At 65.9% G+C, this 82,377-nt stretch carries 81 protein-coding genes and 1 tRNA gene; 52 read left to right on the forward strand and 30 right to left on the reverse strand.

Going from position 1 to position 82,377, the window contains the following annotated elements:
- From LIG30_RS02935 to upp, 4 genes are all read right to left on the reverse strand, one after another.
- Positions 1-625 (reverse strand): coproporphyrinogen III oxidase (locus LIG30_RS02935; protein ID WP_038709513.1); only part of this gene is annotated, 625 nt, incomplete at its 3' end.
- A gap of 115 nt (positions 626-740) precedes the next feature.
- Positions 741-2,018: a phosphoribosylamine--glycine ligase gene (gene purD, locus LIG30_RS02940; protein WP_038709514.1), complete on the reverse strand. Its 1,278-nt coding sequence runs from the start codon at positions 2,016-2,018 to the stop codon at positions 741-743.
- 104 nt (positions 2,019-2,122) lie between these two features.
- Positions 2,123-2,851, reverse strand: a complete 729-nt coding sequence (locus tag LIG30_RS02945) for a YebC/PmpR family DNA-binding transcriptional regulator (protein ID WP_038709515.1) — start codon at positions 2,849-2,851, stop codon at positions 2,123-2,125.
- A gap of 198 nt (positions 2,852-3,049) precedes the next feature.
- Entirely contained in the window at positions 3,050-3,700 is a 651-nt protein-coding gene (gene upp / locus LIG30_RS02950; protein WP_038709517.1) for a uracil phosphoribosyltransferase, read from the reverse strand.
- A gap of 90 nt (positions 3,701-3,790) precedes the next feature.
- Between upp and LIG30_RS02955 the strand changes: the two genes are divergently transcribed.
- Positions 3,791-4,663, forward strand: a complete 873-nt coding sequence (locus LIG30_RS02955; RefSeq protein ID WP_442856838.1) for an SDR family oxidoreductase — start codon at positions 3,791-3,793, stop codon at positions 4,661-4,663.
- 52 nt (positions 4,664-4,715) lie between these two features.
- Positions 4,716-5,108 (forward strand): methylglyoxal synthase, encoded by a 393-nt coding sequence (locus LIG30_RS02960; protein WP_038709519.1) that lies wholly within the window; start codon positions 4,716-4,718, stop codon positions 5,106-5,108.
- A gap of 266 nt (positions 5,109-5,374) precedes the next feature.
- Here LIG30_RS02960 and LIG30_RS25930 read toward each other — a convergent pair whose 3' ends face one another.
- The 3 genes from LIG30_RS25930 to LIG30_RS02965 form a co-directional block, all read right to left on the reverse strand.
- Positions 5,375-6,064: a hypothetical protein gene (locus LIG30_RS25930; RefSeq protein WP_152985990.1), complete on the reverse strand. Its 690-nt coding sequence runs from the start codon at positions 6,062-6,064 to the stop codon at positions 5,375-5,377.
- A 686-nt stretch (positions 6,065-6,750) separates the two neighbouring features.
- Complete coding sequence (locus LIG30_RS25935; protein WP_152985991.1) at positions 6,751-7,230, reverse strand: hypothetical protein; 480 nt, start codon at positions 7,228-7,230, stop codon at positions 6,751-6,753.
- A 452-nt stretch (positions 7,231-7,682) separates the two neighbouring features.
- The gene (locus LIG30_RS02965) at positions 7,683-9,521 is read right to left on the reverse strand and encodes a M23 family metallopeptidase (RefSeq protein WP_051994843.1); all 1,839 of its coding nucleotides are present in this window, start codon (positions 9,519-9,521) and stop codon (positions 7,683-7,685) included.
- 470 nt (positions 9,522-9,991) lie between these two features.
- Here LIG30_RS02965 and LIG30_RS02970 point away from each other — a divergent pair, with 470 nt between their 5' ends.
- From LIG30_RS02970 to LIG30_RS03035, 13 genes are all read left to right on the forward strand, one after another.
- On the forward strand, positions 9,992-10,966 hold the full coding sequence (locus LIG30_RS02970; protein ID WP_038709520.1) for a quinone oxidoreductase family protein: 975 nt from the start codon (positions 9,992-9,994) through the stop codon (positions 10,964-10,966).
- A 275-nt stretch (positions 10,967-11,241) separates the two neighbouring features.
- A complete protein-coding gene (kdpF, locus tag LIG30_RS02980; RefSeq protein ID WP_038709522.1) occupies positions 11,242-11,334 on the forward strand; it encodes a K(+)-transporting ATPase subunit F in 93 nt (30 codons plus the stop codon).
- Positions 11,331-13,136: a potassium-transporting ATPase subunit KdpA gene (kdpA, locus tag LIG30_RS02985; RefSeq protein WP_038709524.1), complete on the forward strand. Its 1,806-nt coding sequence runs from the start codon at positions 11,331-11,333 to the stop codon at positions 13,134-13,136. The genes kdpF and kdpA overlap by 4 nt, the downstream gene beginning before the upstream one ends.
- Positions 13,137-13,173: 37 nt before the next feature.
- Positions 13,174-15,285 carry a potassium-transporting ATPase subunit KdpB gene (gene kdpB, locus LIG30_RS02990; RefSeq protein WP_038709526.1) on the forward strand — a complete coding sequence of 704 codons (2,112 nt, stop codon included), beginning with the start codon at positions 13,174-13,176 and terminating at the stop codon, positions 15,283-15,285.
- 27 nt (positions 15,286-15,312) lie between these two features.
- Entirely contained in the window at positions 15,313-15,894 is a 582-nt protein-coding gene (kdpC, locus tag LIG30_RS02995; protein WP_038709527.1) for a potassium-transporting ATPase subunit KdpC, read from the forward strand.
- 141 nt (positions 15,895-16,035) lie between these two features.
- A complete protein-coding gene (locus LIG30_RS03000) occupies positions 16,036-18,900 on the forward strand; it encodes a sensor histidine kinase (protein WP_038709529.1) in 2,865 nt (954 codons plus the stop codon).
- Positions 18,893-19,594, forward strand: a complete 702-nt coding sequence (kdpE, locus tag LIG30_RS03005; protein WP_038709531.1) for a two-component system response regulator KdpE — start codon at positions 18,893-18,895, stop codon at positions 19,592-19,594. The genes LIG30_RS03000 and kdpE overlap by 8 nt, the downstream gene beginning before the upstream one ends.
- A gap of 85 nt (positions 19,595-19,679) precedes the next feature.
- Entirely contained in the window at positions 19,680-19,961 is a 282-nt protein-coding gene (locus tag LIG30_RS03010; RefSeq protein ID WP_038709533.1) for a putative hemolysin, read from the forward strand.
- Between the two features lie 174 nt (positions 19,962-20,135).
- Positions 20,136-20,456: a quaternary ammonium compound efflux SMR transporter SugE gene (sugE, locus tag LIG30_RS03015; protein ID WP_038709534.1), complete on the forward strand. Its 321-nt coding sequence runs from the start codon at positions 20,136-20,138 to the stop codon at positions 20,454-20,456.
- Between the two features lie 179 nt (positions 20,457-20,635).
- Complete coding sequence (locus LIG30_RS03020; RefSeq protein WP_038709536.1) at positions 20,636-21,250, forward strand: DUF4126 domain-containing protein; 615 nt, start codon at positions 20,636-20,638, stop codon at positions 21,248-21,250.
- Positions 21,251-21,327: 77 nt separating this feature from the next.
- A complete protein-coding gene (locus tag LIG30_RS03025) occupies positions 21,328-23,847 on the forward strand; it encodes an ABC transporter permease (RefSeq protein ID WP_083493875.1) in 2,520 nt (839 codons plus the stop codon).
- 46 nt (positions 23,848-23,893) lie between these two features.
- Positions 23,894-24,304, forward strand: a complete 411-nt coding sequence (locus LIG30_RS03030; RefSeq protein ID WP_038709539.1) for a group II truncated hemoglobin — start codon at positions 23,894-23,896, stop codon at positions 24,302-24,304.
- A 181-nt stretch (positions 24,305-24,485) separates the two neighbouring features.
- Complete coding sequence (locus LIG30_RS03035) at positions 24,486-25,106, forward strand: DUF924 family protein (RefSeq protein WP_038709541.1); 621 nt, start codon at positions 24,486-24,488, stop codon at positions 25,104-25,106.
- Between the two features lie 73 nt (positions 25,107-25,179).
- Here the strand turns inward: LIG30_RS03035 and LIG30_RS03040 are convergent, their stop codons facing one another.
- The 10 genes from LIG30_RS03040 to LIG30_RS03085 form a co-directional block, all read right to left on the reverse strand.
- Positions 25,180-25,941, reverse strand: a complete 762-nt coding sequence (locus LIG30_RS03040) for an SDR family oxidoreductase (protein ID WP_038709542.1) — start codon at positions 25,939-25,941, stop codon at positions 25,180-25,182.
- A 16-nt stretch (positions 25,942-25,957) separates the two neighbouring features.
- Positions 25,958-26,539, reverse strand: a complete 582-nt coding sequence (locus tag LIG30_RS03045; RefSeq protein WP_038709543.1) for a TIGR00730 family Rossman fold protein — start codon at positions 26,537-26,539, stop codon at positions 25,958-25,960.
- On the reverse strand, positions 26,536-27,249 hold the full coding sequence (locus LIG30_RS03050; protein WP_038709545.1) for a TetR/AcrR family transcriptional regulator: 714 nt from the start codon (positions 27,247-27,249) through the stop codon (positions 26,536-26,538). The genes LIG30_RS03045 and LIG30_RS03050 overlap by 4 nt, the downstream gene beginning before the upstream one ends.
- Before the next feature lie 174 nt (positions 27,250-27,423).
- Complete coding sequence (locus LIG30_RS03055; RefSeq protein WP_038709547.1) at positions 27,424-27,957, reverse strand: diacylglycerol kinase; 534 nt, start codon at positions 27,955-27,957, stop codon at positions 27,424-27,426.
- Positions 27,958-28,124: 167 nt separating this feature from the next.
- Positions 28,125-29,159, reverse strand: a complete 1,035-nt coding sequence (locus tag LIG30_RS03060) for a glycosyltransferase family 4 protein (protein WP_038709548.1) — start codon at positions 29,157-29,159, stop codon at positions 28,125-28,127.
- A gap of 35 nt (positions 29,160-29,194) precedes the next feature.
- Positions 29,195-30,133, reverse strand: coding sequence for a UDP-2,3-diacylglucosamine diphosphatase (locus tag LIG30_RS03065; protein ID WP_038709549.1), 939 nt, complete (start codon positions 30,131-30,133; stop codon positions 29,195-29,197).
- A gap of 93 nt (positions 30,134-30,226) precedes the next feature.
- Positions 30,227-30,733, reverse strand: coding sequence for an RDD family protein (locus LIG30_RS03070; RefSeq protein ID WP_038709550.1), 507 nt, complete (start codon positions 30,731-30,733; stop codon positions 30,227-30,229).
- A gap of 6 nt (positions 30,734-30,739) precedes the next feature.
- Positions 30,740-31,468 carry a DUF3106 domain-containing protein gene (locus LIG30_RS03075; protein WP_038709552.1) on the reverse strand — a complete coding sequence of 243 codons (729 nt, stop codon included), beginning with the start codon at positions 31,466-31,468 and terminating at the stop codon, positions 30,740-30,742.
- A gap of 21 nt (positions 31,469-31,489) precedes the next feature.
- Entirely contained in the window at positions 31,490-31,918 is a 429-nt protein-coding gene (locus LIG30_RS03080; RefSeq protein ID WP_038709553.1) for a DUF3619 family protein, read from the reverse strand.
- Entirely contained in the window at positions 31,915-32,478 is a 564-nt protein-coding gene (locus tag LIG30_RS03085; RefSeq protein WP_038709554.1) for an RNA polymerase sigma factor, read from the reverse strand. The genes LIG30_RS03080 and LIG30_RS03085 overlap by 4 nt, the downstream gene beginning before the upstream one ends.
- Positions 32,479-32,833: 355 nt before the next feature.
- Between LIG30_RS03085 and LIG30_RS03090 the strand changes: the two genes are divergently transcribed.
- The 6 genes from LIG30_RS03090 (at position 32,834) to LIG30_RS03115 (ending at position 39,803) form a co-directional block, all read left to right on the forward strand.
- On the forward strand, positions 32,834-34,597 hold the full coding sequence (locus LIG30_RS03090) for an acetolactate synthase 3 catalytic subunit (RefSeq protein WP_038709555.1): 1,764 nt from the start codon (positions 32,834-32,836) through the stop codon (positions 34,595-34,597).
- Positions 34,598-34,707: 110 nt separating this feature from the next.
- Positions 34,708-35,199, forward strand: coding sequence for an acetolactate synthase small subunit (gene ilvN / locus LIG30_RS03095; protein WP_006398781.1), 492 nt, complete (start codon positions 34,708-34,710; stop codon positions 35,197-35,199).
- An 86-nt stretch (positions 35,200-35,285) separates the two neighbouring features.
- The gene (gene ilvC, locus LIG30_RS03100; RefSeq protein WP_038709558.1) at positions 35,286-36,302 is read left to right on the forward strand and encodes a ketol-acid reductoisomerase; all 1,017 of its coding nucleotides are present in this window, start codon (positions 35,286-35,288) and stop codon (positions 36,300-36,302) included.
- 119 nt (positions 36,303-36,421) lie between these two features.
- Positions 36,422-37,066 (forward strand): phosphatidylserine decarboxylase, encoded by a 645-nt coding sequence (locus LIG30_RS03105; protein ID WP_038709560.1) that lies wholly within the window; start codon positions 36,422-36,424, stop codon positions 37,064-37,066.
- Between the two features lie 15 nt (positions 37,067-37,081).
- Positions 37,082-37,954 (forward strand): CDP-diacylglycerol--serine O-phosphatidyltransferase, encoded by an 873-nt coding sequence (pssA, locus tag LIG30_RS03110; protein ID WP_038709562.1) that lies wholly within the window; start codon positions 37,082-37,084, stop codon positions 37,952-37,954.
- Positions 37,955-38,258: 304 nt separating this feature from the next.
- Complete coding sequence (locus tag LIG30_RS03115) at positions 38,259-39,803, forward strand: 2-isopropylmalate synthase (protein ID WP_038709564.1); 1,545 nt, start codon at positions 38,259-38,261, stop codon at positions 39,801-39,803.
- A 116-nt stretch (positions 39,804-39,919) separates the two neighbouring features.
- On the opposite strand, the gene LIG30_RS03120 is transcribed toward LIG30_RS03115, so the two are convergent.
- The 3 genes from LIG30_RS03120 to LIG30_RS03130 all read right to left on the reverse strand — a co-directional run bounded on the left by LIG30_RS03120 (position 39,920) and on the right by LIG30_RS03130 (position 43,071).
- Positions 39,920-41,482 (reverse strand): SulP family inorganic anion transporter, encoded by a 1,563-nt coding sequence (locus LIG30_RS03120; RefSeq protein ID WP_038709565.1) that lies wholly within the window; start codon positions 41,480-41,482, stop codon positions 39,920-39,922.
- A 40-nt stretch (positions 41,483-41,522) separates the two neighbouring features.
- Positions 41,523-42,173, reverse strand: coding sequence for a carbonic anhydrase (locus LIG30_RS03125; RefSeq protein ID WP_038709566.1), 651 nt, complete (start codon positions 42,171-42,173; stop codon positions 41,523-41,525).
- Between the two features lie 385 nt (positions 42,174-42,558).
- Positions 42,559-43,071: a hypothetical protein gene (locus LIG30_RS03130; RefSeq protein WP_038709567.1), complete on the reverse strand. Its 513-nt coding sequence runs from the start codon at positions 43,069-43,071 to the stop codon at positions 42,559-42,561.
- A gap of 166 nt (positions 43,072-43,237) precedes the next feature.
- On the opposite strand from LIG30_RS03130, the gene LIG30_RS03135 reads away from it, so the two are divergent.
- From LIG30_RS03135 to LIG30_RS03270, 28 genes are all read left to right on the forward strand, one after another.
- A complete protein-coding gene (locus LIG30_RS03135; protein ID WP_038709568.1) occupies positions 43,238-44,500 on the forward strand; it encodes a branched-chain amino acid ABC transporter substrate-binding protein in 1,263 nt (420 codons plus the stop codon).
- A 105-nt stretch (positions 44,501-44,605) separates the two neighbouring features.
- A complete protein-coding gene (rpsO, locus tag LIG30_RS03140; RefSeq protein WP_038709569.1) occupies positions 44,606-44,875 on the forward strand; it encodes a 30S ribosomal protein S15 in 270 nt (89 codons plus the stop codon).
- Positions 44,876-45,165: 290 nt separating this feature from the next.
- On the forward strand, positions 45,166-47,313 hold the full coding sequence (pnp, locus tag LIG30_RS03145) for a polyribonucleotide nucleotidyltransferase (RefSeq protein ID WP_038709570.1): 2,148 nt from the start codon (positions 45,166-45,168) through the stop codon (positions 47,311-47,313).
- A 121-nt stretch (positions 47,314-47,434) separates the two neighbouring features.
- Complete coding sequence (locus tag LIG30_RS03150; RefSeq protein WP_038709573.1) at positions 47,435-48,454, forward strand: NAD(P)H-quinone oxidoreductase; 1,020 nt, start codon at positions 47,435-47,437, stop codon at positions 48,452-48,454.
- A gap of 106 nt (positions 48,455-48,560) precedes the next feature.
- Positions 48,561-49,316: a triose-phosphate isomerase gene (gene tpiA, locus LIG30_RS03155; RefSeq protein WP_038709575.1), complete on the forward strand. Its 756-nt coding sequence runs from the start codon at positions 48,561-48,563 to the stop codon at positions 49,314-49,316.
- 75 nt (positions 49,317-49,391) lie between these two features.
- Positions 49,392-49,769 carry a preprotein translocase subunit SecG gene (gene secG, locus LIG30_RS03160; RefSeq protein WP_038709578.1) on the forward strand — a complete coding sequence of 126 codons (378 nt, stop codon included), beginning with the start codon at positions 49,392-49,394 and terminating at the stop codon, positions 49,767-49,769.
- A 112-nt stretch (positions 49,770-49,881) separates the two neighbouring features.
- Positions 49,882-49,966: transfer RNA gene (locus tag LIG30_RS03165), tRNA-Leu, on the forward strand.
- Positions 49,967-50,121: 155 nt separating this feature from the next.
- Complete coding sequence (locus LIG30_RS03170) at positions 50,122-50,481, forward strand: NADH-quinone oxidoreductase subunit A (RefSeq protein ID WP_038709580.1); 360 nt, start codon at positions 50,122-50,124, stop codon at positions 50,479-50,481.
- Positions 50,482-50,543: 62 nt separating this feature from the next.
- Entirely contained in the window at positions 50,544-51,023 is a 480-nt protein-coding gene (locus LIG30_RS03175) for a NuoB/complex I 20 kDa subunit family protein (RefSeq protein WP_006398799.1), read from the forward strand.
- Between the two features lie 21 nt (positions 51,024-51,044).
- Positions 51,045-51,647: an NADH-quinone oxidoreductase subunit C gene (locus LIG30_RS03180; protein ID WP_038709581.1), complete on the forward strand. Its 603-nt coding sequence runs from the start codon at positions 51,045-51,047 to the stop codon at positions 51,645-51,647.
- 9 nt (positions 51,648-51,656) lie between these two features.
- Positions 51,657-52,910, forward strand: coding sequence for an NADH-quinone oxidoreductase subunit D (locus tag LIG30_RS03185; RefSeq protein ID WP_038709583.1), 1,254 nt, complete (start codon positions 51,657-51,659; stop codon positions 52,908-52,910).
- A gap of 165 nt (positions 52,911-53,075) precedes the next feature.
- Positions 53,076-53,561 carry an NADH-quinone oxidoreductase subunit NuoE gene (gene nuoE / locus LIG30_RS03190; RefSeq protein WP_038709585.1) on the forward strand — a complete coding sequence of 162 codons (486 nt, stop codon included), beginning with the start codon at positions 53,076-53,078 and terminating at the stop codon, positions 53,559-53,561.
- Positions 53,558-54,868: an NADH-quinone oxidoreductase subunit NuoF gene (gene nuoF / locus LIG30_RS03195; protein WP_038709587.1), complete on the forward strand. Its 1,311-nt coding sequence runs from the start codon at positions 53,558-53,560 to the stop codon at positions 54,866-54,868. The genes nuoE and nuoF overlap by 4 nt, the downstream gene beginning before the upstream one ends.
- A gap of 82 nt (positions 54,869-54,950) precedes the next feature.
- A complete protein-coding gene (gene nuoG, locus LIG30_RS03200) occupies positions 54,951-57,278 on the forward strand; it encodes an NADH-quinone oxidoreductase subunit NuoG (protein ID WP_038709588.1) in 2,328 nt (775 codons plus the stop codon).
- On the forward strand, positions 57,279-58,343 hold the full coding sequence (gene nuoH, locus LIG30_RS03205; RefSeq protein ID WP_038709590.1) for an NADH-quinone oxidoreductase subunit NuoH: 1,065 nt from the start codon (positions 57,279-57,281) through the stop codon (positions 58,341-58,343).
- A gap of 15 nt (positions 58,344-58,358) precedes the next feature.
- A complete protein-coding gene (gene nuoI, locus LIG30_RS03210; RefSeq protein ID WP_038709592.1) occupies positions 58,359-58,847 on the forward strand; it encodes an NADH-quinone oxidoreductase subunit NuoI in 489 nt (162 codons plus the stop codon).
- Between the two features lie 113 nt (positions 58,848-58,960).
- Positions 58,961-59,614 carry an NADH-quinone oxidoreductase subunit J gene (locus tag LIG30_RS03215; RefSeq protein WP_038709594.1) on the forward strand — a complete coding sequence of 218 codons (654 nt, stop codon included), beginning with the start codon at positions 58,961-58,963 and terminating at the stop codon, positions 59,612-59,614.
- Between the two features lie 17 nt (positions 59,615-59,631).
- Positions 59,632-59,937, forward strand: a complete 306-nt coding sequence (nuoK, locus tag LIG30_RS03220) for an NADH-quinone oxidoreductase subunit NuoK (RefSeq protein ID WP_038709597.1) — start codon at positions 59,632-59,634, stop codon at positions 59,935-59,937.
- Between the two features lie 17 nt (positions 59,938-59,954).
- The gene (gene nuoL / locus LIG30_RS03225; protein WP_038709598.1) at positions 59,955-62,009 is read left to right on the forward strand and encodes an NADH-quinone oxidoreductase subunit L; all 2,055 of its coding nucleotides are present in this window, start codon (positions 59,955-59,957) and stop codon (positions 62,007-62,009) included.
- A 15-nt stretch (positions 62,010-62,024) separates the two neighbouring features.
- Complete coding sequence (locus tag LIG30_RS03230; protein ID WP_038709600.1) at positions 62,025-63,518, forward strand: NADH-quinone oxidoreductase subunit M; 1,494 nt, start codon at positions 62,025-62,027, stop codon at positions 63,516-63,518.
- Between the two features lie 39 nt (positions 63,519-63,557).
- Complete coding sequence (gene nuoN, locus LIG30_RS03235; RefSeq protein WP_038709603.1) at positions 63,558-65,015, forward strand: NADH-quinone oxidoreductase subunit NuoN; 1,458 nt, start codon at positions 63,558-63,560, stop codon at positions 65,013-65,015.
- Positions 65,015-65,311 carry a DUF2818 family protein gene (locus tag LIG30_RS03240; RefSeq protein ID WP_038709606.1) on the forward strand — a complete coding sequence of 99 codons (297 nt, stop codon included), beginning with the start codon at positions 65,015-65,017 and terminating at the stop codon, positions 65,309-65,311. Before nuoN ends, LIG30_RS03240 begins: the two co-directional genes overlap by 1 nt.
- A 64-nt stretch (positions 65,312-65,375) precedes the next feature.
- Positions 65,376-65,972 (forward strand): NUDIX domain-containing protein, encoded by a 597-nt coding sequence (locus tag LIG30_RS03245; RefSeq protein WP_038709638.1) that lies wholly within the window; start codon positions 65,376-65,378, stop codon positions 65,970-65,972.
- Between the two features lie 124 nt (positions 65,973-66,096).
- On the forward strand, positions 66,097-66,519 hold the full coding sequence (locus LIG30_RS03250) for a DUF1178 family protein (protein ID WP_038709608.1): 423 nt from the start codon (positions 66,097-66,099) through the stop codon (positions 66,517-66,519).
- 107 nt (positions 66,520-66,626) lie between these two features.
- Positions 66,627-67,823 carry an acyl-CoA dehydrogenase family protein gene (locus LIG30_RS03255; protein WP_038709610.1) on the forward strand — a complete coding sequence of 399 codons (1,197 nt, stop codon included), beginning with the start codon at positions 66,627-66,629 and terminating at the stop codon, positions 67,821-67,823.
- 88 nt (positions 67,824-67,911) lie between these two features.
- Positions 67,912-69,045 carry an acyl-CoA dehydrogenase family protein gene (locus tag LIG30_RS03260; RefSeq protein ID WP_038709639.1) on the forward strand — a complete coding sequence of 378 codons (1,134 nt, stop codon included), beginning with the start codon at positions 67,912-67,914 and terminating at the stop codon, positions 69,043-69,045.
- A gap of 41 nt (positions 69,046-69,086) precedes the next feature.
- Positions 69,087-69,551 carry a MaoC family dehydratase gene (locus LIG30_RS03265; protein WP_038709611.1) on the forward strand — a complete coding sequence of 155 codons (465 nt, stop codon included), beginning with the start codon at positions 69,087-69,089 and terminating at the stop codon, positions 69,549-69,551.
- Positions 69,548-70,027 carry a MaoC family dehydratase gene (locus LIG30_RS03270; RefSeq protein ID WP_038709613.1) on the forward strand — a complete coding sequence of 160 codons (480 nt, stop codon included), beginning with the start codon at positions 69,548-69,550 and terminating at the stop codon, positions 70,025-70,027. The genes LIG30_RS03265 and LIG30_RS03270 overlap by 4 nt, the downstream gene beginning before the upstream one ends.
- Positions 70,028-70,100: 73 nt before the next feature.
- Here LIG30_RS03270 and LIG30_RS03275 read toward each other — a convergent pair whose 3' ends face one another.
- The 4 genes from LIG30_RS03275 to LIG30_RS03290 form a co-directional block, all read right to left on the reverse strand.
- Positions 70,101-70,793 carry a glutathione binding-like protein gene (locus tag LIG30_RS03275; RefSeq protein WP_038709616.1) on the reverse strand — a complete coding sequence of 231 codons (693 nt, stop codon included), beginning with the start codon at positions 70,791-70,793 and terminating at the stop codon, positions 70,101-70,103.
- 105 nt (positions 70,794-70,898) lie between these two features.
- A complete protein-coding gene (locus LIG30_RS03280; RefSeq protein WP_038709619.1) occupies positions 70,899-72,116 on the reverse strand; it encodes an acyl-CoA dehydrogenase family protein in 1,218 nt (405 codons plus the stop codon).
- A 32-nt stretch (positions 72,117-72,148) separates the two neighbouring features.
- Positions 72,149-72,865, reverse strand: coding sequence for a histidine phosphatase family protein (locus LIG30_RS03285; RefSeq protein ID WP_038709621.1), 717 nt, complete (start codon positions 72,863-72,865; stop codon positions 72,149-72,151).
- Between the two features lie 7 nt (positions 72,866-72,872).
- Entirely contained in the window at positions 72,873-73,664 is a 792-nt protein-coding gene (locus tag LIG30_RS03290; protein ID WP_038709622.1) for an oxepin-CoA hydrolase, alternative type, read from the reverse strand.
- A 202-nt stretch (positions 73,665-73,866) separates the two neighbouring features.
- Between LIG30_RS03290 and LIG30_RS03295 the strand changes: the two genes are divergently transcribed.
- Entirely contained in the window at positions 73,867-74,520 is a 654-nt protein-coding gene (locus LIG30_RS03295; RefSeq protein ID WP_038709623.1) for a glutathione S-transferase, read from the forward strand.
- Between the two features lie 87 nt (positions 74,521-74,607).
- Here LIG30_RS03295 and LIG30_RS03300 read toward each other — a convergent pair whose 3' ends face one another.
- Positions 74,608-75,780 carry a pyridoxal phosphate-dependent aminotransferase gene (locus LIG30_RS03300; protein ID WP_038709625.1) on the reverse strand — a complete coding sequence of 391 codons (1,173 nt, stop codon included), beginning with the start codon at positions 75,778-75,780 and terminating at the stop codon, positions 74,608-74,610.
- Between the two features lie 34 nt (positions 75,781-75,814).
- Positions 75,815-76,315, reverse strand: coding sequence for a putative toxin-antitoxin system toxin component, PIN family (locus LIG30_RS03305; RefSeq protein ID WP_038709626.1), 501 nt, complete (start codon positions 76,313-76,315; stop codon positions 75,815-75,817).
- 57 nt (positions 76,316-76,372) lie between these two features.
- On the opposite strand from LIG30_RS03305, the gene yaaA reads away from it, so the two are divergent.
- A complete protein-coding gene (yaaA, locus tag LIG30_RS03310) occupies positions 76,373-77,155 on the forward strand; it encodes a peroxide stress protein YaaA (RefSeq protein WP_038709627.1) in 783 nt (260 codons plus the stop codon).
- Between the two features lie 21 nt (positions 77,156-77,176).
- A complete protein-coding gene (locus LIG30_RS03315) occupies positions 77,177-78,331 on the forward strand; it encodes a M14 family metallopeptidase (RefSeq protein ID WP_038709630.1) in 1,155 nt (384 codons plus the stop codon).
- Between the two features lie 87 nt (positions 78,332-78,418).
- On the opposite strand, the gene LIG30_RS03320 is transcribed toward LIG30_RS03315, so the two are convergent.
- The 4 genes from LIG30_RS03320 to LIG30_RS03335 all read right to left on the reverse strand — a co-directional run bounded on the left by LIG30_RS03320 (position 78,419) and on the right by LIG30_RS03335 (position 82,204).
- Entirely contained in the window at positions 78,419-79,075 is a 657-nt protein-coding gene (locus tag LIG30_RS03320; RefSeq protein ID WP_083493874.1) for a BspC domain-containing protein, read from the reverse strand.
- A gap of 127 nt (positions 79,076-79,202) precedes the next feature.
- Complete coding sequence (locus tag LIG30_RS03325) at positions 79,203-79,877, reverse strand: energy-coupling factor ABC transporter permease (protein ID WP_038709633.1); 675 nt, start codon at positions 79,875-79,877, stop codon at positions 79,203-79,205.
- 77 nt (positions 79,878-79,954) lie between these two features.
- Positions 79,955-80,794 carry a response regulator transcription factor gene (locus LIG30_RS03330; protein WP_038709635.1) on the reverse strand — a complete coding sequence of 280 codons (840 nt, stop codon included), beginning with the start codon at positions 80,792-80,794 and terminating at the stop codon, positions 79,955-79,957.
- Between the two features lie 192 nt (positions 80,795-80,986).
- Positions 80,987-82,204 (reverse strand): DUF2863 family protein, encoded by a 1,218-nt coding sequence (locus LIG30_RS03335; RefSeq protein WP_038709636.1) that lies wholly within the window; start codon positions 82,202-82,204, stop codon positions 80,987-80,989.
- Positions 82,205-82,377 lie beyond the last annotated feature (173 nt).

Genomic DNA, 82,377 nt, shown 5'->3' on the forward strand with positions numbered 1-82,377 from the left:
TCATCTCGAACGCGCGTTCGAAGCCGGGCTCCGCGTAGTCGTCGAAGAAGATCCCGCCGATGCCGCGCGCCTCGTTGCGGTGCTTGAGGAAGAAATACTCGTCGCACCACTTCTTGAAGTGCGGATACAGGCCGGCGCCGAACGGATCGAGCGCATCCTTGCAGGTCTGGTGGAAATGGCGCGCGTCGTCCTCGAAGCCGTAGATCGGCGTCAGGTCCATGCCGCCGCCGAACCAGAAGATCGGCGCTTCGCCGGCCTTCGTCGCGATCAGCATCCGCACGTTCATGTGAACGGTCGGGCAGTACGGATTGCGCGGGTGCAGCACGAGCGACACGCCGATCGCCTCGAAGCCGCGGCCCGCGAGCTGCGGGCGCGCCGCGCTCGCGGACGGCGGCAGTGCGTCGCCCGACACGTCGGAAAAGCCGATGCCGGCGCGCTCGAAGAACTGGCCGTCCTCGAGGATGCGGGTGCAGCCGCCGCCGCGCAGGCGCTCGCCCGGCTCGCGCTGCCACGCGTCGGTGGCGAGCGGCGTGCCGTCGAATGCGCCGAGCGCGTCGGCGATGCGCGTTTGCAGGCCTTGCAGGTAGGCGCGCACGCGCTCCACGTCGTAGGTCGTATCGGTCATGTCTGGACTCGGTGCCCCCTCGGAGCACGGTGCGTCAAAAATGCCTCTGCCGGGCATTCTATCGAACCCCGGCAGAGGAGAGGCGCGCTGCGAGGCAGGGCGCCGGATGCCAACGTCACACGTTCTTGCGATTGAGCGCGCGGTGGCCGATGTCGCGGCGGTACTGCATGCCTTCGAAGTTGATCTGGTTGATCGTTTCGTAAGCGTGCTGCTGCGCTTCGCGCACCGAATCGGCGAGGCCGACGACGCACAGCACGCGGCCGCCCGACGTCGTCAGCTTGTCGCCGTCGAGCGTGGTGCCCGCGTGGAACGTCACCGCTTGCGCGGTCTCGGCCGGGATGCCGTTGATGCGGTCGCCCTTGCGCGGCGCGTCCGGGTAGCCGTGCGCGGCCAGCACCACGCCGAGCGCGGTGCGGCGGTCCCAGTCGAGCTCGACGGTGTCGAGCGTGCCCGCGATCGCCTGTTCGACGACCTTCGAGAAATCGCTCTTCAGGCGCGCCATGATCGGCTGCGTCTCGGGATCGCCCATCCGGCAGTTGAATTCGAGCGTGCGCGGATTGCCGTCCTTGTCGATCATCAGGCCCGCGTACAGGAAGCCGGTGAAGCGGATGCCGTCCTTCTCCATGCCGCGCACCGTCGGCATGATGATCTCGCGCATCACGCGCGCGTGCATCTGCGGCGTGACGATCGGCGCGGGCGAATACGCGCCCATGCCGCCCGTGTTCGGGCCGCGGTCTTCGTCGAGCAGGCGCTTGTGGTCCTGGCTCGACGCGAGCGCGAGCGCGTGCTTGCCGTCGACCATCACGATGAAGCTCGCTTCCTCGCCGTCGAGGAACTGCTCGATCACGACGCGCGCGCCGGCATCGCCGAGCTTGTTGCCCGACAGCATCATGTCGACGGCCGCGTGCGCCTCTTCCAGCGTCATCGCGACGACGACGCCCTTGCCGGCGGCGAGGCCGTCGGCCTTGACGACGATCGGCGCGCCCTTCGCGTCGAGGTACGCGTGCGCGGCGGCCGCGTCGGTGAAGGTTTCATAGTCGGCCGTCGGGATGCCGTGGCGCTTCATGAACGCCTTCGCGAAATCCTTCGAGCTTTCGAGCTGCGCCGCTTCGCGGGTCGGGCCGAAGACCTTCAGCCCGCGCGCGCGGAACAGGTTGACGATGCCGGCCGCGAGCGGCGCTTCCGGGCCGACGAGCGTGAACGCGACGCCTTCGGCCTCGGCGAAATCGGCGAGCGCGTCGAGCGACGTGATGTCGACATTCTTCAGGCGCTCGTCCTGCGCCGTGCCGCCATTGCCGGGCGCGACGTAGACCATCTGGACGCGCGGCGATTGCGCGAGCTTCCACGCCAGCGCATGTTCGCGGCCGCCGGAACCGACGACGAGTAGTTTCATGGGATTCCCCGCAGACTAGAAAACGTGGCGGCCAGCACGCATGGGCGAGCCGGCCGCGGAATCGGTGAGGCCGCCGCCGCGCCCGCGGCGCGGCGGCAGGCCGCTCATTCCTCGACGATGACGGCGTTGGTGTATACCTCCTGCACGTCGTCGAGGTTCTCGAGCGCGTCCAGGAGCTTTTGCATCTTCGCGGCGTCGTCGCCGGCGAATTCGATCTCGTTTTGCGGCTTCATCGTCACTTCGGCGAGCTCCGCCTTGAAGCCGGCGGCTTCGAGCGCGTCCTTCACCTTCGAGAATTCCTGCCAGTCGCACAGCACTTCGATCGAGCCGTCGTCGTTGGTGTTGACGTCGTCCGCGCCCGCTTCGAGCGCAGCATCCATCAGCGTATCCTCGGACGTGCCGGGCGCGAACAGGAACTGGCCGACGTGATCGAACATGAACGCGACCGAGCCGTCGGTGCCCATGTTGCCGCCGAACTTCGAGAACGCGTGGCGTACTTCCGCGACCGTGCGGGTGCGGTTGTCGGTCAGCGTGTCGACGATGATCGCCGCGCCGCTGATGCCGTAGCCTTCGTAGCGGATCTCTTCGTAGTTCGCGCCGTCCGCGCCGCCGACGCCGCGATCGATCGCGCGCTTGACGTTGTCCTTCGGCATGTTCGCGTCGGCGGCCTTGTCGACCGCGAGACGCAGGCGCGGGTTCGAGCCCGGATCGCCGCCGCCGAGGCGCGCGGCCACCTGAATTTCCTTGATGAGGCGGGTCCAGACCTTGCCGCGCTTCGCGTCGGCGGCTGCCTTCTTATGCTTGATGTTGGCCCATTTCGAGTGACCAGCCATACCTTTCTCCGTCGCCCGCGCATGCCGCGAGGGCGTTTAAGCAAATGTGTCGTTGAGTCCGGCGGCCGCTTGGGCTGGCAAGAAGCCGCCTGGGCCGCACGTGTCGAGTGGATCGGGATTTTATCACGCGGCGGCGTCCCGTTCGGGGCCGCCGCGCGCCGCAAACGGCCCGCGCGGGACGTCCGGGTGCGCCGGCGCTCAGTTTTTCGTGCCGAACAGGCGGTCGCCCGCGTCGCCGAGGCCGGGCACGATGTACGCGTGCTCGTCGAGATGCGAGTCGAGCGACGCGACATAGAGCTTCACGTCCGGGTGCGCGTCCTGGAACACCTTGACGCCCTCGGGCGCCGCGACCAGCGCGACGAAGATGATGCTGGCGGCCGGCACGCCGCGGCGCTTGAGCACGTCGACCGCGTGCGCGGCCGAGTAGCCGGTCGCGACCATCGGGTCGCACAGGATGAAGATGCGGTCTTCCAGGTCCGGCAGGCGCACCAGGTACTCGACCGGGCGGTGGTCCGCGTCGCGGTACACGCCGATGTGGCCGACGCGCGCGGACGGGATCAGTTCGAGCAGGCCGTCCGACATCCCGACGCCCGCGCGCAGCACCGGCACGATCGCGAGCTTCTTGCCGGCGATCACCGGCGCGTCGATCTCGACCAGCGGGGTTTCGACCCGCCGGGTCGTGATCGGCAGGTTGCGGGTGATTTCATAGCCCATCAGCAGCGTGATCTCGCGCAGCAGCTTGCGGAACGTGCGCGTGGACGTGTCCTTGTCGCGCATGTGGGTGAGCTTGTGCTGGATCAGCGGGTGATCGAGGATGAAAAGATTCGGGAAACGGCTGTCCTGTTTCATGGCGGGGGCGCCTGGGCGGCAAAAAGGGAGCGGGGCGGCAGGCGGGCGACAGGCCCGGCTGCGCGCGGCATAGCCGCAAGTTTACCGAAGATGGGGGCGCGCGATCCGGATATTATCGTCGTCTCGACGACAATCGGCGCAGGCGGGCGGCAGGCCCGGCGCGCGTGGCAAGGAAGGCATTCGATGGATCTGGGCATTGCAGGCAGGACCGCGCTGGTGTGCGCGGCAAGCAAGGGACTCGGGCGCGGCTGCGCGCAGGCGCTCGCCGCCGAGGGCGTGAATCTGGTGATCGCCGCGCGCACGCGCGACACGCTGGAGGCGACGGCGGCGGAGATCCGTGCGGCCACCGGCGTGGCCGTGACGGCCGTCGCGTGCGACATCACGACCCCCGAAGGCCGCGCGCTCGCGCTCGCCGCGTGCCCGCAGCCGGACATTCTGGTGACGAATGCGGGCGGCCCGCCGCCGGGCGACTTTCGCGACTTCTCGCACGACGACTGGATCCGCGCGCTCGAGGCGAACATGCTGACGCCGATCGAGCTGATCCGCGCGACCGTCGACGGGATGATCGCGCGCCGTTTCGGGCGGATCGTCAACATCACCAGCTCGGCCGTGAAGGCGCCGATCGACGTGCTCGCGCTGTCGAACGGCGCGCGCTCGGGGCTGACGGGCTTCGTCGCCGGGCTCGCCCGCAGGGTCGCCGCGCACAACGTGACGGTCAACAACCTGCTGCCGGGGCTGTTCGACACCGATCGCATCGCGACGACGATTGCCGCGTCCGCGAAGGAGCAGGGCGCCACGGTCGACGAGGTGCGCGCGCGGCGCGTGGCGGCGATCCCGGCCGGGCGGCTCGGCACCCGCGAGGAATTCGGCGCCGCGTGCGCGTTCCTGTGCAGCGCGCACGCGGGCTTCATCACCGGGCAGAACTGGCTGCTCGACGGCGGCGCGTATCCGGGCACGTTCTGACGCGGGCCGCCGCTTTCCGTTCGACGACAACCGACGCAACAAGGATGAGCAAATGAGTACACCTCGCATCGCATTGATCGCACACGACGCCAAGAAGGATGAGATCGTCGCGCTCGCCGGCGAATACCGCGCGACGCTCGCGCAATGCCGGCTGGTCGGCACCGGCACGACGGGCGGCCGCATCGCGGCCGCGCACGGTCTCGACGTCGAGCGCAAGCTGTCCGGGCCGCTCGGCGGAGACCTGCAGATCGGCGCCGAGCTGGCCGACGGCCGGGTCGACGTGGTCGTGTTCCTGCGCGACCCGATGACCGCGCAGCCGCATGACCCGGACATCACGGCGCTGGTGCGCGCGTGCGACGTGCACAACGTGCCGTGCGCGACCAACGTCGCGACCGCGCGGATGCTGCTCGACGATCTGGAGCGGAAGATGGGGGCGGCCGACTAGGCGAGGGCGTTTGATTCAGATTTGTTGACGCAGACGGATCGCGCCCGGTCGGTGGCATGTCCGGAGGGCGTGAGCCGTCTGAGTCGTCCGTGAAACAAATTCAATGGAGTACGGCTCTGCTACTGGGATAGCATTACTTCATTCGGTTGAATATCGAGGGTGGGCTTCTCCAGTGCAACGCCTCACTTGATTTAAGGTGTTGAACTTGGAACTAGAGTCTAAGCCTTGAGCATCGCGTTCGTTTTCATTTTTCTCTCAGTCTGAGTTCACTGGTCTGAGAGGCGGAGGGTATTCAACATATCCATGAATATGTCGTAGCTGAAACCGTTCTCCAGGCTATATTCGCGCTTGCGGAGAAGGCATGCGCCACCAATCTGAGCAGTTATTTTTTCATTCCCAACCATCACGTGAATGCAGCGGTAGCGGGATGTGTACTCTTTGTCTGGCTTGCAGCGGCTTCGCGATTTTTGAAAGGCCTCTTCTGCGATCCATCCGTGCCAGTTGCTTCCATTGATAGGGGTTATCGTTGTTTTGATAACGGGATCTCCGCAGTTTGATCTGTGATACTTGATTCCATTCCATAGTGTGGGTATTCCGTCATTAAATGGCGGGTGAAAATTACTCTCGCCGCCGGAGGAGATGAATTTATTAATTCCAATTCCATAAATCACGAATCCGATTCGCTCGCCTCCATTCTTTTTATTTGGATTGTATTGAAAATCCATGTCTAAAATGGCTGTATTTCCGTCTCTATACGTCCCCGTGCAACCAAATCCAATGGATTGATCGTGCGCGTTCTGTAAATTCGGGACGAGCATTGACATCCCACATTGCTTTGCGGTTTTGGCGTCGATCGGGGTGGTGCTCACGCTTCTAGCATGGATGGTGGTCGTCGAATGTGCGTGCGCGATATGGCAAAATAAAGCAATGAAAAATAATACAATCTCGCGAATCATGTGTTGTCCTCTGTCTGAATTTTTAGATTCGCATCGTCTGGCACCTGCGTAGAATCGTTGAGGAGATAGTAGGCGTGGCGGAAAAACTGCTGGCGTTCTCTCAATCCGCCGGCCCCGCCGACTAGACGGAAACAGCCTTGGACGTCAAGGTTTCTTGAGCCTCTGTCTGCGCACCGGTGAATGCCGGTTTTGATCCAAAAATATCCCGCTGAGTCAGAAGCTATTTCTGCGTCGGATTGCAATAATTCTTGATTGGGGTTGGTCGTGAAATCTCGTGCCCGGTAGGTGCCATATTTTATGAAAATGTGATTGAGCGCTCGACCAATATGGACGGGGCGCGACCTGTCGGTCCGGTGCTGCCTTCCTTAAGCCTGAGTTTGCTTTCACTCCAATATATTGTTCCGCCAGCTGTGGTCGTTGATATATGCGGAAGAAGTTGAGCTTGTTCCTGCAACGTAAGCCATGAAAATCCTCTAAAATTCCTGATAAACGCAAGAGGATGAAAAAACCAAACTCTCCTTCCCTCAGGCAAGCCAGGGTGCGAGCCGTCTGCGCCATCCATGTAATAAATTCAAGGGATTGCGGCGATGCTGTGCGGGATATTCGGTTGGATATCCTGTGCAGAATTTTTTATCGCAAGGAATTATTTGATTTGCGGTGTTGCGCTTGGAATTGGGGCGAAGCACTCACTTTCCATGACACTTCTGTGTCAAAAATGGAGGTGAATACGTTGGTTCAAAAGATTTTGACTTCATCCTTGAGATATCCAATACGTCGGCGCCAAACTGGTTTTCAACCAGGACGAACCGCTGGTCGCTGCTAAATCGTGCATCATATACCCCGCCACCATACACCTCCCTCATTAGGAGGGTTGGCTGGGGTCGTAGTCGATATAAGGAGAGATGGGTTACCTGTGGGTAATTTCTGTTTATCTTGATTGGAGTGCCAAAAATAACTAATAATGAATCATCTGAGCTAAAAGATCCGCCATCTATATTGTGATCAACGGGGATTTTTCTTATTTCTTTCTCATTTCTTTTCAGTTGCATCACGCCTGGTATGGCAATAATTGCTGTAAATTCCGTGTCGCACGATTTTATTGTTGTTGCTGACATCGAAAGAATCGGCCAAATGGACATCAAAAAAAATAAGGTGCGATGTTTCACGAAAAATCCCCCAATATATTATTGGCGTTTTGAGTTTATTTCCAGCGCAAAGGCGGACTTTTCTTGTCAAATGGATTCACGATCTTGGTAATCATAATGGATGTTCGCTCATTTGCGCCTCTGTCTGCGGATTTTGCAATCGAATGGCGCGCGCAGAAGAAGCCTGCAGTGTCGACGCATGAGTACTCGTCGTTGCCAATATATTGAGGATCATCGATTTTTGGTCCATTTATATATCTGCCGTCCACCTTATTCTTGAACCACGCGTGGTCATATGACCTCGTGTCTAGCCATCCTCTATACACCAAATATTCGGAATAGTTGTATCTTCCTGTAAGTTGTTTGAAGCCTCGTCCGCGAAATTTAACCCCATCTCCAACATCCGTATTCGCTAGATTGAGGTTTCCGTCGTATCTCATGAAGTATGCGATGTCAGTCTGGGGCGATGGTGGTTATTTTAAATAGCCATTAAGTTCTGGCATTATTGATGTATGGTTATTTTTTATGGCCATTCCAATCGCCGTTGAGCATTCTCTCACAACCATCATATAATATGACTCGATCGCGCATTGCCCAAAAAAATGAGAAATTCGAAAAGGTGTGTTGAGGGCGTACTTTCTCAGCACGTTGTTGATGCTGGTTCGATATCGCTCTTTGTATTCTTCGCCCGTCTTCCCGACTGAGGTGTACGTTGACTCAGCATAGATCTGGGACAGCTCACCCTTGCTTAGCCATCCGCACCTCCTGAAGTGCCGAATGAAAGCAAGCGGATGAAAAAACCAAACCTTCCCTCCCGCAGGCAAGCCGGTCTTGTCCCAGAAATGAAGCTTCCTGGCGAAATCCAGGAATTGGTGATAGGCGTCCTGCCTGCATTCGAAGTGCTCGCCTTCGTTCAGCAAATGCCGGTAGCACGCATCGAGATTGGCGCTGTCCCACTCGCTCGGCGCCTCGCAGATGAAGCCGCGCAGCAGTTTCCGGACGGGCTCGTGATCCGGGTCGATCACGTAATAGCGCATGGCGTCGTTTTTCTGCTGCGAAGTTTGCGGCTCGCCCGCCAGATCGGCTCCGGGTAGTTCGACGTCGCCAACGGCTGCCCGGACCACACCCTTGAGCTTGTCCAGATCCCACAGCCCGTTCTGATCGACCGGCGCAGTTGGCGCCTGAATCTTCCGCCACCCGGCGAAGAACGGAAAATCCGCGTCGGACAGCCGGGTGATGGCCGGCTTGCTGATGTCGATATACCCGTGCTGCCCGTTGGCGAACGGGATGCAATACCAGGTCTTGCGCAGATTGCGGGCCGTCGAGGTTTCTTGATCGGGAGCCGGGGGCAGCGTTTCAGGTTTGCTCAGAATCCTCCCGAACCGGAGCATCTCGTACCCGTCGCTCGGACAGCTCGGATACAGCGCGCTCGCGCGCTTGTACATGTCGTATTCGAACTGCGACTCAACCGCGGGCTCATCGGTCAGCAATGTCCGGCTACCATCGGCCGCCACGCTCCACACGTTGGTGTATTTGTCCCCCTTCTGGAAATACACCTCGACGTAGAGGGGGTGTTCGTTCTGGCCGGACTGCTTCGCGGGAAATTTGATCCCGCGCAGCTTGTCCGCTTCCACGCCCCGCGGCTGCGCGTGAAAATTCTGATTCGCGGGAATCACGTAATAGCTATGCCCCCAGCAATCGCCTCCTCGCGGCGTCGCAACCGCCTGATTCCCGAGTTGCGTTTCCCCGAAATAGGCGTCGAAATCCTCTGGCGCCATGAAGATCTCGAAGTGCAGTTGCCACCGGTCCTGGCATTGCCCCGTGTAACCGAGAATATCCTTCCGCCGCACCTTCTTGCCCTCGCCTGATACGGGACCACCCGAGTCCCAGCGCAACCATTCGGGCATGCTATGGGGCTCGTCAATCGGCGGCGGCTGCATGCCGTCATGGGTCATGGTGTTCAGGTCGAGCAGGTGCATGTACAGCGAATAGAACGTCAACGTGCGGTTTTCGCCCGTTTCGGTCGTGTGCTTCAGCAGCACGAAACCGGCGTTGGTGTTCTTGTTGCCGGCCGTGTCCGCGATCGGGTGCTGGCACACGCGGTAAGCGACGACCTCCCCATCGGCGATCGCCCGCACCGGCAGCGAGCGGTCATTCCATGGAACGAGATGCAGGCCGGTATGCCAGCGGCGATCGAACGCGACCGGATAGAGACCGCTGCTGTCGGTCATCTTGTCGAGTGCCTCCATCAGCGGATCTTCTTTCGTCGAATCGGCATTGATGGGAGGCAAGAAAGGCGGGCTGATGACCATGGCATTCAGTGGGAAAGCGAACAATCGCGGAGCGCACTCAGGTTGAGAGGAACTGGCAACAGCGGATTCAGATTGAAGGGCAGTCGGAACGCGGACGATCCGGCCATGATCCTGAAGGCGCTAGGCCGATGACCAGATCAGTACAGCAAATCATTGGAACAATGTCCATGAGACAAATCCGAATGTGACAAGGCTTGTAAAAAATGTCGAAGCGAAGACGCCGCGTTGTAGCGACGGGGAGTGGGGAGATGGATGTATCGGGTGTGCGTCCCGTGCGACATGCCGCCGATCAAAATACCCATATCGTCTGAAGGGAAATGCATGGTCATGCTGCATGACTTCAAGCGACGCGCGAGAATCATCGGTTGTATTGCACACGTCACTGCGGTTGTTTCCGCCGTGTTGAGCGGCTTCGCGCACTGGCAAAATCCGACATTTCCCTTACCGACTACGAGACGAGGAACGATACGATGCCGAAAGCAATCCGATACGACCAGCCCGGCGGCCCGGACGTGATGAAGTGGGTCGACGTCGAGGTCGCCGAGCCGCAGGCCGGCCAGGTCCGCGTCAGGCAGCACGCGGTGGGCCTCAACTACATCGACGTGTATTTCCGCACCGGCCTCTATCCGCAGCCGCTGCCCGGCGGGCTCGGGATGGAAGCGGCGGGCGAGGTGACGGCGGTCGGCGACGACGTGACCGCATTCAAGCCGGGCGACCGCGTCGCCTACGTGTCGTCGCAGCCCGGCGCGTACGCGCAGGAGCGCGTGCTGCCCGCCGATCGCCTCGTCAGGCTGCCCGACGCGATCGGCTACGACGAAGCGGCGTCGGTGATGCTGCAGGGCCTGACCGCGCATTACCTGCTGCGCCGCACGTATCCGGTGAAGGCCGGCGAGACGATCCTGATCCACGCGGCGGCGGGCGGGGTCGGCCTGCTCGTGTGCCAGTGGGCGAAGGCGCTCGGCGCGACGGTGATCGGCACGGTCGGCTCCGACGAGAAGGCCGCGCTCGCGAAGGCGCACGGATGCGATCACACGATCGTCTACACCCGCGAGAACTTCACGCAGCGCGTGCGGGAGATCACGAACGACGCGCTGGTGCCGGTCGTCTACGATTCGATCGGCAAGGACACGTACATCGGCTCGCTCGACTGTCTCGCGCCGCTCGGCTATTTCGTCAGCTTCGGCAGTGCGTCCGGGCCGCTGCCGCCGATCGACTCGAAGGAATTCTCGTCGCGCGGCTCGCTGTTCTTCACGCGGCCGACGCTGTTCTCGTACATCGCGAAGCGCGCGGACCTCGAAGCGGCCTCCGCCGAGCTGTTCGAGATGATCGTGTCGGGCAAGGTGAAGACGAGCATCAACCAGCGCTATCCGCTCGCTGAAGTCGCGCGCGCGCACGCCGATCTCGAGGCGCGCAGGACGACCGGCTCGACGATCCTCGTGCCCTGACCGCGCGACGCCGGCACACGGCCGGCGCATGCGGTACCGAAAGGCGGCGCCACGGCGCCGCCTTGTTTCGTTTACGCGTTTTTTACGTCCCCCCGGATACCTTTGACCCGTCCTTTACGCGCAATCCAATAACGTTCGAAACGTCCGATTTCGTAGACGGAGAACACAAAAATGGATGGGGTATTCATCGGCGGTCTGGTGCTGTTCGCGGCACTGATCTTCGGATTGATCGCCGGATGCGAGAAGCTTGCGCAATACGGCCGAGGGGGGCGTTCATGACCTGGATGTTGTGGTTGGCAGGGGGCGCGACCGCCCTGCTGTTCGCGTATCTCGTCTATGCGCTGCTGCGCGCGGAGGACATCGAATGAACGCGAACAATCTTCTGCAATCGGCGCTGTTCATCGTCGTTCTGCTGGCGGCGGCCGTGCCGGTCGCCCGCTACCTGGCGGCGGTGATGGACGGCAGCGCGCGCGTCGTGCGCGTGTTCGGGCCGCTCGAGCGCGCGCTCTACCGCGTCGCGGGCGTCGATCCGCACAGCGAGATGGGCTGGAAGCAGTACGCGATCGCGACGGTCGCGTTCAACGCGCTGGGCGCGCTGTTCCTGTACGCGCTGCTGCGCGTGCAGGGCCTGCTGCCTGGCAATCCGCAGCAGTTCGGCGCGATGACGGTCGACGGCGCGTTCAACACGGCCGTCAGCTTCGTGACGAACACCAACTGGCAGGACTACGCGCCCGAGCAGACGGTCAGCTACCTGGCGCAGATGCTCGGCCTGACCGTGCAGAACTTCCTGTCCGCGGCGACCGGCATCGTCGTCGTGGTCGCGCTGATCCGCGGCTTCGCGCGTCATACCGCGCAGACGATCGGCAATTTCTGGGTCGACCTGACGCGCGTGACGCTGTACGTGCTGGTGCCGATGGCATCGATCATCGCCGCGCTGCTGATCAGCCAGGGCGCGATCCAGAACATGAACGCATATCAGGACGTGCCGGTGCTGCAGGCGAGTACCTATGCCGCGCCGAAGCTCGACGCGCAGGGCAACCCGGTCAAGGATGCGAAGGGCAATCCGGTGACCGTGCAGACCCCGCTCAAGACGCAGACGCTCGCGATGGGGCCGGTCGCGTCGCAGGAGGCGATCAAGATGCTCGGCACCAACGGCGGCGGCTTCTTCAACGCGAACTCCGCGCATCCGTACGAGAATCCGACCCCGTTCGCGAACTTCCTGCAGGTCTTCTCGATCCTGATCATTCCGGCCGCGCTCTGCCTCGTGTTCGGCCAGATGATCGGCGATCGTCGGCAGGGCATCGCCGTGCTCGCGGCGATGACCGTCGCGCTCGCGACTGCGATCGGCGTCGAGGTGAGCGCCGAGCAGGGCGGCAACCCGACGCTGGCCGCGCTGCGCGTCGACCAGGCCGCCGGCGCGCTGCAGCCGGGCGGCAACATGGAAGGCAAGGAAACGCGCTTCGGCATTGCGCAGACCGGCATCTTCACGGTCGCGACGACCGCCGCGTCGTGCGGCGCGGTCGACGCGATGCACGATTCGCTGACGCCGATCGGCGGCCTCGTACCGATGCTGCTGATCCAGCTCGGCGAAGTGGTGTTCGGCGGGGTCGGCTCGGGCCTCTACGGGATGCTCGTGTTCGCGCTGCTCGCGGTGTTCGTCGCCGGCCTGATGATCGGCCGCACGCCGGAATACGTCGGCAAGAAGATCGAGTCGTACGAGATGAAGATGGTGTCGATCGTCGTGCTGCTCACGCCGCTCCTCGTGCTCGTCGGCACGTCGATCGCCGTGCTCGCCGATGCGGGCAAGGCCGGCATCGCGAACCCGGGGCCGCACGGCTTCTCGGAAATCCTGTACGCGTTCAGCTCGGCCGCGAACAACAACGGCAGTGCGTTCGCCGGGCTGACGGTCGGCACGCCGTTCTACAACTGGATGACGGCGATCGCGATGTGGTTCGGCCGTTTCGGCACGATCGTGCCGGTGCTCGCGATCGCGGGCTCGCTCGCCGCGAAAAAGCGCATCGCCGTGACGAGCGGCACGCTGCCGACGCACGGGCCGCTGTTCGTCGTGCTGCTGCTCGGCACCGTGCTGCTCGTCGGCGCGCTGACCTATGTGCCCGCGCTCGCGCTCGGCCCCGGGGTCGAACATCTGATGATGTGGCTCGGCGCCTGACCGGCTTCCCACAAGGACAAGCATTCAAGAGATTGCGATGACTCAACATTCCGCAACACGGTCCATGTTCGATCCGGCGCTGTTGCGCCCGGCGATCGTGGATTCGTTCAAGAAACTCACGCCGCGCACGCAGTTCCGCAACCCGGTGATGTTCTGCGTGTACGTCGGCAGCATCCTGACGACGATCCTGTGGATCGCCGCGCTGGCCGGCCAGGCCGAGGCGCCCGCGGGCTTCATCCTCGCGGTCGCGCTGTGGCTGTGGTTCACCGTGCTGTTCGCGAACTTCGCGGAGGCGCTCGCCGAGGGCCGCTCGAAGGCGCAGGCGGCATCGCTGCGCAGCGCGAAGAAGGACGTGATGGCCAAGAAGCTCAACGAGCCGCACCCGAAGTCGCCGGTGCGCATCACGACCGCGACCGAGCTGCGCCGTGGGGACGTCGTGCTGGTCGAGGCGGGCGACACGATCCCCGCCGACGGCGACGTGATCGAGGGCGTCGCGTCGGTCGACGAATCGGCGATCACCGGCGAATCCGCGCCGGTGATCCGCGAGTCGGGCGGCGACTTCTCGTCGGTGACCGGCGGCACGCGCGTGCTGTCGGACTGGATCGTCGTCCAGGTGACGGCGAACCCGGGCGAGGCGTTCCTCGACCGGATGATCGCGATGGTCGAAGGCGCGAAGCGCAAGAAGACGCCGAACGAGATCGCGCTGACGATCCTGCTGGTCGCGCTGACGATCGTGATGCTGCTCGCGACCGCGACGCTGCTGCCGTTCTCGATGTTCTCGGTCGAGGCCATGAAGGCGGGCCACGTGGTGACGATCACCGCGCTCGTCGCGCTGCTCGTGTGCCTGATCCCGACGACGATCGGCGGGCTGCTGTCGGCGATCGGCGTGGCGGGCATGAGCCGGATGATGCAGGCGAACGTGATCGCGACGTCGGGCCGCGCGGTAGAAGCGGCCGGCGACGTGGATGTTCTCCTGCTCGACAAGACTGGCACGATCACGCTCGGCAACCGCCAGGCGTCGACCTTCCTGCCGGCGCCGGGCGTGACCGAGGAAGCGCTCGCGGACGCCGCGCAGCTGTCGTCGCTCGCCGACGAGACGCCGGAAGGCCGCAGCATCGTCGTGCTCGCGAAGGAGCGCTTCAACATCCGCCAGCGCGACATGGGCGTGCTGCATCCGACCTTCCTGAGCTTCTCCGCGCAGACGCGGATGAGCGGCGTCGACCTGTCCCCCGCGGGGACTGCCTCCGGCGCGCCGAGTCGCGAGATCCGCAAGGGTGCGGCCGACGCGATCAAGCGCTACGTCGAGTCGCACGGCGGCCGCTTCCCGGACGAGCTGCGCCGCACCGTCGACGACGTCGCGCGGCGCGGCAGCACGCCGCTCGCGGTCGCGGAGCTGCATGACGGCGTTGCGCGCGTGCTCGGCGTGATCGAGTTGAAGGACATCGTGAAGGGCGGCATCAAGGAGCGCTTCGCGGAACTGCGCAAGATGGGCATCAAGACCGTGATGGTGACCGGCGACAACCGGCTGACCGCGGCGGCGATCGCGGCGGAAGCGGGCGTCGACGATTTCCTCGCGGAAGCGACGCCGGAAACCAAGCTCGCGACGATCCGCGAGCACCAGGCGGCGGGCCGGCTGGTCGCGATGACGGGCGACGGCACCAACGACGCGCCGGCGCTCGCGCAGGCGGACGTGGCGGTCGCGATGAACACCGGCACGCAGGCGGCGAAGGAAGCGGGCAACATGGTCGACCTCGACTCGAACCCGACCAAGCTGATCGAGATCGTCGAGATCGGCAAGCAGATGCTGATGACGCGCGGCTCGCTGACGACCTTCTCGATCGCGAACGACATCGCGAAGTATTTCGCGATCATCCCGGCCGCGTTCGTGACGACCTATCCGCAGCTGAAGGTGCTCGACATCATGCACCTGACGTCGCCGTCGTCGGCGATCCTGTCGGCCGTGATCTTCAACGCGCTGATCATCATCGCGCTGATCCCGCTCGCGCTGAAGGGCGTCAAGTACCGTCCGCTCGGCGCGGCATCGCTGCTGCGCCGCAACCTGCTGGTCTACGGCCTCGGCGGCGTGCTGCTGCCGTTCCCGTTCATCAAGCTGATCGACATGACGCTCGCCGCGCTCGGCTGGGCCTGACGCGGCGCGACCTGAAGGAGATTTGCCATGAAAACGTTGATTCGTCCGCTTGTCGTGATTTTCACCGTGCTCACCGCGGTGACGGGGCTTGCGTATCCGGCCGTGATGACCCTCGTCGGCCAGACGGTGTTTCCATCGCAGGCGAACGGCAGCCTGATCGAGAAGGACGGCAAGGTGGTCGGCTCGGCACTGATCGGCCAGTCGTTCGACACGCCGAAGTATTTCTGGGGCCGCCTGTCGGCGACGTCGCCGATGCCGTACAACGCGGCCAATTCGGGCGGCTCGAACCTCGGCCCGATCAATCCGGCGCTCGCCGATCAGGTGAAGGCGCGCATCGCCGCGCTGCGCGACGCCGGCACCGACATCTCGAAGCCGGTGCCGGTCGATCTCGTGACCGCGTCCGCGAGCGGGCTCGATCCGGAGATCAGCCCGGCGGCCGCGGCCTATCAGGTCGAGCGCGTCGCGAAGGCGCGCAACCTGCCGGCGGACACGGTCGCGCAACTGGTTGCCGCGAACACGGCCGGGCGCCAGTTCGGCGTGCTCGGCGAGCCGCGCGTGAACGTGTTGAAGCTCAATCTCGCGCTCGACGCGGCACAGGCTGCGCACTGAGCGGTGCGTTGCCCCGGGCGGCGCACCGCCGGCCCGGGGCTTTTTTCCGCGAACGGCGGCGCGGGTGCGCCGTCTTTGCCTTTTGCGGCAGTTTGGATCAACAATGCTTGAAAGCCCGTGTACCGGAGACCTCCGCCTCGCATGAACCGTCCCGATCCCGATCAACTCCTCGACAAGCTGCAGCGTGACGAAGAGAAGCAGCGGCGCGGCCAGCTCAAGATCTTCTTCGGCGCTTCGGCGGGTGTCGGCAAGACCTACGCGATGCTGCAGGCGGCACGCCAGCGCAAGCAGGACGGCGTCGACGTCGTGGTGGGCATCGTCGAGACGCACGGCCGCGGCGAAACCGCGGCGCTGCTCGACGGCCTCGAGGTGCTGCCGCTCGCACGGCTCGAGTACCGCGGCCGCACGCTTGGCGAATTCGACCTCGACGCGGCGCTCGCGCGCAAGCCCGCGCTGATCCTCGTCGACGAGCTGGCCCACTCGAACGTGCAGGGCGCGCGCCACCTGAAGCGCTGGCAGGACGTCTACGAGCTGCTCGACGCCGGCATCGACGTCTACACGACCGTCAACGTCCAGCATCTGGAAAGCCTGAACGACGTGGTCGGCTCGATCACCGGCATTCGCGTGTGGGAGACCGTGCCGGACCGCGTGTTCGACGTGGCCGACGAGGTGACGCTCGTCGATCTGCCGGCGGAGGAGCTGCTCGAGCGGATGCGCGACGGCAAGGTCTATCTCGCGCAGCAGGCCGAGCGCGCGGTGCGCAACTTCTTCCGCAAGGGCAACCTGATCGCGCTGCGCGAGCTGGCGCTTCGGCGTACCGCCGACCGCGTCGACGCGCAGATGCGCGAATACCGCGCCGACCGCTCGATCCAGCGGATCTGGCAGGCGCGCGAGCGGCTGCTCGTGTGCGTCGGGCCGGGGCCGGAGGCACCGACCCTGGTGCGCGCCGCCGCGCGGCTCGCCGCGAGCCTGAAGGCCGACTGGATCGCGGTGTACGTCGAGACGCCGCGGCTGCAGCGCCTGCCGGCCGTGCGGCGCGAGCACACGCTGAACGCGCTCAAGCTGGCCGCCGAGCTCGGCGCGGAGACCGCGACGCTCGCCGGCAACGACGCGATGGCCGCGCTGATCGGCTATGCGAAGGTGCGCAACGTGTCGAAGGTCGTCGCGGGGGGCTCGCGGAAGACCGGTTTCATGCGCTGGTTCGCGCGGCCGTTCGGCGAACGGCTCGCGGAGCGCGCGAGCGACGTGGATCTGATGCTGATCCGCGCGTCGGCGAGCGACGAGGTGCGGGCCGCGCCGCTCGACGCGCGCGCGCGCGACTGGCGCGACGCGTTCGCGCGCCTCGGCGGCCACCGGTCGCCGCCGCGCAATTACGCGTATGCGGCGGCGATCTGCGCGGCGATCACGGTGATCGCGAGCCTCGTGCACGACCGGCTCGACCTGACCAACCTGGTGATGCTCTACCTGCTGGGCGTCGTGTTCTCCGCGATGCGGCTCGGGCGTGGCCCGGGCGTCGCGCAGTCGTTCCTGTCGGTGGCCGCGTTCGATTTCTTCTTCGTGCCGCCGCGCATGTCGTTCTCGGTGAGCGACACGCAATACCTGCTGACGTTCTTCGGGATGCTGCTCACGTCGCTCGTGATCAGCCACCTGACGTCGAGCCTGACGCGCGAGGCGACCGTCGCGCAGCGGCGCGAACGCCGCACGGGCGCGATGTACGCGATGGCGCGCGAGCTGGCGGCGGCGCTCACGACCGAGCAGATCGTCGAGATCGGCAGCCGGCACGTGAGCGAGGTGTTCCGCGCGCGCGTCGCGATCCTGTTGCCCGACAGCGCCGACAAGGTGCAGCAGAAGATCGAGGAGCCGGACGCGGCGATCACGCTGACGGGCGCCGATCTCGACAGCGACGTCGGCCAGTGGGTATACGACCAGCAGAAGCTGGCCGGGCACGGCACCGACACGCTGCCGGCGACGCGCGCGCGCTACTTGCCGCTGAAGGCGCCGATGCGCACGCGCGGCGTGCTCGCGGTCGTCACGCACGACGCGAACGAGCTGGACGTGCCCGAGCAGCAGCGCATGCTCGACGCGTTCGCCGCGCAGATCGCGCTTGCGCTCGAGCGCGTCCACTACGTCGAGATCGCGCGCGACGCGCTGGTCAACATGGAGTCCGAACGGCTGCGCAATTCGCTGCTGTCGGCGATCTCGCACGACCTGCGCACGCCGCTCACCGCGATCGTCGGCTTCTCGTCGATGCTCGCCAGCGCACGCGCGGCCGCGCAGGGCGGCGATGCCGCCGCGCAGCAGCGGCTTGCGGCGCGCGAGGACGAGCTTGTCGAATCGATTCACGACGAGTCGCTGCGCATGACCGGCATCGTCACCAACCTGCTCGACATGGCGCGGCTGCAGGCGGGCAGCCTGCAGCTCAAGCGCCAGTGGTCGTTGCTCGAGGAAACCGTCGGCGCGGCGCTCGCCGCCTGCCGGCGCGTGCTCGCGCGCCACCCGGCGCGGGTCGCGCTGCCGCCGGACCTGCCGCTGCTGCAGATGGACGCGGTGCTGATGGAGCACCTGTTCGCCAACCTGTTCGAGAACGCCGCGAAATACACGCCGCCGGACACGTCGATCGAGATCGGCGCGGAGCGCGTCACCGAGGACGGACTGCCGTTCGTGCGCGTGCACGTCGACGACCACGGCCCCGGCTTGCCGGCCGGCATGGAAACGCGCATCTTCGACAAGTTCACGCGCGGCGAGAAGGAATCCGCGACGCCCGGCATTGGGCTGGGCCTCGCGATCTGCCGCGCGATCGTCGAAGCGCACGGCGGTAGAATCGGCGCGTCGAACCGCACCGGCCCCGACGGCCGCGTGACGGGCGCGCGCTTCTGGTTCACGCTGCCGGTCGAGACGCCGCCGCCCGCGCCGGGCGTGGCCGACAACGAAGCCGAGGCGCTGGCTGCGCTGCCGCCGGGCGCGCCCGTGCCGTCACCCTCCGACCCATCGCAAGCCCATGAGTGATCCGAGCCTGACCGTCGTCCTGATCGAAGACGAAAAACAGATCCGCCGTTTCGTGCGCGCCGCGCTCGAGGAGGAAGAGGGCCTCGACGTGTACGAGGCCGAGACCGGCAAGCAGGGGCTCGTCGAGGCCGCGACGCGCAAGCCCGATCTCGTGATCGTCGATCTCGGCCTGCCCGACACCGACGGCCTCGACGTGATCCGCGAGCTGCGCGGCTGGTCCGAGGTGCCCGTGATCGTGCTGTCCGCGCGCACTCAGGAGGACGAGAAGGTGGCGGCGCTCGACGCGGGCGCCGACGATTACCTGACCAAGCCGTTCGGCGTGTCGGAGTTGCGCGCGCGGATTCGCGCGCAGTTGCGGCGGCGCAACCAGGGCGGCGCGAACGAAACGCCGAAGGTGACGTTCGGCACCGTGACGGTCGACCTCGCGCTGCGCCAGGTGTGGCGCGACGGCGAGATCGTGCACCTGACGCCGCTCGAATACCGGTTGCTCGCGACGCTGGTGCGCCATGCGGGCCGCGTGCTGACGCACCGCCAGCTGCTGCGCGACGTGTGGGGGCCGTCGCACATCGAGAGCCACCATTACCTGCGGATCTACATGGCGCACCTGCGCCAGAAGCTCGAGCGCGATCCGGCGCAGCCCGAATTCATCATCACCGAAACGGGCGTCGGCTATCGGCTCGTCGGCGCCGCGTGAGCGCCGGACCTGCGGTTTGTACGCGATACACGCCGCGCGGTTTCCCCGCTATGCTGGCCGTTCGTCCCCGGAAAAGGAGCGCGTGATGCTTGCCCGTCTGACGACCTGTTGTGCGCTGGCGCTCGCTGCGTCCGGCGTGTGCGCCCAGCCGCTGCCGCCCGGCCAGCCGCAGACGGCGCAGCTCGCATTGCCGAATCCCGCCGCCGTGAACTGCGAGAAGCTCGGGGGCCATCACGTGATCCGCAAGACGCCGGGCGGCGACGTCGGCATGTGCGTGTTCAAGGACGGCCGCGCGTGCGACGCGTGGGCGCTGTACCGCGACGACCGCTGCGTCGGCGCGGGCGCGCCCCGGCGCGTGTCCCAGTAGCCGCGTCGCATCGTCGTCGTCGCGCGCGGCGGATACGCGGCGCAGTGCTGGTCAGTGTCGGAGCAATCCGCGAGCGGGTGTAAGCCATTTGTTATACTCGGCGCCGCCCGGGGACGGCCCCGGATCATTCGAGTCAACGGGGACGGCCCCATCTGATCCATGGAGTCTCTCGGCATGGCCTGGGTATGGTTGTTGATTGCCGGTTTGCTCGAAGTCGCGTGGGCGGCCGGGCTGAAGTCGTCGGACGGGTTCACGCGGCTCGGCCCGTCCGTGTTCACGATCGTGACCGCGCTCGGCAGCTTCGGGCTGCTCGCGATCGCGATGCGCCAGCTGCCGCTCGGCACCGCCTATGCGGTGTGGACCGGCATCGGCGCGGTCGGCGCGTTCATTTTCGGCATCGTGATGATGGGCGAGGCGCTCACGGTCGCGCGCGTCGCCAGCGCGTCGCTGATCGTCGCCGGCCTGGTCGGGCTCAAGCTGTCGTCGGCCGCCTGAGCGGCCGGGCTTTTGTGCCGGACGGCACCCGCGCCCGTCTATAATGGAACGCATTCGAGCCTGAATGCCGCATGGCGCCGCGCGCCGTGCGGCGAACAACAGCGTGAGCCGCCGGCCGTTCCACGCCGCGGCCGACGATATTTTTCGGCGAAGCGCACGCAACGTGCAAGGAGACGGCCATGGTCGAAGCCATTTCGCTCGGCGCGGGGCTGGCGTGGGCAAGCGGCCTGCGCCTGTACCTGACCGTACTCATCGCAGGCGTGCTGGCGCGGGCCGGCTGGCTTCATCTGCCCGATACGCTCGCCATCCTCACGTCGCCGTGGGTGATCGGCGCCGCGGCCGTGCTGGCTGTCGCCGAATTCCTCGCCGACAAGATCCCCGCGTTCGATTCCCTCTGGGACGCCGTGCACACGTTCATCCGCATTCCCGCGGGCGCGGTGCTCGCGGCCGGCTCGCTCGGCCATGCCGATCCGGCCGTGCTTGCCGTGGCCGGGCTCGCGGGCGGCACGCTCGCCGGCGCCGCACACGTGACGAAGGCCGGCACCCGCGCGCTCATCAACCTGTCTCCCGAGCCGATCTCCAACTGGATCGCGTCGTCAACCGAAGACGGGCTCGTGTTCGGCGGACTCGCGCTCGCGTTTTTCGTGCCGCTGCTGTTCCTCGTGCTGCTGACCGCCTTCATCGCGTGCTCCGCGTGGGCGCTGCCGCGGCTCTGGCGCGGCGTGTCGGGCGGTTTCCGGGGCATGGCGAACCACATGGGGTCGCGCTTCAACTCGATCGGGAAGCACGATTGACCGGGCCGCGCGGCGCGGGCGGCCCGTCGCACGCCGGCCGGTTCGGCTGGCGCGACCTGTTCGCGCAGGCCGCGCGAATGACCGGGCGCGACTGGCGCGCGGGCGAGCTGACGCTGCTCGTGCTCGCGTTGGTGCTGGCCGTCGCGGCGCTCACGAGCGTCGGCTTTCTCGCCGACCGGCTGCGCCAGGGGCTCGAGCGCGACGCCCGCCAGATGCTCGGCGCCGACTTCGTGGTGCGCGCGGATCATCCCGTCGATCCTTCGTTCGTTGAAAAGGCGCGCGCCCTCGGGCTACGTACCGCGACCACGGCAATCTTTCCCAGCATGATCGGCGCGACCGCCGAAGCGGCGCCGGGCGGCACCCCGCCGGGCGGCGATCCGCCGTCGCGGCTCGCGGCCGTGAAGGCCGTGTCGCCGGGCTATCCGCTGCGCGGCGCGGTCGAGATCCGGCCGGCGCCGGGTGGCGCGGTGCGGAAGGCCGCGGCGGCACCCGCGCCCGGCACCGTCTGGGCCGACCCCGCGCTGCTCGATGCGCTGCACCTGCGGATCGGTGACACCGTGCGCGTCGGGCAGCGCACCTTCACGGTCGCCGCGGCGATCGTCCGCGAGATGGATCGCGGCTTCTCGTTCGTCAATTTCTCGCCGCGGCTGATGATGCGCGCCGACGAGCTGGCGTCGACCGGGCTCGCCGGCTACGGCAGCCGCGTCACCTACCGGCTGCTGGTCGCGGGCGACGATCAGGCGGTCGAGCGGTTCGCCGCATATGCGCATGCGCGCGTCGACGGCGGCAGGCTGCGCGGCGTCGGCCTCGAATCGCTGCAGGAAGGCCAGCCGCAGGTGAGGCAGACGCTCGACCGCGCGCGCCACTTCCTGACGCTCGTCGCGCTGCTGACCGCGCTCCTGGCCGCGGTCGCGATCGCGATGGCGGCGCAGCGCTACATGCGCCGCCATCTGGACGGCTGCGCGACGATGCGCTGTCTCGGCGTGAGCCGCCGCACGCTCGGCGCGCTGTTCGCGCTCGAGTTCCTCGGCGTCGGCATCGCGGGCGGCGCAGCGGGCGCGCTGCTCGGCTACGGCGGCCACTGGGTGCTGCTCGCGGCGCTCGGCGGCCTGGTCGACGTCGTGCTGCCGCCGCCGACCGTCTGGCCGGCGGCAGTCGGCGTCGCCGCGGCGCTCGTGCTGCTGCTCGGTTTCGCGTTGCCGCCGCTCGCGGCGCTCACGCGCGTGCCGCCGGTGCGCGTGCTGCGGCGGGAGTGGGGCGGCGCGGCGCGCATCGCCTGGGCCGCCTACGCGGTCGGCGTCGTGCTGTTCGCCGCGCTGCTGGTCGCGGCGGCGGGCAACCTGAAGCTCGGCCTGATCGTCGCGGGCGGGTTCGCGGGCGGGCTCGTCGTGTTCACGCTGGTCGCGCGGCTCGCGCTGTTCGCCGCCGCGCGCGCGGTGCGGGACGGGCGGGTCGCGGCGGGCCTCGGCTGGCGCTATGCGCTCGCGTCGCTGCATCGGCGCGGCGCCGCGAGCGCGCTGCAGATCACCGCGCTCGCGCTCGGTCTCATGTGCCTGCTGCTGATCTCGATCACGCGCAACGACCTGGTCGCCGGGTGGCGGCAGTCGACGCCGCCCGACGCGCCGAACCAGTTCCTGATCGACATCCAGCCGGATCAGCGTGCCGACGTGGCCGCCTATCTCGCCGCGCGCGGCATGCGCGACGCGGCGCTCGCGCCGATGGTGCGCGGCCGGCTCGTCGCGATCAACGGCCGGCCGGTGAATCCCGACGCCTATCCGAACGACGACGCGCGGCGGCTCGTCGACCGCGAGTTCAACCTGTCCTATACGGCCGAGCTGCCGTCCGACAACCGGATCGTCGCGGGCGACTGGTTCGGCGCGTCGTCCACGCCGCAGATCTCGATCGAAGCCGGCCTCGCGCAGACGCTGGACGTGAAGCCCGGCGACGTCCTGCGCTTCGACGTGACGGGGCTGCCCGTCGAGGCGCCGGTGACGAGCGTGCGCAAGCTGGACTGGGGCACGTTCCGGGTCAACTTCTTCGTGCTGATGCCGCCCGCCGCGCTGAAGGATTTTCCGGCGATCTACCTGACGAGCTTCCATCTGCCCACCGAGCGCCAGTCGCTGCTCGATCCGCTGATCGCGCGCTATCCGAACCTGACGGCGATCGACGTGACGCCGATCCTCGCGCAACTGCAACGCGTGCTGCTGCAGGTGATCGGCGCGGTGCAGTTCCTGTTTGCGTTTACGTTGGCGGCCGGCGTGCTGGTGCTCTACACGGCGCTTGCCGGCTCGCGCGACGAGCGCGTCAGGGAGACGGCGCTGCTGCGCGCGCTGGGCGCGTCGCGCGCGCAGGTCAACGCGGTGCAGCGCGCCGAGTTCATCGTCGTCGGCGTGCTGGCCGGCGCGATGGCGGCGGCGGGCGCGCTCGCGGTCGGCTGGGTGCTCGCGTCGCGCGTGTTCGACTTCCGGCTGGCGGTCGATCCGTGGCTCGTTCCGGCCGGCATCGCGGCGGGTGTCGCATGTGCCAGTGCGGCCGGCTGGCTGAGCCTGCATAATGTGCTGAGGCGCCCCGCGCTGCAGTCGCTGCGCGACGTGTGAGCGCGGCGTCCGATCCTTGAATACCCTTGAACCCAGGCAATTTCGTATGACCGATGTGAATGACGATGCGCCGTCGCAGCCGACGGCGTTCGAGCTCGTAGGCGGCGAGGCGCGCGTGCGCGAGATGGTGGACCGCTTTTACGACCTGATGGATCTGGAGCCCGAGTTCGCGGAGACGCGCGCGTTGCACCCGACGTCGCTCGACGGCTCCCGCGACAAGCTGTTCTGGTTTCTGTGCGGCTGGCTCGGCGGGCCGGACCACTACATCAGCCGCTTCGGGCATCCGCGCCTGCGCGCGCGGCACATGCCGTATCCGATCGCGTCGGCCGGGCGCGACCAGTGGCTGCGCTGCATGGCGTGGGCGATGGAGGATATCGGCGTGCCCGAGCCGCTGCGCGAGCGGTTGATGCACTCGTTCTTCGATACGGCCGACTGGATGCGCAACCACCCTGGTTGAGCCGCCGGTGCGCCGCTGCCCGGATGCGGCCGAGCCGCGTCCGGGCGCACGGACGGCGCCGGGCGATACCGGCCGGCCCTTCATTCATCGTCGACGAGACATGCGCCATGACCACAGTGCGTTATTTCGTGAAGATGCGAATCCGGCCCGCTGCGAGGCGGGCGTCGGTGCGGGCGTTCGCATGACGGCGCGCGGCGAGGTCGGCGCCGATCACGCGGCGCTCGCGCCCGAGGCCCGCGAGGTGCTGGATTTCTGGTTCGGCGCGCCCGGCTCGGACGCATTCGGCAAGTCGCGACCGATGTGGTTCAACGGCGGCGCGGTGCTCGACGCGCAGTTGCGCGAGCGGTTCGGCGCGCTGTTCGACGCGGCATGCAGCGGCGCGTGCGATCACTGGGCGGTCACGCCGCTTGGCGCGCTTGCGCTGATCGTCGTGCTCGACCAGTTCTCGCGAAATATCCATCGCGGCACGCCGCGCGCGTTCGCGGCCGACGCGAAGGCGCTCGCGCATGCGCGCGAGATGGTCGAGGCCGGCTGGGACGCACGGCTGCCGAGCGGCCATCATCGGGCGTTCGCGTATCTGCCGTTCGAGCATGACGAGTCGCTCGGCAGCCAGCAGGCGTGCGTGGGCCTGTGCGCGGCGCTGAAGGACGAGCCGGGCTGCGGCAGCTATCACCCGTTCGCGCTGCGTCACGCGGCCGTGATCGAGCGGTTCGGGCGCTTCCCGCACCGGAATGCGATTCTCCGGCGTGCATCGACCGACGAGGAAATGGCGTTTCTGAACGAGCCCGGCTCGTCGTTCTGAGCGCGACGGCCGCTTGCGTGTTCACCCGGCGCGCGTTCGCGCTGCGCCGGCACCCGGTTGCGGGGCGTGACCGTTACCGGCCGCCGCCGACGTCGAGGAGTGCGCCGGTCGTGTACGACGCGGCGTCGCTGAGCAGCCAGACGATCGCCTCCGCGATCTCGCGCGCGTCGCCCGCGCGCCCGAGCGGCGTTTGCGCGCCGAGCCGGGCGGCGCGCCCCGGCTGGCCGCCGCTTGCGTGGATGTCGGTTTCGATCAGCCCGGGCCGCACCGCGTTGACGCGCACGCCGTGCGGGCCGAGTTCCTTCGCGAGGCCGATCGTCAGCGAATCGACCGCGCCCTTCGAGCCGGCATAGTCGACGTATTCGTTCGGAGAGCCGAGCCGCGCGGCGATCGACGACACGTTGACGATCGCGCCGCCACGGCCGCCGCGATCGGTCGACAGGCGGCGTGCGGCTTCGCGCGCACACAGGTAGGCGCCGAGCACGTTGGTGTCGAACATCCGTTTCAGCCGCTCGGCGGACATCTCGGCGAGCGGCAGTGACGGCGCGACGATCCCGGCATTGTTGACGAGCGCGTCGAGCGGCCCGAGCGTCGCGGCGACGCGATCGAACATCGCGACGACGTCTGCTTCGTTCGACACGTCGCCCGCCACGACGCACGCGCGGCCGCCCGCGTGGCGCACCGCTTGCGCGGTGGCGTCGGCGGCCGCGGCGTCGCGTGCATAGTTGACGCCGACGTCCCAGCCGCGCGCCGCCGCGAGCACCGCGGTCGCGCGGCCGATGCCGCGGCTCGCGCCGGTGATGAGGACGACCTTGCGTTCGGGCGTGGCGGTCATCGCGTCGTCGCTCGCGTCATTCCGCGTCGTCGAGCACCCACTTGTCGCGCGTGGGCGGGCGGTAGCGGCGCAGCTGGTCGATCAGCGCGGCCGGTGTGGAGTCGATGCACAGCGCATCGAAGTAGGCCGGGCGCATGAAGCCCTCGTCGACCGTGTGCCTGAGCAGCGCGATCAGCGGATCGAAGAACGCATCGATGTTGTACAGCGCGACCGGCTTGCGGTGATAGCCGAGCTGCGACCACGTGTAGACCTCGAAGAACTCTTCGAGCGTGCCGGCGCCGCCGGGCATCGCGACGAACGCGTCGGCGAGATCGGCCATCATCTTCTTGCGATGGTGCATGTCGGGCACGACGTGCAGCTCGGACAGGCCGGTGTGGCCGACTTCCTTGTCGAAGAGCAGCTCGGGAATCACGCCGACCGCGCGGCCGCCCGCTGCCATTACCTCGTCGGCGATCACGCCCATCAGGCCGACCCGGCCGCCGCCGTAGACGAGCGTGAGGCCGGCCGCGACCAGCGCGCGGCCGAACGCGCGCGCGGCGTCCGCATAGACGGGCCGAACGCCCGGCGACGAACCGCAATAGACGCACACGGCCTTCATGGCTTCGCGTCCTTTGCGCCGGTGCGCGGCGGCAGGTAGTCGGTGAATTCGCGCTTCGGCAGCTTGCCCGACACGAGATCGTCGAAGAGCTGCCGCGAACGGCCGCGCAGATACGGCGCCATCACGGAGATCACGTGCATGCTGACCTGATGCAGCTCCTCGCGGATCGCGTCCTGGTCGTTGTACTTGCGCGGGTGCATCACGTACTGGTACGACAGCCAGTAGGTCGAGATCACCGCCATGTTGGTCGCGATCACGCCGATCTCGGCGGGTGTCGCGACCATTTCGCCGTCGGACACGAGCAGTTCGCACATCTCGTGCGCGAAGCGCACCTTGTGGCTGATGATCTGCTTGAAGTGCATCTCGAGCGTGCGGTTGCGCGCGAGCAGGTCGTTCAGGTCGCGGTACAGGAAACGATAGGTCCACATGAAGTCGGCCATGTACTGCAGGTACGACCAGGTTTCGTCGATCGTCGGACGGTGATCATCGGGAAAGCGCAGGCGCCGTTCGATCTGCTGCTCGAACTGCGCGAAGATGCTGTTGATGATGTCGTCTTTGTTGCGGAAATGGTAATAGAGGTTGCCCGGGCTGATTTCCATTTCCTCGGCGATTGTCGTGGTGGTGACGTTCGGCTCGCCGATCTCGTTGAACAGCTTCAACGACAGCTCGAGAATCCGCTCGCGAGTGCGGCGGGGAGGTTTCGCTTCCATGTCGTCCGGCCCTGTGTATGCCGGACGGGCGGGCGCTGCAATCGATGCTGCGGGATGCGTCCGGCTCGGGTTACTGTCTTAAGTCTGACGAACGATTATAAACCCGGCTTTCGCCGCGCCGGCGCATTTCGTCATCGGGGCATACCCGCCCGTGCATGCCCGGCCTTCATCGTGTCACGCGCGCAGCCAGCGCATCACGACCGGCCAAAGAATGAGGCCCCAGGTCGTCACGCACATGAAGAGCGCCACCGTCACGGCGGCGCTGCCGAGATCCTTCGCGCGCTTGGACAATTCGTGGCGTTCGAGCGAGATGCGGTCGATCGCGGTTTCGACGCTCGAATTGAGCAGCTCGACGATCAGTACCAGCAGCACCGAGCCGATCAGGAGCGCACGCGACGCGGCAGGCACCGGCGCGAGCACGGCGACCGGCAGCATCAGCGCGGCGAGCGTGAGTTCCTGGCGGAATGCGCTTTCCTCGCGAATCGCCACCCTGAAGCCGTTTATCGAATACTTGAGCGCATACCACGCGCGCGTGAGGCCGCGATTGCCCTTGTACGGATTCGGCGGCGGCGCGAGCGGATCGTCCGTGCCGAACGGTTCGTGCGGATGGTCGTGCGCGTGCGCTTCGTCGTGCAGGTCGTCCTGATCGAACGGTCGAGCGTGCGGCGCCTGCGCGCGCGGCGCAGGCTGCGAGGTTTTGGCGTGCATGGAACGTTTCAAACGGCGGGGCCGCCATCGATGCTGCGGGATGCGTTCGGCTCGGGTTATTGTTTCAAGTCTGATGAACGATTATAAACCCGGCCTTCGCCGCGCCGGCGACGTTTCGTCGGCGGCGCGCGGCGCAGGCTGCGAGGTCCTGGCGTGCATCGCGCGCTTCAGGCGGCGGCGCCTTCGGCGGGGCTGTACGCGGCTTTCTGCAGCGGCTTGAGGTGCGACGCGAACTGCTCGGACGCCGCACGCCACGAGTAGCGCTCCGCCCAGGCGCGCGCGGTCGCGCGATCGATCTTCAGCGCGTCGAGGCAGGCTTCCTGCAGATCCTCGTGCATGGCGCCGGCGCCGCCGTCCCCGAGCACGTCGATCGGGCCGGTGACCGGATAGGCCGCGACCGGCGTGCCGCACGCGAGCGCTTCGAGCAGCACGAGGCCGAAGGTATCGGTGCGGCTCGGGAACACGAACACGTCGGCGGCCGCATAGACCTTCGCCAGTTCGGCTTGCGACAGCACGCCGAGGTAGTTCACCTCCGGATAGCGCGATTTCAGCTCGGCGAGCGCGGGGCCTTCGCCCGCGACCCACTTCGAGCCGGGCAGGTCGAGCCGCAGGAACGCCTCGACGTTCTTCTCGATCGCGACGCGCCCGACATAGAGGAAGATCGGCCGCGCGGTGTTGAGCACCTTCGACTCCATCGGCCGGAAGATGTCGAGATCGACGCCGCGGGTCCACAGCGCGACGTTCGTGAAGCCGTGCTGCTCGAGGTCTTGCTTGACGACCGGGGTCGGTGCCATCACCGCGCGCGACGGGCCGTGGAACCAGCGCAGGAAGCGGTACGTCGCGGTCAGCGGGATGCCGAAGCGCGCCTGCACGTATTCGGGGAAGCGGGTGTGGTAGGCGGTCGTAAACGGCAGGCCGCGCGCACGCGCGTAGCGGCGCGCGGCGACGCCGAGCGGGCCTTCGGTCGCGATGTGCAGCGCGTCCGGCGCGAAGGCGTCGATCCGCGCGCGCAGCTTGCGGTACGGCAGGATCGACAGGCGGATTTCCGGGTAGGTCGGGCAGGGGAGCGTGCGGAATTCCAGCGGCGTCAGGAGTTCGACGCGGTGGCCGAGCGCGGTGAGTTCGCGGGCCGTGCTCTTGAGCGTGCGCACGACACCGTTGACCTGCGGCTCCCACGCGTCGGTGATGATCATGATCTTCATCGGGGGCATGTGTCCTGTAAGTGTGGGTACGTCTGTCAGGCAGTCGCTTTCGTCTTGCGCGAGACGGACGCGGGCGGTGTGCGCATCACCGTCCAGTAGACGACCTTCAGCTCGCCTTCCATCGTCTCGACGAGCGCGGACAGGCTCTCGACCCAGTCGCCGTCGTTGCAGTACAGCACGCCGTCGATGTCGCGGATCTCGGCCTTGTGGATGTGGCCGCAGACGACGCCGTCGCAGCCGCGCCGGCGCGCCTCGTCGGTCATCACGGTCTCGAACGACGAGATGAAGTTCACCGCGTTCTTGACCTGATGCTTCAGGTATTGCGACAGCGACCAGTACTGGAAGCCGAGGCGGTTGCGGATGCGGTTGAACCAGCGGTTCAGCACGAGGATCAGCGTATAGAGCGTATCGCCGAGATACGCGAGCCATTTCGCGTGCTGGATCACGCCGTCGAACAGGTCGCCGTGGACGATCCACAAACGTTTGCCTGTCAGCGTCGTGTGGAATGCCTCGCCGCGTACCTGGATATCGCCGAACGCGAGGTCGCAGAACTGCCGCGCGCCCTCGTCGTGGTTGCCGGGGATGTAGATGACCTGGGTGCCCTTGCGCGCCTTGCGGAGCACCTTCTGCACGACGTCGTTGTGCGCCTGCGGCCAGTACCAGCCCTTCTTCAGTTGCCAGCCGTCGATGATGTCGCCGACGAGGTACAGGTATTCCGAGTCGTTATGACGCAGGAAGTCGAGCAGGTACGTCGCCTGGCAGCCGCTCGAGCCGAGGTGGATGTCGGACAGCCAGATGGTCCGGTAGCGGTGCGCCGGAGGCTCGTGGTCGCCCTGCCGGGCGGCGTGCGTGGCGGGCGGCAACGGGGCCGCGAGGGCGTCGGCCGATGCCGATCCGGACAGGAAGGCGCTGGTGGTGGCCCGGGCGCCTAAAGGGGGACGAAACAGGAAGGTCGCGGACGTTTTCTGGCCCATGCGTGACTCGCGCCGATTGACATTACCGGCATTGCGCCATGCGGGCGTGACTGTGCCGTGACAGTCACGAGACGTTCTTATTACGGGCCGAAATCAGCGCGGCAGCGCGACGATGCGGGTGCGCGCGAGGCGGTCGTGCGGGAACTGGCGGGCCGGGTGCAGCCGGGCAGAAAGGGCCCAGGCGGCGACCCACGCGCACGCGATCGCGAGCGTCGTGGGCACGGTGAGGCCGGCGAGCGGATGCAGCGCGAGCGGCGGCAGGAACCACAGCCAGCCGAGCGCGTAGCGCACGAGCGCGCGCGCTGGGGTCAGCGGGCCGCCGTCGGCGGACTCGACGCGCAGCCGCCAGGTTTTCATCGGCAGTGTCTGGCCGCCATGGGTCCAGAACCAGACGAAATAGGCGCAGACGACGAGTGCGATCCACGCGGCGAGCAGGTCAGGGTGGGCGAGGCCGTTGCGCTGCCGGGTCGCGAGGCTGAACGCGAGGCCGGCGAAGAACACGACCCCGAACAGCAGGACGCATTCGTAGAGCAAAGCGGCGAGGCGCCGCCCGACGGACGGCCAGACAGGCGAGGACGGCGGCGCGGACGGGCGCGGCACGGCCGCTTACGATCCGTTGAACATCGACGAAGTGCCCGGCAGCGCCGCGGGCGGCGGCACGGCGGCCGGCGATGCGGCGACCGGCGCGGCGGCCGCGTTCGACGTCGGCTGCGCGGGGGCCGTCGCGCTGCCCGGGCGGTCGTGCGCGTTTACGAGACGGCTGATGTCGCGATCGGCCTTGCCGGTCGGCGGCGCGCTGACGACGGTCGGGCGCCGGCGGCGCTCGGCGGCCGCGAGGCGCTCCTTCTGCTCGGCGGGCAGTTGCTGGTAGGCGTTCCACGCGCGCTCACGCGCCTGCGCGGACAGATCCTTCGCGACCTGGTAGTTCTCGCGCGCGACCCGGCGCTGCTCCGGCGTCATCCTGGCCCATTCGGCCATGCGCTCCTGCAGGCGTTTCTGCTCGTCCGGCGTCATCCTCGGGAAACGGGCGGCGATCTTCAGCCATTTGCGCTTGCGGGCATCGCTGAACGCGTCCCACTGGTCGGCGAACGGCGCGAGCGCGACGCGCTGCGCGGGCGTCAGGCGCGCCCACGACATCGGGCCGCCCGTGGCGGGCAGCGGGGCCAGATCGGCGGTCAGCGCGGCGGCGGCCGATGCGAGAGCGGGCGCGGGCGTGCTTGCCGTGGCAGGCGTCGGCGCGGGCTGCGGGTGAAAGCGCGAATAGGTGGCGGCGTAGGCGACGGCGGCCGCGATCACACATCCGAAGAATACGGCCAGGCCGCGTTTCTGACTCACCCGTGCGATCCTCTCGTGGCGTTAGTGGGCGTGCGAAAGATACGCGTTGAACCCGTGATCGAGATACGCGTTGAGCGGCAGGTCGTCGCTGAGCATCGCGGCGTCGATGTCGGCCAGCTCCGCGGTGCGCTGCATGTCTTCCCAGTACGCGATGCCCACCAGCCCGGCGAGCAGCAGCGCAAGCGGCCATGCGCGCAGCAGGCGGCGCGTAAACGACACCGGGGGCCGCTGGCCGGCGCGCGTCGGGCCGACGGCGCCGGGCATGCCGGCGAATGCGGGCACGAACACCGGCGCGGTCGCGGCCTCGGGCTTCTTGCGCGCGAGCGCGGCCCGGCGGGCGGCGGCCAGTCGGTCGGTCGTGGTAGCGGGCAGGGCGGCGGCGCGCTCGTCGAGCGCGTGGCGCACCTTGAGCGCGAATTCGAGTTCTCGGGTTTCGGGAGCGGAGCTCATAGCGTGATTCCTTTGGCCTTGAGCGCTTGCGCCAGCGCGTGGGTGGCTCGCGAGCAATGCGTCTTGACGCTGCCTTCGGAGCATCCCATCGCAGCGGCGGTCTCGGCGACATCCATATCTTCCCAGTAACGCATCAGGAACGCTTCTCGTTGACGCGCTGGAAGTTTCTGGATTTCTTCGTCGATCAGGGCCAGGATCTGTTCACGCTCGAGACGGTTCTCGCTGCTCTCGACGCCCGCCGCGTTGTCCGCGGATTCGAGGGTTTCGAGGGGGTCGAACTCGTCGTCGTCGGTGTTGTTGAGCGACGAGAAGAGCGTCACCCAGGTGTTGCGGACCTTCTGCCGCCGGAAATAATCGTGGATCGCGTTCTGGAGGATCCGCTGAAAGAGCAGCGGCAGCTCGGCGGCCGGGCGGTCGCCGTACTTCTCGGCCAGCTTGATCATCGCGTCCTGCACGATGTCGAGCGACGCGTCGTCGTCCCGTACCGCGTACGCAGCCTGCTTGAACGCGCGCCTTTCGACGCCCGCCAGAAAGTCGGCGAGTTCCTTGTCTGATGCCATTCCGTGAAGGTCTGCGCTGCGGCCCGCGGCGTAAAGAAGGTCGAAAAATTTCGTAAAACCCGCGGATGCTAACAAATTTTCGCGCAGCTTGACACGGGAACCCTGCCGGCGCGTTGCGCGCGCGCCGCGCCACGCGCCGGCAGCGGGGTGCCACGTGGTGCGCGGGGGGATATTTTGCTTGACCGCGTCAGGGGGAGCCGCTATCGTTGGCGGTTCGCAACATAAGTGATGATGGTCTCATTTGAGGCAGGCCCAAGAAGCCCGCCCTTCAACTGGACGCGCCGCTTGAACCCGAGCCACAAGCCCGGTAGAGAGCACCCGATCAATTTTTTGCCGAAAATTCGAAAGGTCAACGATGAACATGCCCAGCGCGGAATTCTCCACGTCTGAACCCCTTTCCCCTCCCGATACCGATTCGATCGGCGCCACCGTGCTGATGAAGGCACTGGCCGACGAAGGTGTCGAGTTCATCTGGGGCTACCCCGGCGGCTCCGTTCTCTATATTTACGACGAGCTGTACAAGCAGGACAAGATCCAGCACGTGCTGGTGCGCCATGAACAGGCGGCCGTGCACGCAGCCGATGCCTATTCGCGCTCGACCGGCAATGTCGGTGTCTGCCTCGTGACCTCGGGCCCCGGCGTCACCAATGCGGTGACGGGCATCGCCACCGCGTACATGGATTCGATCCCGCTCGTCGTGATCAGCGGCCAGGTGCCGACCGCGGCGATCGGCCAGGACGCATTCCAGGAATGCGACACGGTCGGCATCACGCGCCCGTGCGTGAAGCACAACTTCCTCGTGAAGGACGTGCGCGACCTCGCGGAAACCGTCAAGAAGGCGTTCTACATCGCACGCACCGGCCGTCCCGGCCCCGTGCTGATCGACATTCCGAAGGACGTGTCGAAGACGCCGTGCCAGTACGAGCCGGTCAAGAGCGTGTCGCTGCGCTCGTACAACCCGGTCACGAAAGGCCACTCGGGCCAGATCCGCAAGGCGGTGTCGCTGCTGCTGTCGGCGAAGCGCCCGTACATCTATACTGGCGGCGGCATCATCCTCGCCGACGCGTCGCGCGAGCTGAACCAGTTCGCGGACCTGCTCGGCTATCCGGTCACGAACACGCTGATGGGCCTCGGCGGTTATCGCGCGTCGGACAAGAAGTTCCTCGGCATGCTCGGCATGCACGGCACCTACGAAGCGAACATGGCGATGCAGCACTGCGACGTGCTGATCGCGATCGGCGCGCGTTTCGACGACCGCGTGATCGGCGATCCGGCGCACTTCGCGTCGCGTCCGCGCAAGATCATCCACATCGACATCGACCCGTCGTCGATTTCGAAGCGCGTGAAGGTCGACATCCCGATCGTCGGCGACGTGAAGGAAGTGCTGAAGGAGCTGATTGAACAGCTGCAGACGGCCGAGCACGGCCCGGACACCGAGGCGCTCGCGCAGTGGTGGAAGGACATCGAGGGCTGGCGCGCGAAGGACTGCCTGAAGTACGACCGCGAAAGCGAGATCATCAAGCCGCAGTATGTCGTCGAGAAGCTCTGGGAGCTGACGGACGGCAACGCGTTCGTCTGCTCGGACGTCGGCCAGCACCAGATGTGGGCCGCGCAGTTTTACCGTTTCAACAAGCCGCGCCACTGGATCAACTCGGGTGGCCTCGGCACGATGGGCTTCGGCCTGCCGGCGGCGATGGGCGTCAAGATGGCGCACCCGGACGACGACGTCGTCTGCATCACCGGCGAAGGCTCGATCCAGATGTGCATCCAGGAGCTGTCGACCTGCAAGCAGTACGACACCCCTGTGAAGATCATTTCGCTGAACAACCGCTACCTCGGCATGGTCCGCCAGTGGCAGCAGATCGAATACAGCAAGCGCTATTCGCATTCGTACATGGATGCGCTGCCGGATTTCGTGAAGCTCGCCGAGGCATACGGCCACGTCGGCATGCGGATCGAAAAGACCGCGGACGTCGAGCCGGCGCTGAAGGAAGCGCTGCGCCTGAAGGACCGCACCGTGTTTCTCGACTTCCAGACCGACCCGACCGAGAACGTCTGGCCGATGGTCCAGGCCGGCAAGGGCATCACCGAGATGCTGCTCGGATCGGAAGATCTGTAACGGCGCGACGCGCGCCGGCCGCGGGCGGCCGCCTTCACGAAGGGCGGCGCGGCACGTGGCGGCGCGCGGCGACATGCAATCGACACGGGATAATTCTGGAAGAAGCGAACATGAGACACATCATTTCCGTCCTGCTGGAAAACGAACCGGGCGCGCTGTCGCGCGTGGTCGGCCTGTTTTCGGCACGCGGCTACAACATCGAAACCTTGACGGTGGCGCCGACCGAAGACCAGTCGCTGTCGCGGCTGACCATCGTTTCCATCGGCTCCGACGACGTGATCGAACAGATCACGAAGCATCTGAACCGCCTGATCGAGGTGGTGAAAGTGGTGGACCTGACCGACGGTGCACACATCGAACGCGAGCTGATGCTGATCAAGGTTCGGGCAGTGGGCAAGGAGCGCGAAGAGATGAAGCGGATGTCGGACATTTTCCGCGGCCGCATCATCGACGTGACCGAAAAGACCTACACGATCGAATTGACGGGCGCGAGCGACAAGCTCGACGCATTCATCCAGGGGCTGGACGCGGGCGCGATTCTCGAAACCGTGCGGACCGGCAGCTCCGGCATCGGACGCGGCGAGCGCATCCTGAAGGTTTGATGCCGCAATGGCACGCCGGGTGCGCCGTCATGTCCCGGCCGCAGTACTCAACTGAACGACATAACTGAATTAGCGAAGGAACAATCATGAACGTTTTCTACGACAAAGACGCCGACCTCTCCCTCATCAAGGGCAAGCAAGTCACGATCATCGGCTACGGCTCGCAAGGCCACGCCCACGCGCTGAACCTGAAGGAAAGCGGCGTGAACGTGACGGTCGGCCTGCGCAAGGGCGGCGCGTCGTGGAGCAAGGCCGAGAACGCCGGCCTCGCGGTCAAGGAAGTGGCGGAAGCCGTGAAGGGCGCGGACGTCGTGATGATGCTGCTGCCGGACGAGCAGATCGCCGACGTGTACGCGAAGGAAGTCCACGCGAACATCAAGCAGGGCGCGGCACTCGCGTTCGCGCACGGCTTCAACGTCCACTACGGCCAGGTGATCCCGCGTGCCGACCTCGACGTGATCATGATCGCGCCGAAGGCGCCGGGCCACACGGTGCGCGGCACGTACTCGCAGGGTGGCGGCGTGCCGCACCTGATCGCGGTTGCGCAGAACAAGTCGGGCGCGGCCCGCGACATCGCGCTGTCGTACGCGGCGGCGAACGGCGGCGGCCGTGCCGGCATCATCGAAACCAACTTCCGTGAAGAGACGGAAACCGACCTGTTCGGCGAGCAGGCCGTGCTGTGCGGCGGCACCGTCGAGCTGATCAAGGCGGGCTTCGAGACGCTGGTCGAAGCAGGCTACGCGCCGGAAATGGCGTACTTCGAGTGCCTGCACGAGCTGAAGCTGATCGTCGACCTGATCTACGAAGGCGGCATCGCGAACATGAACTACTCGATCTCGAACAACGCCGAATACGGCGAGTACGTGACGGGCCCGCGCGTCGTCACGGAAGAGACGAAGAAGGCGATGAAGCAGTGCCTGACCGACATCCAGACGGGCGAGTACGCGAAGAGCTTCATTCTCGAGAACAAGGCGGGCGCACCGACGCTGCAATCGCGCCGCCGCCTGACGGCCGAGCACCAGATCGAGCAGGTCGGCGCGAAGCTGCGCGCGATGATGCCGTGGATCGCGAAGAACAAGCTCGTCGACCAGTCGAAGAACTAAGCCCCACGCGCATGTCCGGCCCTCCAGCGGAGGGTCGGTGTCAAAAAGCCGTCCGAAGGCAGCAGTGCCCCGGGCGGCTTTTGCTATCCTACGGGCTTTGCAATTCACAGAACGACTCCATGAACTATCCTCATCCGATCATCGCGCGCGAAGGCTGGCCGTTCATCGCGATCGCTGCCGTCCTCGCGCTGTTGATCCATGCGGTCGCGGGCCTTGGCCTCGCGTGGCCGTTCTGGCTGCTGCTCGTGTTCGTCGTCCAGTTCTTCCGCGATCCGCAGCGCCCGATCCCGTCGCAGGCCAATGCGGTGCTGTGCCCGGCCGACGGCCGGATCGTCGCCGTGGAGACTTCGCACGACCCGTATGCCAATCGCGACGCGCTGAAGATCAGCGTGTTCATGAACGTTTTTAACGTTCACTCGCAGCGTTCGCCGGTCGACGGCGCGATCACCAAGGTCGAATATTTCCCGGGCGCGTTCCTGAACGCGGCGATCGACAAGGCATCGACCGAGAACGAGCGCAATGCGGTCGTGATCCAGACCGCGAGCGGCAAGACCGTGACCGCGGTGCAGATCGCCGGCCTCGTCGCGCGCCGGATCCTGTGCTACGTGCGCGCCGGCGAGCCGCTGTCGCGCGGCCAGCGCTACGGCTTCATCCGTTTCGGCTCGCGGGTCGACGTCTACCTGCCGCTCGGCAGCCGTGCGAAGGTGTCGATCGGCGAGAAGGTCTACGCGTCGTCGACGATCCTCGCCGAACTCGAACAATAAGCGGGAACGCGCATCATGGCCGCCTTCAAACCGCGCCGGCCGCGCAACGGCAACACCCAGCTGCCGCGGCCGTTCCGCCGTAACAAATCGATCGCACCGGACTCGGCGCCCATCGACAGCCGCCGCGCCGCGCGCCAGCAGTTCCTGAAGACGCGCGGCATCTACCTGCTGCCGAACGCGTTCACCACTGCCGCGCTGTTCTGCGGTTTCTTCGCGGTCGTGCAGGCGATGAACGTGCGCTTCGAGATCGCGGCGATCGCGATTTTCGTCGCGATGGTGCTCGACGGGATGGATGGACGCGTCGCGCGCATGACGCACACGCAAAGCGCGTTCGGCGAGCAGTTCGACAGCCTGTCCGACATGGTGTCGTTCGGCGTCGCGCCCGCGCTCGTGATGTACGAGTGGGTGCTGAAGGATCTCGGCCGCTGGGGCTGGCTCGCCGCGTTCGTCTACTGCTCGGGCGCCGCGCTGCGCCTCGCGCGCTTCAACACGAACATCGGCGTCGTCGACAAGCGCTTCTTCCAGGGGCTGCCGAGCCCGGCGGCGGCCGCGCTGATCGCCGGCTTCGTATGGCTCGCGACCGACAACCGGGTGCCGATGAAGCTCGGCTGGCTGCCGTGGGTCGCGTTCGCGCTGACCGTCTACGCGGGCGTGACGATGGTGTCGAACGCGCCGTTCTACAGCGGCAAGGCGCTCGACGTGCGCCATCGGATGCCGTTCGCAGCGACCCTGCTGGTGGTGGTCGCGTTCGTGCTGGTGTCGTCCGATCCGCCGCTGATGCTGTTCTGCCTGTTCGTGCTGTACGGCCTGTCCGGCTACGCGTTCTGGGCCTATATGGCGGTGCGCGGGCGGGCGAACCCGGCCCGCTCGTCGCAACGCGAGCACTGACCGGCGCCCCGCGCGCAACGAAACGGCGGCCCGATGGCCGCCGTTTTCATATGGCCCTTTTCGTCGGCCTCGGGATCGCCGCCGATTGCACGCGCTGCGGAATGCCGCTATAGTCTTCGGCATGACCGCATTTTCCCGCCTCTCCCTTCTTCTAGCCGGTGCGCCGCTACGCGCGCTAGCGCTAGCGCGCCTGCCGCGCTGACCGTCTTCGCCCCCCGTCAAGCCTCGTCTGTTGTTGAGCGTCGCCAGCGGTGGCGCGAACTCATCTCGTTTGATTTCCGAACAAAGAGCCCTGGAGCCCCCCATGACAGACAAGCTGATCATTTTTGATACGACGTTGCGTGACGGCGAGCAGTCGCCCGGCGCGTCGATGACGAAGGAAGAGAAAATCCGCATCGCGAAGCAGCTCGAGCGGATGAAGGTCGACGTGATCGAGGCCGGCTTCGCCGCCAGCTCGAACGGCGATTTCGACGCGATCCACACGATCGCCGGTCTCGTGAAGGACAGCACGATCTGCTCGCTGGCCCGCGCGAACGACAAGGACATCCAGCGTGCCGCCGATGCGCTCAAGCCGGCGAACAGCTTCCGGATCCACACGTTCATCGCGACGTCGCCGCTGCACATGGAGAAGAAGCTCCGGATGACGCCGGAACAGGTCTATGAGCAGGCGCGGCTCGCGGTGCGGTTTGCGCGCCGGTTCACCGACAACATCGAGTTTTCGCCGGAAGACGGCAGCCGCTCGGACATGGATTTCCTCTGCCGCGTGCTGGAAGCCGTGATCGACGAGGGCGCGACGACCATCAACGTCGCCGACACGGTCGGCTACGGCGTGCCGGAACTGTACGGCAACCTCGTGAAGACGTTGCGCGAGCGCATTCCGAATTCGGACAAGGCGATCTTCTCGGTGCACTGCCACAACGACCTCGGCATGGCGGTCGCGAACTCGCTCGCCGGCGTGAAGATCGGCGGCGCGCGTCAGGTCGAATGCACGATCAACGGCCTCGGCGAGCGCGCGGGCAACACGGCGCTCGAAGAGATCGTGATGGCGGTGAGGACCCGCAAGGACTACTTCGGCCTCGATGTCGGCATCGACACCACGCAGATCGTGCCGGCGTCGAAACTCGTGTCGCAGATCACCGGTTTCGTCGTGCAGCCGAACAAGGCGGTGGTTGGCGCGAACGCGTTCGCGCACGCGTCGGGCATCCACCAGGACGGCGTGCTGAAGGCGCGCGATACCTACGAGATCATGCGCGCGGAAGACGTGGGCTGGAGCGCGAACAAGATCGTGCTCGGCAAGCTGTCGGGCCGCAACGCGTTCAAGCAGCGCCTGCAGGAACTGGGCGTGTCGCTCGACAGCGAAGCCGAGATCAACGCCGCGTTCATGCGCTTCAAGGATCTCGCCGATCGCAAGGCCGAGATCTTCGACGAAGACATCATCGCGATCGTCTCCGAGGAATCCGCGCTCGCGCAGGAGCAGGAGCATTACAAGTTCGTGTCGCTGTCGCAGCATTCGGAGACGGGCGAGCAGCCGCATGCGAAGGTCGTGTTCTCGGTCGGCGGCCGGGAAGCGACCGGCGAGGCGCGCGGCAACGGCCCCGTCGACGCGACGTTCAACGCGATCGAAAGCGAGGTCGGCAGCGGTTCCGAGCTGCTGCTGTATTCGGTCAACGCGATCACGACCGGCACGCAGGCGCAGGGCGAAGTGACCGTCCGCCTGTCGAAGAGCGGCCGGATCGTCAACGGCGTCGGCACCGATCCGGACATAGTCGCGGCATCCGCGAAGGCGTACATCTCGGCGCTGAACAAGCTGGCTTCGAACGCAGACAAGCTCAACCCGCAGCGTTCGTAAGCGGTGCGCGCGTCCCGTCTCGCACGGCTTTCGGCCGGCGCGGGACGGCGATGCCGGCCCGCCCCCCTGACAACCCGATCGGCGTACGCCGATCGGGTTGTTTCTTTATGGCCGGCTCATTCCGCCGTCGGCGCGCGGAACGGCCAGCGCCGCGCGGCCGGCCGTGGCGGTGTGCACGGCGGGCGGTATTCCGCCGCGATGCCGCGCCGTGGCGCGTCGGCGACGAACGCGTCGATCAGTTCGCGCACGTCATGGTCGATGAAGTCGGCGCGGGTGGCGTCGATGATGACGGCGGCGCGATCCGGAATGTGGCGCAGATGGTGCTTGACCTGCACCTTGCCGATGAACGAGATGTCCTTGCGGAACGACAGCAGGTAATGGTCGTCGTGCTGCGCGAGCGTGACCGGGCTGCGCAGGTTCGCTAGCGCGACGGCGAACACGCTGCACGCGAGCCCGAGCGCGATGCCGAACAGCAGGTCGACCGCGAGCACGCCGCCGATCGTCGCGGCGAACGGCACGAGCGCGCCGGTCCCTTGCCGTGCGACTGACCGGAACAGCGCCGGCGTCGCGAGCTTGTAGCCGGTGTGGATCAGGATCGCGGCGAGGCTCGCGAGCGGGATCAGGTTGATCAGCCCGGTGAGCGCGAACACGCTGACGAGCAGCAGCGCCCCGTGCACGACGGCGGACAGCCGGCTTTGCGCGCCCGCATTGACGTTGACCGAGCTGCGCACGATGACCGACGTGATCGGCAGCCCGCCGACCGCGCCTGCGACGAGATTGCCGACGCCCTGCGCCTTCAGTTCCCGGTCCGGCTGGGTGGGGCGGCGCTGCGGGTCGATTTGCTCGACCGCTTCGAGGCTCAGCAGCGTTTCGAGGCTGGCGACGACGGCGAGCGTGAGCGCGACGCGCCACACGTCGGGATTGAGCAGCTGGGTGAAGTTCGGGCCCCATTCGGCATGCGTGAGCGCTGCGACGAATGCCGGGACAGACGCGAGTTCCGGCAGGGCGACCCGGTGCGCGGCGCCCGGCGCGAACGCGGGCGCGAGCGCGTCGAGCACAAGCGTCGCGCCGATGCCGAGCGCGACGACTGCGAGCGGTGCCGGCACCGCGCGCACCAGCGCGAAGCGGCGCATCGGGCGCGTGTCCCAGACGGCGAGCAGCGCGAGCGATGCAATGGCGATCGCGGATGCGGCCCGGACGGCGGGCGAGGCCGCCAGCGCGGCGAGCGGTTGCGACGCGGTGCTGCCGATGCCGAGCGCGAACGGAACCTGCTTGACGATCAGGAGGAGCCCGATCGCGGCCAGCATGCCCTTGATCACGGGCGACGGCACGTAGGCCGCGAGCTGACCGGCGCGCAGCATGCCGAAGCCGAACTGCAGCACGCCGGACAGCAGCACCGCGAGCAGAAACGCGGAGAAGCTGCCGAGCTGAGCGATGCCTTCGACGACGATGACGACGAGCCCGGCGGCCGGCCCGCTGACGGACAGCGGCGAGCCGCTCAGCAGCGCGACGACGATGCCGCCGACGATGCCGGAGACGAGGCCGGAGACGAGGCCGGCGAACGGCTCGACGCCGGATGCGTTGGCGATGCCGAGACAGAGCGGCAGCGCGACGAGAAAGACGACGGTGCCGGCGATCGCGTCGCGCGGCAGCGAGGAAAGGCGGGTGCTGAGGTTCATGTCGTGAGGTTCCGGGCGGATGAGGGAAGGCGGGCGACGATCAGCCGCATGCCGGCGTGGTGGCCGGCGTGGTGGCCGGCGCGGGCCGGGCGTCGGCTTGCGCGGCGGGATAGCCTGACGCCAGCTCGTTGAGGCGGCCGTCGGCGAGCGAGAAGATCCAGCCGTGCACGAGCGGCGGGCGCTCGCGGTCCCGCACGATCGGCGACGCGCGCAGCAGCCGGACCTGCTCGAGCACGTTGAGCTCGGCGAGGCGGTCGGCGGCGGCGTCGGCCGGCAGGCCGTCGAGCGCGTCGCGGTGCCGCCGCGCGAGCGCGCACAGCGGCGCGATGCGGCGGGTGACGTGCGGCAGGCCGGGCGACGGCGGCAGCAGCGACGCGCGCACGCCGCCGCAGCCGTAGTGTCCGCAGACGATCACGTGATCGACTTCCAGCACGCGCACCGCGTATTCGAGCACGCTCGCGCAGTTGTCGTCGTCCGGGTGGAACAGGTTCGCGATGTTGCGATGGACGAACAGTTCGCCTGGCGGGCTGTGCGTGATGGTTTCGGCCGGCACGCGGCTGTCCGCGCAGCCGATCCACAGCACGCGGGGATTCTGCCCGCGCGACAAGCCGGCGAAGAAGCCGGGCGCGCGCTCGCGCGTCTCGCGGGCCCAGGCGATGTTGGCGACCAGCATGCTCTTCGGGCGATTCATGAGGACTCCTTTTTGACGTGTCCGGACAATGATGCGGCGAAGCAAGCGGAAATCTTATCTTGCGAAATTGAAAGGTTTGGGTTTCGGGTGATATTAGGGGGTCGCCCTAGCGCGAAACACGAGTTGAAATATTTTGTTTCAAATTAAATCGAGGCGGTACGTCAATTGCACCAGGCTGGCGCGCCCGACGCGCGGGGTCGAATGGCGGAATCCCCGGGAGGGCTTGTCCTGCGGCGTGTCCGGGCGGATCGCCGATTATTGTTTATTCGTGCGGAAATGATTTCCTGCGGGCAGCGGCAAGGCGCGGGGGCGGAAAAACTTCGCCATTCACGCGCGCGGGGCGTGAATGGCGACAATAAAAAATCGGGCGGATTGCGCCAAATGTTTAAAAAAGGGTGCGGCGATCGGGGTCGTGCAGCGGGTCGGGGCTCTTCTGCATCATTCGCAAGATGCCCTGGCCGTCGAAATAGAAGCTGTACATCATGTACCAGACGTTGTCCTCGAGGTAGCGGTACGTCCACACTTCGCGCTTCATCAGCGGGAAATACCCGGTCTCGACCGGGCGGCCGAAATTGACGAGGACGTCGGTCCGGGTCCATGTGCCGATTTCCGCGCGATAGAACTCGCTCGGCTGCAACACCTGACGCACGTTGACGATCTTGCCGGCCGCGTCGACGTCGGCCGCGGTGGTGACCTCGCCCATCGGCTGGGTCGGCCACATCAGGCGCTTGCCGCCGCCGGGCAGGTCGTAGATTTCGCGCGGCGGCCCCATGCGCGCGACGATCGCCGACTGATCCTGGCCAGCCTGAAATTGCTGCCACGGCTGCGCGCAGCCGGCGACGAGCGTCGCGGCGCAGGCGAGCAGCAGCGGAAGACGAATACGCATGTGCTTCTCCATGACACGGGATAACGACGTTTTATCACGGACGGCGCCGGCTCGTGCGCGCGGCGCGCAAAATGGTGCGCGATCGCCTCGCCCGGCCGCCGCCGGGGGGCGCTTGCCCGTGCGGGGCGTCGCGGCCTATGATCCGCGCTTCTCATGCAGATACGAGGCGGGAAAGCAGATGCAGGCATGGAAGCGTTGCGTGCTCGCGGCGAGCGCAGGATGGATGCTGGCGGCGACGGCCGCGTTCGCGGGCGGCGAGCCGGTCAGGATCGCGCTGATCGAGGGGATGTCCGGCCCGTTCGCGAATGCCGGGGCGGCGGTCGAACGCAATCTCCGCTTCGGCGTCGAGCGGGTCAACGCCGACGGCGGCGTGAAACTGCGTGACGGCGCGCATCCGCTCGAGCTCGTCGTGCTCGACAGCAAAGGCAGCCCCGAGGAGGCGCTCGTGCAGCTGCGCGCTGCGTCGGACCGGCACATCGGCTTCGTCGCGCAGGGCAACGGCTCGGCCGTCGCAGCCGCCCTCGTCGCGGCGCTGGACAAGCTGAACGCGCGCAGCCCGGATAACCGGATGCTGTTTCTCAACTATTCGGCCGACGACCCGGCGCTGACGGGCGCGCGCTGCAGCTTCTGGCATTTCCGCTTCGACGCGCACGCGGGCATGCGGATGGCCGCGCTCGCCGACGTGATGGCGCGCGACCGCGCGCTGCACAAGGTCTACCTGCTGAACCAGGACTACAGCTTCGGCCGCGACGTCAGCACGCTGGCTCGCGACGCGCTCGCCGTGCGGCGCCCGGACGTGGCGGTGGTCGGCGACGAGTTCCACCCGATCGGGCGGATCAAGGATTTCTCGCCTTACGTCGCGAAGATCCGCGCGAGCGGCGCCGACGCGGTCGTGACCGGCAACTGGGGCAACGACCTGACGCTGCTCGTCAAGGCGGCGCGCGAGCAGGGGCTCGACGCGAAGTTCTACACGTTCTACGGCAACAGCCTCGGTGCGCCGGCGGCGCTCGGCGACGCGGGCGTCGGGCGTGTCGTCGCGGTCGCCGACTGGCACCCGAACGCTGGCGGCACGAAATCGGACGCGTTCTACCGCGCGTTCCGGGCGCGCTTCCCGGCCGCGCAGGACGACTATCCGGTGCGGCGGATGAGCCTGATGATCGAGATGCTGGCGGCGGCGATGGCGCGCGCGGGCTCGGCCGACCCGGCCGCCGTCGCGCGCGCGCTCGAAGGGCTGTCCTTCGACGACGGCTTCCATTCGTCGCGGATGCGCGCGCAGGACCACCAGTTGATCCAGCCCCTTTACGTGATGGAAATGGACAAGGCCGGGGCGTCCGGCGTGCGCTTCGACAACGAAGGGTCCGGCTACGGCTTCCGCACGGTGCTGGCGGTCCCGCCGCAGCGGACCGAGCTGCCGTCGGCCTGCTCGATGACGCGCCCGTGACGGGGCGTCCCGGCGTGTCGCGGACCTGTGCTACAATCCTGCCCGGTTGTTACCACGGCACGGCCATTCTTCCGTGTCCGCCTGTTCAGTTAGAAAGGAAATCAAATGTCTGTTGCTGATATCAAGAAGTCGGAAGTCGTCGCTCAGTTCGCCCGTGGCGCAAACGACACGGGTTCGCCCGAAGTGCAGGTCGCGCTGCTGACCGCACGCATCGTCGAACTGACGGGTCACTTCAAGAGCCACGCGAAGGATCACCACAGCCGCCGCGGTCTGCTGCGCATGGTGAGCCGCCGCCGCAAGCTGCTCGACTACCTCAAGGGCAAGGATGCCGACCGTTACCGCGCACTGATCGAGAAGCTGGGTCTGCGTAAGTAATCGGGGCGACTGCCTCCAGCAAGATGCCTGTGTCAGTGCGCTGATACAGGCATTTTGTTTTTGCGCGGTGCGTCGCGTCTCACGCACCGCGGGCGGTCGGGCCGTTTTGCGCCAGCCGCCCGAACGGCCGATACCGGGGTCGGGATTTGTGTCATTCCAGCGCGCTGCTTGCCGAGCGCCGCGCTGGAATGGCATAAAAAACACACCTTTCTCCGGGGAGTCCGGCCGGGACGCCGCCGCACCGACTGTCGGCGCGGCGAACGACACAGATCGAATCCAAAGGAGCAAACATGTCCATGTTCAACAAGGTCGTGAAGGAATTCCAGTGGGGCCAGCACAAGGTGCGCCTCGAAACCGGCGAGATCGCCCGTCAGGCGAGCGGCGCCGTGATCGTCGACGTCGAGGACACCGTCGTGCTCGCGACCGTCGTCGGCGCGAAGTCGGCGAAGCCGGGCCAGGATTTCTTCCCGCTGACCGTCGACTACCTCGAGAAGACCTATTCGGCCGGCAAGATCCCGGGCGGCTTCTTCCGCCGTGAAGGCCGTCCGTCGGAGCACGAGACGCTGACCTCGCGCCTGATCGACCGTCCGCTGCGCCCGCTGTTCCCGGAAGGCTTCTACAACGAAGTGCAGGTCGTGATCCACGTGCTGTCCGTGAACCCGGAAATCCCGGCGGACATCCCCGCGCTGATCGGCGCGTCGGCCGCGCTGGCCGTGTCGGGCCTGCCGTTCAACGGCCCGGTGGGCGCGGCGCGTGTCGCATACATCGACAACGCATACGTGCTGAACCCGACGCGTGACCAGATCAAGGCGTCGAGCCTCGACCTCGTCGTTGCGGGTACGGAACGCGCGGTGCTGATGGTCGAGTCGGAAGCGGATCAGCTGACGGAAGACGTGATGCTGGGCGCCGTGGTGTTCGGCCACGAGCAGATGCAGACGGCGATCGACGCGATCCACGAACTGGTGCGCGAAGGCGGCAAGCCCGAGTGGGACTGGCAGCCGGCGCCGAAGAACGAGGCGCTGATTGCACGCGTGACCGAATTGGCGGAGAACGACCTGCTCGCCGCTTACCAGCTCCGCGACAAGCAAGCCCGCTCGGCGAAGCTGAAGGAAGTCTACGCGGCGACTTCGGCGAAGCTCGAGGAAGACGCGCTGGCGGCCGGTACGGTCGCGGCCGACAAGGCCACCGTCGGCAACGTCCTGTTCGATATCGAGGCAAAGATCGTCCGTTCGCAGATCCTGAACGGCGAGCCGCGCATCGACGGCCGCGACACGCGCACCGTGCGCCCGATCGAGATCCGCACCGGCGTGCTGCCGCGCACCCACGGCTCGGCGCTGTTCACGCGCGGCGAGACGCAGGCGCTGGTCGTCGCGACGCTCGGCACGAAGGGCGACGAGCAGATCATCGACGCGCTCGAAGGCGAATACCGTGAGCGCTTCATGCTCCACTACAACATGCCCCCGTTCGCGACCGGCGAAACGGGCCGCGTCGGCTCGCCGAAGCGTCGCGAAATCGGTCACGGCCGCCTCGCTAAGCGCGCGCTGGTCAAGTGCCTGCCGAGCGCCGACGAATTCGGCTACTCGATCCGCGTCGTGTCGGAAATCACCGAATCGAACGGTTCGTCGTCGATGGCATCGGTGTGCGGCGGCTGCCTCGCGCTGATGGACGCCGGCGTGCCGATGAAGGCGCACGTCGCGGGCATCGCGATGGGCCTGATCCTCGAAGGCAACAAGTTCGCGGTGCTGACCGACATCCTCGGCGACGAAGATCACCTCGGCGACATGGACTTCAAGGTGGCCGGCACGGAGCAAGGCGTGACGGCGCTGCAGATGGACATCAAGATCCAGGGCATCACGAAGGAAATCATGCAGGTCGCGCTCGCGCAGGCGAAGGAAGGCCGCATGCACATCCTCGGCAAGATGACGTCGGCAGTGTCGGGCGCGAACACGCAGCTGTCGGAATTCGCGCCGCGCATGATCACGATCAAGATCAACCCGGAAAAGATCCGCGACGTGATCGGCAAGGGCGGCTCGGTGATCCGCGCGCTGACCGAAGAAACCGGCACGACGATCGACATTTCGGATGACGGCGTCGTGACGATCGCGAGCACGAGCAGCGAAGGCATGGCCGAGGCGAAGAAGCGCATCGAGAACATCACCGTCGAGATCGAAGTCGGCCAGGTGTACGAAGGCACGGTGCTGAAGCTGCTCGATTTCGGTGCGATCGTGAACCTGCTGCCGGGCAAGGACGGCCTGCTGCACATCTCGGAAATCGTCAACGAGCGCGTGAAGGACATCAACGACTACCTGAAGGAAGGCCAGCAGGTGAAGGTCAAGGTCATCCAGACGGACGAAAAGGGTCGCGTGCGCCTGTCGGCGAAGGCGCTCCTGAACGAAGCGGCGGCAGCGCCGCAAGCGGATACGCCGCCGCAGCAGTAAGCGGACGGACAAACGGCCGGCAGCGTGAAAGCGCGCCGGCCGTTTTTTCTGTAGCATCGGCCGCCTTGTCTTGCGCCCGAGCACGGGCGCGCCTACTCATCGCGATCCTGGAGCGACGCACATGAAAGCCATCGAAATCACCGAATTCGGCGCCCCCGACGTCCTGAAACTCACCGAGCGCCCGCGCCCCGAACCGGCGCGCGGCGAAGTGCTGATCAAGGTGACGGCGTCGGGCGTCAACCGTCCGGACGTGTTCCAGCGCAAGGGCGCCTATGCGCCGCCTCCCGGCGCGTCGGATCTGCCGGGCCTCGAAGTCGCCGGCGAGATCGTCGGCGGTGACCTCGGCGATGCCGCGTCGAACCCGTTCGGGCTGAAGCTCGGCGATCGCGTCTGCGCGCTGCTCGCGGGCGGCGGCTATGCCGAATACGTGGTCGCGCCGCTGCCGCAATGCCTGCCGGTGCCCGACGGGCTCACCGACATCGAGGCGGCGTCGCTGCCGGAGACGTTCTTCACCGTGTGGAGCAACGTGTTCGACCGCGCGCAGCTCGGCGCGGGCGAGCGCGGCGCGCAGGAGACGCTGCTGGTGCAGGGCGGCTCGAGCGGCATCGGCGTGACGGCGATCCAGATCGCGCACGCGCTCGGCTATCGCGTGTTCGCGACCGCGGGCAATGCCGACAAGTGCCGCGCGTGCGAAGCACTGGGCGCCGAGCGCGCGATCAATTACAAGACCGAGGACTTCGTCGAAGTCGTGAAGTCGCTGACGCACAACCGCGGCGTGGACGTGATCCTCGACATGGTCGCGGGCTCGTACGTGCCGCGCGAGCTGTCCGCGCTCGCCGACGGCGGCCGCCTCGTGCTGATCGCGTTGCTCGGCGGCGCGAAGTCGGAGGTCAACCTGGGCGAAATCCTGCGCCGCCGCCTGACGGTGACGGGCTCGACGCTGCGCCCGCGCCCGGTCGAGTTCAAGGCGCGCATCGCCGCGCAGCTCAAGGCGCGCGTGTGGCCGCTCCTCGCCGACGGCCGGATCAAGCCGGTGATCTACCGCGTGCTGCCGGCCTCGCAGGCCGCGCAGGCGCACGCGCTGATGGAAAGCGGCGAACATATCGGCAAGATCGTGCTGGATTGGGGTGCGAACGCGTGACATGCCCGGTTTGACCGGTTCAAGACGCACGCAGTAAAATCGCCGGTTTGCTTCGCCAGATGAAACCTGACGGCCGGTTCCCGGTTCGTCCATGACGAGACAAACGATGTCGAAACAAAGAACAAAGCGGGTGATCGGCAACTGGAAGATGCACGGCCGGCTGGCCGGCAACCAGGCGTTGCTGAACGAAGTGGTGCAGGGTGCGGGCGCAGTGCCGGCGGAAACGGAAATCGGCGTGTGCGTGCCGTTCCCGTATCTTGCGCAGGTTCAGCAGCAGCTTGGCGGCGGTCGCGTCGCCTGGGGCGCGCAGGACGTGTCGGCGCACGAGCAGGGCGCGTTCACCGGCGAAGTGGCCGCGGCGATGGTCGCGGAATTCGGCGCGCGCTACGCGCTCGTCGGCCACTCCGAGCGTCGCGCGTATCACGGCGAGCGCAACGAGACGGTCGCCGCGAAGACGCAGCGCGCGCTCGCCGCGGGGCTCACGCCGGTCGTGTGCGTCGGCGAAACGCTCGACGAGCGTGAGGCGGGTGCGACGGAGCAGGTGGTCGGCACGCAGCTCGATGCCGTGCTCGACGTGCTGACGGCCGACGAGGCCGCGCGCATCGTGGTCGCGTACGAGCCGGTCTGGGCGATCGGCACCGGCAAGAGCGCGACGGCCGGGCAGGCGCAGCAGGTTCATGCGTTTCTGCGCGCGCGTCTTGCGGCAAAGGGCGCGGCACACGTGTCGTTGCTGTACGGCGGCAGCGTGAAGCCGGACAATGCTGCCGAATTGTTCGGACAGCCGGACATCGATGGCGGCCTGATCGGCGGCGCATCGCTGAAGGCTGACGATTTTCTGGCGATCTGCCGGGCCGCGCATTGAGCGGTCCGGGGTCGTATTGAACCATGACGGCGGCCGGCGCGAGCCGGTCGCCCGATTCAAGCTCGGGTGGATGTGATGCTGTATTTGAAAACGCTGATTATTGTGGTGCAGGTTCTGTCTGCGCTCGGTGTGATTGGTCTCGTGCTGCTCCAGCACGGCAAGGGTGCGGACATGGGGGCGGCATTCGGCAGCGGCGCATCGGGCAGCCTGTTCGGCGCCACGGGTTCCGCGAACTTCCTGTCGCGCACGACCGGGATCCTGGCGACGCTGTTTTTCATCGCGACGCTCGCGCTGACGTATCTCGGCTCGTACAAGTCGCAGCCGTCGGCGGGGGTGCTCGGCGGTGTGGCGACTGCGCCTGCATCGGCGTCGGCCGCTTCCGCGCCGGCAGTCGCATCGGCTGCGATCGCGGGTTCGGCGGCACACGCGCCGGGTCAGGACGTTCCGAAATAAAAAGTTAAAAAAGTTGCACTTTCTCGTTGAACTCTTCTGAGAGCCGGGTTAGAATTTAATTCTTGAAGCGATTCGCGGGAAGCAAGTAGTGAATTCCCGGGTTGCATGCAGTGCCGACGTGGTGAAATTGGTAGACACGCTATCTTGAGGGGGTAGTGGCGAAAGCTGTGCGAGTTCGAGTCTCGCCGTCGGCACCAAAGTTTCTCAATGCCAGCCGCTTCGTGTGGTCTGGCATTTTTCATTTCTGGGCCTCGCTTGCGATTGTCTTGCGATCTCCGGCAGTCCGAAATGATTCCTTCCGCCGGATAGTGTTATTCTCCGGACGCTCAGAACTAACCGATTGAGGATAGCCTTGAACCTCGCAGCCTATTACCCCGTCTTGTTGTTCCTCCTCGTGGGCACCGGTTTAGGTATAGCGCTGGTCAGTATCGGCAAGCTGCTCGGTCCGAACAAGCCGGACGTCGAGAAGAACGCGCCGTACGAATGTGGCTTTGAAGCCTTCGAGGACGCACGGATGAAGTTCGACGTGCGCTACTATCTCGTCGCCATCCTGTTCATCATCTTCGATCTCGAAACCGCGTTCCTGTTTCCGTGGGGCGTCGCCCTGCGTGACATCGGCTGGCCCGGTTTCAGCGCAATGATGATTTTTCTGCTCGAATTCCTGCTGGGCTTTGCCTATATCTGGAAGAAAGGCGGCCTCGACTGGGAGTAATGGGCTAATCGCCGGTTTGCATAGGCGGCCACGCTTCGCCGCCTGTCTGGAGTGGAAAGCAAATGAGTATCGAAGGGGTCTTGAAGGAAGGGTTTGTCACCACGACGGCTGACAAGCTGATCAACTGGACGCGTACTGGCTCGCTGTGGCCGATGACGTTCGGTCTCGCGTGCTGCGCCGTCGAGATGATGCACGCGGGCGCCGCCCGTTATGACCTGGACCGGTTTGGCGTCGTGTTCCGTCCGAGTCCGCGTCAGTCCGACGTGATGATCGTCGCTGGCACGCTGTGCAACAAAATGGCGCCTGCGCTGCGCCGCGTCTACGACCAGATGGCCGAGCCGCGCTGGGTGATCTCGATGGGGTCGTGCGCGAATGGTGGTGGCTACTACCACTACTCGTATTCCGTGGTGCGCGGTTGTGATCGCATCGTGCCGGTCGACGTCTACGTGCCGGGCTGTCCGCCGACCGCCGAGGCGCTGGTCTATGGCGTGATCCAGCTGCAGGCGAAGATTCGCCGGACCAACACCATCGCCCGTCAATAAAGCTCCGAGCGTCCCCTCAATATGGCAAGCAAAATCGAGACCCTCAAGGCGAACCTCGAAGCCGCGCTCGGCGCGCGCGTGGTGAGCCTCACCGAAGCAATCGGTGAACTGACGCTCGTCGTGAAGGCGAGTGATTCCCTCGAAGTCGCGAAGATCCTGCGCGACGATCGCAAGCTCGGCTTCGAGCAGCTGATCGACCTGTGCGGCGTCGACTACCAGACCTACGGCGACGGCGCGTACGATGGCCCGCGTTTCGCGGCCGTGTCGCACCTGCTGTCGGTGGCGAACAACTGGCGTCTGCGCCTGCGCGTATTCGCACCGGACGACGACCTGCCGATCGTCCCGTCGTTCGTCGACATCTGGAGTTCCGCGAACTGGTACGAGCGCGAGGCGTTCGACCTGTACGGCCTGGTGTTCGAGGGTCACCCCGACCTGCGCCGCATCCTGACCGACTACGGCTTCATCGGCCACCCGTTCCGCAAGGACTTCCCGGTGTCGGGCTATGTCGAGATGCGTTACGACCCGGAAGAGAAGCGTGTCGTCTACCAGCCGGTGACGATCGAGCCGCGCGAAATCACGCCGCGCGTGATCCGCGAGGATCGCTATGGCGGTCTGAAACATTAAGAGGGCGTCATGGCAGAAATCAAGAACTACACGCTCAACTTCGGCCCGCAGCACCCGGCAGCGCACGGCGTGCTGCGCCTCGTGCTCGAGCTCGACGGCGAAGTCATCCAGCGTGCCGATCCGCACATCGGCCTCCTGCATCGCGCGACCGAAAAGCTCGCCGAATCCAAGACCTTCATTCAGTCCGTGCCGTACATGGACCGTCTCGACTACGTGTCGATGATGGTCAACGAGCACGGCTACGTGCTCGCGATCGAGAAGCTGCTCGGCATCGACGTACCCGAGCGCGCGCAGTACATCCGCGTGCTGTTCGATGAAGTCACGCGCGTGCTGAACCACCTGATGTGGATCGGCGCGCACGCGCTCGACGTCGGCGCGATGGCGGTGTTCCTGTATGCGTTCCGCGAGCGCGAAGACCTGATGGACGTGTACGAAGCGGTGTCCGGCGCCCGGATGCATGCGGCGTACTACCGTCCGGGCGGCGTCTATCGCGATCTGCCTGACGCAATGCCGCAATATAAGGCGTCGAAGATTCGTAACGAGAAGGCGCTCGCGAGGATGAACGAAGCGCGCCAGGGCTCGGTGCTCGACTTCATCGACGATTTCTTCACGCGCTTCCCGAAGTGCGTCGACGAATACGAAACGCTGCTGACCGACAACCGGATCTGGAAGCAGCGTCTGGTCGGGATCGGCGTCGTCAGCCCGGAACGTGCGCTGCAGCTCGGCCTCACGGGGCCGATGATCCGCGGCTCGGGCATCGCGTGGGACCTTCGCAAGAAGCAGCCGTACGAAGTGTACGACCGCCTCGACTTCGACGTGCCGGTCGGCGTGAACGGCGACTGCTACGACCGCTATCTGGTGCGCGTCGAGGAAATGCGTCAGTCCACCCGCATCGCGAAACAATGTATTGAGTGGCTTCGCAAGAATCCGGGGCCTGTGATGACGGACAATCACAAGGTTGCGCCGCCGTCGCGGGTCGGCATGAAGACCAACATGGAAGACTTGATTCACCACTTCAAGCTCTTCTCGGAAGGTTTCCATGTGCCGGAAGGCGAAGCGTACGCTGCAGTCGAGCATCCGAAGGGCGAATTCGGCATCTATCTCGTGTCGGACGGCGCGAACAAGCCGTACCGCCTGAAGATCCGTGCGCCGGGCTACGCGCATCTGGCGGCGCTCGACGAAATGGCGCGCGGTCACATGATCGCCGACGCCGTCACGATCATCGGTACGCAGGACATCGTGTTCGGCGAAATCGATCGCTAATGGTTGCGCCGCCCGCGCGAGCGGGCGGCGAGCAGCAAGTCACACGCGATGCGCGCTGAACCGGCGCGGCTTCGCAAGCTGTCAACAGTGAGCGCCAGGTCTGCCCCACGCATGCCGTGCGGCAGGTTGTTCGTTCGGTAGGAATTGAAAGAGTCGTGTCTGAAAATGATCTCAGCTGAAGGCCTGAAAGAAATCGATCGCGCGATCGCGAAGTACCCCGCCGATCAGAAACAGTCCGCCGTGATGTCGGCGTTGGCCGTCGCTCAGGAAGAGCATGGCTGGCTGTCGCCCGAACTGATGCAGTTCGTCGCGGACTACCTCGAGATGCCGGCTGTCGCCGTGCAGGAAGTCGCGACGTTCTACTCGATGTACGAGCTCGCGCCTGTCGGCAAGCAGAAGATCACGCTCTGCACGAACCTGCCGTGCCAGCTCGGTCCGCACGGCGGCGCGGAAGCGACTGCCGATTACCTGAAACAGAAGCTCGGCATCGGCTTCGGCGAAACGACGCCGGACGGCAAGTTCACGCTGAAGGAAGGCGAGTGCATGGGTGCGTGCGGCGACGCGCCGGTGCTGCTGGTGAACAATCACAAAATGTGCAGCTTCATGAGCCGCGACAAGATCGACCAGCTGCTTGAGGAGCTCTCGAAATGACGTCCCTTCACGACCGTCACATCAAACCGCTGATCCTCGCTGGTCTGAACGGCGAGAACTGGCACCTCGAAGATTACGTTGCGCGTGGCGGCTACAAGCAGCTGCGCCGCATCCTCGAAGAAAAGATTCCGCCCGAGCAGGTGATTGCCGACGTCAAGGCGTCGGGCCTGCGCGGCCGCGGCGGCGCGGGCTTCCCGACTGGCCTGAAGTGGAGCTTCATGCCGCGTCAGTTCCCGGGGCAGAAGTACCTCGTCTGCAACTCGGACGAAGGCGAGCCGGGCACGTTCAAGGATCGCGACATCCTGCGCTGGAACCCGCACGCGCTGATCGAAGGCATGGCCATCGGCGCGTACGCGATGGGCATCACCGTCGGCTACAACTACATTCACGGCGAGATCTTCGAAGTGTATCGACGCTTCGAAGCTGCCCTCGAGGAAGCGCGCAAGGCGGGCTTCCTCGGCGACAACATCATGGGCTCGGAATTCTCGTTCCAGCTGCACGCGCACCACGGTTACGGCGCGTACATCTGCGGCGAGGAAACGGCGCTGCTCGAGTCGCTCGAGGGCAAGAAGGGCCAGCCGCGCTTCAAGCCGCCGTTCCCGGCGAGCTTCGGCGTGTACGGCAAGCCGACCACGATCAACAACACCGAGACGTTCGCCGCGGTGCCGTTCCTGCTGACGGTCGGCCCGCAGAACTACCTCGAGCTGGGCAAGCCGAACAACGGCGGCACGAAGATCTTCTCGGTGTCGGGCGACGTCGAGCGTCCGGGCAACTATGAAGTGCCGCTCGGCACGCCGTTCGCGACGCTGATGGAACTGGCCGGCGGCATGCGCGGCGGCAAGAAGATCAAGGCGGTGATCCCGGGCGGCTCGTCCGCGCCGGTGATCCCGGGCGACATCATGATGCAGACCGACATGGACTACGATTCGATCGCGAAGGCGGGCTCGATGCTCGGCTCGGGCGCGGTGATCGTGATGGACGAGACGCGCTGCATGGTTCGTTCGCTGCTGCGCCTGTCGTACTTCTATCACGAAGAGTCGTGTGGCCAGTGCACGCCGTGCCGCGAAGGCACCGGCTGGCTGTGGCGCGTCGTGAACCGTATCGAGCATGGCCAGGGCCGCAAGGAAGACCTGGACCTGCTGAATTCGGTCGCAGAGAACATCATGGGCCGCACGATCTGCGCGCTCGGCGATGCGGCAGCGATGCCGGTGCGCGGCATGCTGAAGCACTACTGGGACGAATTCGCGTACCACGTCGAGCACAAGCATTGCATGGTCGGCGGCCACGCGCACGCGGCGGCGGCCTGACGCGAACCCGGTTGCAGAAAATGAGCGCGCGGTCGAGCGAATGCGCGAACGAGCGGAAATAGGTTAAGGACCATTCACCATCATGGTTGAACTTGAAATAGACGGCAAGAAGGTCGAGGTGCCCGAAGGCAGCATGGTGATCCAGGCTGCGCACAAGGCGGACAAGTACATTCCTCACTTCTGCTATCACAAGAAACTGTCGGTTGCGGCCAACTGCCGGATGTGTCTCGTCGATGTCGAGAAGATGCCGAAGGCCGTGCCTGCCTGCGCGACCCCCGTGTCGGCCGGCATGATCGTCCACACCAGCTCCGAGAAGGCGGTGAAGGCGCAGCAGTCGGTGATGGAATTTCTCCTCATCAACCACCCGCTCGATTGCCCGATCTGCGATCAGGGCGGCGAGTGCCAGCTGCAGGATCTCGCGGTCGGCTACGGCAAGTCCGCGTCGCGCTACAGCGAAGAGAAGCGCGTGGTGTTCCACAAGAACGTGGGCCCGTTGATCTCGATGGAAGAGATGTCGCGCTGCATCCACTGCACGCGCTGCGTCCGCTTCGGCCAGGAAATCGCCGGCGTGATGGAGTTCGGCATGCTGAACCGCGGCGAGCACTCGGAAATCACGACGTTCGTCGGCAAGACGGTCGATTCCGAGCTGTCGGGCAACATGATCGACCTGTGCCCGGTCGGCGCGCTGACCAGCAAGCCGTTCCGCTACAGCGCACGGACCTGGGAACTGTCGCGCCGCAAGTCGGTGAGCCCGCACGATTCGGTCGGCGCGAACGTCGTCGTGCAGGTCAAGAACAACCGCGTGATGCGCGTGCTGCCGTTCGAGAACGAAGCGATCAACGAATGCTGGATCTCGGACAAGGACCGCTTCTCGTACGAAGGCCTCAACAGCGAAGAGCGCCTGACCAAGCCGATGATCAAGCAGGGCGGCCAGTGGATCGAAACCGACTGGCAGACCGCGCTCGAATACGTCGCGAAGGGCCTGAAGGGCATCAGCGCGGATCACGGCGCGAACGCGCTGGCGATGCTCGCGAGCGCGCACAGCACCGCTGAAGAGCTGTTCCTCGTGAAGCAGCTCGCGCACGAGCTGAAGACGCCGAACGTCGACTTCCGCCTGCGCCAGCTCGATTTCTCGGCGCCTGTGCAGGGCGCCCCGTGGCTCGGCATGCCGATCGCCGATCTGACGAACGTGAATGCCGCGCTCGTGATCGGTTCGCTGCTGCGCCGCGACCACCCGCTGTTCGCCGCACGCCTGCGTCAGGCCGCGAAGAACGGCGCGAAGCTGCATTTCCTCCACGCGACGCGTGACGACGCGCTGATCCCGGGCGCGCAACGCATCGCCGCTGCGCCGTCGGCATGGCTCGACGAACTGGCCGGCATCGCCGCCGCCGTCGCACAGCTGCGCGGCGTCGCGCTGCCGGACGCGCTGTCGGGCGTCGCCGCATCGCCGGCTGCGCAGCAGGTCGCGCAATCGCTCGCGAACGGCGAGCGCCGCGTCGTGCTGCTCGGCAACGCCGCCGTCCAGCATCCGCAATTCGCCCGTCTGCACGCACTGGCGCAGTGGATTGCCGACAACACCGACGCGACGCTCGGTTTCCTGACCGAAGCCGCGAACACGGTGGGCGCCCATGCGGTCAACGCGCTGCCGGGCGAAGGCGGCCTGAACGCACGCGAAGCGTTCGCGCAACCGCGCAAGGGTTACGTGCTGCTCAACGTCGAGCCGGAATTCGACACCGCCGATCCGGCGCAGGCGATCGCCGCGCTGAACCAGGCAGAGATGGTCGTCGTGATGTCGCCGTTCAAGCACGGCCTCGACTACGCGGACGTCCTGCTGCCGATCGCGCCGTTCACCGAAACGGCCGGTACCTTCGTCAACGCCGAAGGCACCGTGCAGAGCTTCAACGGCGTCGTGCGCCCGCTCGGCGACACGCGCCCGGCCTGGAAGGTGCTGCGCGTGCTCGGCAGCCTGCTCGGCCTGCCGAACTTCGAATACGAGACCTCGGAAGAAGTGCGTCTCGCGGCGCTCGGCGACGAAGGTGTCGCGGCGCGCCTGTCGAACAAGACCGGCGTGGCGCCGTCGCGTGTCGCGGCTCAGGCGAATGGCGGCTTCGAGCGCCTGGCCGACGTGCCGATCTATCACGCCGACGCGCTGGTGCGCCGCGCGGGTGCGCTGCACCTGACGGCGGCGGCGAAGGCGGCGAACACGGTTGGCCTGCCGGCTGCGCTGTTCGACAAGCTGGGCTTGAAGGAAGGCGACGCGGTGCGCGTGCGCCAGGGCGAGCGTGCGGTGCAGTTGCCGGCCGTGCGTGACGAGAATCTTGCGGAGACGGTCGTTCGCGTGTCGGCGGCGACGCCTGCCGGCGCAGCGCTCGGCAGCCTGTCCGGTGAACTGGTGGTGGAGAAGGCGTAAATGAGCTTGTTCGATACGATCAACTCGGGCGGAGCCCAGCTTCTCGGCGTCGCATGGCCGACGGTGTGGGCGCTCGTGCGCATCCTCGTCGTCGCGGTCGCGATCCTGCTGTGCGTCGCGTACCTGATTCTGTGGGAACGTAAGCTGATCGGCTGGATGCACGTGCGTCTCGGTCCGAACCGCGTCGGCCCGGCCGGTCTGCTGCAGCCGATCGCCGACGTGCTGAAGCTGTTGCTGAAGGAAGTCATTCAGCCGAGCGCGGCCAGCCGCTGGCTGTACCTCGTCGCGCCGGTCATGACCGTCGTGCCGGCCTTCGCGGTGTGGGCGGTGATCCCGTTCCAGGCCGAGGCGGTGCTCGCGAACGTGAACGCCGGCCTGCTGTACGCGATGGCGATCTCGTCGATCGGCGTGTACGCGGTGATTCTCGCCGGCTGGGCGTCGAACTCGAAGTACGCGTTCCTCGGTGCGATGCGAGCCGCGGCGCAGATGGTCTCGTACGAAATCTCGATGGGCTTCGCGCTGGTGCTCGTGCTGATGACGGCCGGCAGCCTGAACCTGTCGGAAATCGTCGGTTCGCAGCAGCATGGCTTCTTCGCGGGCCACGGCGTCAACTTCCTGTCGTGGAACTGGCTGCCGCTGCTGCCGGCGTTCGTCGTCTACTTCATCTCGGGCATCGCCGAAACGAACCGCCACCCGTTCGACGTGGTGGAAGGGGAGTCGGAGATCGTCGCCGGTCACATGATCGATTACTCGGGCATGGCGTTCGCGCTGTTCTTCCTGGCCGAGTACATCAACATGATCGTGATCTCGGCGCTCGCCGCGACGCTGTTCCTCGGCGGCTGGGATGCACCGTTCGAATTCCTGTCGTTCATTCCGGGCATCTTCTGGCTGGTGCTGAAGGTCTTCGGGCTGCTGTCGATTTTCATCTGGGTCCGCGCGACGTTCCCGCGTTTCCGTTACGACCAGATCATGCGTCTGGGCTGGAAGGTGTTCCTGCCGGTCACTGTGATCTGGGTGGTCGTGGTCGGCTTCTGGATCATGTCGCCGCTCAATATCTGGAAATAAAGGTCGGATGCAATCATGACGGCAATTCAACAATTCTTTAAGACCTTCTTCCTGATCGAACTGCTGAAGGGGCTTGCGCTGACGGGGCGTTACACGTTCAAGCGCAAGTTCACGGTGCAGTTCCCGGAAGAGAAGACGCCGCTGTCGCCGCGCTTTCGCGGGCTGCACGCACTGCGCCGCTACGAGAACGGCGAAGAGCGCTGCATCGCGTGCAAGCTGTGTGAAGCCGTTTGCCCCGCGATGGCCATCACGATCGAGTCGGACACGCGCGCGGACAACACGCGCCGCACGACGCGCTACGACATCGACCTGACGAAGTGCATCTTCTGCGGTTTCTGCGAAGAGAGCTGCCCGGTCGATTCGATCGTCGAGACGCAGATCCTCGAGTATCACGGCGAGAAGCGCGGCGATCTGTATTTCACGAAGGAAATGCTGCTCGCAGTGGGCGATCGTTACGAGAAGGACATCGCAGCGGCGAAGGCTGCCGACGCGCCGTATCGTTGATTGTGTTTGCAGTGCCGGCTCGATGCGAGCCGGCCGAGCCGCCGCGGCGGTTGCGGCAAGCACTGCGCGCCGCAACCCGTGCCTGACTATGGCCTAACGATGAACCGGTAATCATGGAATTCACGACCGTACTGTTCTACATCTTCGCGCTGCTCCTGGTGGTATCAGGGGTGAAGGTGATCACTTCGCGCAACCCGGTGGCGTCTGCGCTTTTCCTTGTGCTGGCGTTCTTCAACGCCGCCGCGATCTGGATGCTGCTGGAAGCGGAATTCCTCGCGATCCTGCTGGTGCTGGTCTACGTGGGCGCCGTGATGGTGCTGTTCCTGTTCGTCGTGATGATGCTCGACATCAACATCGACTTCCTGCGGCGCGACTTCAAGCGATTCGTGCCGATGGCCACCGTCGTCGGCGCGATCATCGTGGTCGAGACGGCACTGATTCTGTGGCACGGCTACGGCGCGACGTCGACGCCGGTGCGTGACATGGCGACGGGCGCGCTGGCCGGCATGTCGAACACCCGCCTGATCGGCAAGATCATCTACACCGACTACATCTTCGCGTTCGAAATCGCCGGCCTCGTGCTGCTGGTCGCGATCATCGCAGCGGTCGCGCTGACCGAGCGCAAGGGCAAGGACAGCAAGCGCCAGCGCGTGTCCGACCAGGTCAAGGTGCGCCGCGAAGATCGCGTGCGCCTCGTGAAGATGCAAGCCGAGAAGCCGTTGCCGGAAACCGCCCAGAGCGAAGCCGGTTCGGGCACGAACGGCTAAGCGGAGGAAAGAAAACCATGTTGACTCTTGCTCACTACCTCGTGCTCAGCGCGATTCTGTTCGCGATCAGCATCGTCGGGATTTTCCTGAACCGTCGCAACATCATCATCATCCTGATGGCGATCGAACTGATGCTGCTCGCGGTGAACACCAACTTTGTCGCGTTCTCGCATTACCTCGGCGACGTGCACGGCCAGATCTTCGTCTTCTTCGTGCTGACGGTCGCCGCCGCGGAAGCCGCGATCGGCCTCGCGATTCTGGTGACCCTGTTCCGTAAGCTCGACACGATCAATGTCGAGGATCTCGATCAGCTCAAAGGTTAATTTCAGGCAACGCTGTTATGTCAACGACACTCAATGAAAACCTGCTGCTGGCGATTCCGCTCGCTCCGCTGGCCGGCTCGCTGATTGCGGGGCTGTTCGGGAACGCAGTGGGGCGCAAGGGCGCACACCGGATCACGATCCTCGGCGTCGCGATCGCATTCCTGCTTTCCGCGAAAGTCTTTTTCGACGTGATGGGAGGCGCGAGCTTCCACGCCACCGTCTACGAATGGATGCGCGTCGGTTCGCTGAAACTCGAAGTCGGCTTCCTCGTCGATTCGCTGACCGCGATGATGATGGTGGTCGTCACCTTCGTCTCGCTGATGGTGCACATCTACACGATCGGCTACATGTCGGAAGAAGACGGCTACCAGCGCTTCTTCTCGTACATCTCGCTGTTCACGTTCTCGATGCTGATGCTCGTGATGAGCAACAACTTCCTGCAGCTGTTCTTCGGCTGGGAAGCGGTGGGCCTGGTGTCGTACCTGCTGATCGGCTTCTACTTCACCCGTGAGAGCGCGATCTACGCGAACATGAAGGCGTTCCTCGTGAACCGCGTCGGCGACTTCGGCTTCCTGCTCGGCATCGGCCTGCTGCTCGCGTACGCCGGCTCGATGAACTACGGCGAAGTGTTCGCAAAGCGCGCCGAACTGGCGAGCCTGCACTTCCCGGGCACCGACTGGGGCCTGCTGACGGTTGCCTGTATCTGCCTGTTCATCGGCGCGATGGGCAAGTCGGCACAGTTCCCGCTGCACGTGTGGCTGCCGGACTCGATGGAAGGCCCGACCCCGATCTCGGCGCTGATTCACGCGGCGACGATGGTGACGGCCGGCATCTTCATGGTCACGCGCATGTCGCCGCTGTTCGAACTGTCGGATACCGCACTGTCGTTCATCACGGTGATCGGCGCGATCACGGCGCTCTTCATGGGCTTCCTCGGGATCGTCCAGAACGACATCAAGCGTGTCGTCGCCTACTCGACGCTGTCGCAGCTCGGCTACATGACGGTCGCGCTCGGCGTGTCCGCCTACCCGGTCGCCGTGTTCCACCTGATGACGCACGCGTTCTTCAAGGCGCTGCTGTTCCTCGGCGCAGGCTCGGTCATCATGGGCATGCACCACGATCAGGACATGCGCAACATGGGCGGTCTGCGCAAGTACATGCCGATCACGTGGATCACGTCGCTGGTCGGCTCGCTCGCGCTGATCGGCACGCCGTTCTTCTCGGGCTTCTACTCGAAGGACTCGATCATCGACGCGGTGAAGCTGTCGCACCTGCCGGGTTCGGGCTTCGCGTACTTCGCGGTCGTCGCGAGCGTGTTCGTCACGGCGCTGTACTCGTTCCGCATGTACTTCCTGGTGTTCCACGGCGAAGAGCGTTTCCGCAAGCCGAAGCATCCGGAATCGCCGATGGGCATCGAAGCGGCGCACGGTCACGGCCACCATGGTCATGGTCACGACGATCACGGCCACGCGCACGAGCCGCATGAGACGCCGTGGGTCGTGTGGGTGCCGCTGGTGCTGCTCGCGATTCCGTCGATCATCATCGGTGGGATCGCCATCAGCCCGATGCTGTACGGCGACTTCTTCCAGCACGGCGTGGTGTTCGACAAGGTGATCTTCATCGGCGCGAATCACCCGGCGCTGGCTGAAATGGCCGAGGAGTTCCACGGCTGGGCCGCGATGGGCCTGCACTCGGTGTCGACGCTGCCGCTCTGGTTCGCGCTCGCCGGCGTCGTCGCCGCATGGTTCCTGTACCTGAAGCGTCCGGCACTGCCCGCTGCGATCCGTCGCGCGTTCGGCCCGATCTACACGCTGCTCGACAACAAGTACTACATGGACAAGATCAACGAGGTGGTGTTTGCCAAGGGCTCGGTCGCGATCGGCCGCGGTCTGTGGAAGGAGGGCGACGTCGTGGTGATCGACGGCATCGTCAACGGCAGCGCCCGGTTCGTCGCCTGGTTCGCCGGCGTGATCCGCTTCCTCCAATCCGGTTACATCTATCACTACGCGTTCGCCATGATCATCGGCATGCTGGGGCTCCTGACCCTGTTTGTAACGCTCAGCGGCAAATAAGGCGGGGGACGACTAATGCACTCTTTTCCGATTCTCAGTACCGCGATCTGGCTGCCGATCGTCTTCGGCCTCCTCACGCTCGTGGTGGGTTCCGACAAAAACCCGGCGCCGGCGCGCTGGGTCGCGCTGATCGGGTCGCTGGCGGGTCTTGCCGTCACGATTCCGCTCATCACCGGCTTCGATGCAAGCTCGGCCGCTCTGCAGTTCGTCGAGCAGTCGACCTGGATCGAGCGCTTCAACATCTCGTATCACCTCGGCGTCGACGGCATCTCGATGTGGTTCGTCGTGCTGACCGCGCTCATCACCGTGATCGTCGTGATCGCGGGATGGGAGGTCATCACCGAGAACGTGGGCCAGTACCTGGCCGCCTTCCAGATCCTGTCGGGGATCATGGTCGGCGTGTTCTCGGCGGCTGACGGCCTGCTGTTCTACGTGTTCTTCGAAGCCACGCTGATCCCGATGTACATCATCATCGGCGTGTGGGGCGGCCCGAACCGCGTGTACGCGGCGTTCAAGTTCTTCCTGTACACGCTGGCCGGCTCGCTGCTGATGCTGGTCGCGCTGATCTACCTGTACACGCAAACGCACTCGTTCGACCTCGCGACGTGGCAGAACGCGAAGATCGCGATGACGCCGCAGATCATGTTGTTCATAGCGTTCTTCCTCGCGTTCGCGGTGAAGGTGCCGATGTGGCCGGTCCACACCTGGCTGCCGGACGCGCACGTGGAAGCGCCGACGGGCGGCTCGGTCGTGCTGGCGGCGATCATGCTGAAGCTCGGCGCGTACGGTTTCCTGCGCTTCTCGCTGCCGATCACGCCGGATGCGAGCCACTTCCTGGCGCCCGTGGTGATCACGCTGTCGCTGATCGCGGTGATCTACATCGGCCTCGTCGCGATGGTGCAGGCCGACATGAAGAAGCTGGTCGCGTATTCCTCGATCGCGCACATGGGCTTCGTCACGCTCGGCTTCTTCATCTTCAACCAGCTGGGCGTCGAAGGTGCGATCGTCCAGATGATCTCGCACGGTTTCGTGTCGGGCGCGATGTTCCTGTGCATCGGCGTGCTGTATGACCGCCTGCACTCGCGCCAGATCGCCGATTACGGCGGTGTGGTGAACGTGATGCCGAAGTTCGCGGCGTTCGCGATGCTGTTCTCGATGGCCAACTGCGGCCTGCCGGGTACGTCGGGTTTCGTCGGCGAGTTCATGGTGATTCTCGCGGCCGTCCAGTTCAACTTCTGGATCGGTTTTGGCGCGGCATTCACGCTGATCCTCGGCGCGGCCTACACGCTCTGGATGTACAAGCGCGTGTACTTCGGCGCGGTCGCCAGCGACAAGGTCGCGAAGCTCGCGGACATCAGCCGCCGCGAGTTCCTGATGCTCGGCGTGCTGGCCGCGTTCACGCTGGTGATGGGCCTGTATCCGAAGCCCGTCACGGACGTGATGCACGTTTCCGTGGAAAACCTCCTCTCCCACGTCGCGCAGTCGAAGCTGCCGCTGGTGGCCCAGTAAGCGCGAGCAGAGGAAATCAAGATCATGCAAAACGCACCTATGAATGTCCTGTTGCCTGATGCGCTGGTGATGTTCGCCATCATCGTCGCGTGGCTGAACGACACCTTTACCGGCGCGGCCGGCCGCCGCCTGACCTATCTGATCGCGGTGCTGTCGTCGACGGCCGCTGGCGTGTGGTTCGCGACGCAAGCGCTCGATCCGCAGCAGTACTACTTCTTCTCGCGGATGTTGGTCGTCGACTCGTTCGCGAGCGTGATGAAGGCGGTCGTGTCGTTCGGCTTCGCCGTGTCGCTCGTCTACTCGCGCAAGTACCTCGAAGACCGCGACCTGTTCCGCGGCGACGTGTTCCTGCTCGGCATGTTCTCGCTGCTCGGCCAGCTGATCATGGTGTCCGGCAACAACTTCCTGACGCTGTATCTCGGTCTGGAACTGATGTCGCTGTCGCTGTACGCGATCATCGCGCTGCGTCGCGACGCGGCGCAGTCGAGCGAAGCGGCGATGAAGTACTACGTGCTGGGCGCGCTCGCATCGGGCTTCGTGCTGTACGGCATCTCGATGCTCTACGGCGCGACGGGCTCGCTCGAGCTGCCGGAAGTGCTGAAGGCGGTCGCATCGGGCCACATCAACACCGGCGTGCTGCTGTTCGGCGCGATCTTCATCGTGGCCGGCGTGGCGTTCAAGATGGGGGCGGTGCCGTTCCACATGTGGGTGCCGGACGTCTACCAGGGCGCACCGACCGCGATGACGCTGTTCGTCGGCGGCGGCCCGAAGGTCGCGGCGTTCGCGTGGGGCCTGCGTTTCCTGGTGATGGGCCTGTGGCCGCTCGCGGGCGACTGGCAGGAGATGCTGGTGATCCTCGCGGCGCTGTCGCTGATCGTCGGTAACATCACGGGTATCGTCCAGCGCAACATCAAGCGGATGCTCGCGTATTCGGCGATCTCGAACATGGGCTTCGTGCTGCTCGGCCTGCTGGCGGGCGTCATCAACGGCAATCCGGCCGATGCGGCGAATGCGTACAGCTCGGCGATGTTCTACACGATCGTCTACCTGGTGACGACGCTCGGTTCGTTCGGCGTGGTGATGCTGCTCGCGCGCCGCGATTTCGAAGCGGACACGATCGACGACTTCAAGGGCCTCAACAAGCGTAGCCCGGTGTTCGCGTTCGTGATGATGGTGATGATGTTCTCGCTCGCAGGCATCCCGCCGACGGTCGGCTTCTACGCGAAGCTCGCCGTGCTCGAGGCGACGGTCAACGCCGGCCTGACGTGGCTTGCCGTGCTGGCCGTGATCACGTCGCTGTTCGGCGCCTTCTACTACCTGCGCATCGTCAAGCTGATGTACTTCGATGAACCGCAGGATTCGACCCCGATCGCCGGCGATTTCTGCAAGCGCACGATCCTCGCGCTGAACGGCGTTGCCGTCCTCGTGCTCGGCCTGATCCCGAGCCCGCTGCTGACGGTCTGCCTGCAGGCAGTGCGTCACACGCTGCCGCTCTAATGTCGGCAGCAGGCTGGTTCATTGTGCTGTTGGCGCTCGCGGGCGCCAACTTGCCGTTTCTCAACCAGCGCCTCTTCGCCGTCGTGCCGCTCGGCGCGGCGAAGAAGAGCGCGTGGGTGCGGATCGGCGAACTGATCGTGCTGTATTTCGTCGTCGGCGCGCTCGGCTTCTGGCTCGAAGCGCGCGCCGGCAACCGGTTCGAACAAGGCTGGCAGTTCTACGCAATTACGTTCAGTCTCTTCGTCGTATTCGCGTTCCCCGGCTTCACGTTCCAGTATCTCGTCAAACGACGCTGACGGCTCAGGGCCTGTTCACGCCAATCGCGGACCCCGGCCGTCGCGCTCAACCTTGGAGCCGCCGATGGCCGAATTGCCCAACCACGACGCCGCATTGACCGAAACCTGCCTCGAAAGCGAGGCGATGTTCGACGGCGCATTCCTCAAGCTCAAGCGCGACACGGTGCGCCTGCCCGACGGCAAGCGTGCGACGCGCGAATACGTGCAGCATCCGGGCGCGGTGATGGTGATCCCGCTGTTCGACGACGGCCGCGTGCTGATGGAGAGCCAGTACCGTTATCCGATCGGCAAGGTGATGGCCGAATACCCGGCGGGCAAGCTCGATCCGGAGGAGGGCGCGCTGGCCTGCGCCGTGCGCGAACTGCGCGAGGAAACCGGCTACACGGCCCGCGAATATGTCTTCCTGACCCGCATTCATCCGGTCATTTCCTATTCGACCGAGTTCATCGACCTGTACCTCGCGCGCGGCCTGACGGCCGGCGAGCGCAAGCTCGACGACGGCGAGTTCCTCGAAACCTTCACCGCAACGCTGCCCGACCTGCTCGAATGGGTGCGCACCGGCCAGATCACCGACGTGAAGACGATCATCGGAACGATGTGGCTCGAAAAGGTGCTGTCGGGTGCATGGCCGCTCGGCGACGCGTTGACGCCGCGCGCTTAGGCGGGCGCGGGCATGCCGCGCTACAATTTGATGACACGGCCTGCGGCCGCGATCCCGATTGTTTTAGCACGATCGTTCACAAAAAGTCTTTTTGCGCTACACTCGTCACACGCCCTGATTCAGCATGAAGGTCCTCGATTTACAGTGCCCGCACGGTCATCGGTTCGAAGGCTGGTTCGCTTCCGCCGATGAATTCGAAGCGCAGTTGTCCCGCAAGCTGGTCGAATGCCCGGTGTGCGGGGCGACCGAGGTCAGCCGCATGCCGTCCGCGCCGCGCCTGAACCTGTCCGGCGCGACGCAGGCGCAGCCGGCCGACCCGCGCGCGCTGCAGGCGCAGGTGATGCGCGCGTTGCGCGAGGTGCTGGAGAAGACCGAGAACGTGGGCGAGCGCTTCGCCGAGGAAGCGCGGCGCATCCATTACAACGAAGCGCCGGCGCGCAGCATCCGGGGCGTCACGACTCCGGACGATGCGCAAGCCTTGGCCGAAGAAGGTATCGACGTGATGCCGCTGCCGATTCCTGCCGCGCTGAAAGAACCGCTGCAATAACGACATACGCAGCGTTTCCGTCGCCGGGCCGGTCGGCCGCGGCGAGCCCAGCATGGGACCAGAGTAAGCCCTAAAGCGCTAACTCTGGGCGACAGGAGACACTTCGCATGGATCTGGATTATTCCCCCGCCGACGACGCGTTCCGCGCCGACATCCGCGCATGGCTCGAGGCCAACCTGCCTCGCGCGTTGCGCGCCAAGGTTCTCAACCACAAGCGACTGAATCGCGAAGACTACGCGAGCTGGCACCGGATACTCGGCGCGCGCGGCTGGTCGGCGCCCGCGTGGCCGATCGAATACGGTGGCCCGGGGTGGAACGCGACGCAGCGGCACATCTGGGACGAGGAGTGCGCGCGGATCGGCGCGCCGACCGTGCTGCCGTTCGGCGTGTCGATGGTCGCGCCGGTGCTGATGAAATACGGTAGCGACGTGCAGAAGCATCGTTACCTGCCGCGCATCCTCGATGGTTCCGACTGGTGGTGCCAGGGCTATTCGGAGCCGGGCTCCGGCTCGGATCTCGCGTCGCTGCGCACGCGCGCCGAGCGCCACGGCGACCATTACATCGTCAATGGCCAGAAGACCTGGACGACGCTCGGCCAGCACGCGGACATGATGTTCTGCCTGGTGCGGACCGACCCCGGCGCGAAGAAGCAGGAGGGCATCTCGTTCCTGCTGGTCGACATGAAGACGCCGGGCATCACCGTGCGGCCGATCGTCATGCTCGACGAGGACCACGAAGTCAACGAGGTGTTCTTCGAGGACGTGAAGGTGCCTGTCGAGAATCTCGTCGGGGAAGAAAACCGCGGCTGGACCTATGCGAAATATCTGCTCGGTCACGAGCGCACCGGCATCGCGCGCGTCGGCAATTCGAAGCGCGAGCTGGCGTTCCTCAAGCGCGTCGCGCTGAATCAGCGGAAGAACGGCAAGCCGTTGCTGGCCGATCCGGTTTTCGCGGCGAAAGTGGCCGCGCTCGAAGTCGAGCTGATGGCGCTGGAGGTGACGGTGCTGCGCGTCGTCAGCCGCGAGACGAGCGGCAAGGGACCGGGCCCGGAGGCGTCGATGCTGAAGATCAAGGGCACCGAGATACAGCAGGCGCTCACCGAGCTGATGGTCGAGGCGATCGGCCCGCTCGCCGCGCCGTTCGACGTGCCGTTCCTCGAAGGCGAGCGCGACCACAGCGCCGCGGGCGACGACGATGCCGCGCCGCTGGCCGCGTACTACTTCAACTTCCGCAAGACGTCGATCTACGGCGGCTCGAACGAAATTCAAAAGAACATCATCGCGCAGATGATTCTCGGACTGTGAGTGCTGCAGGGGCGGCCGACAGGCGCTGACGCGCCAGCCGGCGGCTTTGCACGGAATCAGAGCGCGTTGCATGGAACAGGAGACGACGATGGATTTCACCTTTACCGATGAGCAGCAGCAGTTCGCCGACGCATTGCGGCGTTACCTCGGCGAGCGATACGGGTTCGAGGCGCGGCAGGCGATCGTGCGCAGCGCGGCCGGCGTGTCGGACACGCAATGGCAGGCGTTCACGGAACTGGGCCTGAGCGCGTTGCCGGTGCCGGACGCGCAAGGCGGCTTCGGCGGAAGCGCGGTCGACATGATGGTCGCGATGCAGGAACTGGGGCGCGCGCTCGTCGTCGAGCCGTACTGGGCGACGGCGGTGGGCGTCGAGGCGCTGCGTGTCGCAGGCTCGGGCGCGGGCGAGGACGCCGCGCTCCTCGACGCCGTCGCGCAGGGGCGTGCGCGTCTCGCGGTCGCGTTTCACGAACCGCACGCGCGCTACGATCTTTTCTCGCTCGAAACGCATGCGCATGAAGCGGACGGCACGTACCGGCTGAGCGGCGTGAAGTCCGTCGTGCAGCACGGCGCACAGGCCACTGCGTGGATCGTGCCGGCGCGGCTCGCGAGCGGCGCCGTGGGCCTGTTCGTCGTCGAACCCGGCGCGCCGGGCGCGGCGGTCGACGATTACCGCACGATCGACGGGCAGCGGGCGGCGACGATTCGCCTGAGCGACACGCCCGCCCGCATGCTCGACGGCGGTGTCCGCGACGCGGCGGCGCTGGAGCAGGTCGCCGATTACGCGACCGTGCTGCTCTGCGCCGAGGCGATCGGCGCGCTCGACGCGCTGAACCGCGCGACCGTCGACTACACGAAGACGCGCGAGCAGTTCGGTGTGCCGATCGCGCGCTTCCAGGCGCTGCAGCACCGGATGGTCGACATGTTGATCCATGCGGAGCAGGCACGCTCACTGACCTGCCTGGCTGCGGTACGCTATGCGGGCGGTGACGCCGATGCCCGGCGCAAGGCGGTGTCGGCGGCGAAGGCGCGCGTGGGGCAAGCGGCGCGTTTCGTCGGACAGCAGGCGGTGCAGCTGCACGGCGGGATGGGGGTGACCAACGAGGTCGCTGCCGCGCATCTGTTCAAGCGCCTGACGATCATCGAGACGACGCTCGGCGACACCGATCATCATCTCGCGCGCATCGCGGCGCTGCCGGATTTCATGCAGGTCGAGACCGCCTGACGGGGATGCACGCGTCACCCTTCAAACCAAGGAGACACATAGTGGGGATCAGTTACGAAGACCTGGAAGTCGGCAGCAGCATCGAAGTCGGCCGGTATACGTTCGAGGCGGACGACATCAAGGCGTTCGCCGAGCGCTACGATCCGCAGCCGTTCCATCTCGACGAGGCGGCCGGCAAGGTGTCGCCGTTCGGTGGCCTTGTCGCGAGCGGCTGGCACACCTGCTCGGTGTTCATGGGCATGCTGGTGCGCAACGTGCTGCAGGGCTCGACCGGCATGGGCTCGCCGGGCATCGACGAGATCCGCTGGATCAAGCCGGTGCGCGCCGGCGACACGATCACGATGCTGCAGAAGATCCTCGACAAGCGCGTGTCGTCGAGCAAGCCGGATCGCGGCATCGTGACGACGGAGTGGGTCGGCGTCAACGCAAGCGGCGAGACGGTGATTACGGTCCGCTCGAAAGTGATCTTCGGCTTGCGCGATCCGTCCTCCGGGGGCAACGCATGACCGCGGACGCGACCTTGCCGCTGATCGCGTCCGCGCAGGCGCTCGGTTCGCTCGTGGGCGCGCCGGCGCTTGCGAGCGGGTGGGTCGAGGTGGATCAGCGCCGGGTCGACCGGTTCGCCGACGCGACGGGCGATCACCAGTGGATCCACGTCGATCCGGAGCGCGCGCGGCGCGAATCGCCGTTCGGCGGCCCGATCGCGCACGGATTCCTGACGCTGTCGCTGATTCCCGCGCTGATGGCCGACGCGATGCGGTTCGAGCAGAAGATGGGCGTGAACTACGGCTTGAACCGCGTGCGTTTCCTGAAGCCGGTGCCGGTGGGCGCGCGGGTGCGCGCGCTGTTCGAGGTGAAAGAGACGGCCGACGCGGGGCGGGGCGGCGTGCAGGTGACGTGGACCGTGTCGATGCAGGTCGAGCGCCCGGGTGAGCCGCTGCCCGTGTGCGCGGCGGAATTCATCACGCTGCATTACTTCTGAATCCGGCCGGTGCCGCGCGGCGGAGACGGCCGGCATGCCGCCCCCGCCGCGCGCGACGTGGTGCGGCGCGGGATCAGTGCTTCGCGTACTGCGTCGCGCCGAACAGTACTTCGCGCGCGCGGTCGTCCTGCAGCGGCTGGCGCAGCGACGCCAGCACCTCGACGCCGCGTTGCACCGCCGGCCGCGCGGCGATCGCCTCGTGCCAGCGCTTGACGTTCGGCAACGCGTCGAGCGCGATGCCCTGGTTCTGCCACGAGCGGGTCCACGGGAACGCCGCGATGTCCGCGATCGTGTAGTCGTCGCCGGCCAGATAGGCGGTTTCGCCGAGCCGCTTGTCCATCACGTTGTACAGGCGCTGCGCTTCGTTCGTGTAGCGGTTGATCGCGTAGTCGATCTTTTCCGGGGCATACAGGCGGAAATGGTGGGCCTGTCCGAGCATTGGCCCGATGCCGCCCATCTGGAACATCAGCCATTCCAGCGTCGTGTAGCGCCCGACCGGATCGGTCGGCAGGAATCGTCCGCTCTTTTCCGCGAGATAGACGAGGATCGCGCCCGATTCGAACAGCGCGAGCGGCTGGCCGCACGGGCCGTCCTGATCGACGATCGCCGGAATCTTGTTGTTCGGGCTGATCTTCAGGAACGCGGGCGCGAACTGGTCGCCCGCGCCGATGTCGATCGGATGCACGCGATAGTCGAGCCCCGTCTCCTCGAGCATGATGTGCACCTTATGGCCGTTCGGGGTCGCCCAGCTGTAGACGTCGATCATCGTTCGCCACTCCTATTTGCGTCCGGTAAGGCGGCGCCCCAACGGTCCGCCGCAGTCGGAAATTAGAGCACGGATCGGCGCGGGCCGCAGACGCCCCCGCGCCCGCTACTGCGCGTAGCGCGCCAGCTCGAGCTTGGCGATCGCGATGCGGTGCACTTCGTCCGGGCCGTCGGCGAAGCGCAGCGTGCGCGCCGCCGCATAGGCGTATGCGAGCGGAAAATCGTCACTGACGCCGCCGCCGCCGTGCGCCTGGATGGCCCAGTCGATCACCTGGCACGCCATGCCCGGCGCGACCGCCTTGATCATCGCGATCTCGCCACGCGCAGCCTTGTTGCCGACCGTATCCATCATGTGGGCCGTCTTCAGCGTGAGCAGCCGGGCCTGCTCGATCATGCAGCGCGCCTCGCCGATGCGCTCCTGCGTGATCGTCTGCGATGCGATCGGCTTGCCGAACGCGATCCGCTGTGCGGCGCGCCGGCACATCAGCTCGAGCGCGCGCTCGGCGAGCCCGATCACGCGCATGCAGTGATGAATGCGCCCCGGGCCGAGCCGCCCCTGCGCGATCTCGAAGCCGCGCCCCTCGCCGAGCAGGAGGTTCGACGCGGGCACGCGCACGTCCTTCAGCGTGATGTCCATGTGGCCGTGCGGCGCGTCGTCGTAGCCGAACACGTTCAGCGGCCGGTGGACGGTGATGCCGGGCGTGTCGGACGGCACGAGGATCATCGACTGCTGCGCGTGGTGGGGGGCCGACCGATCGGTCTTGCCCATCAGGATGTAGAGCGTGCAGCGCGGATCGCCCGCGCCGGACGCCCACCACTTGCGGCCGTTGATCACGTAGGCGTCGCCGTCGCGCTCGATGCGGGTCTGAATGTTCGTCGCATCCGACGAGGCGACGTCCGGCTCCGTCATCAGGAATGCAGAGCGCATCGTCCCGTCGAGCAACGGGTCGAGCCACGCGCGCTTGTGCGCCTCGGTGCCATAGCGTTCGAGCGTCTCCATGTTGCCGGTGTCCGGCGCGTTGCAGTTGAACACTTCGGGCGCCCACGGCACGCGGCCCATGATTTCGCAGAGCGGCGCGTATTCGAGATTGGTGAGACCGGCGCCGTGCGGCGAATCGGGGAGGAACAGGTTCCACAGGCCGGCCGCGCGCGCCTGCGCCTTCAGCGTCTCGATCAGCTCGACGGGACGCCACGGGTTGCCGTCGCGGCGGTTGCGGGCGACTTCCGCGTGGAAGGCCCGCTCGTTCGGATAGATGTGCGCATCGAAGAATGCGTGCAGTCGTTCGCGTAATGTCTGGACTTTCGGGGAGTAATCGAAGTGCATCGCCGGCCTCGCTTTCGGACAACGTCGGGAAATCAGTGCTTCGCGAATTGCAGATATTGCTGATACAGCACTTCCATCGTCGTGTTGCGCGTGTCCCGGTGCAACGCTTCGGGCGGCGAATAATTGAGCATGCGGATCACCCAGTCATGCGGCGCGTCACCGACGTCGAGTGCATTAATGCAGCCGGTCGACTGCGACAGGTGGCCGATGAAGAGACGTTGGCCGGGCACGGTCGCGTGCGACAGCAGCGCGCAGTTGACGCCGCCATGCAGGACGAGAAGCGCCGTGTCCCATGCGCGGTCTGCGCGCAGCGCATCGAGCGGTGGCAGCACCCGGTCGATCAGCTCGCCGATCGTTTCGCCGCCGAGAAAGCGGGTCGATTCGGGCACGATGCCGTCGAGCAGGCGCAGGAAGGCGTCGCGATGCTGTTCGGGCGGGATGTCGGACAGATGGCCGCCGCGGATTTCCCGCCATGCAGGCTGCAATTCGATGTCGATGCGCTGCCCGGTTTCCGCGAGCACGCGCTGCGCGGTCTCGACGGTGCGCGGCAGGCCGCTCGCGATCACGCGGTCGAAGCGGATGTCCTGCTCGGCGAACACGCGCCCGGCGGCGCTCGCCTGCTGGCGGCCGCGTTCGTTGAGCGGCACGCTGTCCGGGTCGATCGCGCGCCCGGAAGCGTCGAAATAGGTGACGTCGCCGTGCCGCATCAGGAAGATGCGGCGGCGTTTGGGCAGTTCGAAACGTGACATGGGAGCGTTATCGTTTGTAAGTGGCCGGACGCTTTTCGAGAAACGCGGTGATGCCCTCGAACGCGTCCGGATGGTGCAACGACGCGACGAAATGGTCGCGTTCGGTGCCGAGGTGCGTGGCGAGCGGTTGCGCGATCGCGTCGTCGAGCAGCGCCTTGATGCGCGTCAGCGCATTGGGCGAAAGCGCGCCGAGCGTGTCCGCCCACGCCAGCGCGTCGCCGAGTGCAGCGCCAGGCGTGGCGAGGCGGTTGACGACGCCCAGCGCGTGCAGCCGCTCGGCCGCGACCGGGCGGCCCTCGAACAGGATCTCCGCGGCCAGCGCACGCGGCAGCGCCCGCGCGAGGAACCACGAGCCGCCACCGTCGGGCGTCAGGCCCACGCGTGCATAGGACATCACGAATTTCGCATCGTTCGCGGCGACGATCAGGTCGCAGGCGAGCGCGAGCGAGAAGCCGGCGCCGGCCGCGGCGCCTTCGACCGCAGCGATCACGGGCTTCGTCGACGCGCGGATCGCGGCGATCCATGCGCCGAGCTGGTCGATGCTGTCGGCCTGGACCGACGGAGCCTTCGAGCGGTTGTCGAGCAGGCGATTGAGGTTGCCGCCCGCGCAGAAGAAACGGTCGGCGCCGGTCAGCACGACTGCGCGGATCGCGGGATCGCGCTCGGCGGTCGCGAGCGCCTCGATGCCGGCCGCGTACATGTCGGGATGCAGCGCGTTGCGCGTGCCGGGATTCGACAGCGTGAGGACGAGTGTCGATTCGCTTTCGGGCGGGCGCGATGCCAGCAGTTCGGCGCTCATGCGAGTGTGTCTCCATCGGTTCGGGCAGCCGCGGCGCCGCATGCCGTGCGCGGGCGGACGACGATGATGCTGCCGCACATGCAATGTTGTCGTGACGGACGCTAAACTGCTTTAGACTAGCACGAACGTGCTTTTAGGCGCGACGAATCCCTGACCGAACGGCGTCGTACCGTTCGTCCCCCTGCCTGGAAGGAGACATCCGATGCTCAAGCTGTGCGGTATCCCGTTGTCAAACTACTACAACAAGGTGAAATTCGTCCTGCTCGAACACGACATCCCGTTCGAGGAGTCGCTGGTCGGGTTGCCCATCCGCGATGCCGGCGTGCTTGCGGACTCGCCGCTCGGCAAGGTGCCGTTCCTGCAGACGGAGCAAGGGGCGCTGTGCGAGTCGCAGGTGATCGTCGAGTATCTCGCCGATCGCTATCCAGACAAGCACATCTACCCGTCCGATCCGTTTGCGGCGGCGAAGGTGCGCGAGCTGATCGCGATGCTGGAGCTGTATCTCGAGTGGCCCGCGCGCGAGTTGTATCTGGAGGCGTTTTTCGGCGGCACGGTCAGCGACGGCACGAAGGGGCACGTCGAGAAGCAACTGCCGCGCGCGATCGACGCGTTCAGGAAGATGGCCGCATTCTCGCCGTATGTGCTTGGCGATACGTTCGGTTTCGCGGATATGGCCGCCTCGATTCATCTGCCGCTCATCGGTCTCGCGACGAAGACGATCTACGGACGCGACTTCCTGCTCGATGCGGGTCTCGACTGGAAGGCCTACGTTCAGAAGGTCGGCGAGCGTCCTGCGGCGCAGCGCATCGCCGAGGATCGCAAGGCCTATCTGGCCACGGTCACGAAGCGGCCCTGAACGTGCCGCCCCGCATCGCGCGGGGCGGGCGGCGCGCAATGTGCGACGCGGAACGGTGCCGCGTGCGCGCCGGCCGTCGCGCGCGACTTACAGGCGGGCGAGCCGTTCGAGCGCGCTCGCAAGCGTCCGCTCCTGCTTGGCGAAACAGAAGCGCACGACGCCCGATTCATGCGGCTCATGATAGAACGCCGAGACCGGAATCGCGGCGACGCCGATTTCGGCGGTGAGCCACGTCGCGAATTCCGCTTCGGGCAGGTCGCTGATTGCCGAATAGTCGACGCACTGGAAATACGTGCCCGTGCAGGGCAGCAGCTTGAAGCGGGTGCGTTCGAGGCCCGCGCGGAAGAAGTCGCGCTTTTTCTGGTAGAAATCGGCGAGCGTCAGATACGGCGCCGGGTCGCGCATGTAGTCGGCGAGCCCCATCTGCATCGGCGTGTTGACCGTGAACACGTTGAACTGATGGACCTTGCGGAATTCCGCGGTCAGTGCGGCGGGCGCCGCGACGTAGCCGACTTTCCAGCCGGTCACGTGATAGGTCTTGCCGAAGCTCGACACGATGAAGCTGCGCGCGGCCAGCTCGGGATAACGCGCCACGCTCTCGTGGCGCGCGCCGTCGTACACCATGTGCTCGTACACCTCGTCGGAGATGATCAGCAGGTTGGTGTCGCGCACGATGTCTTCCAGCTTGCGCATGTCCGCGTCGCGCCAGACAGTGCCGGTCGGATTGTGCGGCGTGTTGATGAGGATCAGGCGCGTCTTCGGCGTGATCGCGGCCGCGAGCCGGTCGAACGGAATCGCGTAGTCCGGCGCGTCGAGCGTGACGAACACGGGCTTGCCGCCCGCCAGCTCGATCGACGGCAGGTAGCTGTCGTAGGTCGGCTCGACGACGATCACCTCGTCGCCCGGATGGACCGCGCACAGGATCGCCGTGAGCAGTGCCTGCGTCGCGCCGGCCGTCACGGTGATCTCGGTCGCCGGGTCGTAGCGGCGGCCGTAGACCTGCGCGATCTTGTCGGCGATCGCGTCGCGCAGCGGCGCGACGCCCGCCATCGGCGGATACTGGTTGTGGCCGTTGCGCATCGCGGCGGCCACCGCGTCGACGATGCGCGGATCGCAATCGAAATCCGGAAATCCCTGGCCGAGATTGACGGCGCCTTTCTCGGCGGCGAGCGCGCTCATGACCGTGAAGATCGTCGTGCCGACGTTCGGCAGGCGCGAGGGGAAAACGGGTGTCGTGGGCATGTCGTTCAGTGCGTTCATCGTTGACGGTCGAAAGGAAAGGCCCCCAGGCGCCTCAGGCCGGCGCGGCTGTGGCGGCCGGGGCCGCGTCGATCGCACACGCTTCGGTGAACGGCGCAGGCTGGGTGATCCGGAAACCGAAGTCGCGCGCGGTGCGCCGATCGAGCTTCAGGAGCGCACGATCCTTCGACACCAGCCAGTCGGCCTGCGCGGCGTGGGCCAGCTCGAGAAATTTCTGATCGTCGCGGTCCTTGCACTTCGGCAGCGGCCGCGCATCGACATCGACGGAGGGCGGCGCGTCGATCCGGCATGCGAGGCGCGAGACCGTCGCGAGTGCAGCCGCCTTGTCGATCGCACGCGCCTGGAACTGCGGATAGTCGAGCACACGCTCGAGCTCGTACAGACAGCGGCTGTCGATCAGCGCGACGAGCGTGCCGCGCTCGAGCGCGGCCAGGATCGGGCGCGTGGCAGGGTCGTCGAAGACGAGGATGTCGATCCAGACATTCGAATCGAGCACGACGCGGCATTCGGCACGCGGGGCGGGAGAACTGGGCATTCGTTACAATCGGTGGTTTTCGTCTGACCGCACGGCACGGCGTGCCAGCGAGCCTCTATGATAATCGTTCTCTCTCCCGCGAAATCCCTCGACTACGATACGCCCGCTCATGTCCCGGCGTATACCGAGCCTGCCTTCGTCGAAGACGCCGCGGAGCTGATCGACGGCCTGCGCAAGCTGTCGCCGCAGGACATCGCGACGCTGATGAGCATTTCCGATCCGCTCGCCCGTCTGAACTTCCAGCGTTACGCGGACTGGTCGCCGACGTTCACCCCGGCGAACGCGAAGCAGGCGGTGCTGGCGTTCAACGGCGACGTCTACGAAGGGTTCGACGCGAAGTCGCTGTCGGCGGTGGATCTCGATTACGCTCAGCAGCATGTCCGCGTGCTGTCGGGCCTGTACGGCCTGCTGCGGCCGCTCGACCTGCTGCAGCCCTACCGGCTCGAGATGGGCACTCGCTTCGCGAATGCGCGCGGCAAGGATCTGTACGCATTCTGGGGCGACAGGATCACGCGCGCGCTGAACGCGGTGCTCGAGAGCCGCACGGGGGCGTCACGCGTGCTGATCAATTGTGCGTCGTCGGAGTATTTCAAGTCGGTCAAGCCGAAACTGCTGGCCGCGCCCGTCGTCACGCCGGTGTTCGAGGACTGGAAGGGCGGGCGCTACAAGATCATCAGCTTCCACGCGAAACGCGCGCGCGGGCTGATGGCCCGCTATATCGTCGAAAATCGCATCGCGGAGCCGCAGGCGCTGAAGGCGTTCGTGATGGAAGGCTACGCGTTCGACGAAGCGGCGTCGAACGACGCGACTTACGTATATCGCCGGCGCATCGGCGACTGACGAATCGACAAAGGAAAGACGATGACCATTTCGATCACCAGCAATTTCGACGCGGGCGCGATCGATGTCGTGTCGTGCGAGCGCGCGGATGCGATCCGTCTGCGGGTGCGCGGCGACAGCCATTCGGCATTCGCGCAGTGGTTCCATTACCGGCTCACGGGCGCGCGCGGCGAACGCTGCGTGATGCATTTCGAGAACGCGGCCGAATGCGCGTATCCGTCGGGCTGGCGCGATTACAGCGCGGTCGCAAGCTACGACCGGGTGAGCTGGTTTCGCGTGCCGACCGAATACGACGGCAAGACGATGACGATCGACCACACGCCCGAGTTCGACAGCGTCTATTACGCGTACTTCGAACCGTATTCGGAGGAGCGCCACGCGGCGTTTCTCGGCGCGGTCCAGCAGATGCCGCAGGCGAGTGTCATCGAGCTCGGACGCACCGTCGAGGGACGGCCGATGTCGCTGCTCACGCTCGGCACGCCGGAAGCAGGCGCCGCGCCGAAGAAGAAGGTGTGGATCATCGCCCGCCAGCATCCGGGCGAAACGATGGCCGAGTGGTTCGTCGAGGGGCTCGTGAAGCGGCTGGCCGGCTGGGGCGACTGGGCGGGCGACGCGGTCGCGCGCAAGCTCTACGACCATGCGACGTTCTACATCGTGCCGAACATGAATCCCGACGGCAGTGCGCATGGCAACCTGCGCACCAACGCAGCCGGCGCGAACCTGAACCGCGAATGGATGGAGCCGGACGCCGAGCGCAGTCCCGAGGTGAGGGTCGTGCGCGACGCGATCCATGCGATCGGCTGCGACATGTTCTTCGATATCCATGGCGACGAGGACTTGCCGTACGTGTTCGTTGCCGGTTCCGAGATGCTGCCGGGCTTCAGCGAGCAGCAGGCGAACGAGCAGGCGGCGTTCATCGACGCTTTCAAGCAGGCGAGCCCCGATTTTCAGGACGAGCACGGCTATGAGGCGGGCAAGTATCAGGAAGATGCGCTCAAGCTCGCGTCGAAATACATCGGACACCAATTCGGTTGCCTGTCGCTGACGCTTGAAATGCCGTTCAAGGACAACGCGAACCTGCCCGACGAGCGTGTCGGCTGGAACGGCGAACGCAGCGCGGCGCTTGGCGCCGCGCTGCTGGCCGCGATCCTGCGGCACGTTCAGGCGTTCGCGTAACGCCTCGCCATTTCGTCGGGGCAAGAAAAAAGCCGGAGCATCTTCACGATGCTCCGGCTTTTTTTCTGTCGGTGTCGCCCCGTTCGATCAGGATTTCTTCGCCGTCGATTTCTTCTTCACGGCTTTTTTCTGGGTGGTGGACTTCTTCGCGGTCGCAGCCTTCTTGGTGGTGCGGCCCGACGACTTCGCCTTGCCCTTGGTCTTGCCCGACGCCTTGCCCTTCAGTTTCGTCGTCGGCGCGGAACGCTCGGCGCGCGGCTTGAGCGGCGGGACCGGGTCGTTCCAGCTGAACGCGAGCATTTGCTGGCCGACGTAGCCGCAGCGGAACTTGAGATGGTCCGGATCGCCGCCGTCGTTGCGGATGCCGAGCCCTTCGACGGTGACGATGTTGTCGACCTTGACGCGCTGCTTGCCTTGATCGAACGATTCGTTCCACGGCGTGATCGCCGCATTGCCGCTCGCGAACGCGCTCGGCGGGAACTCGACCCGCGAGAACGCCGGCGATGTGCTCGCAATGAAATTACCGTGTGCGGCGCAGTCCGCGACGAGAGGATCGGCGTGCATCTCGTTGACGAACTTGTTGACGAGTTCGCTGCGCTGGTCGAGGAGATCGGCAAAAACAGGCGCGGAGAACGCAAGAGACAGGCCCGCGATACAGGCTGTCAACTTGCCGAACGCTCTGAAGATCCGGCGCGACGCGGGTAAGCTGTCCATCTGGATATGTGTGAGGTGCAAATGAGGCATCGGGCACGTATAGATGCCCGACGAAGAACAGGAGTTCAATCTTAGCGTAAAAATTCTGTGCGGCAGTAGACGGCTCGCTCGCTTGCGCGGGCGGCGCGCCGGTGGCAGGCGCGGCCGTCGGCCGGACTCACGCGCGCGGGCCGCCGAGGCGATAGCGCCGCACATCGAAGGTCGTGACCCATGCAGGGCGATAGACTGCGATGAGCGCCGTCGCCGTGCCGGTGAACCACGCTTCTCCGAGCGCGAGCAATGCGGTATTCAGCAGATATCCTGGCGGAATCACGATCGGCGTGCCGCCCGCGAGGGCAAGCTGCACGCCTGCCGCCGCAGCGGCGACCGAGACGATCGCAAGGGCGGGCGACACCACGCCCTGGCCGGCGATGAACGACGCCAGGTTGTGCGGTAGCCAGGCGATGGCGGCGCGTTGCAGCAGCGCCGACACCGCGACCGGCAGCGCGCCGTAGACCAGATAGGTCAGGCCGATGCCTTGCCAGGGCGCATCGAAGATGATCGCGGCGATCGCGGTCACGGCGCCCATCGCGACGAGCGCGAGTGTCCAGTCGAACAACGTGACGAGCAGCGTGGCCCCGAGCAGATGCATGACGAGCCCGTCTTCGAGCCATGCGTTCGATGCCCAGAGCACCGTGATCGCCGTGACCAGCGCAAGCCAGACGTGCTGGAGCGTCGCATCCTGAAGACGGACGAATGGGCGATTCCAGATCGCCAGCGCGAGCAAAGCCGCGGTGGCGATCCAGCCACCGATGCCAACCCAGAGCGGAAGCGGTGTGTAAAGGAAACCCATGTGTCCATATTACTCGTTGAATATCAAAGGTGGGAATCCGCACAAATGTCGACCGTGGTAATAGTGAGACGGTCCGGCTACCGATTGCGCCGGAACGGCACCGGCGGCTCCGCCGCCTGCGGTATGCGCTCCACGGTATCGTTGCGAGCCGCCGCCGCTGCATATTTGAGATAGGTGCGTGTGGCGCGCAACGGAATGGGACCGTGTTCGCCGAGCGCCGGCTTGCGCGTGCCGTCGCGGCTCGACAGCAGGACTTCGAGATGCGGCGGCAGCCAGCCGTTGTAGATCGCGACCGCGGCCGCCCGGTTGGTCGCGCCGAGCAGCTGAAAGATGCTGGCCAGATGGATCTTCACCGTGCCTTCACTGATGCCGAGCGTGCGCGCGATCATCTTGTTGGTGCTGCCCATGTGGACGAAGCGCATGATTTGGGCTTGCCGCGGCGACAGCATGCCGGACGGCGAGCGGCGGGGAATTCTGCTGACGAGCGCCTGGATGTGGGCCTCGTTGCGGTTCGCGGCGGCGGCGGGGGCGAGGTTGAGGGCGATCGGCGGGATGTAATGACCGCCCAGCAGGACCATCTCGAGCGCCCGCACGATCAGGTGCGGCCGCGTCGAACGGGGGATCACGCCGGTCACGCCGCAGTCGAAGAGCCTTTGCACGACCTCCGGCGTGGCATCGTCGATGAGGACGGCGACTGGGGCCGGCGCGCACGCCTTGCAGAGCGCCTGCAGGTCGGCGAGGCGCCGGATGTCGTGCCAGTCGACTGCGACGAGGTCGAATCGCTGGTGGCGCAACAACTGTTTTGCGTGCAAGCCGTCGGGCGCGTCGTTGTAGCCGGCGTGGCGGTCGATCTGCCGCAGCAGCGCTTTCAGTCCGTCACGCCGCTCGGCGTCTGAGTTGAGTACCAAGAACCGCATAGTCTGCCTCCAGAGGAAGTGTCGATGAGCCGCGGGCGTCATGCCTTAGGCTCGATCATGACAAAATCCTTACGAAATGTCGGCCTGGCTAAAAGGGTTAAGAAATTTCGTAAGACTGGCGGGCAAGAAAAAAGCCGCTCCGGCGGTGGCCGGGAGCGGCTTTCGACGATCGTCGGTCTGGCCGGACGTGCGTCAGTGGAAGTGCGGCTGCGCGGGGGACGCGTCTTCTGGCATCTCGGCGTGGACGATTTCTCCGAGCGGGTCCGCATACAGCGGCACGCCGCAGTCATCGCAGTATTCCGGCTCGAAACGGCCGGGGTGCCGGCGGATGTCGGTGACACCGCAGTCCTTGAGCAGGCTTGCGATTTCCTCGACCGGCCCGTCCGTCGGCACGTCGCCTTCGAGCGTTGCGCTGTCCATCGATGCCTCGCCGTTTTCTCGCCCGTAAAGCGGCCAGACGACCCCGTAGATCACGTCGTTGTTGCCGCGGCGGGTGAAGCCGATGCGGTATTCGTCGATGCGGCGCTCGCCGAAGCCGGCGATCACGGCGCGCAATTCTTGCGGCGCTGCGCCAATTGTGTCGAAAAGATAACGGATCGCGGTACGTACGGTGTGCGGGCGGATGCGTTCGTCCGCGTCGCGGCATGCGGAATAGTACGCGTCCGGCAGCAGGCATTCGAATTCGCAGCCGGGCAGCGCGACGGAAAGGTTGGCGCCGCCTTGCGCGGCCCATTGCTCGAGACACTGGCCGCGCTCGATTCGCGCGCCGTGCTCCTCCTCCTGCCAGCGAAACAGCGCTGCGCCCGCGGGTGCGGCGACGACCGCAAGCAGGAAGCGCGGGTCGGCGAGGATCGGCGACGTCTCGGGCAGGTCCCCGAAGTTGATCTTGGCCGGATGCTGGCCGAGCGCCGCATGCGCGAGTTGCTGGGCGAGGCGGTAGGTCTCGACATGATGCCGCGGCAATTGGTCGATGCTGTAAAGGAACGGCGCGAGTCCGACGAGCGTCCCGTTTGCGAGAACGTGCGCCTGCAGTTGCGTGCGCAGCGCATCGACTGTGTCGCCTTTCAGCGGACCCGACGGAATGACGTAGCGCGTCCACGCCAGCACGGGCACGGCGATCAGGAGCGCGTCGTAAGGCTGGCCGTCGTGTTCGACGGTGAGCGACTCGCTGTGCGTCTCCGCCATGTCGGCGAGCGCGCCGTAGGCGTCCGGGTGGTTCTGCTGCAGATGGTCGAGTGCTGAATCGAGCGTGGTCTGATTGCCGTTGCGGACGATCTTGGCGAGCAGCGCATCGAGCTTCGCTTCCCAGAAGCGGTCCTCGATACGGCTGCCGGAAGCGAAGAGCGCAAGCGACAGGCCGACCAGCTTGTCGGCATCGGGAGGGAGACGTTTGGCGATTCGCTGGCGCATATTAAATACGTATAAAGAGAGGCGAAGAACCTACCATTCTAGTCGGTTCTGCGTTCGTTACGCGCTCTCGCGTCACCGCATCGCGTGTAATGGCCGAAAAGCGGTGTATGTAAAAAAATGCTTCAAACCGCTTGCGTATTTGGAAGGACGTCTCTAGAATCACGCCTCTTTCG

This window comes from Burkholderia sp. lig30, assembly GCF_000687455.2.
GTDB lineage: Bacteria > Pseudomonadota > Gammaproteobacteria > Burkholderiales > Burkholderiaceae > Burkholderia.

Coding starts and splice junctions, on each gene's coding strand:
- purD (WP_038709514.1), bottom strand. CDS start 2,018: ATGAAACTACTCGTCGTCGGTTCCGGCGGCCGCGAACATGCGCTGGCG.
- LIG30_RS02945 (WP_038709515.1), bottom strand. CDS start 2,851: ATGGCTGGTCACTCGAAATGGGCCAACATCAAGCATAAGAAGGCAGCC.
- upp (WP_038709517.1), bottom strand. CDS start 3,700: ATGAAACAGGACAGCCGTTTCCCGAATCTTTTCATCCTCGATCACCCG.
- LIG30_RS02955 (WP_442856838.1), top strand. CDS start 3,791: ATGGGGGCGCGCGATCCGGATATTATCGTCGTCTCGACGACAATCGGC.
- LIG30_RS02960 (WP_038709519.1), top strand. CDS start 4,716: ATGAGTACACCTCGCATCGCATTGATCGCACACGACGCCAAGAAGGAT.
- LIG30_RS25930 (WP_152985990.1), bottom strand. CDS start 6,064: ATGATTCGCGAGATTGTATTATTTTTCATTGCTTTATTTTGCCATATC.
- LIG30_RS02965 (WP_051994843.1), bottom strand. CDS start 9,521: ATGGTCATCAGCCCGCCTTTCTTGCCTCCCATCAATGCCGATTCGACG.
- LIG30_RS02970 (WP_038709520.1), top strand. CDS start 9,992: ATGCCGAAAGCAATCCGATACGACCAGCCCGGCGGCCCGGACGTGATG.
- kdpF (WP_038709522.1), top strand. CDS start 11,242: ATGACCTGGATGTTGTGGTTGGCAGGGGGCGCGACCGCCCTGCTGTTC.
- kdpA (WP_038709524.1), top strand. CDS start 11,331: ATGAACGCGAACAATCTTCTGCAATCGGCGCTGTTCATCGTCGTTCTG.
- kdpB (WP_038709526.1), top strand. CDS start 13,174: ATGACTCAACATTCCGCAACACGGTCCATGTTCGATCCGGCGCTGTTG.
- kdpC (WP_038709527.1), top strand. CDS start 15,313: ATGAAAACGTTGATTCGTCCGCTTGTCGTGATTTTCACCGTGCTCACC.
- LIG30_RS03000 (WP_038709529.1), top strand. CDS start 16,036: ATGAACCGTCCCGATCCCGATCAACTCCTCGACAAGCTGCAGCGTGAC.
- kdpE (WP_038709531.1), top strand. CDS start 18,893: ATGAGTGATCCGAGCCTGACCGTCGTCCTGATCGAAGACGAAAAACAG.
- LIG30_RS03010 (WP_038709533.1), top strand. CDS start 19,680: ATGCTTGCCCGTCTGACGACCTGTTGTGCGCTGGCGCTCGCTGCGTCC.
- sugE (WP_038709534.1), top strand. CDS start 20,136: ATGGCCTGGGTATGGTTGTTGATTGCCGGTTTGCTCGAAGTCGCGTGG.
- LIG30_RS03020 (WP_038709536.1), top strand. CDS start 20,636: ATGGTCGAAGCCATTTCGCTCGGCGCGGGGCTGGCGTGGGCAAGCGGC.
- LIG30_RS03025 (WP_083493875.1), top strand. CDS start 21,328: ATGACCGGGCGCGACTGGCGCGCGGGCGAGCTGACGCTGCTCGTGCTC.
- LIG30_RS03030 (WP_038709539.1), top strand. CDS start 23,894: ATGACCGATGTGAATGACGATGCGCCGTCGCAGCCGACGGCGTTCGAG.
- LIG30_RS03035 (WP_038709541.1), top strand. CDS start 24,486: ATGACGGCGCGCGGCGAGGTCGGCGCCGATCACGCGGCGCTCGCGCCC.
- LIG30_RS03040 (WP_038709542.1), bottom strand. CDS start 25,941: ATGACCGCCACGCCCGAACGCAAGGTCGTCCTCATCACCGGCGCGAGC.
- LIG30_RS03045 (WP_038709543.1), bottom strand. CDS start 26,539: ATGAAGGCCGTGTGCGTCTATTGCGGTTCGTCGCCGGGCGTTCGGCCC.
- LIG30_RS03050 (WP_038709545.1), bottom strand. CDS start 27,249: ATGGAAGCGAAACCTCCCCGCCGCACTCGCGAGCGGATTCTCGAGCTG.
- LIG30_RS03055 (WP_038709547.1), bottom strand. CDS start 27,957: ATGCACGCCAAAACCTCGCAGCCTGCGCCGCGCGCGCAGGCGCCGCAC.
- LIG30_RS03060 (WP_038709548.1), bottom strand. CDS start 29,159: ATGAAGATCATGATCATCACCGACGCGTGGGAGCCGCAGGTCAACGGT.
- LIG30_RS03065 (WP_038709549.1), bottom strand. CDS start 30,133: ATGGGCCAGAAAACGTCCGCGACCTTCCTGTTTCGTCCCCCTTTAGGC.
- LIG30_RS03080 (WP_038709553.1), bottom strand. CDS start 31,918: ATGAGCTCCGCTCCCGAAACCCGAGAACTCGAATTCGCGCTCAAGGTG.
- LIG30_RS03085 (WP_038709554.1), bottom strand. CDS start 32,478: ATGGCATCAGACAAGGAACTCGCCGACTTTCTGGCGGGCGTCGAAAGG.
- LIG30_RS03090 (WP_038709555.1), top strand. CDS start 32,834: ATGAACATGCCCAGCGCGGAATTCTCCACGTCTGAACCCCTTTCCCCT.
- ilvN (WP_006398781.1), top strand. CDS start 34,708: ATGAGACACATCATTTCCGTCCTGCTGGAAAACGAACCGGGCGCGCTG.
- ilvC (WP_038709558.1), top strand. CDS start 35,286: ATGAACGTTTTCTACGACAAAGACGCCGACCTCTCCCTCATCAAGGGC.
- LIG30_RS03105 (WP_038709560.1), top strand. CDS start 36,422: ATGAACTATCCTCATCCGATCATCGCGCGCGAAGGCTGGCCGTTCATC.
- pssA (WP_038709562.1), top strand. CDS start 37,082: ATGGCCGCCTTCAAACCGCGCCGGCCGCGCAACGGCAACACCCAGCTG.
- LIG30_RS03115 (WP_038709564.1), top strand. CDS start 38,259: ATGACAGACAAGCTGATCATTTTTGATACGACGTTGCGTGACGGCGAG.
- LIG30_RS03120 (WP_038709565.1), bottom strand. CDS start 41,482: ATGAACCTCAGCACCCGCCTTTCCTCGCTGCCGCGCGACGCGATCGCC.
- LIG30_RS03125 (WP_038709566.1), bottom strand. CDS start 42,173: ATGAATCGCCCGAAGAGCATGCTGGTCGCCAACATCGCCTGGGCCCGC.
- LIG30_RS03130 (WP_038709567.1), bottom strand. CDS start 43,071: ATGGAGAAGCACATGCGTATTCGTCTTCCGCTGCTGCTCGCCTGCGCC.
- LIG30_RS03135 (WP_038709568.1), top strand. CDS start 43,238: ATGCAGGCATGGAAGCGTTGCGTGCTCGCGGCGAGCGCAGGATGGATG.
- rpsO (WP_038709569.1), top strand. CDS start 44,606: ATGTCTGTTGCTGATATCAAGAAGTCGGAAGTCGTCGCTCAGTTCGCC.
- pnp (WP_038709570.1), top strand. CDS start 45,166: ATGTCCATGTTCAACAAGGTCGTGAAGGAATTCCAGTGGGGCCAGCAC.
- LIG30_RS03150 (WP_038709573.1), top strand. CDS start 47,435: ATGAAAGCCATCGAAATCACCGAATTCGGCGCCCCCGACGTCCTGAAA.
- tpiA (WP_038709575.1), top strand. CDS start 48,561: ATGTCGAAACAAAGAACAAAGCGGGTGATCGGCAACTGGAAGATGCAC.
- secG (WP_038709578.1), top strand. CDS start 49,392: ATGCTGTATTTGAAAACGCTGATTATTGTGGTGCAGGTTCTGTCTGCG.
- LIG30_RS03175 (WP_006398799.1), top strand. CDS start 50,544: ATGAGTATCGAAGGGGTCTTGAAGGAAGGGTTTGTCACCACGACGGCT.
- LIG30_RS03180 (WP_038709581.1), top strand. CDS start 51,045: ATGGCAAGCAAAATCGAGACCCTCAAGGCGAACCTCGAAGCCGCGCTC.
- LIG30_RS03185 (WP_038709583.1), top strand. CDS start 51,657: ATGGCAGAAATCAAGAACTACACGCTCAACTTCGGCCCGCAGCACCCG.
- nuoE (WP_038709585.1), top strand. CDS start 53,076: ATGATCTCAGCTGAAGGCCTGAAAGAAATCGATCGCGCGATCGCGAAG.
- nuoF (WP_038709587.1), top strand. CDS start 53,558: ATGACGTCCCTTCACGACCGTCACATCAAACCGCTGATCCTCGCTGGT.
- nuoG (WP_038709588.1), top strand. CDS start 54,951: ATGGTTGAACTTGAAATAGACGGCAAGAAGGTCGAGGTGCCCGAAGGC.
- nuoH (WP_038709590.1), top strand. CDS start 57,279: ATGAGCTTGTTCGATACGATCAACTCGGGCGGAGCCCAGCTTCTCGGC.
- nuoI (WP_038709592.1), top strand. CDS start 58,359: ATGACGGCAATTCAACAATTCTTTAAGACCTTCTTCCTGATCGAACTG.
- LIG30_RS03215 (WP_038709594.1), top strand. CDS start 58,961: ATGGAATTCACGACCGTACTGTTCTACATCTTCGCGCTGCTCCTGGTG.
- nuoK (WP_038709597.1), top strand. CDS start 59,632: ATGTTGACTCTTGCTCACTACCTCGTGCTCAGCGCGATTCTGTTCGCG.
- nuoL (WP_038709598.1), top strand. CDS start 59,955: ATGTCAACGACACTCAATGAAAACCTGCTGCTGGCGATTCCGCTCGCT.
- LIG30_RS03230 (WP_038709600.1), top strand. CDS start 62,025: ATGCACTCTTTTCCGATTCTCAGTACCGCGATCTGGCTGCCGATCGTC.
- nuoN (WP_038709603.1), top strand. CDS start 63,558: ATGAATGTCCTGTTGCCTGATGCGCTGGTGATGTTCGCCATCATCGTC.
- LIG30_RS03240 (WP_038709606.1), top strand. CDS start 65,015: ATGTCGGCAGCAGGCTGGTTCATTGTGCTGTTGGCGCTCGCGGGCGCC.
- LIG30_RS03245 (WP_038709638.1), top strand. CDS start 65,376: ATGGCCGAATTGCCCAACCACGACGCCGCATTGACCGAAACCTGCCTC.
- LIG30_RS03250 (WP_038709608.1), top strand. CDS start 66,097: ATGAAGGTCCTCGATTTACAGTGCCCGCACGGTCATCGGTTCGAAGGC.
- LIG30_RS03255 (WP_038709610.1), top strand. CDS start 66,627: ATGGATCTGGATTATTCCCCCGCCGACGACGCGTTCCGCGCCGACATC.
- LIG30_RS03260 (WP_038709639.1), top strand. CDS start 67,912: ATGGATTTCACCTTTACCGATGAGCAGCAGCAGTTCGCCGACGCATTG.
- LIG30_RS03270 (WP_038709613.1), top strand. CDS start 69,548: ATGACCGCGGACGCGACCTTGCCGCTGATCGCGTCCGCGCAGGCGCTC.
- LIG30_RS03275 (WP_038709616.1), bottom strand. CDS start 70,793: ATGATCGACGTCTACAGCTGGGCGACCCCGAACGGCCATAAGGTGCAC.
- LIG30_RS03280 (WP_038709619.1), bottom strand. CDS start 72,116: ATGCACTTCGATTACTCCCCGAAAGTCCAGACATTACGCGAACGACTG.
- LIG30_RS03285 (WP_038709621.1), bottom strand. CDS start 72,865: ATGTCACGTTTCGAACTGCCCAAACGCCGCCGCATCTTCCTGATGCGG.
- LIG30_RS03290 (WP_038709622.1), bottom strand. CDS start 73,664: ATGAGCGCCGAACTGCTGGCATCGCGCCCGCCCGAAAGCGAATCGACA.
- LIG30_RS03295 (WP_038709623.1), top strand. CDS start 73,867: ATGCTCAAGCTGTGCGGTATCCCGTTGTCAAACTACTACAACAAGGTG.
- LIG30_RS03300 (WP_038709625.1), bottom strand. CDS start 75,780: ATGAACGCACTGAACGACATGCCCACGACACCCGTTTTCCCCTCGCGC.
- LIG30_RS03305 (WP_038709626.1), bottom strand. CDS start 76,315: ATGCCCAGTTCTCCCGCCCCGCGTGCCGAATGCCGCGTCGTGCTCGAT.
- yaaA (WP_038709627.1), top strand. CDS start 76,373: ATGATAATCGTTCTCTCTCCCGCGAAATCCCTCGACTACGATACGCCC.
- LIG30_RS03315 (WP_038709630.1), top strand. CDS start 77,177: ATGACCATTTCGATCACCAGCAATTTCGACGCGGGCGCGATCGATGTC.
- LIG30_RS03320 (WP_083493874.1), bottom strand. CDS start 79,075: ATGCCTCATTTGCACCTCACACATATCCAGATGGACAGCTTACCCGCG.
- LIG30_RS03325 (WP_038709633.1), bottom strand. CDS start 79,877: ATGGGTTTCCTTTACACACCGCTTCCGCTCTGGGTTGGCATCGGTGGC.
- LIG30_RS03330 (WP_038709635.1), bottom strand. CDS start 80,794: ATGCGGTTCTTGGTACTCAACTCAGACGCCGAGCGGCGTGACGGACTG.
- LIG30_RS03335 (WP_038709636.1), bottom strand. CDS start 82,204: ATGCGCCAGCGAATCGCCAAACGTCTCCCTCCCGATGCCGACAAGCTG.